The organism is Dickeya lacustris, assembly GCF_029635795.1.
GTDB lineage: Bacteria > Pseudomonadota > Gammaproteobacteria > Enterobacterales > Enterobacteriaceae > Dickeya > Dickeya lacustris.
This window is the reverse complement of the sequence record NZ_CP114280.1, coordinates 1,842,988-1,958,330: the sequence shown is the minus strand read 5'-3', so window position 1 is coordinate 1,958,330 and position 115,343 is coordinate 1,842,988. Positions and strand designations below refer to the sequence as shown.

The window sequence follows — 115,343 nt, the reverse complement described above, 5'->3', positions numbered from 1 at the left end:
GTTAGCAATGCGCGCCAAGGATAACAGAAACCCAACAGGATATCTGTGGTGATGCAATCATGTGGACGCGTTAAAATTGCGGCCAATCACAAATTACAGGTGGAGTTATCATGAATAAGACAACAGGAATGACTCGCATTGTCAAAGCTGCCGGGTATTCCCTGCAAGGTCTGAAGCAGGCGTGGCAGCATGAAGCCGCATTTCGTCAGGAGTCTGTATTGTTGCTGGCGGCGGTGATTGTCGCAGGGCTATTGCCCGTTTCCACGCTGGAGCGGTTGTTGTTGGTAGGGTCTGTGGTGTTGATCGTGCTGTTTGAGCTGGTGAACAGTGCGATTGAAGCGGTGGTCGATCGCGTCGGCCTCGAGTATCACGAGTTATCCGGGCGGGCAAAAGACATCGGTTCTGCTGCGGTTTTGGTCGCTTGCTTATTCGCTGCGGTGGTTTGGGTGTCGCTATTATGGAGCCGTTTTGCGTAATGGCTTGCATAAGCGCGGAAAATTCCGCGCAATAGGCGATATCGCGGTTCCCATTGGCAGTATCCCTGTATATACTCACAGCGAAACTGTATAAACAAACAGGGGGCGGAATGAAAACATTAACTACCAGGCAACAGCAGGTTTATGACCTGATTCGCGATCATATCTCTCAAAGTGGTATGCCGCCGACCCGGGCGGAGATTGCCAGTCAGCTTGGTTTTCGTTCGCCGAATGCGGCTGAAGAGCATCTTAAAGCATTGGCGCGTAAAGGCGTGATTGAGATTGTCACCGGGGCTTCCCGTGGTATCCGTCTACTGATGGAAGAGGAAGATCTGGGGTTGCCGCTGATTGGCCGCGTGGCTGCCGGTGAGCCGCTGTTAGCGCAACAGCATATTGAGTGCCACTATCAGGTTGACCCCGCCATGTTTAAACCCAGTGCGGATTTTTTGCTGCGTGTCAGCGGTATGTCAATGAAAGACATAGGCATCCTGGATGGAGACCTACTGGCGGTACATAAAACACAAGATGTGCACAATGGGCAGGTTGTGGTGGCGCGCATTGATGATGAAGTGACAGTTAAGCGCCTGAAAAAACAGGGTAACGTGGTGCAGTTGCTGGCGGAAAACAAAGAGTTTTCACCTATTGTGGTTGATTTACGCGAGCAGGCGTTCTCCATTGAAGGGCTGGCTGTCGGGGTCATCCGTAATAGTAACTGGGGGTAATGCCCTCATTACCGCGATGTGTTCATGAATAGATGTGTTTGTGAATAATAACCGTATCTCTTTCATTGGCGGGTAGGTTGTCTCTGTCGAGCTTATTCCATCGGCGCTAACGCCCTCTGGCGTGCGATGGTATTCAGCCTCAGTCATAAACCAATCAACACCGATGGCTATCACCAAGCATAGTCTACAGCGCGACGGTAAACCGCGCGCCAGAGGACGACAAATCCAAGAGACGACAAATAAAGCCAGGTAAAAAGAAGGCCAGGTGAAAAGAGAGCTAAGTGAAAGAGAACCTGATAGTGCAACGAGTTGTGTGAAGTGCTGTGCCACTTCACACTCCGGTATCAGGGGAAATAGGCGTGCTTGCCTTCGTATTACAAGCTGCCTGTAGGCTCACGCAACATTAGCAGTCCTCTTGAGCAAGCCTTCTTGCAACCCGCCTCTGGCGTGCGCAGTCAGCGTTTTTTTACCACAATGCTGTGGTCATGGCTGCAACTATCCCGATGTTCACAAGACTCCACTTTCTGACACTCGCCGCATAAACCGTGTGCTTCCACCACGCTATGACGCAACGCAAATCCTGACTGTCTGGCTAGTTGCTGCAATGTTTCTTCAATACCTTGCGTTTGACGCTCAGTGACTTGGCCACAGCGGTCACAGATAAACAGCGCCGAAGTGTGGCTATGCTCTTCAAAGTGATGACAAAGAACATAGCTATTTGTCGATTCGACTTTGTGGATAAAACCTTGTTCCAGAAGAAAATCCAGTGCGCGGTAAACGGTGGGGGGTTTAGCTTGTGGCTCTGACAGACGCAGTAGATCCAGTAAATCATACGCACTGATGGCACCATGTTGCAGTGCCATTAAACGCAGCACTTCCTGCCGCTGTGGGGTCAGGCGCACATGACGTTGCTGGCAAAGCTGTTCAGCCTGGGCAAGGAGAGTGTCCAGATTGGTTGGATCCATTGCAGTAACCCTGAGGCGAGGTTGAGATAATTTCCTCATCTTACCATGACTAAATTAAAACACCGAAATGTGGTATCGGCGTGGGGCGAGGCGCAACCGGAGCGGGATAACGCCTGAATGTCATGAATAGGGGTGGCTGATGTATGGCTCAGGCGGCGAGGTCTATCAACAATAACCGGGTCGCGGTTTCAGCCTTGAGCGTCAGGCTATTTTCCTGCTTCACAAATGCGCCATCGCCGCAATGAAGCAAGTTTGAACAGGGTTTCTCAGGCGTAGAGGTGTGGGCTGTTTCACCATTTCCCTGAATATGCACCGTGCCGTAGATAGATTGCAGGTAAGCACGGCTGCCATGTAGCGTCAGTGTGTGCTGCGTCTGTGCTGCCAGATTCAGATGATGTATCCATACCTGCTGACGCAGATGAAGACCGGACTCCGTTTCTTCCGGTGCGGCCAGCAACTGGTAAGGCGCATCCGTTAGAGTGGCGCGTTGTACGCACTGATTTTCCCGCATGGGGCAGGCATCCAGCCATAATTGCAGTCGCGTTAACGCGGTATTTTCACTGAGATTGTGCTCGCTGTAGCTGACATGAGGCTGCGTGGCAAGCAGTAAGGCGTCACCGGCTTTCGCTCTGATATGGTTGCCATTACTGTCACGGTATTCGGCCTCCCCTTGCAGCAAGATATTCAGCACATCCACTCGCGGGTAAGTCCTTGGTTGAAAAGCCGCTCCTGGAGCCAGCACTTCCTGATTCAGGACGCGTAGCGAGGCAAACCCCAATAAATCAGGATCGAAATAATGACCGAAAGAAAAGGTATAGCGTGCCTGTAGCCAGCCGTAGTCTGCCTGACCGCATTGTTTCGCTGCTCTACTGATGATCATGGTATTCGATCCTGAGAATTATTGATAACGCGATAGTAATTGTCTGGACGATGGATTGTTAGCCAGTTAATCTGGTCGGCACGTTCAAAAATCCTGAATGAGTGAAACATGGCAAAGGAACGGGCATTAACACTGGAAGCATTACGCGTAATGGATGCGATTGACCGACGGGGAAGTTTTGCGGCAGCAGCGGATGAGCTGGGGCGTGTGCCTTCTGCGCTGAGTTATACCATGCAAAAGCTGGAAGATGAGCTGGACGTGGTGCTGTTTGACCGCTCAGGGCATCGTACGAAGTTTACCAACGTGGGGCGCATGCTGCTGGAGCGGGGACGCATCCTGCTGGAAGCCGCAGATAAATTGACAACGGATGCCGAAGCGCTGGCGAGAGGGTGGGAAACGCATCTGACCATCGTGCTGGAGGCGTTGGTTCCCATTGATCGTATTTTTCCGCTGCTCGATAAGTTGTCGCTGAAAGCCAATACGCAGGTGTCTTTATTGACGGAAGTGCTGGCGGGTGCCTGGGAGCGGCTGGAGCAGGGGAAAGCGGATATCGTGATTGCCCCGGATATGCATTTTCGATCGTCATCTGAAATTAATACCCGCAAGCTTTACACTATCAAAAACGTTTATGTCGCAAGCCCGGATCATCCCATTCATGACGAGCCCGAACCCTTATCAGAAGTGAGCCGTGTTAAATATCGCGGCATTGCAATTGCTGACACCGCGCGCGAACGGCCTGTGCTTACTGTGCAGCTACTCGACAAGCAGCCACGGCTTACCGTCAGCTCGCTGGATGATAAACGCCGGGCGTTGTTGGCCGGGCTCGGTGTAGCCACTATGCCTTATGATATGGTGGCTAAGGATATTGCTGAAGGCCGGTTACGGGTGGTCAGCCCGGAAAATATTCTGGAAGGGCAGATAATCATGGCCTGGCGACGTGACAGTATGGGTGAAGCTAAAGCCTGGTTCTTGCGCGAAATCCCCCGCATTTTTAACGCATCATGATGGCAAACGCCGCACCGTCGGAGCACCACGATAACCGGCATGAGTGTGATAACCGGTAGTGTGATAAGCGGTGCTCAGATGATGAGGCGCAAGGCGTTAAGCGACATCTCTTAGCCGCGCTTGTCGCGGCCATGCGGCGCAGTTAAATCAATCTCTGGCCCGACGGAGATAATACCCTGTGGGTTGAGCGTGGCATGGCTGCGATAGTAATGATGGCGAATGTTATCCATATCGACGGTATCCGCGATGCCTGGCATTTGATAAATCTCACGCAGATAGCCGTAGAGATGAGGGTAGTCAGTGAGGCGGCGTTTATCACATTTGAAGTGCGTGTGGTAGACAGGATCAAAACGGATCAACGTCGTCCACAGTCGGATGTCCGCTTCAGTTAAGCTATCTCCGGTCAGATAGCGATGTTCACCAAGCAATGTCTCAAGGCGATCGAGCGCCTGAAATACCTGGCTGACCGCGTCGTCATACGCCTGCTGGCTGGTGGCAAAACCTGCTTTATACACCCCGTTGTTGAACTGGTGGTAAATCCAGGCGTTGAGTTCATTTATCTGTGTGGTCAGCGCGGGCGGGTAATAGTCGCCAGGGGCGGCGCCACATTCATCAAACGCGCTGTTAAACATGCGGATAATATCGGCGGATTCGTTGCTGACAATGGTGTGCTGGTGGGTATCCCACAGTACGGGGACGGTAACGCGTCCGCTGTAATCGGCTTTGGCCTGCAAGTACAACTGATAAAGATATTCGTGCTGGTAGAGCGTATCGCCGGTGGTGTGTGGAAAGTCGTTTGCAAAAGTCCAGCCTTGATTAAGCATCAAGGGATGTACAACACAGACGCCGATGTGCTGCTCCAGCCCTTTGAGTTTTCGCAGCAATAATGTGCGATGCGCCCAGGGGCACGCCAATGAGACGTAGAGGTGATAACGGCCGGGTTCGGCCTTAAAGCCGCCACTGCCCGTCGGGCCGGGTTCGCCATCGCGTGTGACCCAGTGGCGAAAAAATGTCTGTGGCCGCCTGAAATGGCCGCCTGACGATTGGGTTTCGTACCAGGTATCATGCCATACGCCGTCAACTAACAATCCCATTGCGCGCTCTCCTCTGCAAAATGACGATGGCGGCCAATGGCCGCCATAAGATTATCAGGCTGTGTCATGTCGATGACAGACGGTGATTACCACTTTTTATTCAGCAGGCGGTCGAGGCTAAATGCGCCAGGCCCGGTCACAAACAGCAGCACATAACCACCCGCGATAGACAAGTTTTTCATGAACATCAGCTGGTTAGCGCCCTGAGCAAAGTCACTGTGGAAAATAAACGCCGTTAACAGGGTAAACACGGCGGTGATGATAGCAGTGGTACGAGTCAGGAAACCAAACAGCACAGCCAGACCACCGCCCAGTTCCAGCAAGATAGTCAGCGGCAGTAATGCACCGGGAACGCCCATTGCCTGCATATATTGCTGGGTTGCCGCATAAGATGCGCCCAGTTTGCCGTAACCGGCAACGATGAACAGGATCGGTAACAGGATACGGGCAATCATCAACAGTGCATTTTCAAAACTTTTCATCGATCTCTCCAGTTGTATGTTCATGGCCGGCGCAACATCGATAAAAGCGCATCCGGCGTGCTGTTTGAAAGTGTGTGTGTGACGCAAAGCGCGTCGCCGATGAGAGGCATACTAGAGAGGAAACCGACTGGATGACAGCAAGTAAAATTGTTGTTTTCTGTCAGAAAAATTGACCGTCTGGCTAACCTGACACCAAAACGGCTAGCGCAACAGCCCGGTGAATAGGCATGAACGATGGAAAAGACCTAAAATCCATTCTTTAGCGATACGTCATATTCAATAAGTGGCAGAGGAGCGGCGCTAGCTTTGGCCTTCCGGTAAGGCGGGATTGATTCGCTGTGCAATCACCAGAGCCTGCGGCAGCGCTATGCGCAATACTTCCCGCGCTGCGCCGCTTTGCTCGGGTGACGAGAGACGTACAATAATGCTGTCATGCTCCGGCGTAATGCTTTTAATCGCGATGCCGTGCTCGTTGAGCCGCTGATAAATGTAGAAGCCATCCGGCAGCGGCGTTCCCTGATGACGAGCCGTGATGTGTAGCATCACTTCGTCGGGCAAATGCTGTGAAGAGGTGGTGAGCAGGGCCGCCAGCGGCAGTAACAACACCAGCAACCGCCAGAGTGGTCGTAGCATCCGGGCAAAGGGCATTATTTTATTCCCTTTCCCGCTGCGGCGTGTTTTTTGCGCCATAGCACCCACAACGACCCTACCAGGCCGATGCACAGCAGCACCAGCGGCAACAGCATCAGGCAAGACATCAGTTTGTCTTCGTATTGCAGAAACAGCGGCGAACTGCCCAGCCCAAAGCCAAAGGAGACCAGAATGATGACCCAGAGAAAACCGCTCATCCAATTGAAGAATTGAAAACGCGTATTGTCGAGCCCGGAAAGTCCGGCAATCGTCGGGAGCAGCGTACGGATAAACGCCAGAAAGCGGCCAATCAAAAGAGCCGACAAACCATGACGATGGAACAACTGATGTGCCCGCTGGTGGTAGTGAGAGGGAAGGTGTGATAGCCAGCTTTGCACCGTACGGGTGTTGCCAAGCCACTTGCCTTGCAGGTAACTGGCCCAACAGCCAAGGCTGGCGGCTGTGGTCAGTAGTACGATAGTCAGAGGATAACTCATGGTGCCTTTGGTTATCAGTACCCCCACCAGAATGAGCAGGCTGTCGCCGGGTAGAAAAGCGGCGGGCAGCAGGCCGTTTTCAAGAAACAGGATTAAAAACAAAGAAATGTAAATCAGGCCCACCAGTTTGGGATCGGCGAGGACATCAAAGTTTTGGTGCCAGAGCGCATACAAAAGTTCTTTCATTATATCCATCTGGTGTTCCTGTACTGCAGCGTTGGAGGTACTGTGCTAAGAGCCCGCTGGCACCCGGTTGGAGCAAGGTGGCCAAACCTGATGAGCCGAGCGGTTATCGCTATTTTTAGGTGCGTATTCCTTCACGCGCATCCGTTGTCATGGGTGTATACGATGAAATGATGCACTCATCGGGCAAACCGGCCATGTCATGCGGTCAACCTGCTGCCTGAAGGTGAATTCAGGGTATCAGTCTGATGAAAATACGCGGCTTTACAACGTCTTTTTCCTGCCATCAAACGTCGATTTTTGGCTATTTCATCCGACAGAACGCGTTGCGTGCAGTTAAACGTAAAAAAAGTGTTCTAACTGTAACAAAAGCACCGCAGGCGAGATAGGAAAATACCACGTTCTAAAAACGTATAACGACCTGTTTTTTTAGGATGGATTGTGATTTCTGTCATATTTTACACTTTCTGACAGAACTCGACGTTGAATCACGTTATTTGCCTCCGAAAGACGGAGGCAAAGCGGGTTATCACACAGAGATTATCAGGATTTATTATTGGCGAGTTGTTCGAGATGAACCACCGGATTTTCCGCAAACATGTAGCGGTCAACATTAAATTCGAAATCATCGGTTGTGGCGCGAAACAGCATCTGCTTGGTGTTTTCCAGGTGTTGCCACATTGCCAGTTTGGCAGCGTAAGGGTCTTTACGAATTAACGCCTTCAGAATCTGGTCATGGTCTTCGCACCAGCTCTCTATCGACTTGTCATCGATGTGCTCATGTAATTTACGCCAGTAAGGATTATGGATGCGCTGGCTCCACATTTTTTCTACGATGGTGGCCATCGCCGAGTTCTGTGTCGCCAGAGCAACCTGGACATGGAATTTCAGATCCCATTCAGAATCACGAAAGCGGTCTTCCTGACGGGCATTTTCCTGAATGTCCATCAATTGAACGATGTCTTGCCGCGTCACCTGCGTCGCCGCGAATTCGGCGATATTGCTCTCTATCAACTGGCGCGCCTGCAATAATTCAAACGGCCCGGCGGTCAGGAAGTCGGCATCGCTGCCGTTGACGGCCAGCAACTGGCGCTGTTGGTTGGAAATAACATGGATGCCCGACCCTTTGCGCACCTCCACATAACCTTCCACTTCCAGCATGATGATGGCTTCGCGTACCACGGTACGGCTGACATTCATCTCTTCGGAAATATTACGTTCAGCCGGTAATTTATCACCCACCGGATAAACGCCGCCCTCAATTCGTTTTTTCAATTCTGCGGCTAACTGCTGGTAGAGCCGTCTGGATTCTGTCAGTGCCATGGTGCCTGCTCTTAAGATAGCGGACGCTCCCTGAGGCCATGTGCGTCACAGCAACTATCTCATCTCGTTAGATTATCTCGTTAAAATGCAGATGATACCTCTGGAACAGAGTTGTTATACCACTTGCCGTGTGTTGTAACCCGCATGCTTGTCACAGTTAACGCCGAATATTGCGGTGTGCTGCCTGGTTATCGCCGTCGCATGAGAGAAAACAGCGCATACGCCAGCTAACGGCGACCTTCAGGATAAAAGGCTGTCGGCGGGATGTCACCGTCTTCCTTCCTGCAACGCACATGATTTTCGGTATAACATCTGGGAGAGTGTGTTCATCCGGTACCCCATGATACCGGATGAACAGGGTGAAGCAGAAATTTGTCGTATCAGAATACGCTGGCGCGTACCTTTCTCGCGTGCGGCTTAGTGCTGCTGCACGGTTTTCATTTCTTCGTGTTTGCTGTCTTCGTCGTTGGCGGAGTGGTTTTTCAGCACCGTCCAGATAACGATAGCACCCAGTACGTCAAATACAGCCAGTACCGCAAACAGCGGGCTAAAGCCGATGGTATCAGCCAGCGCACCAACAACCAGCGCAAACAGCGTACTCGCTGTCCAGGCGGCCATACCGGTCAGGCCATTCGCCGTTGCCACTTCGTTACGACCAAATACGTCAGAGGAGAGCGTAATCAGTGCGCCAGACAGCGACTGATGGGCGAAGCCACCAACACACAGCAGAGCGATAGCCACATAAGGGCTGGTGAACAGGCCGATAGTCCCCGGCCCAATCATCAGCAGCGCACCCATGGTGACGACCATTTTACGCGACACAATCAGGTTCACTTTAAAGTGTTTCTGGAACAGCATCGGTAAATAACCACCGACAATACAGCCCAGGTCAGCGAACAGCATCGGCATCCAGGCGAACATGGCGATTTCTTTCAGGTTAAAGCCATATGCCTTAAACATGAACAGCGGGATCCACGCATTAAATGTGCCCCAGGCGGGTTCTGCCAGAAAACGCGGCAGCGCGATGCCCCAGAACTGGCGGTTACGCAGGATCTGTAAGGCAGACATTTTCTTGGCATTGCCGACCTGATGATGCGCTTCCTGGCCGTTCAGAATGTAGTCACGCTCTTCGTTGCTCAGTTTTTTCTGATCTTTCGGGTGTTTATAGAAATATAACCAGCCGATTGCCCACATCAGGCTCAGTACGCCAGTGATAACAAAGGCCATCTGCCAGCTGTGCGCCATAATCGCCCACACCACCAGCGGCGGAGCCAACATACCACCGATAGAGGAACCGACGTTGAAGTAACCCACGGCGACAGAACGCTCTTTGGCTGGGAACCATTCGCTGGTGGCTTTCAGGCCGGCCGGGATCATCGCGGCTTCCGCCATCCCTACCGCACCACGCGCGATAGCAAGGCCACCCCAACTGTTCGCCAGCGCGGTGGCGGCACAGAAGACAGCCCACAACACGGCGAACATGGCATAACCCACTTTGGTGCCAAGTAAATCCAGCACGTAACCGGCTACCGGCTGCATCACCGTGTAACAGGCGGAGTAGGCCGCAATGATGTAGGAATACTGCTGAGTGCTGATATGAAGCTGCTCTTGCAATGTGGGCGCGGCGGCAGCGATTGCGTTACGCGTCAGGTAGCCCAGAACGGTACCGACGGTCACAAGACCTATCATGTACCAGCGCAAGCCTTTGATCTTGTGCATGTTAAATATCTCTCCGAGTGTAAGCATCGCGGCAAACCTGTCAGTCGTCTGCTGCGATAGGTATAGACCACACTGAACATAACCAGATACGCGTGTATCCATCATGCCAGCGGGAGTTGCCGCCTGACTGGTTGCCCTGCCGCCGGGTATGGCTGGCGGGCGGGCCGCAACGGCAATCCCGCCGCGCGCGTTATTGTTTTCCAGTGGGAATATCAATGCTGTTGACGATATTGAGATTGAATCCCCTCATCAGGCAGCGCTACAATAATTTGTCATACCAATTTAAAAGTTGAGTGATATCACAAAACCACGAATTTGCTGGGGAATAAACGAAATCGGGCGCTAAAAAGGCTTTTTTGGCCGGGGTAAGCGTAAAAAAGCCCGAATTGGAAGTGGTTTCTGTCATTTTTGCGATCATGACCTCACTAATGGTGTCGGTTATCGTTGATAATTGGTGTGATATCTTTTTGTGCGTGACCGTGTTTGATTGGCAAATGTCGTGTGAGGAAACAAACATGCCCCAGTTTTTAAGTGAAGATTTCTTGTTGGATACTGAATTCGCTCGTCGTCTGTATCATGATTTTGCTGCGGATCAGCCGATTTTTGACTACCACTGCCATTTGCCCCCTGCGCAGATCGCTGAAAATTATCGCTTCAAAAATTTGTATGACATCTGGCTGAAGGGCGATCACTACAAGTGGCGTGCCATGCGTACCAATGGTGTACCAGAGCGTTTCTGTACCGGCGACGCCAGCGACTGGGAGAAATTTGAAGCCTGGGCCGCCACGGTGCCACATACCATCGGAAACCCGCTGTATCACTGGACACATCTGGAGCTGCGCCGTCCATTCGGCATTACCGGCACGGTGCTGTCGCCGTCTACCGCCAAAGAGATTTGGGATCGCACCAATGCCTTGCTGGAGCGTGATGAATTTTCCGCTCGCGGCATCATGCAGCAGATGAATGTAAAAATGGTCGGCACCACCGATGACCCGATTGACAGCCTGGAGCACCACAAAGCGGTAGCTCAGGACAAAACCTTCTCTATTAAAGTGCTGCCGAGCTGGCGTCCAGACAAAGCATTCAATATCGAACTCGACAGCTTTAACGATTACATGGCGAAGCTGGGTGAAGTTGCCGATACCGATATTCGCCGTTTTAGCGACCTGCAAACCGCGCTGGCCAAACGTCTCGATCACTTTGCGGCTCACGGCTGTAAAGTGTCTGACCACGCGCTGGACGTGGTGCTGTTTGCCGAAGCGGATGAAAGCACGCTGGACAGCATTCTGGCGCGTCGTCTGTCTGGTGAAAGCCTGAGCGAGCTGGAAGTGGCACAGTTTAAAACGGCGGTGCTGGTATGGCTGGGTGCGGAATACGCGCGCCGTGGCTGGGTACAGCAGTACCACATTGGCGCGCTGCGTAATAACAACCTGCGCCAGTTCAAATTGCTGGGGCCGGATGTGGGCTTTGACTCCATCAACGACCGCCCGATGGCTCAAGAGTTGTCGCGCCTGTTGAGCAAGCAGAACGAAGAGAATCTGCTGCCGAAAACCATTCTTTACTGCCTGAACCCGCGTGACAACGAAGTGCTGGGCACCATGATCGGTAACTTCCAGGGTGAAGGGATGCCGGGCAAGATGCAGTTCGGCTCAGGCTGGTGGTTTAACGACCAGAAAGACGGTATGCAGCGTCAGATGACGCAGTTGGCGCAGCTTGGTCTGTTGAGCCGTTTTGTCGGCATGCTGACCGACAGCCGTAGTTTCCTGTCCTACACCCGTCACGAATATTTCCGTCGCATCCTGTGCCAGATGATTGGCCGCTGGGTTGCCGATGGCGAAGCGCCAGCCGATTTACCGCTGCTGGGCGAGATGGTGAAAAACATCTGTTTTGGTAATGCCAAAAATTATTTCGGCATCGAGTTATAAGAAAAAGAGAGTGCGGGCGCCACGACGGGCCCGTTTGTCAATATTGTGATTTCGGGCTGGCGCAGGGTGTTTAATCCACCGCCCTGATGCTGTCGTGCTGACCTGACGCCGTTTTAATGACCTGAGGGTTGTATCGACTGGCGTTTGTCCCGAAGTGTCGTGTTCTGAGGTAGCTTGTTAATGCAAACGCTGAATCGTCGTGATTTTCCTGGCCGTCGTCACCCTGACCGCGTCATCCAGTTTGGTGAAGGCAATTTCCTGCGCGCTTTTGTGGACTGGCAGTTAGATCTGCTGAATGAACATACCGCATTGGATGCCGGTATCGTTATTGTTCGCCCGATTGATACCGATTTCCCGCCTGCACTGGATACACAAGACGGGTTGTACACCACCATCATTCGTGGTCTGAATGAGCAGGGCGAAGCGGTGCGTGAGCCGCGCCTGATTCGCTCCGTTAACCGTGAAATCAATGTCTATCGCCAGTTTGACGAGTATCTGGCGCTGGCGCACGATGCCAATATTCGCTTTGTGTTTTCCAACACCACCGAAGCCGGTATTAGCTACCACGCCGATGACAAACTGACCGATACACCACCGGCCAGCTTCCCGGCGAAACTGACCCGCTTGCTGTTTGAGCGTTTCAACCATTTCAACGGCGCTGCCGATAAAGGCTGGGTATTGCTGCCGTGCGAGCTGATTGACTACAACGGCGACAAGCTCAAAGAGCTGGTACTGCGTTATGCCGCACAGTGGGAACTGCCTGCGGCATTCACCACCTGGCTGAACGCGCACAACACCTTCTGCTCGACGCTGGTTGACCGCATCGTAACCGGGTATCCGCGCGCCGAAGTCGAGACGCTGCAACAGGAATTGGGCTATCAGGACAGCTTCCTGGATACCGCCGAATACTTCTACCTGTTTGTGATTCAGGGGCCGCAGTGGTTGGCAAACGAGCTGCATCTCAACGAGTTGGATCTGAATATCCGCATCGTTGATGACATCAAACCGTATAAAGAGCGCAAAGTGGCGATTCTGAACGGTGCGCATACGGCGCTGGTGCCGGTGGCGTTTCTGGCCGGGCTGGATACGGTCGGCGAGTCAATGAATGACGCGCAGGTTAGCCAGTTTGTAGAAACCACCATTGCTAATGAAATCGTACCGGTGCTTGACTTGCCGCACGATGAACTGACGTCGTTTGCCCAGGCGGTATTAAGCCGTTTCAGAAACCCGTTCATTCAACATCAGTTGCTGTCGATTGCCCTTAACGGCATGACCAAATTCCGTACCCGCATCCTGCCGCAGTTACTGGCCTATCGCGAAAGCAAAGGCGAGCTGCCACAGCGCCTGACGTTTGCGCTGGCGGCGCTCATCGCGTTCTACCGTGGCGAGCGCAATGGTGAACAGTATCCATTACAGGATGATGCGCACTGGCTGGAGCGTTATGCCACGCTGTGGAGCGGCGTTGCGGCGGGTAACACCACGCTTGCGCAACTGGTGAACACCGTATTGGCGGATGCCGAACACTGGGAGCAGGACCTGACCCAGGTGGCGGGCTTGGCTGAACAGGTGACGGCACAATTGCAGGCTATCGTTGATCGCGGCATGCGTGATGCGCTGGCAAACTACTGCTAATCGCAAAGGTGCTATCTATGCAGAGCATTATCAAAATTCACTCACTGGACAATGTGGCCGTGGCCCTGCGCGATTTGGCGCAGGATGAAACTGTCTTCGCAGGTGATGTCTCGCTGACATTGCCGCAGCCGGTGGCTCGCGGGCATAAATTTGCCCTGCAACCGATCGCCACAGGCGCGATGGTTATCAAATACGGTTTGCCTATCGGCCATGCGCTGGTTGATATCGCTGCCGGTGAACACATTCACTCCCAGAACGCGAAAACCAACCTGAGCGATCTGGATGAGTATCAGTACCAGCCGGAATTCATCAGCCTGCCCGCACAGATGGCGGATCGCGACGTGCAGATCTACCGTCGGCATAACGGTAGCGTTGGCATTCGCAATGAGCTGTGGATCCTGCCGACGGTCGGTTGCGTCAACGGGATTGCCCGCCAGATCCAACAGCGTTTTTTGAAGGAAACCAACAACGCGGAAGGGATCGACGGGGTATACCTGTTCACCCATCCGTTTGGTTGCTCGCAACTGGGCGAAGACCATGAGAACACCCGTACCATGCTGCAAAACATGGTGCGCCACCCGAATGCGGGCGCGGTATTGGTGATTGGTCTGGGCTGTGAAAACAATCAGGTGTCTGCCTTCCGTGACACGCTGGGCGAGTTTGATGCCGAGCGCGTCAACTTTATGATTTGCCAGCAGCAGGAAGATGAAGTCGAAGCCGGTCTGGAACGCTTGCACCAGTTGTATCAGGCGATGCGCAATGATGCGCGCGAGCCGGGCAAACTGAGCGAACTGAAGTTTGGTCTGGAATGCGGCGGCTCGGATGGCCTGTCTGGGATCACGGCGAACCCGTTACTGGGGCGCTTCTCGGATTATCTGATTGCCAACGGCGGCACCACGGTGCTGACGGAAGTGCCGGAAATGTTTGGTGCCGAGCGCATTCTGATGAGCCGCTGTCGCGATGAGGCCACATTCGAGAAAACCGTGCACATGGTCAATGATTTCAAACAGTATTTCATTGAACATAACCAGCCGATTTATGAAAACCCGTCGCCGGGCAACAAAGCCGGTGGCATCACCACGCTTGAGGAGAAATCCCTCGGTTGCACCCAGAAAGCGGGGCAGAGCAAAGTGGTGGACGTACTCAAATACGGTGAGCGCCTGCACACGCCGGGGCTGAACCTGCTGAGTGCGCCGGGTAACGATGCGGTTGCTACCAGCGCGCTGGCCGGTGCCGGTTGTCATATGGTGCTGTTCAGTACCGGGCGTGGCACGCCTTACGGTGGTTTTGTGCCAACGGTGAAACTGGCAACCAACTCTGAACTGGCGAAGAAAAAGCCGCACTGGATTGACTTTGATGCCGGTCGTTTGATTCACGATGTGCCGATGGATGACCTGCTCGCGCAGTTCGTTGATCTGATTGTTGACATTGCCAACGGCAAGCTGGCGAAGAACGAGATTAACGACTTCCGTGAACTGGCTATCTTCAAAAGCGGTGTCACGCTGTAACGCTGACTCCGGGGTGCGCGGTGTGCAGCATCGCAAAAAACTGCATCGCCAAAAACCTTAATCGCCAGAGACCTTATAAAAAATAATGTTATAAGGCCTGGCGTTTTAAGACTGAAAACGCGGGAATGTCGCGATTCGGCATTCTTGCGTTGAAAACCTGCCCGGTTCCAAATAAAATAAAACGGTGTTTCATTTTTATGAGCGCCGTTTTTTTGACGGCCCTACTTTAAGGCGGGGATCATGACTTCTTATGTATTTGCCCAGGCAGTTGGCGTACTGGCCTTTATGGTCGGTATCACCATGTTTTTTAACCGCAATGATAAAAAATTCAAAATACAGCTTTCCGTTTATAGCGCGGTGATTGCCTGTCACTTCTTCCTGATGGGGGCGAATGCCGCAGGCATGAGCGCCATGCTGAATTCTGGCCGTACTCTGGTAACGCTGAAAACCAGCAATATTGCCGTGATGTTTGTGTTTATTGCGCTGACGCTGGCGCTTGGTCTGCCGGGTGTTAAACACCCGATGGAATTGCTGCCGATTATCGGCACCGTATGCAGCACCTGGGCACTGTTCCGCGCCCATGGTTTGACCACCCGTTGCATCATTTGGTGCTCCACGGCGCTGTGGGTAACGCACAACATTTGGCTCGGCTCTATCGGCGGTTCGTTGATTGAAGCCAGCTTTCTGGTAATAAACGGCTTCAATATCATGCGTTTCTGGCGGATGCAGCGTAACGGCATCGACCCGTTTCGCGCCGATGAGCCGCAGTCATCGACCAAAAGCGCCTGAGACATCGCCCCGCCACCACAGGCGGGGCGTATTTTTACGCAGGATGTTGTCGGCAGGCGTTAGCGCCCGGCGCGGCGGTTAACCCAGATATTGATCAGGATAGTCACCAACAGGATAGCCGCCACCACGCTGAGTGACATCGCGACAGGAATGTGGAACAGGTCTATCAGCATCATTTTAATACCGATAAAGACCAGGATCACCGCCAGCCCGTATTTCAGCATCGAGAACTTCTGCGCGACTCCGGCCAGCAGGAAGTACATGGCGCGCAGCCCCAGAATGGCAAACAGGTTTGAGGTCAGCACGATAAACGGGTCAGTGGTGACGGCGAAAATCGCCGGGATGCTGTCCACTGCAAAAATAACATCGCTGATTTCCACCATCACCAGCACCAGAAACAGCGGGGTGGCGTACAGCAACCCATGCTGGCGGATGAAAAAACGCTCGCCGTGCAGGTTGTCCGTCATGCGCAGGCGGTTGCGTAAAAAGCGCACGATGGGCTTTTCGCCCACCGCCGCGTCATCTTCTTTCGCCAGCGCCATTTTGATGCCGGTAAGAAGCAAGAACGCGCCGAACAGGTACAGCAACCACTGAAACTGCGACACCAGCCAGCTTCCGGCAAACACCATGATCGTGCGCAGCACAATCGCGCCCAGCACCCCATAAATCAGCACCCGGCGTTGGTATTGGGCGGGTACGGCGAAATAGCTGAACAGCATCAGCCAGACAAAGACATTATCGACCGCCAGCGCTTTCTCGATGAGGTAGCCGGTAAAGAACGCCAGCGCCTGGGCATCGGCCACTTCACGGCCTGCGGTATGACTGAGATACCACCAGAAGCCTGCGTTAAACGCCACCGTGAGCATCACCCACACCAATGACCAGACCGCCGCCTGTTTAAAGCTCATGACCGTCGCGCCTTGTTTGCCTTGATACAGCAAATCAATCGCCAGCATTACCACGACGATAATGGCAAAACTGCCCCACATCATGGGGGTTCCTATCGTTACCATACCAGTCTCCCTTCGCCCGTATTCCAGCGGCGCATGCCAGCCGGTGAGCGTTTTCATCAATCATGTTGTCGTCAGAGCATGTCGTTATCAGAACATGTCGTTATCAGAACATGTCGTTATCAAAACATGTCATTATCAGAAAACCGTCTTATCAGAAAAACAAAACGGCCTGTGTCAGAAGGCACAGGCCGTTTGCGATGACTATGCTGCAAATGGACCTCGCCTTCTGGCAAGGTCTCACTTACAACTTAATGCGAATCCAGTGTCATGCGAATCGAGTCATTAAGGTTGCCTGGTAACCGAGTGCCGCAGCACTGTAATGACGATTAACCAGCGAGAAGTTACTCCCCTTTGCATTATCAAAGATAGGTGAGTTACGCGAGAGGGTCAACCGTCAGGCAGGCTAAATTCGCCATAAAAACGGCGTCTGTTTTGGCATGTGATCGCCTTTTGTCAGCGGCAAAATGCAGGCCTGAGCGGGAGGGATGGCATCAAGGCAGAAAAATCATTTACTGTAGCGTCGTTTTAAGGGATAAACAGCGCCAGATTTCGCTTTGCAGGAGCGGCTATGAGCCAACTATTTTTGGAAAACTCCCCGTTGACGCTGGTGCGTTATCCGCACTCTGAACGTCAGGAGACGCTACAGGCGTGGGATGCCGCTGATGAATACCTGTTACGGGAACTGGCGACCATTTCTTGCGGGCCGGGGCCGACGCTGATTTTTAACGATGCGTTCGGCGCGCTGGCCTGTGCGTTACAGGCGCAAGCGCCCTATAGCATCAGTGATTCCTATCTCAGCCAACTGGCGACACGCCATAATCTGGCGCTTAATGGCTATGCGCCGGAATCGGTGACGCTGCAAGATAGCCTCAGTGCGTTGCCGGACGCGCCATCACTGGTGGTGATAAAGGTGCCTAAAACACTGGCGCTGTTGGAACATCAATTGCGCCAGCTGTGCGCGGTGGTGACAGAGCACACGGTGGTGATAGCAGCGGCCAAAGCGCGCGATATTCACACCTCTACGCTTGAACTGTTCGAGCAGATTCTGGGGCCGACGCGCACGTCGCTGGCCTGGAAGAAAGCGCGGTTGATTCACTGTCAGCCGCAGGCCGATAGCGCCAGGGCCACGCCCGTTATCACCCGTTGGACGCTTGATGACAGCGGTTATTGCATCAACAACCATGCCAATGTGTTTGCCCGCAGCGGTCTGGATATCGGTGCCCGTTTTTTCATGCAGCATCTGCCAACCCAGATCGAGGGCAAAATCGCCGATTTGGGCTGCGGTAACGGCGTACTTGGCCTGGCGGCGCTGGCGCTTAACCCACTGGCGTATGTCAGCTTTTTCGATGAATCCTATATGGCGATCGCCTCCAGCCGTCTTAATGTAGAGGAAAACCGGCCGCAGGATAGGGCGCGCAGCAGTTTTGTGGTCAACCATGCGCTGGCGGGCGTGGCCAAAGAGAGCCTACAGGCCGTGCTGTGCAATCCACCGTTTCATCAGCAGCAGGCGCTGACGGATGATATCGCCTGGCAAATGTTTCTCGATGCGCGCCGCTGCCTGATGACCGGCGGTGAACTGCGCATTGTCGGCAATCGTCATCTGGATTACTTCCACAAACTCAAACGCTTGTTCGGCAATTGTGAGAATGTGGCCAGTAATGCCAAATTTGTGGTGCTACGCGCTGTAAAAACCTCGCCGCGTTCGCGGTGATAGCCGGTTGGCAAGGCTTGCCTGCCGGCATTTGTTGTCGTGCAGGCCTGCCAGTATAATCCGCAGGGTAGATCAGCGAAGGAAAGGTTATGTGTATTGAAGAGTTGCAGGCACGGCTGGAGAGTGCATTGCAGGCGCTGGAAGTCAGTGTGGGCCGACAGCAACAGGTATGGCAACGTGATTATCAGCATCTTCATTTGCAATTAATGCAGGCGCGTCAGCGGGAAGCGGAGTTATGTGCGCGTCTTAACGAACTGGTGAGTCGGGTTAACATGATGGATGTGTCGCCTGAGCGCAATCCGCTATTGCAGAAAATTAACCTGATCCGCGCCCATATCGAGGCGTTAGCCGCCGAAGCCGCCGCGTTTCACCGCTCCTTACTGTGAGCTGACGGTGCCCTGATTGCACGGCAAACGCGGCAGCAGGAGGGCGAAATACGCGCTGGTGCCGGTTTGTCGCGCTGGGTTCGCGCACAGGCTCACAGAACGAGGGGTTGGCTATTGCTCAACGCTTGAACACATGCGGGCTTAACGCTAAGGTAAGCCCCTCTTTGCCTGTCTTGGTTACATCATGATTACCCTCGCCCTGATTGACGATCATCTCATTGTGCGCTCTGGCTTTGCCCAATTGCTCGGGCTTGAACCGGACATGCAGGTGGTGGGCGAATTCGGCTGTGCGCGTGAGGCGCTGGCCGGTCTGCCCGGGCGCGCCGTGCAGGTGTGTATTTGCGATATTTCTATGCCGGATATGTCGGGCCTTGAACTGCTCGGCCAACTGCCCAAAGGCATGGCGGTGATCATGCTCTCCGTACACGACAGCCCGGCGCTGATTGAGCAGGCACTCAATACCGGCGCGCGCGGTTTTCTCTCAAAACGGTGCAGCCCCGATGAGCTGGTGGCGGCGGTGCGAACCGTGGCCGGTGGGGGCTGCTATCTGACGCCGGACATCGCGCTAAAGCTGGCCTCTGGCCGCCAAGACCCGCTGACCCGGCGCGAGCGGCAGGTGGCGGAAAAACTGGCGCAAGGCATGGCGGTGAAAACCATCGCCGCCGAACTTGGGCTGTCGCCAAAAACCGTGCACGTTCACCGGGCGAACCTGATGGAAAAGCTGGGTGTCAGCAATGATGTCGAGCTGGCGCGTCGTATGTTTGATGGGTGGTGACGAACGTGTTTGTCACCGGACTTATCGCCGCACTGGCCTGTGGTTTTACCTTTTCCGCCGCCTGGTTTTGTTTGTGGAGCATTAGCCTGCATCTGGTGGTGCGCCCGGATCTGGCGATATTGCTATTTCCGTTTGGTTTGCGCCTCGGGCTGATGCTGCAAGCGCCGCGCCGTTTCTGGCCGGTATTGCTGGCCAGCGAGTGGGGGCTTATCGCCTGGCTGGTGACGGAGGTGAAACTGGCGCACCCGTCGCTGCTACTGCTCGGTAGCCTGTTAACCCTGCTGCCGGTGTTGCTGGTATCGCGCCTGCCGCGCCGGGATGACTGGCACACGCTGCTGTGGCAAGGCGGCGCGCTGGTGACGGCGGCGCTGTTGCAGTCGCTGCCGTGGCTTGGCCGGGGTGAGGAGACGTTTACCGTCCTGCTGCTGACGCTGACCGGCGGGTTAACGCTGTCACCGGCCTGCCTGCTTATCTGGCACTACCTGTCCAGTGCCACCTGGTTGCCGCTCGGCCCGGCGCTGGTTTCCCAGCCGGTGAACTGGCGCGGGCGTCATCTGCTGTGGTATTTGCTGCTGTTTGTCATCAGCCTGTGGTTGCAACTGGGTTTACCGGCTGAACTGTCGCGCTTTACGCCGTTTTGTCTGGCGTTGCCCATTATCGCGCTGGCCTGGCACTACGGCTGGCAAGGGGCGCTCATCGCCACGCTGATGAATGCCATCGCCCTGATAGCCAGCCAGACCTGGCATGAACACCCGGTGGATTTACTGCTTTCGCTGCTGGCCCAGAGTCTCACCGGGCTCTTGCTGGGCGCGGGCATTCAGCGCCTGCGCGAGCTAAACCTGTCGCTGCAAAACCAACTGCTGCGTAACCGCCGGTTGGCGGAGCGGCTGCTGGAAACCGAGGAGAGCGTGCGCCGGGATGTGGCGCGCGAGCTGCATGACGATATCGGTCAAACGATCACGGCAATTCGCACCCAGGCCGGTATTTTGCTGCGCCTGACACCGGTACACCCCAGCGCCCGGCAAAGCGGCGCGCTGATAGAAAAACTCTCGCTCAGTGTCTATGACTCGGTGCGCCGCCTGATGGGGCGTTTACGCCCGCGCCAGCTTGATGACCTGACGCTGGAGCAGGCGGTGCGCTCATTGCTGCGTGAAATGGAGCTGGAAGCCTATGGCATCGTCAGCCACCTGCGTTGGCAAATTGATGAAACCTCACTCAGTGAAGGGGTGAGGGTGACGCTGTTTCGCGTCTGTCAGGAAGGGTTAAACAACATTGTCAAACACGCCAATGCCAGTGCGGTGACGCTACAGGTGCAGCAGGACGGGCAGTGGCTGACGCTGGTGATTGAAGATGATGGTTGCGGGCTACCGCCGGGCTCCGGCGCACACGGATTTGGCTTGCTTGGCATGCGCGAGCGCGTTACCGCGCTGGGCGGCACGTTGCAGCTTTCGTGTACGCACGGCACCCGCCTGACGGTCACGCTGCCACTGCCTGATGCTGAGGTATCCTGATGCGCAGTTTTTTGAACATTCCAGCCAGTGCGCCCGCGCTGCGCGATCCGGCGGCGATCGAGTCCACCTATCGCTACTGGCGACGCCATATTCTGATTACGCTCTATCTCGGCTATGCGTTGTTCTACTTCACGCGTAAGAGTTTTAATGCCGCCGTGCCGGAAATTCTCGCCAGCGGGTTGATGGTGCGTACCGATATCGGTTTGCTGGCAACGCTGTTCTACGTCACCTATGGCGCATCAAAGTTTGTGTCAGGGATCGTCAGCGATCGCTCGAATGCCCGCTATTTTATGGGGATCGGTTTGCTGGCGACCGGTGTGGTCAATATTCTGTTCGGCTTTTCCTCTTCGCTGTGGTCGTTTGCCATCTTGTGGATGGTGAATGCCTTTTTTCAGGGCTGGGGCGCGCCGGTGTGCGCCCGGCTGCTGACCAGCTGGTACTCACGCACGGAGCGCGGCGGCTGGTGGGCCGTGTGGAATACGGCGCATAACGTCGGCGGGGCGCTTATCCCGATGATGATTGGCGCTGCGACACTGCACTACGGCTGGCGCACGGGCATGATGATGGCCGGTGGGCTTGCCATTATCGCCGGGCTGTTTTTGTGCTGGCGCTTGCGTGACCGGCCACAAACGCTGGGGCTGCCGAGCGTGGGCGAGTGGCGGCGTGATGCGCTGGAAATCACCCAGCAGCAAGAAGGGCTGGGGTTATCCCGGCGCGAGATCCTGCGCAAATATGTGTTTACCAACCCCTATATTTGGTTGCTGGCTTGCTGCTACGTGCTGGTGTACGTGGTGCGCGCGGCCATCAACGACTGGGGCAATCTGTATATGTCGGAAACGCTTGGCGTGGATCTGGTGACGGCAAACTCAGCCGTGACCATGTTCGAGCTGGGCGGGTTTATCGGCGCACTGGTCGCGGGCTGGGGCTCTGACAAGCTGTTTAATGGCAATCGCGGGCCGATGAACCTGATTTTTGCTGCGGGCATTTTGCTCTCCGTCGGGTCGCTGTGGCTGATGCCGTTTGCCAGCTATGTGATGCAGGCCGCCTGCTTTTTCACTACCGGATTTTTCGTGTTTGGCCCGCAAATGCTGATTGGCATGGCGGCGGCAGAGTGTTCGCACAAAGACGCCGCCGGTGCCGCGACCGGGTTTGTCGGGCTGTTTGCGTATCTGGGCGCATCGCTGTCTGGCTGGCCGCTGGCGCGCATTATGGAAGTCTGGCACTGGACGGGCTTTTTTGCCGTTATCGCGGTGGCCGCCGGTGTTTCTGCGCTGTTGCTGCTGCCATTTTTGCGCGCGTCCTCGCCGCGTCCTTCCCCTCCGCTGGCGTGATTCGCCTCACTGTTTATTGTTAATAGCGCTAAAACCGAGAAAATTTCCTAGAGGGAGCAGGATGTTCCCTCAGGCTCGCTGGCGCGTGGCTTCTTACAATTCCTCATGACAACTGTTCGTTATGACAACAATTAGCTATGACAACTACTGGCTATGACAACAACTTGCTATGACAACTACTGGCTATGACAACGGCTCGCCATAGTTATCACCTGCCATAGTCATCACTCGCCATAGCAATAACAGCGCCCGTCTTGTAAGGGGAAATACCATGCTCAACTTTCTAAACCAGGTGCGTCAGCCGACGCTGGATTTGCCGCTCGATGTGCGGCGCAAAATGTGGTTCAGGCCTTTCATGCAGTCCTATCTGGTGGTGTTCATTGGCTACCTGACGATGTATTTGATCCGCAAGAATTTCAACATCGCTCAAAATGACATGATCAGTACCTATGGCCTGAGCATGACCCAGCTTGGCATGATTGGCCTTGGCTTTTCTATCACCTATGGGGTGGGGAAGACGCTGGTGTCCTATTACGCTGACGGGAAAAATACCAAACAATTTCTGCCGTTTATGCTGATCCTCTCCGCTATCTGTATGCTGGGTTTTAGCGCCAGCATGGGGGCGGGTTCCGTCAGCCTGTTTCTGATGATTGCGTGCTATGCCTTGAGCGGCTTTTTCCAGAGCACCGGCGGGTCGTGTAGCTACTCCACCATCACCAAATGGACGCCGCGTCGTAAGCGAGGCACCTATCTGGGGCTGTGGAACATTTCCCATAATCTGGGCGGTGCCGGGGCAGCGGGCGTAGCGTTGTTTGGCGCTAACTATCTGTTTAACGGCCATGTTATCGGCATGTTCGTTTTCCCTTCCCTTATTGCGTTGGTCGTCGGGTTTATCGGCCTGCGTTTTGGCAGCGATTCGCCGGAGTCGTACGGGCTGGGTAAGGCGGAAGAGCTGTTTGACGAAGCCATTTCTGAAGAAGATCAGGAAGCCGAAGACGCCAGCATGAGTAAATGGCAGATCTTCGTTGAATACGTTCTGAAAAACAAAGTGATTTGGCTGCTGTGTTTCTCCAATATTTTCCTGTACGTGGTGCGTATTGGCATCGATCAGTGGTCTACCGTGTATGCCTATCAGGTGCTGAAATTGCCCAAAGAAGTCGCGATTCAGGGTTTTACGCTGTTTGAGATCGGCGCATTGGTGGGCACGTTGCTGTGGGGCTGGTTGTCTGATTTGGCCAATGGCCGTCGTGGGCTGGTGGCCTGTGTCGCACTGGCGCTGATTATCGCCACGCTCGGGGTGTATCAGCATGCCAGCAACCAATATGTTTACCTGGCGTCGTTGTTTGCACTCGGCTTTTTGGTGTTTGGCCCGCAGTTGTTGATTGGTGTGGCGGCGGTCGGGTTCGTGCCGAAGAAAGCCATCAGCGCCGCTGACGGCATCAAAGGCACCTTCGCCTACCTGATTGGCGACAGCTTTGCCAAACTCGGCCTTGGCATGATTGCTGATGGCAAGCCCATCTTTGGGCTGACCGGCTGGGCGGGCACCTTTGCCGCGCTCGATACCGCCGCGATAGGTTGTATCATTCTGATGGCGATGGTTGCCATCATGGAAGAGCGCAAAATCCGGCGTGAAAAACGCCTGTTGCAGGCACAACAAGCATAATGAAACCGCTATCGCCGGGTGAGGCTGACGCCGCCCGGCGCTACGCCCGCTATTGCTCTGGCCGCTTGTCTGGCGAACCACGCAGGACAACGGCCTTTTTTATTCCCGTATCGCGCCGCGCTTACGCAATATTGTCACCTTCTCCACAATTGGCCGAATTGTGAATATTGCCCTTGCATAGCTTTACCCAAGCCCTCGGTTCACTGAAATTTAGCGGCCTATACTCATCACAAAGGTTGACGCACAACCGTGCGTTGATAACGAAAAACCGTAATGTGAAGGAATGTCTTATGTCTAAATTAACTGCGATGGTAGTGGCCTCTGTTCTGGCGTTGGGAAGTGCGGGCGTTGTTTATGCGCAGGATAATACGCCGCCTGACCACGGCGGGCGCATGATGAAACATCATGACGGTGAACGAGGCATGGAACGTGACATGATGTTTAAAGGGCTGAATCTGAGCGATGAACAGCGCCAGAAGATGCGCGACATTATGGAGAATGCCAAAAAAGAGATGACCCGCCCTTCAGCCGAGCAGCGTAGCGAATGGCACAGCCTGATTGCCGCTGATAGCTTTGATAAAGCCAAGGCAGACAGCGTGGTTAACCAAATGGCGCAGGCCAATAAAGCTCAAATGCTCAAACACCTGGAGATTCAGAACAAAATGTACAATGTGCTGACGCCGGAGCAGAAAAAGCAGTTTAACGAGAATTTTGCTAAACGCCTGAAAGAGAAAACCCCGCCAGCGGCGCAATAAACCCGACGCTGACCGCCCTGTGCGGGCGCGTTGATTCGCGCCCGTTTGCTCTCCCTTCCGGTTTTGTTCTGCGTTTAAACAACTTTTCGCCATTTGTTACTTTCCAATCGCTGCCGCTTGCTCTATCAATAGCGCGTCATTGTGATTCAGGAGTTTTTCTCATGGCGACGAGCGCCCTTAAATCGGTATGGCTGTTTGCTTTTATCGGCCTGTTAAGTGCCTGTAAACCGGCAACTACCGAAGTATCACGCCCATTGACGGTGTTTGAAGGTAAAACGATGGGTACGTTTTATAGCGTGAAAATCAGCGGCGAGTTGCCGGTGCAAAGCGCGCAATTGCAGCATGATATCGATGCCGTGCTGGAACAGGCGAATAACGATATCTCCACCTACCGCAGTGAGTCGGTGTTATCGCGTTTTAATCGCTACAGCGGCAGCGAGCCACAGCCTATCCCCAGCGGCATGGCGGATATCATTCTGGCGGCGCAACGTATTGGCCGTGCGACGGGCGGCGCGATGGATATTACCGTCGGGCCGTTGGTTAACCTGTGGGGCTTTGGCCCGCAAAAGCAGCCTGTGACTATCCCCACGCAGGCGCAAATTGATGAGGCGCGGCGTAAAGTCGGGCTGGAGCACCTGCGGCTTATCAGCACGCACCAGGGGGAATGGCTTCAGAAAGACTTGCCGGATCTGTATGTGGATTTGTCTACGCTTGGCGAAGGCTATGGCGCGGATGTGCTGGCGCAATTGATGACCCGCAACGGCATCAGCCATTATCTGGTCTCCGTCGGTGGCGCGATTTCCAGCCGTGGCGTAAACGGGCAGGGGCAACCCTGGCGGGTGGCCATCCAGAAACCGACCGATAAAGAGAACGCGATACAAGCCGCCGTTGATTTACAGGGTTACGGCATCAGCACCTCCGGCAGCTATCGCAACTACTTTGAGCAGGACGGCAAGCGCTACTCCCACGTCATCGACCCGGCCACCGGGCGGCCGATTACCCACCAGTTAGTTTCAGCCACGGTGATTGCCCGCACCGCGCTGGAAGCGGATGGCTGGGACACCGGCCTGATGGTGCTGGGCCCGGAAAAAGCGCTGGAACTGGCCAAACAGCAGGGGCTGGCGGTTTACCTGATTACCAAGACCGATAAAGGCTTTGAAACGATGATGACGCCGCAGTTTAAAACGTTCTTATTGCCGTCGCCTTGATAAGCTATCGTTGCACTGCACGCTTAGAGAGAACAGAACGGGCAATATGGTGTGATGGGTATTCTCTGCTGATGTTTTGCCTTCACCTTCACGGTGAAGGCGCATCGGAAAACATGCGCCGAATAATCGCATGCGGTAAAGAATATTGGCTGCCGCCCTTATGGTCTTTTTATCTGTCAGATTCTTTTATTATCGTGCGTTAAAATAAAATATAAACCGGTGTTTTATTTTTTATTTTAACGCTGCTTTTTTATTTGCTGATTTTCCTTCTTCATTTTCTGTCTAACCGGAATATGCCTTGCGTGCTTTTTCGTCATTCATGTCATGATGAATACGATAGTTTTTCTGTAGTGTCTCGTTTTTTAAGGCTTTTTACCGGCACCTTCGCATAACAAGGCCGATTTTATCGCGCCACTGTATATACCCGCCATTATCTCAGGTAAATAAAACGTTACGCCCTTTTGAGTGAATGTGACTAAGTTATTTTTTACTGAATCACGATTTAAACAACATAGTGACATTGTGCTGAATAATTAGTTAATTAACTAATTTGATTATTTATAAACTAAAAAGACACTCATATTAACGTTATGACATCGGCCCACTAAGCAAAATCAAAAACAATAAACCGATACCCCATTTCAAGCCTATAAAACATTGTTAATTTACGGAGTCTATTTATGACGAATCATGACCAGGTCTTCAGCCCGTTTATCTTGCCCAACGGCGTTGAGCTGAAAAACCGCCTGCTGATGGCCCCGATGACCACCTGCACCGGCTTTTATGATGGATCTGTCACCAAAGAGTTGGTGGAATACTATCAGGTGCGCGCGGGTGAACTGGGTGCGGTTATCGTGGAGTGCTGTTTTATTGATGATGGCGGCCTAGCTTTTCCTGGGGCGATTGGCATCGATAACGACAACAAAATCGATGGCCTGGCCAAGATTGCCTCGGCGATTAAAGCTCAGGGGGCCAAAGCGATTGTGCAAATCTATCACGGTGGCCGGATGGTGGAGCCGAAGCTGATTGGCGGGCGCACGCCGGTTGCGCCAAGCGCCATTGCCGCACCGCGCGAGGGCGCGGTGGTGCCGCGTGCGCTCAGTGGCGACGAAGTTGAGGCCACCATCGCCCGCTTTGGCGCTGCGGTGCGCCGGGCGATTGCCGCCGGGTTTGACGGGGTGGAAATTCACGGTGCCAATACTTACCTTATCCAGCAATTCTATTCTGAACACTCTAATCAGCGTGACGATAAATGGGGCGGCAGCCGCGATAATCGTGCCCGCTTTCCGCTGGCTGTGCTGGATATCACGCATCAGATGGCGCGCCAGTATGCCGGGAAAGATTTTATTATCGGCTACCGTTTTTCCCCCGAAGAGCTGGAAGTGCCGGGCATTCGTTTTGACGATACGCTCTATTTGCTGGAAAAACTGGCGGCGCGCGGCCTGGATTACCTGCACTTCTCAATGGGGCATACGCTGCGCTCGTCCATCGTTGATACCACTGACCCGACGCCATTAATCAAAAAATATTGCGCCATGCGCTCAGATACGCTGGCTCAGGTGCCGGTTGTCGGCGTGGGTGGCGTGGTGAATAAAATTGATGCTGAAGTGGCGCTGGAGCACGGCTACTCGCTGGTGGCGGTGGGTAAAGCCTGCATCGCCTACCCGGATTGGGCAGCCCGTATCGCCGCTGGCAACACGCTTGAGCTGGTGATGGATAGCACCCAACGCGAAGCCCTGACCATTCCTGAACCGCTGTGGCGTTTTTCGCTGGTAGAAGCGTTAATCCGCGACATGAGCCTGTCTGCGAAGAAGTTCAAAGCAGGCGTGTTTGAGGAGTCGGTGGCGAATGAAAGCCATGAGATGGTGATAAGCGTCAGCCTGGAAACCGATCGCATTGCCGATGTCGTACTGCAACAAGACACGGCGCAAGATCCGGCGTTTCGCCAGCATTTTGCGGTGATCCGTCAGCGCATTCTTGAGGCCAACAGCCCGCATGTGGATGCCGTGTCCGGCGCGACCACCCAGAGTGAAGCGGTGAAAAAAGCGGTGTCCCGCGCCATGGCGAAATCGACCAAGGCGGCCATCCTCGCCGAAGGCGGCAACCCTTCAAAAATGCACCGTTATGATGTGGTGGTGGTCGGCAGCGGTGGCGCAGGCCTGGCGGCGGCGATTCAGGCCAGCGATGATGGCGCGAGTGTGCTGATCGTCGAGAAAATGTCAACGATTGGCGGCAACACCATTAAGGCATCGGTCGGGATGAATGCGGCGGGCACGCGTTTTCAGAAGATGAAAGGCATTGACGATAACCCCACGCACTTCTACGAGGAGACGCTGAAAGGCGGTAAGCATAAAAATAATCCCGAATTGCTGAAACGATTCGTCGATGGTGCGCCGATGGCGATTGAGTGGCTGGCGGAGCGCGGCATCGAACTGAACGATATCACCATCACCGGCGGCATGAGCGTGGACAGAACCCACCGTCCGGCAGATGGCTCGGCGGTCGGCGGCTTTTTGATAAGCGGGCTGGTGAAAAACATCAATCAGCGCAATATCGATGTGATGCTGGATACGTCGCTTATCGATATTGAACACCGCGACGGCGCGATTTGTGCCGTGCGGGTGCGTAATGAAGATAATGATGAGTTGACGATTGCCGCCAAAGGCGTGGTGATTGCCACCGGTGGCTTTAGCGCTAACCGCGATATGGTGGTGAAGTACCGCCCGGACTTGGCCGGTTTTGTCACCACCAATCATCAGGGCGCGACCGGCAGCGGTATTCATATTCTCAGGAAAGTCGGCGCGGATACGGTGGATTTGGGCGAAATTCAGATTCACCCAACGGTGGAGCAAGGCACCTCTTATCTTATCTCCGAGTCGATTCGCGGCGGCGGGGCGATTTTGGTGAATCAGCAAGGGCTGCGCTTTTTCAACGAAATGGAAACCCGCGACAAGGTGTCGGCTGCCATTATCGGCCTGCCGGAAAAATACGCCTACATTGTGTTTGATGAGCAGGTCAGGCTGAAGAATAAAGCGGCCGACGAATACCTGGCCCGTGGCTTTGTGGTGAGAGCGGCCTCTTGCGCTGAACTGGCTGAGAAACTGGCAATGGACGCACAGACGTTATCGGCAACGCTTGCGCGCTATAACGGCTTTGTTGCCGGGCAGCATGACGGTGACTTTGGCCGTAAGACGGCATTGCGCCACCCGCTTAATCAGGGGCCGTTTTACGCCATTCGTATTGCGCCGGGCGTGCATCACACCATGGGCGGTGTGGTGATTAACAGCGATACCGCCGTGCTGGACAGCAAAAAACGGGTGATCCGTGGCGCGTTTGCCGCCGGTGAGGTGGTCGGCGGTATCCACGGCGGCAACCGTATTGGCGGCAATGCGGTGGCGGATATCATCGTATTCGGGATTCAGGCGGGCCGTAACGCCGCCTCTTACGCCCGTCTGTAAGCCGGACTTCGGCCCCTGGCACCGTAACGGCGTCAGGGGCCGTCTCTGCAAGGCTGTTTGCGCGCGACAGGCAGGCCGCCGTTTTCGCATCCATCAGGAGGTCTTGCCATGTCATCGGATAACCTGTCTTGCCACCACGCCGGTGCCTGTACCTATGCCACGGTGCTGATGGGGTCGCCGATTCACTTAACGTTACCGCAAGCAGACCCGGCATTGGCGCAGCGCGTTTTTGCACGCATCGCGCAGCTCGAGGACGCGCTGACGGTGAACCGTGAACAGTCCGAGGTGATGGCGATTAACCGGGCGGCGGGCCAGCACCCGGTGGTGGTGAGCCAACGGCTGTTTAACCTGATAAAACGCGCCCGTGACGTCAGCCTGCTTGCCGACAGCGCCTTTAATGTCGCCATCGGGCCGGTGGTGAAGTGCTGGAAAGTCGGCTTTCAGGGGCAGCGGGTGCCCGCAGCCGAGACGTTAAGCGCGGCGCTGGCGCTGACCGACCCGCGACAGATAGTGCTCAATGAGCAGGCCTCGTCGGTTTTTCTGGCGCTTACGGGGATGGAGCTGGATTTAGGGGCGATAGCGAAGGGGTACGTGGCGGATGTCATCAAACAGTTTTTATACCAGCAGCACTGCTACCATGCCCTGCTTAATCTGGGCGGCAACGTGCAAACCCTTGGCCGCCCTCGCCATACAATGCAGGCCGGTTGGTCGATTGGGCTGCAAAAACCGTTTGGTGCGAACGGTGAACTGCTCGGGGTGATACAGGTTGTGGATAAATCGGTGGTGACGTCCGGCATTTATGAGCGCTATTTCGAGTGCGACGGGCGGCGCTATCACCACATTTTTGACCCGCGAACCGGCTACCCGCTGGATAACGAACTACTCAGCGTCACCATTATTTCCGATGCCTCAATCGAGGGGGATATCTACACCACGCTGCTGTATGGCATGGGTGTGGAAAAAGGGCTGGCTTACCTGTCGCAGCACCCGGAAATAGAGGCGATTTTCGTCACCCACGACCAACGCATTATTCTCTCTTCGCAGCGCCAGTATTCCTTCACGGTGCTGGATGCGAGCGATGCGCTCGCGTTAATTTAACGGCCCCGATGTACTATTATGCTCCGATGTACTACGCCCCGATGTACTATGCCCCGATGTACTACGCTTCGTTCAGTAGTGCTGTTTTGGCGGCGATGATAAAGGCGTCCGACAGCGGATCTCCGGCCGTCGCGCGCGATAACATCAGTGCGCCGACTAACAGCGCGGTTTGCGTCAGGACCTGCTGCTGGCGCTGTTCATCATCGTGTTTGTCGGAAAGGGACTCCAGCCTATTCAGCATGTCCTTCACACCGTTGAGATACACTTCACGTATCGGTTTTTCTGCACTTTCCCGGGCCACGTCACCGGCTAAGGCGGTGATGGCGCATCCATCTTTGACGTCATCACGGTGTCGGGCAGACAAGTAGACGTCTAGTAGCGTAGACAGCGTGTTTTTCCCCGGCTGTTGGCTGATTGCCTGCCATTGTGTGTTGACGTCTTCGAACGTCTTGCGGCTGGCAATTGCCACCAGTTCATCCTTGGACGCAAAGTGTCCATAGAAGCCGCCGTGGGTTAATCCCGCTGCCGCCATCAAGTCATTCACACTGACGCCGTTCAGGCCGCGTTCCCGAAACAGCTGTGAAGAGACATGGATGATTTCTTCGCGGTTTCGCTCCATCTGCTGTTTTGATACACGGGCCATAGTTTTCTCCTCATTAGCGGACAGGCATCATCTTAGTGGATGAAAATATCGGACTCAATAGATGATGCCTTTCATCAATAATGATTAAACGGATCAGGCGCGGGGCGTGCGTGGCGCGGCGATGCGCGCGCTGTCACCACCCTGAGCGCGGGGCAGACTACCGGCGATTTGATCGTGCGGCGTGCCGAGCGAGATGGCGCTGGCGCTATCAAGGCGCGCCATCTGTTCATCAGTGAGCGTCACCTCCAGAGCCGCCAGAGTATCATCCAACTGATTCAGGGTACGCGAGCCCAGAATGGGGATCAGGCTGGTGCTGGAATGCGCCGCTTTCTGTCGCAGCCAGGCAATGGCAATGTGTAGCGGCTGCCGCTGGTGCTCTTGTGACACCGCGATGACTTCATCGAGCAGCGTAGTATCCCGTTCGATGTGTACCAGCCTGCCGCCAAATCCTTGCAGACGGCCTTCATTACTGTTGCGGTATTTTCCTGTCAACAGCCCACCGCCCAGCGGAGACCAAAGCGTTGCCGCCAGCCCCAGTGCTTCGGCCATCGGCAGCAGTTCTCGTTCGGCGGTGCGCTGCGCCAGGCTGTATTCCACCTGAATACCGGCAATGCGCGACCAGCCCCGCAGCTCTGCTATCGTATCGGCGCGGGCGATACGCCAGGCCGGAAAATTAGATAACCCGGCATACTGGATTTTCCCTGCGCGGACGAGGTCGTCAAAGGTGCGGACTATCTCTTCCAGCGGGGTTAGCTGGTCGTCAAAATGCGCCCACAGGATATCAATACGGTCGGTTTTCAGTCGCTTAAGGCTGCTTTCCACCGACGAAATCATGTTCTTACGGCTGTTGCCGGTTCGAGAGATGCCTGCGTCCGGCATCGCGCTTAGGGTGTACTTCGTTGCGACGACAAAGCGATCGCGTTCAGCGGCGATGAACTCGCCGATAAACTCTTCCGACTGGCCGAACTGATAGGCATCAGCCGTATCGATAAAGTTGCCGCCAGCATCGGTATAGCGATCAAATACCTGTTTCGCCTCTTCTTTTTCTGAACCGTAGCCCCAGCGGGTACCAAAGTTGCCTGTGCCGAGCGCCAGCTCGGATACGCGTAAACCGGTGTTACGACCAAACGTGGTGTAGTGCATGTGGCGAACCCTCATATTATAAATGTCGGTTGACATTTATAATATAGGTCATTCATCATCTATTTGTAAACATGATGAGTATCATCTATATCACCCTAACAAGAGAGCAATTGCATGAAAACGACGCCTTCGGTTCTTATCACCGATGCTTCATCTGACATTGGTGCAGCCTATGCCGAGCGTTTTGCCAGCCGTGGTCATGATCTGGTGTTGGTTGGCTGCGATCGTCTACGGATGGATGCCCTGGCAACCCATCTGCGCCAGAAGAGCGGCGTTGCTGTCGATGTTATACCGGTGGATCTCACGCAGCCCGATGAACTTGCCGTGGTCGAGGCGCGGCTGCGTGAAGACCGCCGCATTGGGGTGCTGGTGAATAACGCCGGGATGAGCATTGGTGGGCATTTTCTTGAACAACAGCCTGACGATATTGAACGACTTGTCGCCCTCAATACGATAGCGCTGGTCAGGCTCGCCCGCGCCGTTTCTCCAAGGTTTGCGGCGGCAGGCGAGGGTGCCATTATCAATATTGGCTCCGTGATAGGTTTAGCGCCGGAATTCGGGGCGACGGTTTACGGTGCCACCAAAGCATTCGTACTGTTTCTCTCTCAGGGACTCAGTCTGGAACTGGCTCCCAGTGGGGTCTACGTTCAAGCCGTTCTTCCTGCGGCGACGCCCACGGAGATTGGGCAGCACGCCGATGCCAATATCGAGAGTTCCTCTGTGGCGAGGGACATTGGGGCGTTCGTGGAGGCGGCCTTGATAGGTTTTGATAACCGCGAACCGGTCACGATCCCACCGCTCCAGGAATTCCGGCAATGGACGGCCTATCAATATGCCCGGCAAGCTATGCTGCCGATATTCGCACAGGCACACCCGGCAATTCGATATCGACTGATGCATTCGCCAATAGCAAATTGTGTGCGCCGTGCGCCGGTTTTATTTACGCAGACCGAAGACAGCCTAATATTAAAACAATAAATAAGGTGCAGCGGTGCGGTTTATTCCCTGCAAATAATATTCAGCCAGAAAGTTAACAGGCATTACCTGCTGGCAATGCCTATTAGTGATTGGTACAAGATAGCCGCGCGGCTTTACCTTGTTTACGATAACTAAACGGCGTTATTTGATAGGTTTTGACAAACACCCGTGAAAAGGACTGCTGTGAGTCATAACCATATTTCATGGCGATATCAATGATCCTTTCATTCGTGCAGGCGAGATCGTGAGCGGCCTGAGCCAGGCGGCGCTCACGAATATAATTCCCCAGACTTTGCCGGGTGATGTGATAAAACATGCGCTGGAAGTGCCATTGTGAGTACCCCGCTTTACGTGCAACATCCTTTACGCGCAGTGGGCGTGTTAAATCAGAATTTATCCATGTAATTAAATCATCAATGATTTCTTTTTTCATGAGAAGCACTCCTGAATAAAAACATATCCATTAGCCGACGACATCTCCTCACAGACAGTGAAAGATGTTTTATTTCCATAAAGGTACTCTACGCGGGTTTCAGGTATTTCTTCCGTTAGATAACTTATTTGTACGTCAGTGCGACACCGCGAATATCATTATTCCCGTTGGCGAAAATAATTTTATAGCTTGTAGCACCAGACGCTTTGGTTAAACGCGCAAGTTTATTTTCCAGGCTATCCAGCGATGATGCGGTAGCGGAAACCGAACCCATTTTCTCTGCGTGTTGTGCAGGGCTGGCATTATCAGCCGCCATTGCGCTTTGGGATAAAGTAGCAAGCATTAAGGCAGAAAAAGTAAATTGACGAATATTCATGACGACCTCATTAACAATAGAATGATAGCGATAAATCTGGAATAGGGCGTGTGTATTGCGGCAGACCAATACCGGTGCGCCACTTTTCTGCTGCGGGCTTCACGGTGCAATGTGCTGCTACAGTTGCTACGCCTGACGGTGGATAACATCATGATTGCCTGAGGCAACACATGATGCGGCATGTCCTGTTACGGATATCCTGTTACGGATAGGGGGCGTCAATCCAGTGAGACGTATTCTAACGATTTCCATCGTAAACTTAATGGCACGTATGGTTGAAAAATAATTAACCTAAAGTTGTTAATTCAGCAGTTATGTCCGGTTAAAGGCTATGTACAGTTAAAGACGATGTACAGTTAAAGACTATGTACAGCTAAATGCCGCGAGTTCATTGAGTGAAACATGCAGGGATTTCTCTTTGGCAAAGGTGCCAAGCAGGTACTCCACCGTAGCCCTGACGCGAGGCGCTATCAACGCCCGATGCGGATACTGAAGCACCATTTCGTAGTTGCCGGGCTGGTGCGTTCCCAGCAGCAAGACCTTGAGATTCCCGGATAACAGGTGTGGCCAGGCGTGATGTACGCCGACCTGAGTGATACCGAGCCCCTGACAGGCCGCCTGCGTCAGCGCTTCCGGTGCAGACAGCGTTAATGCTGGCGTGCTGATATCAAGCGTGATGATGCTGCCGTCGTCGCGGTGAAAACTCCAGGGAGAGATCTTCCCGCCTAGAAAACGCCGCACTATCAGGCGATGTTGCAAAAGCGCCTGAGGCGTTTGAGGAATACCGGCTTGTTGCAAATAGTCCGGTGAGGCAACCAGCACCATATTCAGGCGGCAGATCGGACGGGCTATCAGGGCGGAGTCTGCGATTTGGCCGCCCCGTAGCGCCAGGTCGTAACCATCGCGCACAAAATCGACCACGCGGTCATCGAAATCAATCTCGACGCTCAGGGATGGGTAGCGTGTTTGCAGCCCCGGCAGGGCAGGCAGAATGTACTCTTTGCCGAAGGAGGCGCTGGTAGAAATGCGCACATGGCCGCTGATTTCAACGCGCTGCTGGGCCAGCACGTCGGAGGCGGCGTCCAGCGCTTCGAGCGCGATGCGCGCCTGGCGCAGGAACGCCAGCCCCTCGTCCGTCAGACTGAGGGTGCGGGTGGTTCGGTTCATCAACCTGACGCCCAGCGTCTCTTCCAGACCCGAGATATTTTTGCTGATGGCAGCGGCACTGATGCCCATTGCCCGCCCCGCTGCGGCAAAGCTTCCGGCGTCGGCCGCCTGCACAAAAGAGAGGATTGCTCGCACGCGCTGTGTCAGTTCCATCGCTGTTCCACCGTTATTTACGCTCAGGGTGCTAAAGGGAATACCGCCAATCATCAACATCAAGTTATTAATGATTCAACTGTACATCATATTACTGTTTTAAATACCGGCGGCAATAATGCCGCGTAATACGCCGCCCGTTTAGCCGGGCGACGCGACATGATTGATTATTGATCCGCAGGAAATCACCGTTATGCATAATTTCGAGTTTTATAACCCTACGCGCATTATCTTTGGCGCAGGCAGGGTGCCCGAGCTGGCCACGCTGGTGCCTGCTAATGCCACTGTGATGGTGCTTTATGGTGGGCAAAGCGCCGAGCGTAACGGCACGCTGGCGCAAGTCAGGGAGGCGCTCGGTGCGCGTATCGCGCATGAGTTCGGCGGCGTTGAACCGAACCCGACCTATGAAACCCTGATGCGTGCCGTCGATATTGTCCGCCAGAAAAAAATCAGCTACTTGCTGGCCGTTGGCGGCGGCTCGGTTATCGATGGCACCAAATTCGTTGCAGCGGCGGCAGGCTATGTCGGGGAGCCCTGGCAGATTCTGGCAACCGTCGGTGCCAGCGTCTCTGGCGCATTGCCGTTCGGCACGGTACTGACGCTGCCTGCCACCGGTTCAGAAATGAATAACAATGCGGTCATCACCCGCGCGCTCACCAAGACGAAAGCGTTTTTTGCCTCTGCCCATGTTTTTCCCGCGTTCTCGATTCTCGACCCGGAGAAAACCTATTCGCTACCGGCAAGACAATTAGCGAACGGTGTGGTGGATGCGTTTACGCATATCCTCGAACAATATCTGACATATCCGGTACAGGCGGATGTACAAGACTATTTTGCTGAAGGCCTGCTCAAAACCCTGATAGCGATTGGCCCGAAAGTGGTCAGTGAACCGGCTGACTATGATTCCCGCGCGAACCTGATGTGGGCGGCGTCAATGGCGCTGAACGGCTTGATTGGTTGCGGTGTGCCGCAAGATTGGTCAACGCACCTGATAGGCCATGAATTGACGGCGCTTTACGGTATTGATCACGCCAGAACGCTGGCGATTATTCTGCCGGCCATGTTGCAGGTGCGTCGTCAGAGCAAGCGTGAGAAGCTGTTGCAGTATGCCGAGCGTGTTTGGGGCCTGAACAGCGGCGCGGATGAGGCGCGTATTGAGGCGGCGATTGCCAATACGCGCGCGTTCTTTGAACAACTTGGCGTCAAAACGCATCTTGCGGATTATGGCATCGGTGAAAATGCCATTGACGAACTGGTTCAGCAGCTCGATAAACACGGTATGCAGCAACTGGGGGAGCGCCAGGAGATTACGCTTGATATCAGCAGGCAAGTCTTTACCGCCAGCCTTTGACGAATCTGGCCGCGCTGTCGGGATGGTCATGAGCGCCACGGCACGCGCGCTGATGCGCCGCTAAAGACAGCGTCACAAGAGGGGCTTGATAATCCCGACAGGCGGTTGGCCGCCTGCCGGGAAGCGTATTAGCGGTTCGCCTGCAACTGCGCCACCAGCGCAACGCCAACGCCATGGGCCGATGCCGGGTTCTGGCCGGTGATAAGGCGTCCATCGCTGACCACGTTCTCCGCCCAATCCGCTGCCCGGTTGGTGCAACGCGCCGCGCTGTTTTAGCGTGCTGGCTAACAGATAGGGCACGACCGTGCTGTATCCGACGGCGGCTTCTTCTTCATCGGTAAACGCCGCCAGACGTTTGCCTGCGACAAGGTAGCTGCCGTCAGACAAGGTGGCGTTCACCAGCGCGGCCGGGCCGTGGCAAACGGCAGAGACGATGCCGCCTGCCTCCCAGATTTCCCTGATGGTGCGCTGTACCGCCGCACTGTCGGCAAAATCCCACATGGTGCCGTGGCCACCGGCGAAGAAAACCGCTGAGTAATCAGCCGGGTTCAGCTCACCCAGTATGTGAGAGTCAGCCAGTGCTGTGCGAAAGGCGCTATTTTTCCAGAAGCGATCATTGACCGGATCGGTCAAATCAAAAAAATCGATCGGCGGGTGGCCTCCGCGCAGAGAGGCGATTTCTACCGGGATACCCGCTTTTTCAAATACCGCTAGCGGATGGGTGAGTTCAACCAGCGCGAAACCGGTCGGTTCACCGCTGTCGCCCCGAATAGGGTGGCTGGTTACAACGCAAAGAATTGGTTTAATCGTCTCGGTCATGTTTGCATTCCTTGTGCCTTGAGTAAGGCGATATCGATAGCGAAGCGCATCGGGCGCGGTGTTTCCCGTCGCCCGTATAAGCGGCCTCACTCGTTTGGTTAGGGGGTGGGCCCGCAATGAGCACAGGGTGGCGAACGAGGCGGCGCTCATCACCGCTGTTCATGAGCGACCGGCCGGTAAGCGGCGTGCGTTATGTCGTGGCCTATCTGTCTTGCCAGAGCGTGAGCGGGCGGTACTCAGGCATGAGCCCTGGCAAACAAGGCTTCCCAGTTGGTGAACGGGCCTAACGGAATAATGTCCCAGTCAATCAGGCCCGCCTTCGCGAGAGGGAATTCCGCTAAGGCGACTCTGGCGGCATCGACCGAGTCGCATTCCGCGACGATAGCGACGCCGGGCCGGTCCTGACGGAAATAAATGTCACGCACCAAACCGCTTTTATACAGCGACCAGCCGTGGCGCACTTCATCGAGCATATGTGGTTCATACTGTTCCAGCGTGGCACCGGGTTTGGGAATATCCAGACAAAGCAGTTTCATCTTCAGGTTCCTCATTGTTGTGACATCAGGTGGAGTTAGCGAGCCTGGTTCAGGCGGGGTAAAACTGACGGGTAACGCGCGCCTCTGTCATCGATGATGGAAATTAACATCGGGAGTCCTTGTTGGTGTTAGGCGCGTGCGCGTTGGCTCAGGTGCCAGTCGCATGGCCGATCTTTTTTTTATTTTTCAAATACAATCGATTAGAGAGTTCATCGCTAAAAGGGATGTATTAACCAATCGCTGTGCTTATCCGCCACAACACTATAATGTAGAATTTAATTCATAATTAGCGGATAAATTTCCACTCACTGGTTCCTTTTATTCTTCAATTGGAGAGGCGATGTTAGACAGATTCGATGGCATACAACTGTTTGTGGAAGTGGTTGAAGCCGGTGGTTTTGCTAAAGCCGGTGAGCGGCTCTCTTTGACCCGCTCTGCGGTAGGAAAAGCGATTGCCCGCCTTGAAGAACGGCTCGGCGTGCAACTTTTTCAACGTACCACCCGAACACAAAGCCTGACTGAAGATGGGCAGCAATATTATGAGCGCTGCCTGCGGGCGATTGATGAGCTGCGGGCGGCTGAAGCGCAGCTCGATTCGGGGCGCAGAGAAGTGTCAGGGACGCTGCGTGTCTCTTTGCCGGTTCTGTTTGGCCGCCACTGCATCGCGCCGATTTTGCGCCGCTATGCGCGTTTGCATCCCCGGCTGGAGCTTGAGCTGAACTTTAACGATCGCTATGTCGATTTGATTGCCGAGGGGTTCGATCTGGCGCTGCGTAGCGGCACGCTTGGCAATGAATCATCGCTACGCGCCCGCAGGCTTACGGGCCAACGTAAGGTACTGTGTGCCGCGCCAGCCTATCTTGCTGCCAGAGAAACACCACTCGATATCAGTGAGTTAACCAAACATGCGCTGCTGGCATACTGGCGCAAAGAGACAGCGCTGCCGTGGCGACTGGCGGATGCGTCAGGCACACTGGTCGATGTGCCCGTCAATTCACGGATGCGGTTTAACGATCTCGAAGTGATTGCCGATGCCGCAGTGGAGGGAATGGGCATCGCCTGGCTACCCGACTGGCTGGTGCGAGAACGATTAGCCCGTGGTGAACTGGTTGAGATCTGGCGCGATCGCCCAAGCGCGGTGATGGCCTGCTATGCGATATGGCCTGCTGCACATTATTTGCCACTACGCTGTCGGCTGGCCATCGATGCGCTCGCCGCCGAACTGCCTCACAGTTTGGGCAGCGGGGGATGAACATCGGCATTTCCTTCACCTTCAGCGTTTATCTTAAGAGGGCATCCATGCAAACACCATCCCCGGCGCGGGAGGCATCGGCATGCCTGCCGCCTGTGACTGTCTGGCAACAGTCATTAACTTACCTGCTGGGCAAGCACGCTCAACGACACGCCATTTGAAGGCGGGTTGTATCTGGCGGTGGTGATTGACCTGTGGTCTCGTGCCGTTATTGGCTGGTCGATGTCCTCACGAATGACGGCGAAACTGGCCTGCGATGCGCTACAGATGGCGCGCTGGCGGTCGTCCAGAACAATTTGAAAACGAAAATCTCGCTTAGGGCTGTGTCCACATTACGTGGGTAGAGGATCACTGCGCCCTACAGTCTGACAGGCGTCTGTTAACAAGTTTGCGATTCAATCATGACTGAAAGCGAATCAATTTAGCGGTCTCATCGAACAGTTCAAGTAACTGCTTTTGCCCATCCATAGCGACCCAGGCATGGATCACCACCCTCAGCATCGAAAAAACAACCGTCGGATAGAGTTCAGCGGCAAGTGGTGCGGTTTCTGAAAAAGCCGCTCGGGCAGAGAGAATCTGAGACACTTTTTCACTCAGTGCTGCCGACATCTCATGCTTACGGGCGCTGATTCCTGATGATGACGCAATCACGCGCTCGATGGTGAGATAAAAATCGGCGCGTTCCTGATACAATTTCAGCAGTTCACGTGCACATGCAAGAAGGCTCAAATGAGCCGGTTCACCCGTGGGGCGGTTATCAAGACAAGACAGGAAAATGGCCATACCGTCTTCAACCCAGCTAACGATCACGTCTTCTTTTGTTGGAAAGTAGCGTAAAACCGTTCTTGGCGAAATATCGACGGCGGCTGCAATTTGATTAATGGTGGTGTCTTCGAAACCCTGGCGACCAATCAATACCAGTGCCGCTTCCAATATCTGACGACGCGTTTGATCTTTCTTTCTTTCTCTTAAACCCATCTGTATTCCCTGGGAAGCGGTTATGCCGTTTTGCATGAGCGATTAAAGGCGTCATATCCAAAAAACGACGTTAAGGGTATGCAATTTCAGCCACCCAGTCATCATAAGGCATAGAGTAAAGTTGCCAAAATGCTTGCGCAACACCATGGCTCCAGGCTGAATCAGCACCGGTTAAGGCTGATGCTGTGACCGTACCAATGTGTATTCCTTGTTTTTTTAAATCGTCAAATAATCCCATGGCAAGTGATCTGATCCCGGCTTTACCGACGCTGAGAGAAATATATTCAGGCGCAGGCATCACGCCAAATTTGCCGCCGGTCAGCAGTATCGTTCCTTGTCCTTGAGCCAGCATCAAGGGGAGAACCGTCTGAATGGCAACCATTGCACCCACAATGTTGACCGAGATATCCGATAGAAACGTGTCAGCGGGCTGCTCTGTGATGGTTGCTTGCCGCAATGATGCAGCGTTGTAGTGCAGAACGTCGATAGCGCCGTACTGTTGGAACACTGTTGTGAGCAATTGTTGAACACGTTCGGGATCGGCGGCATCCACCCCCATCGCCGTACTGACTCGTCCCGCTTTTTGACATTTTTGCACGTACTGTTCTAGCCGTTCAGGATGACGAGCGCTGAGTACGGTATTAAAACCTTCGGTAGAAAAACGTTCGGCAGTGGCAAGGCCAATGCCTGGCCCCGTACCAATACTCAAGAATGTTTTCATGATTATCTTCGCTCCAGAGAGAAATCAGGCCAGAGAGTAACAGGGCCAGCTTAGAAGGCTGGCCTGTCAGCAGCATCATCCGGTGACAAAAGAATCGGCAGCGGTGCCGCTGTGATTAAGGGCGTGGTGAGGCTGCGTCAAGCAATGCAAACTCCTCATCGCTCAACACAACACTCGCGCCAGCGACATTCTCTTCAAGATGGGCAACTTTGCTTGTACCGGGAATGGGCAGCATGACCGGGCTGCGTTTAAGCATCCATGCCAGTGCGATTTGGCTTGGCGTCACTCCTTTCGCTTTGGCTATCGTATCGACAACGCCCCCCGGTTTGGCAAGCTCACCTGAAGCGAGTGGAAACCACGGAATGAAACCAATGTTATTTTCTTCACAATAATCCAGCACATCCTCATCATCCCGAGTGACCAGGTTGTACATATTTTGAACTGTTGCGACCGGGAAGTATTTCTGCGCTTCTTTAATTTGCGCGACCGTTACCTGGCTTAAACCGGCATGGCGAATAAAACCCTGATCAATCATATCCTTAATAAAACCAAACTGTTCTGCTTCCGGGACTTTTGGGTCAACCCGATGCAACTGCCACAAGTCGATACGTTCAACCTTCAAGCGACGTATACTCATGCGAACGGCCTGACCAAGATAGGCGGGATCGCCAATAATCGGCCACTGCCCTTCCGTCAGCCCCGGACGGACAAGGCCGCCTTTGGTCGCAACAATCAGATCTGATTTGTAGGGATAAAGCGCTTCGGCAATCAACTCTTCGCTGACAAACGGGCCATAACAATCGGCGGTATCAATAAAGTTAATACCCAGTTCTGGCGCACGTTTAAGCACACGCAGCGCTTCATCACGATCTTCTGGCTCACCATAAAAACCCGGCCCGGTAATACGCATTGCGCCATAACCCAATCGGTTTATGGCCATATCCCCGCCGATCTTGAACTGACCGGAAACACTCGCATCAATTTTTTGCATGTTTAACATCCTGCTCATAGGTGGTTTTTGACATTACGTTGGATAGCGTTCAGGCATAATTCGTGAGTTTGGTCACAAGACAGGCATCGATACCTTCATGTTAAGAATCAGGAAAAGTACCGATTCATGAAACGAAGAGCATGCCTGAGACAGCCAATGAGTACATCGCCACATCGATAATCTGTCACTTAGTGACATTTGTCAATGATAGACAAAATGGTTTTTTGTCTTGCCAGGAGCGGAGCAGGTACGCCTCTAACCATAACGATATGATGAATATCATATCTTTTAAGTCGTTTATCAGGATGGAAAGTGATGGATGCAGAACGCTTGCTAAATTTTATGTTGATGAATACCAATGTAATGCTGTAATCCCGGTACAGAAAAATTTCTGGCACGAAAGATTTAAATATCCGGTAATGATTTCACCAGAATAACGCAGTGTGCTGGCTTATTTTAGCAGGAAGATCATGGTGTAATTTGAACATGGACACTGCATTTATTTATGAGTAAGGCTCATAAGGGTAAGTCCGCCAATCAACTTACTCTGCCTTTTTCTAACCGCTATGCTTTTCACTGTGAGTGGCAGAGGTGAACTTATACTGAAAGCCTAAAGTCACGGTTATTATCCATAGAATAGATAAGGGGCGATGAATGAAAGATATCATTGTAGTTATAGGTAGTGGATCGATTGCCCAGGCGATTGCACGACGAGTGAGTGTTGGGAAGCATATTCTCCTGGCGGATATTAAAATTGAAAATGCGCAGCAGGCAGAGAATACCCTTTCTCGTGCAGGCTTCGAGGTGAGTACGACGACTGTCGATGTCAGTTCACGTCAATCGATACAGGAACTCGTTAAAACAGCCTGTGATCTGGGTGAGATCAAAGGAATTATTCACACCGCAGGGCTGTCGCCTTCTCAGGCAAAAGCACAGGATCTTATCCGGGTTGATTTATACGGCAGCGCGGTATTGTTTGAGGAATTTGGTAAGGTTATCGCCCCGGGGGGCTCTTGCGTGGTGATTGGTTCACAATCCAGCCATCGCCTGGCGGTTGATGCTCTTACTCAGGCTCAGGCCGATGAACTGGCAACGTTGCCCCCGGAAGCACTGCTTGAACTGCCTCTGGTAAAAAATATTGACGACAGCTTATACGCTTACCAGATTTCCAAGCGTTGTAATGCTCTTCGCGTTATGTCTGAAGCGGTTAAATGGGGCAAACGTGGCGCGAGAATTAACTGTATTAGCGCAGGTATTGTCTTTACGCCGCTGGCTTATGATGAGCTGAATAGCGTTGAAAGGGGCGCTTTCTATCGCAATATGCTGGATAAGTCTCCCGCTGGCCGGGGGGGAACACCTGATGAAATTGGCGCGCTTGCCGAGTTTCTTTTCGGAGCGAATGGCACATATGTAACCGGTAGCGATTTGCTTATTGATGGCGGTGCGACGGCATCGTTTAAATATGGTGAGTTGCGCCCCCAATAAACCCTTTGATTACCTCACAGGGTGAACATCCGCGTATGTTCACGTCAAATCATTACCTATAAATTATCCCTATAAACTATCTCTATAAACCATCACGTATGGCGTACAATTTTCGCTATAACGTGATGGTTTAACGTTTAAATTGGCTTTTACACCGTCTGTGGGAAACCTGCCGAGAGCGTATCCTAAAAATAGAAAATAGGGTGCGTAAGATACAGGTTGGGGCGATTGGGACAAATACCGCTGCCATAAAAATATCATTCATGATGATTTCATCATTTAATATCAGGGCATTTTCGGTATTAATAAATAGTGTGGAATATTCCTGAAACTGGAAACGGATGTGTTTCTTCACTCCGTTTCCAGCCTGACTGGAGCTGGAAATAATACCTTATTTCTTATCGATAAATCAGCACGCTTTTAATCCTTATCGACGAGGTCTGTTTTCCATGGCGCTGAGGTCGTCAATGACGGATTGTGGCTCTGAAAGTAGCGGCATATTATCTCTATCCAATATGCCATCATTTCGCTCGATGGAATCTTGCTGTAGAGAAGAAAAGAGCGGGCTAAGATCTGACTGTTCATAGCCAGACTCTGCAATTAACTCCAGCGTCTTATTGTTAGCGTTGTCATCTGTTAACGCACTAACCAGTACCCTGGCTATTTGTATACGGGCAATAACGCCATCAGCCGGAGTACCCGAGTGGCGCGTGTCGCCTTGCAGCATGACAATTTTTTCTTCGTCGGGTTGGTGATAGTCAAACCAGCCGGGCCTGACGATGGTATAGGGATGGCCGCTGGCGCGCACAAGCCGTTCTGAGCGCCGCTTCCAGTCATGTGCTTCCGTCTGGCGGTTATAGGCTCCGTCTCGGTCAGTGACTCCGATTGCTGTCATTAACACAATGCGTACCGGCTTGTGCTTTAGTGTTGTCAGAATATTTCGCACGCCACCGTAATCAATGGCCCGTGCGCCAATACGCCCCTGACCATCCGATCCCAGTGTGAAAATAACGGCATCAATATCGTCACTTATTTTTGTCAGTGTTTCCGGGAGGCTGACATCCCCGTAGACGATTTCAGTACCTTGCGGTAACAATTTACCTTTTTGTTTACTCCGCACCAGTGCTTTTGGCTGGTGCCCCATTTTTATTGACATTGCAACTACATGGCGACCAATACTCCCTGTCGCGCCGACAATTAATATCTTCATAATTAACCTTTCGCGTAATAGAATGAATTGTTATTCGAAATAAAGTGCTGTTCGAAATAAAGTGTAGCAATAGCGATTGTTGAGAGTAATGGGGTTAAGATAATTACGTCTATGAACACTTCTCATAATTAGATTTGGCCGAATATATTAAGGGTAAATGACGTGCTTAAAGAAAACTTCAACGAACTACAGCTATTTATGGTCGTGGCCAGGGAGCGGAGTTTTACCCGAGCAGCGGCGAAACTGGGTGTTTCCCAGTCGGCGTTGAGCCACGCAATGAAGGCGCTGGAGGCCAGATTGAATCTGCGTTTGTTAACCCGCACAACCCGCAGCGTGGCACCTACCGAGGCAGGCGAGCGAATTATTGCCTGTCTTGAGCCACGTCTTACTGAACTGGAATTGGATCTTGAACAACTGATACAGCTTAACGGTATTGCTGCAGGGAATATCCGACTCTCTGCAGGCGAGCATGCGGTAAAAAGCCTGGTGTGGCCAAAACTCAAGCCTTTCCTGCGTGAATATCCTGAAATAAATGTCGAACTGGTCGTCGATAATGGCTTTGTTAATATCGTGGAAGGCCGCTTTGATGCGGGTGTTCGGCTAGGAGAAAGCCTGGATAAAGACATGGTAGCGGTTCGTATTGGCCCCGATGTGCGATTGGTCGTGGTTGGCTCGCCCGATTATTTCTCCCGCTACGTTATTCCTGAGACGCCCCACGATCTTCAGCATCATCGCTGTATTAACATGCGGCTTCCTACCCTCGGAGGGTTGTATCACTGGGAATTTGAGAAAGACGGGAAACCGCTACAGGTTAAGGTTGAGGGACAACTGACCTTTAATCATCTTGCCGAACGCATTGATGCGGCGGAGTCTGGGTTTGGGCTGGCTTTTATTCCAGAAGATATGATCCAGCCACAACTGGCATCGGGTAAGTTGATGGCGGTATTGCAGGAGTGGTGCCCCACATTCCCTGGCTATTACCTTTATTATCCCAGCAGAAAACAGCATCCACCCGCGTTTGCTTTGTTGATTGATGCATTACGCTATACCCACCGATAAAAATGCCGGGGCCCGCTTCCCTCTCATGATACTTAAATACTCAGGAGGCGAAATGAAAATGCCCCCTGAGTATTTTCGTTATCTGCCAACGCGTGATTGTAGCGAGGCGGGATAACGCTCACCGACGATGTTGACGGTTTCAAGCGCCTGGGTGATGTCATCGGTCTCTTTGCGGGAAAGAGACACGTCAACGGCAGCCAGGTTCTCTTCTAATCGATGGCGTTTGGTCGTGCCAGGAATGGGAACAATCCAGGGTTTTTGGTTCAGAAGCCAGGCCAGCGCGATTTGTGCAGGCGTGATGCCTCTTTCGGTAGCGATGTTACCCAACAGAGCGACCAGTTTTTCGTTGGCTTCCAGTGCTTCTGGCGCAAAACGAGGAACCTTGCTTCTGAAGTCATCCTCACCAAATGTGGCATCCGGCTTGATAGCTCCGGTCAGGAATCCTTTACCTAACGGGCTGAATGGCACAAACCCAATGCCCAGTTCTTCGAGCAGCGGCACTATTTCCCGTTCTGGCTCTCGCCACCACATGGAGTACTCGCTCTGCAATGCGGCAACTGGCTGCACAGCGTGGGCACGGCGTATGGTTTGTACTCCGGCTTCAGAAAGCCCGAAATGTTTGACTTTCCCCTCGGCTATCAAATCTTTGACCGTCCCCGCGACGTCTTCAATAGGGACATCAGGATCGACGCGATGTTGATACAACAAGTCGATAACATCAGTTTTCAGGCGTTTTAGTGACCCTTCAACCACGTTGCGGATATGCTCCGGGCGGCTGTTTAAAATCTGCTGCTTATTATCTGCGCCAAAAGTGAAGCCGAATTTGGTGGCAATCACGACACTGTCACGAAAAGGCTGTAATGCTTCGCCAACGACCTCTTCATTCAGATAGGGGCCGTACAGTTCAGCGGTATCAAAGAACGTGACGCCACGCTCAAACGCAGTACGAATCAGTTCAATTGCCTGACGAGCATCAGTAGCAGGGCCATAGGCGTAGCTAAGGCCCATGCAACCCAGCCCCAACGCGGAAACTTCGAGCCCGGATTTACCGAGAAAACGTTTTTGCATCATTAAATACCTCAGTGAGTTATCGCTTAGATGTCCAGTTTTCGGCCTGTTAGCCATTCAACTCGCGCCGGATCGCGATGCGAGAAGAACACGCTCGTTGCTGTATCCATCGCCGTGATTTGCTGCATATCTTCAGGGCTTAATTCGAAGTCGAAGATATTAATATTCTCTTCCATGCGCGCTTTATTGGTGGTCTTCGCGAGAGACACAATACCGCGCTGTACCAGCCAGCGCAGAATCACCTGACTTATGCGCTTGTGATATTTATTACCAATAGCTGTCAGTACCGGATGCTCGAATAAACCGTTTTTGCCTTCGGCAAATGGAGCCCAGGCTTCGGGTTGAATATTACGGCTTAACATCCACGGAGCGGCATGTAACTGCTGATTAAACGGATTAACCTCAATTTGATTAATGGCTGGCACGATATTATTAAATGCGATGAGGTCAGCAAGTCGGTCTGGATGAAAATTACTTACGCCAATAGCCCGAATTTTCCCCGCCTGATATAACTCTTCCATTGCCCGCCAGGCACCGTAAATATCATTGTAAGGCTGGTGAATCAGATACAGGTCAACGTAGTCCATCTGTAGCCGGTTTAATGAGCGTTCAAACTGGGCTTTCGCTCCGGTATAACTGACATCCTGTATCCACAGTTTCGTCGTAACAAATATTTCCTCACGGCTTACGCCACTTTGTTTTATCGCATTCCCGACTTGTGTTTCATTTTGATAGGATGCCGCTGTATCAATCAAACGATAACCCGTTTCGATGGCGTCAATAATTGCACGTTCACACTCACTTGCTTCCGTCATCTGAAAGACGCCAAAACCTGCGAGTGGCATTTCAATACCGTTATTTAGTGTTACTGTTTGCATATCATTATCCTTTGGCTGCTGTTTCGTCACAGCATAACGCAGCGTGATCGGTTTTATTAGCACACCCAATTGACTAGGGCTAATTAGCCTATTTCATAAATAAAAATAGGCTTGATGCTTTTTAAGTGTTCAATTACTGAAGCTTTTTTTCTTTAATGAACTGGCTCACCAGGTCAGCAATCTGGATATTATTCAAATCAGAAAAGGGGAAATGAGTATTACCCGTAATTCCTATTTCTGGCAGGTGTATCACGGTTACATCGCCGCCGAATTTGTTCACCACATCGCGCCATTTCCTGGCCATTGCCAGGCGTACTCGCCAACTGTCTTGTGCGGGCATGGCTACCGGTTTATCAGGAATGTTATCACCGTAAATAATCAGAATCGGAATGTTGGTCAGAGCCATAAACTGTTCCTGCGGAACAGGCTCGCCCTTTAGCGTATCGAATGCGCTTGGCATTGGCTCGGGTAATTCTTTTTCTGGGAAGACAAAACTGCTACCCGGTTCGAAGGCAACAATGGCTTTTACCTTGTCGTTTTTCATTGCCGTGTACCAGCCGGGGCCACCTCCCTGAGAATGCGTGAAGAGGATTGCCGGGCCCGATTTATCGACAACGGCGGACATCGCGTCAGCGATCACCTTGATGTCAAACGGCCCGGTGTTCGGCGTCATTTGACGGAAAAACTGATTGAGCGCTGCTTTATCGTGAGAGAACTGAACGCCTTTAAAATAATCGGGCCAGATGCCTACCCGAAACTGATTAAACCACATCTGTTCATCGGGCTTAGGTGTAATGGTATTTTCTACCGTGCTACGCCCTGCATTGCCGCGACGCGGTTGATCAACAAGATATGTTGAGAAACCACGGCGCAGGAAAATGTTCTGGAATCCCTCACGGCCATCCGGCGTACTTTCCCAGGTGCGGGAGAACTGACCGGCACCATGCAGCATGATGATGGGGTATTTGTGAGGATGGCGAGGGATCTGGTAAAACACCGATGCGTGATCGCCATGATAAGTTTGGCCTGCGGAATTCAGCGGTTCGGTTGCGTCAAATTTTCCGGGCGCAGTGATGATGGTGCCACCAGCGGAAAAGCTTCCCTGTTTCTGAATGACTATTGGTTCTGCATTGGCGAGCTGAACTACCTGAGCACTTGCCATCAGGCAAATGAACAGCGTTTTTAAAAATGTCTGCAAGATTATGCCCTCGGTTATATTTGCGGCTCAATGATACCTTTACTTTCAGGGCAGATTATTGAGAACCCCTGATTACCCTTATTTGTCATATTCATGAATACGGTTGTTAACGTTGGCCGTACCTTGTGAAGGCACTATCTTTTGAGCCCTGAAAACAAACAACCAAAGCAAAAAACGGGTGGCTAATGCAAATAAAATAATAATGGCTATGTAGCGAAAATAAAAAATAAATGCAGATTCATCATAGTCAAAAAAGGAGAAATCAACCGCCATGCGTAAATAAGCAAGGTAGTTTGTGGAGAGAAACCAGTACAGACCCAGTAGCGATATTACCGAAAATATACAGGGTGTAATGATGTTCGAAAAACAGGAATGCTCGGGGATTTTCAGCACGAAACAGAAAAATTTAGCCAGCATTTTCCAGTGTAAGCCGATATGTACCGCAATTATGATCATGCCCCAGTAGACTGCCGTCATATGTAGCTTTCTAACCCATGTATTCGGGTTATGAAATGGAAAATCAGGAAAAACATGGCGAGAGATCATAACGCCGGAGACGATGACGGCCAGTATCACCATGAGTGTTACGAAATTAACCGCTCGGTTAATAACACGCATAGCCGCAGGGAGCGTGGGTGGCAGAGCCCAGAGCCGATGCTTGTTCAGATATAAATGGAGAATAATCATCAGTGTAAAGAGCATGCCAGACCATTCATGTATCATCTCACCATGAAGATGAAACCCCATTAATATCAGTAACAATAAGGCCATTCCTCCATCCAGTATCACCTGAATAAAATAAATTTTTTTCATGGCAGTATATTAATGTTGTGGATTGACTTGTTGCACCCATTGCTTTACCTGATCCGGTATTTCAGGGTTTGATATATCATTGCGTGATATAGACAATGCGCGCGTCACTAATTTCGCCTGGGGCTGCCTGCGTGCGATTTCCCGTAACGAATCCGCCAATTGGCTGCCACCGTGAGTGGTAAAGGGAATAATCGTTTTTCCAGCAAAGTTATTTTGCTCAAAAAGGGCATATATCACCATTGGCATGGTATACCACCAGATGGGATAACCGACATAGACCGTATCATACTTGTTCAGATCCGGGAGCGGCGTTTTGAATGAGGGCCGTGCTCTTGTTTGTTGTTCCTTTTCGGCGAATTGCAGCAGCGCATCATGCTGGCGGGGATAGGGGATTGTTGTTTCGATACGAAACAGACTGCCCTGCGTCTGTTGCTGAATAAGCTGTGCGATGTACTGGGTACTACCGGTTTCTGGCACGTTTTTCTGAAGCACGCTGGCACCGGAAAAACCGTCCACGTTATCAGGTGTCATTTCCTCAGGTTGCGAGAAATAAACAATCAGTACACGTTGTGACGCTGCTGTATTTTCTGAGGCGAAAGCGACCTGCCCTGTAAGGCATAAAAATATCATTACGACCATTTTGCTTATAACGTTTATTTTTCGCATTATCTTTATTTCCTTATTTAAAGGTGGCCAATAATATCCGTCATGTCCCAACGTTTCGGTGAGCCGAATTCTCTCTCATCCCGTCACTGATTTGATTAAATCCTTGTGAGCTCGCAGAGCCACACCCTTCCGTCAACTCAAATAATTTAGGATATGGCCCTTTTCTTAACCCGGGTGGTCATTGCTATGAGCGTGCTGGTGAGGATAAATAACGTGATAATCCAGCCCATAGTCCAGGCCGTTCCATCATTGAACATGGCCAGAAGTAACGATGAGATAATACCGCTGCCATATTGAAGTGAACCAATCAGTGCCGATGCTGAACCCGCTGAATCGGGTGCGGCATCAAGCGCGGCAGCCGTTGCGGTAGCAGCAACAATGCCGTTCATTGAAAACATCACGAAGACGGTGATAATAATCAGGGTGATTCCGCCTAGATTCAATTTTGTCGCAAACGCCAGCACGAGTGCAGCAGCGGCGGCAACAAGAAGCGCTCTCTTTAATAACACTTCAAGAGAATAGCGCTGCACCAAATGGCGGTTAACCGTGCTCAGTCCCATCACACCCAGAATATTGACCGCGAACAACCATCCATAGTGCTGTGCTGCAACATGAAAATGAGTGATATATACAAAGGGTGAACCCACAATAAACGCATAAAGCGCCATGTAGTAAAACGTTAAGCAGAGCGTCACTTTCATAAAGGCCGCATTACCGAGTAACCGGTAATATGTTTGAAAAGCACCAGCGAATGAGGCTTTGACTCTTCGCTCGACGGGCAATGTCTCTGGTAGCCAGTATAGTGACAGCAACATGAATACCCCGATGGCCGTCAACAACCAGAAAATGGCATGCCAGGAGGTAAATTTAATCATCTGCCCACCCAATAGTGGGCCGATAATGGGAGCTATTGCCATGACAACCGTTAATGTTGACAGCATCTGGGCCGCACGGGTTCGGCTAAATAAGTCACGTATCATTGCGCGCGCCAGCATAGGGCCGGTGCAGGCTCCCAGAGCCTGAAAGACTCGCCAGAAAATGATTTGATTTATGTTATTCGAAAGGGCACAACCGGCAGAGCCCACGATAAATAGCACCATCCCAATCATTAAAGGAAGGCGTCTACCCAAATGATCGCTGATGGGGCCCCAGATGAGTTGAGCGAGGCAAAAGCCTAGCAAAAACCCGGTGATGGTGAGTTCTGCATTTCCCCGTAAATCTTTTGCCATGACCGGCATCGCGGGCAGATAAATATCGGTTGATAGAGAGGTAAAGGCCATAAGCGCGCTTAAAATCATGATGAAAAGCAGCCCTGTGGTCTTCACTGTTGATGAGTGGGTCATAAAAACCTGCAAGCACAGTGATAATTCGCTTAATGATAGCGACAGTATGGTTATTAATAATCGCACCAAACGCGATAGGCGTTATGAATGACTTTCATTAATGTTGTTTAAAAAGCTAATCAGCGACGAATATTACGTATTCATGAATAATTAGCGAGGGTTAGATAATGGGGTATCGTCATGGTGAACTGAATTTTCATAGTCATGTTGAATTCCGCAATAATTACTAAGGATCGGGTGTTTTATTTTTTAGGCCACAATAAAGTGGCGTATTGGTTAATTAAGTTGGGTGATGGCGGCGACGATGGGCATGGTCAATAAGGCCGCAATGGTGGTCAGGGCGGCACCTTTGAGTGCCAGCGGATAGGCGTTTTTATTCAGCGCCTGCGCCAGCAATGGCACACCAGCCCCTGCGGGGGTGGAAATCGCCGCCAGCAGCACGCCAAGTAGCAGGCGATTTTCAATAAATTGCTTCATGATCAACATGATAATAACAGGAATCACCACCATCTTGATAACGGTGTAAAGCCAGATCTTCTTATCGCCAATGGCTTCGCGCCAGTCCATATCCAGCAGGAAGGAGCCAATCAACATCATGGACAAGGGCCCGGTGACGGCACCTAGCAGGTGGAGTGGCTGTGCCAGCAGGTAAGGGAGCTGGATATGCGCAAGGTAGAGGAGCAGAGCCAGCAAACAGGCCACAATCCCTGGATTAAGCAACTGCCGTAGCCTCTGCCAATAGCCGCCGGATGGTTGAATGCGTTTGCCGCTCATCCAGCGATAGCCATAGGAAAAGAACAAAATATTATACGGCAGCAGGAAAGCGGTCATGTAAATCATGGCATCGGTGCCGAACAGCGAATAGATCATCGGCACTCCCATCATTGAGATATTGGTAAATGTCGTCATAACGATGATGATACCTTCATATTCTCGGCCATAATTCAGGAGGCGCGCCAAAACTTTGCCGCTCAGGATCAGCAATATAAGGGTGGCCGCGACGATGACAAATACCTCCGTTAGATCACGTTCGGCTATATGCGGCGCATTACCCGTCATACTGGCAAGGATAATCGCTGGCATAGTGATATTTAATACCAGAGCTGTAAGCTGCGGCGTATTCTCTTGGGTGATTATCCGTTTTTTCCGGGCGATAACCCCAACCATGATCAGTAATGAAAAAATAATCATCTGTTGCAGTATTGCCATCATCATCTCCTGTTATGACAGTAAATTCATCGCCCCATTAAGAAGCTGTATTCAAGCTGGCGTACTTCAAACTGGCGTACATTGGCTATAACGCGGCCCGGTAGCTGGCTACCGGATGAGGATGAATGGGGCCGTCATAGACGCCAGAAGACCGCGATAAACCCGCCGGGCGTTTCCTTAGATTCCCGCCGAGCGGCTAGCCCGGTGGTTTGCACCACGTTGTCCTGTCACACTCAGGCACTGATTTGATAAGGGGAATCGAGAGGGGACGGGGCTAACGCCCCGTGGCGTGTTATAGCGCCAGTTTCAGGATGGTGGCCAGCACGTCTTCAGTGTACGTCTCGGCGAGACCAAACCAGCGAGCGTTACCCTCAAGGTTTGCGAGGATAGCGGGCAGATCCGTCTCTTTGATACCGAGTTGGGAAAGGCGGATTGGCGTCCCAATCTTGTCAAACCACGTCTCCAGGGCCGCAATGCCCTCTTCGGCTGTGTTCAAACCGAACAGATGTTGAGCAAAGCGCGTGAACTGGGCCGGATTTTGACCGTGGAACCATTTCATCCAGGCGGGCATGATCACCGACAAGCCTGCGCCGTGCGGCACATTGAACAGCGCAGAGAGGGAGTGCTCGATCATGTGGTTGGGATAACCAAAACCTGAGGTGCCCGCATAGGTCAAGCCGTTCAATGCCAGGGTCGCTGCCCACGCGAATTCGGCACGGGCATGGTAATTGGCAGGATCGGCCAGCAACTGCTCTGTGGTTTCCAGCACCGTGGCAATAACAGACTCCACCAGACGAGACTGGATTTTGGGCTGTACCGTCGCGGTGAAGTAACCCTCGATGGAGTGAGCGATGATGTCAGCGGCTGAGTAGACCAGATAGTCGCGCGAAACACTCTGCATGAGTGCCGGGTTGACGATGGAGACTTTCGGGAAGAGATGCACCGAGTTGATGGCGAACTTCTCCTTCGTGTCGTCGTTGGTGACGACGGCTCCGCTATTCATTTCACTGCCGGTCGCAGCCAGCGTCAGGATGGCAAACACGGGCAGAGCCGCATCAATCTGGCCTTTTCCGACGAACAGATCCCAGACATCCCCTTGGTAGAGGCTACCTGCGGCAATCGCCTTGGCGCTGTCGAGCACAGATCCACCACCGACACTGAGGATCGCATCGACGTTCTGCTCCTTCGCGATGGTGATAGCGTCACGAACCTTTGAGATGAGCGGGTTACTGATGATGCCACCGCATTCGATGAACGCGATGCCCTGTTCATTCAGGCTGGCGCTCACCGTGGCGAAGAGACCATTCTCTTTAATGCGATCGCTACCATAGGTCAGCAGCACTTTTTTGATGCCATGCCCGGCGAGGATCTCGCCGATAAGCTGCTCTTTAGCGTTACCAAATTCTATTTTGGTTGGGTTGTAAAAACTGAAGTTGTCCATCTTGCTTGTCTCTTTATATGCATTGATGTCGGAACGACTGTCGATAGCGTGAACTATAGATCTGCCTAAAACATCAAACTAGACAGTAAACGGATGAATCAGTTACAACTAAATAATGTTAATGACTGGGAAAAACCATGATCAGTGAATTGCGCTCCATCACAACCTTTGTCTGTACGGTGGAATTAGGCAGTCTCAGCAAGGCGGCAGAGGCTCAACAGATCTCTCCTCAGGCCGCCAGCAAAGCATTGAAACAGCTGGAGACTTACCTGGGGGTACGCTTGTTCCACCGTACCACTCGCAGCATGTCATTGACCGAAGAGGGTCAACGCTTTTTAGAGGCCGCACAACCCGCCTTGATTGGTCTACAGCAGGCTTTGTCGGCGGCGAAACAAACCCGTGAGGCATTTGCAGGCCCACTGCGGATCGTCGGGCCACGGTCGGTGGCTCAGGCGATCATCGGCCCTGTGTTGGACGAATATTGCCGATGCTATCCAGAAGTCCAGCCGGATGTGCAGCTTGATGACCGCATCGGCAACTGGGTAGAAGAGAGAGTGGATGTGGGCCTTCGGATTGGTGTTTCACCACAGGATGGCTTGATCGCGCGCCGTTTATTTCCCTTGCAGCTTATCATCTGCGCGTCTCCTGCCTATTTGCGCAAATATGGTATCCCATTGACATTGAACGATCTTGGTATACACCGCTGTAGTGTGTTTCGTCATGCGGGTTCCGGGCATGTTATCCCCTGGCATGTGAAAGTTGGCGAAAATATGCAGGAGCAGTTAGTGCGCCCGGCGATATCGACCAATGATGAGACGGTAGAGCTGGGCGTTGTACTGGCAGGGGAGGCCATTGGCCAGCTTGCCGGGCCAACGGCGGCGGCGCACATTCGGGCAGGTCGTTTGGTTCCCCTGTTGCTCGAACACATGAGTCAGATACACAGCCTGTTTCTCTATTATGGCAGCCGCAAGGCCCAGCCAGCACGGGTTCGCCGCTTCATAGATCTGGCGGTTGAGCGGCTGACCGACAGCCAGGAGTTTGTACTTAGCGAAGAGGAATTGCAGCTTGCTTATAGCAAAGGGAAATCGTCTTTAGGCTAACATGGTGTGGAGTATGTCGGCTGCATTACCATCGCGCGATATCCACCCTGTTTTGGCATGAGTATGAAGAGCCTGGCCCATTACAATGAGAGGCAAAAAATGACCTGGCAAACCGGTATCACGGCATGCCAGGCGGTATTTATTTTAGAGACTTAACCTCATTCAGCGATAAGCTCACTGGTATCTCGCCAGGTGAAACGGGCCTGACGTTTAGCAATCAACCATTGTCCGTTCTGACGTACATACTCATCCTGATAGATAATGCCGTTCAGGTTTTTGTATTGCTTGCCTTGTTGTTCAGATATCAGTGTCACTAAACAATAGTGTGTTGATGAAGCGCGATCGCCTTCAATATCGACCACGATTTGGCCGTTCATGTGGTACATCGTCGTAAAATTGGCGATGAAGCTGGAGAAGACCTGGGCTATCTGTTCACGTCCCTGCATGGAGGCAAACAGCGTGTCGCCAAAATATGTTTCCACAGCGGCATCTTCAGTGAACAGATACATCTGGTTAGCGATATCCATCCGGTCGGCCATATTGGCGAACATGTCTACCAGGCGTTTGATAGCGGCCTGATCTTCCAGCTTTTGAATTCGTTGTTCTAGTGTCATGGTCTGTGTTTCCTCAACGTGGATGAGATACATCGTTTAGTTTACGGGGCAAGCAAAAGTCAGCGCCTGTGCTTGCTCGAGAGTCTTATTGGCTTCTTCCGGCAGCACGACGCCTTGCCGTACATTCGCGGCAACGACGGCTTTTACATGTTCGACATAGCTCTCGTGGCTACCATAGCGCTGACAAAGTTCGGCCGCAGTGAGGTCTACATGATTACCAGATGGCCCACAGAACCACGGGCCCTTACCGATACCGGCATTACGAGCCATCGGCGCGTCCTGTGCCGCCGTGCGGATACCGCCAACGATTTGATTATTCGCATCATGGACATACTGGGGAGGCGTCTGGTTATCGACGACAAACCGGGGCATCTTTGCAGGAGCTGGCCCGCCGTTAATCCAGATGTTGAGAGCTTTCAACGCCGCCTTCATCACATCACCATTCGGCACCCGACTATAAATGGTCGCCGGGGTGCAGGGGCCATTTTTTGCCGTGATCTCCGAGAGGGTCATGGCTTTCCCTTGTGCATTACGGAAAGCCGCATCGCGCTTAATCATCGGGTCAACATAGTGCTCGATTTCATCCAGCGAGAAGTGTGAGGCACCATTAATTTCCCACCAGCGTTGATGGTCGGTATCTGGCTGAGGGGCGGATTTCATTAAGGCCGTGAAGATCTCGGTACCAATCGCTATCGTTTTGGCATCGACATCCGATCGCAATGTCGCACTGCGATCGTAGAAGAGGAAACCATCATACACATGGTGCAATGGCTGAATGCTATTGTAGTAAGTGGAAACCTTGAGTGTGGATTGAGACTCGGCGGCAGCGATCACTTTTTTGGCTTTCAAGCCACCCAGTAGATCGGTATTACCCGCTTTTGCCAGTGCGCCTATTTGAGAGAAAATATCCCAGGCCAGTACATCGCCACCCTTAGCCATGATGAGGGGATTGGGCGGGTCAATCAGACTGCCATCAACCGGATCGACATTCGACGCCGTGACGTTAAGTGCGCTATAGCGTGCTGGATTCCAGCGCTTCATCGCATCAACACCATTATGTTGCGCACTGACCCCAATCCAGGCATATCCTTCACGCAACATCAGCTCGCGGGTGGCACCGAATACAAAATCGATATCCTGATCCAGTGTCACGTTTAGCCACTCCACCACAACGGTACCGTTGAAACGGGCGGGATCGGTAGGACGACGTATCAGTACGCGGGTGACATAAGGATTAGAACCATCAATACGCTGTGCATCCTGCATCGCATCCTTAATGCGGTAACGAGCTGCCTGTCCTTTGATAAAGCGCTCGGATTCAATGAACCCCTGTTGCTGCAATGGCGCAACCGTGGCACTCATCGGAGTCCCCATGGCTGGCGGCGTGAGCACGTGCGGCAGGGGCTGCCTGGTCATGCCTTCAGAGGCTGCTCCTCCCACACACGCAGAGAGGGCAACGCCCGCCACTGCGACCATTGCCCATTGGCGCAGGCGCCTGGTGATTGATGCGTTGCTGCTAACTGTTAGATTGCAAGTTAGCGAAGAGAACAATCGGGTCATGTTAATTCCTGTTTAAGTCCAGTCATGACATAACTTTACTTACTTTATTGACATCCAACTACCTACTAGTGGGTTGAATGATTAACAACTAAGTGATGTTAATTGATGGGGAGTGATAGGAACGTTCAGCGCTAAGAGGGAACCCGTCCTAGGGCGTGTCCCGTAACTGTTTTTCGCACAGTTCAGCATTGTTATAACTGTGCAAAAAAACGCGTTTAAGCGATAAAGCACGACCAAAATCGATGGATTTTTAACCAAAAACCACCTTTCGGAAATGATTCTTGCAGCACTTTTTAGCGTGTAGGGAGGTTAAGGGACACAGCCTGGTGTGCGTTACTTTCAGAAAGGCACCGGGCATATCACCTTTAAATGCCCTGACTTGATCGATCGGATGAACGACATTATTGCCAAACATTATCCGGGGATGCTGGCGGCGAGGTGAAGAGGGCTGGGAGGCAATTCCTTACCTGACCCATTACCTGACCCAAATTGCATTCAAAGAAAAAGGAGTCAGACGATTTCTCATCTAACTCCTTGTTTTATTTGGTGGCCCCTGTTGGGTTTGAACCAACGACCAAGCGATTATGAGTCGCCTGCTCTAACCACTGAGCTAAGGGGCCAAGCGGGTGTTGATTATAGGGAATCCATCGGGTTGGGTCTATAGCCTGATGGCTATATGGTTGTTTTGTGCCCACTTTACGGCCAGTTATTGCTACTTTACTTTGATCTGGTTGCGTTGGGATGACGGTGTGGTGCGGCTTCATGCCTGGCGTACAAAATAAAACCCCCGCAGAGCGGGGGTTTGGGGTTCATGCGGTACGAAAAGGTTTAGTCGTCCAGGAAACTGCGCAGCACTTCAGAACGGCTTGGGTGGCGCAATTTACGCAACGCTTTGGCTTCTATCTGACGAATACGTTCGCGGGTGACGTCGAACTGTTTGCCGACTTCTTCCAGCGTGTGGTCGGTATTCATGTCGATACCAAAACGCATGCGCAGCACTTTGGCTTCACGTGCGGTCAGGCCCGCCAGTACGTCGTGGGTGGCAGAACGCAGGCTTTCCGAGGTAGCGGAATCCAGCGGCAGCTCCAGCGTGGTGTCTTCGATGAAATCGCCCAGATGTGAATCTTCATCATCACCGATCGGCGTTTCCATCGAGATAGGCTCTTTGGCGATCTTCAGGACTTTACGGATCTTATCTTCCGGCATCAGCATGCGTTCAGCCAGTTCTTCCGGCGTCGGCTCGCGGCCCATTTCCTGCAACATCTGGCGAGAAATACGGTTGAGTTTGTTGATGGTCTCAATCATATGCACCGGAATACGGATGGTGCGCGCCTGATCCGCGATAGAACGGGTGATCGCCTGACGGATCCACCAGGTGGCGTAGGTGGAGAACTTATAGCCACGGCGGTATTCGAATTTGTCTACCGCTTTCATCAGGCCGATGTTGCCCTCCTGAATCAGATCCAGAAATTGCAGGCCACGGTTGGTGTATTTTTTCGCAATTGAGATAACCAGACGCAGGTTCGCTTCAACCATCTCTTTCTTGGCGCGACGCGCTTTGGCTTCGCCAATCGACATACGGCGGTTGATGTCTTTTACCTGCTCGATGGTCAGGCCGGTTTCTTCTTCAATTTGCTGTAATTTTTGCAGGCTGCGCAGCACGTCTTCTTCAACTTCGCGCAGTTTTTCACACCAGGGTTTGTTCAGTGACAGCGCGGCTTCGAACCATTTGCTGTTAGTTTCGTTGCCAGTAAACAGGGTGACGAAGTTTTTCTTCGGCATCTTGCACTGTTCAACACACAGTTTCATGATCTGGCGTTCTTGCGCCCTGACGCGATCCATCATGGAACGCATGTTATTGACCAGCAGATCAAACTGTTTTGGCACCAGACGGAACTGTTTGAACACTTCAGACAGTTTGTTGATCTCTTCAATCGCGCTTGCATGGCTGCGGCCATGGGCTTTGATGCTCAGACGGGTCGCTTCGTACTGGTCGCGCAGTTCGGTGAATTTCTGACGGGCCAGCTCCGGGTCGATGCTGTTATCGTCATCGGTATCGTCGCTGTCGCTTTCTTCGTTTTCATCTTCATCGTCGTCATCGATGTCTTCGTCGGCCATTTCTGTGCTTTCTGGCGCGGCGTTTGGTGCCAAATCCTCTTCGGCGTTCGGATCGACAAACGCGGTTATCAGATCAGACAGGCGGCTTTCACCGGCCTCAACGCGATCGTACTGTTCCAGTAAATAGGTGATAGCTTCCGGGTATTCGGCTACAGAGCACTGTACCTGATTGATACCGTCCTCAATGCGTTTGGCGATATCGATTTCGCCTTCACGAGTCAGCAGCTCGACCGTACCCATTTCGCGCATGTACATACGCACCGGGTCGGTTGTCCGTCCAATCTCGGATTCAACGCTCGACAATACCTGCGCGGCTGCCTCGGCGGCATCTTCGTCGGCAGTATTCTCGGCCAGCATCAGATCATCGGCATCCGGTGCTTCTTCCATCACCTGGATGCCCATGTCGTTAATCATCTGGATGATGTCTTCGATCTGATCGGAGTCGATGATATCTTCCGGCAGATGGTCATTGACCTCGGCATAGGTCAGGTAGCCTTGCTCCTTACCACGGGTGACAAGTAGCTTGAGCTGTGACTGCGGGTTTTGCTCCATAAGACGGTATCCACACTTCAGAATATTGGGGTTGGTGTCGGTCAGCGTAAGTCGCTAACAATAACATTAGGGGTATTTTTCTTATTGCCGCAGCCCCTGTAGCGGCACGCTGTAGGGATCAACCCTACTATTTATCGGCAGTTAAGCCGCAGGAAATCAGTTCTTTCGTGTTAGCGCCAGTTGCAGCGACCACAGTTCTTTGCGTTCGTTCATGCTTAAGCCATGTGTTCTTTCGCGCGCAATCAGCACTTCCATGCGTTGCTGTAACAACTGGTCATAGAGCTCGGCCAGGCTAACCCGGAATTTTTCTTCGAGCTCATCTTCTTCAATCATATGGTCCCAGGATGCCAGGGTTTCAAGCTGCTTGCGGTAATGATTCTCGCGATATTTTTCCAGCAGCAACCCCATATTCATCCCCGGGCTTTCATTACAGATATCAACCAGCTCTAAAAAAAGCTTCAACCCCGGTACTTTGCTCTCATCCACACCGTCCAGCGCCAGTTCAGGCACCTCTTTAGACAGCCGTGGATTCTGCACTAAAAGTCCTATCAGTATACGCATAGTTGTGACTTTTAGCCGTGGTGGTTGGTAAGACGATGCAGACTCCTGTTGTTTGGGTAACAGGCGGTCTAACTGGCTGTCATCCAGCAACCCTAGCTTGTTGCCAAGCTGTTGACGTAAGTATAAGCGTAATGTTTCACCTGGCACCTGACTTATCAGCGGAAGTGCCAGCGTACTCAGCTTGGTTCGCCCGTCAGGGGTGCTCATATCAACCTGTTGCAACAATGAGTCAAATAAAAAGGCTGACAATGGCATTGCCTGCTCGATTCGTTGCTCAAAGGCGGCATGCCCCTCTTTACGCACCAGGGTATCCGGGTCTTCACCATCAGGCAGAAACATAAAGCGTAGCTGCCTGCCGTCGTCTAAATAGGGGAGAGCCGTTTCCAGCGCTCGCCAGGCGGCATCTCGTCCGGCGCGGTCGCCGTCATAACAGCACACGACCTGATCGGTGGCGCGAAACAGCAACTGGATATGATCAGCGGTGGTCGATGTACCAAGCGAAGCGACGGCATAATCAATGCCAAATTGCGCCAGAGCAACCACATCCATATAGCCTTCTACCACCAGCAGCCGTTTTAACGTTGGATGACGCTGCTGTGCTTCATACAGGCCATACAATTGGCGGCCTTTATGAAAAATTTCGGTTTCCGGCGAGTTCAGGTACTTGGGCGTGCCTTCACCCATCACTCGTCCGCCAAAGGCAATAACACGGCCACGCTTGTCACGAATAGGGAACATGACCCGATCGCGGAAGCGATCGTAAGTACGGCCGTTATCATTTGTTACCAGCATACCGGCATCGGTTAGCGTGGTGCGGTTCTCGCTGTCGCGGCCAAAACGCTTTAAGGCGTTGTCCCAGCCCGGTGGCGCAAATCCAATCGCGAATTGCCGAATCACCTCGTCACTTAATCCCCGTCTCGCCAGATAATCTTTGGCGGGTGAACCGACAGGCTGAGTTAATGTATGTTGGTAAAAAGCGCTTAATTGTTCCATCAACTCATACAAACTTTGACGTTGATGGCGTTCTAACTGAGTCGGGCCGCTGCCAGCCTCATAAGGCACGTCTAGCCCGTGCATGGCCGCCAACTCTTCGATGCTCTCAACGAACTCAAGACGATCATAGTTCATCAGAAAATCGATGGCATTGCCGTGGGCGCCGCAACCGAAACAGTGATAGAACTGCTTGTCACCATTGACGGTGAACGACGGGGTTTTCTCGTGGTGGAACGGGCAACACGCGTGGTAATTTTTGCCCTGCTTTTTTAGTTTGACGCGGGCATCGATAAGGTCAACGATATCCGTGCGTGCCAGCAGGTCATTAATGAATACGCGGGGAATACGTCCAGCCATAAGCCCCTTATATCTATATGCTTGTAAAACGACAATAAGCCGCGCATTCCTTTCGGAAAGCACGGCCTTCGTATGCAACTGCTAAGTCTGCGGATTAATCACGCGGTGGAGGCAACGCCTCCTGAAAATTAATACAGACGAGTGCGGCGTGCGTTTTCTCGAGCCAGCTTCTTCGCGTGACGTTTCACAGCAGAAGCTTTAGCGCGCTTACGTTCGGTAGTCGGTTTTTCATAGAACTCACGACGACGAACTTCAGCCAATACACCTGCTTTTTCACAGGAACGCTTGAAACGACGCAGAGCTACGTCGAACGGCTCGTTTTCACGGACTTTAATTACCGGCATGTGCCTCTCACCTCAGTAAATTCGGTTTGCCGCTGGCCTTGTGCCAGCCTTTTCAAAATGGTGCGGAATTCTACTGCAACCAAGGCCAGTTTGTAAAGTCTATCGGCGATCATAAAACGCACGATGTTGGTTTGCTCCCCTGCGAGTTGGCTTATGGTAGACTGCGCACAGCCTAAAGTCTGCGGCTAACGCTGGTCGCGATAAGAAGAAGTGAGAGTGAAAACAGCCATGCGCGTATTGGGTATTGAAACATCCTGTGATGAAACCGGGGTTGCGATTTATGACACTCAGGCCGGGTTACTGGCGAACCAGCTTTATAGCCAGGTAAAATTGCATGCCGATTATGGCGGTGTGGTGCCTGAGTTGGCTTCTCGTGATCATGTGCGAAAAACCGTGCCGTTAATTCAGGCGGCTCTGAGCGAAGCCGGTTTACAATCTACGGATATTGACGGTGTCGCTTATACTGCCGGGCCGGGCCTCGTCGGTGCGCTACTGGTGGGCGCAACGGTCGGACGTGCGCTGGCGTTTGCCTGGGATGTTCCTGCTGTGCCTGTGCACCATATGGAAGGGCACTTACTGGCACCGATGCTGGAAGAAAATCCGCCTGCATTTCCGTTTGTGGCGTTGCTGGTCTCCGGTGGTCACACACAGCTTATCAGTGTCACCGGCGTGGGAGAATATCGGCTGCTTGGTGAGTCGATTGATGATGCGGCGGGCGAAGCGTTTGATAAAACGGCGAAATTGCTGGGGTTGGATTATCCTGGTGGGCCGTTGTTGTCCAAAATGGCGCAACAGGGTGTCGCGGGGCGTTTTGTTTTCCCGCGCCCGATGACCGATCGCCCCGGGCTTGACTTCAGCTTTTCCGGCTTGAAGACGTTTGCCGCAAACACCATTCGTGAGAATGGCGGCGATGCGCAAACTCAGGCTGATATCGCCTGCGCATTTGAAGACGCCGTTGTTGATACGTTGGCGATTAAATGCCGTCGTGCGTTAGATGAAACCGGGTGTCAGCGCTTGGTGATTGCTGGTGGTGTGAGCGCGAACCGCACATTGCGCCAACGCCTTGCCGATTTTATGGCTAAACGCGGTGGCGAGGTATTTTATGCGCGCCCGGCATTCTGCACCGATAACGGCGCGATGATTGCTTATGCAGGGGCAGTACGACTTGCACAAGGCTCGCGCGATGAGCTCGGTATTAGCGTTCGCCCGCGCTGGCCGTTAGCTGAATTGCCTGCGGTGTAAAGCCGGTTTGAATGATAGATAAAGCTGCGCCCAGTGCCCATGGGCGCAGACCTCCTCGTATACGCCACTCGTACTCTGACGACGTGCGCGATGGCCGCCTGGCGTTTTTAGAGCTCTTGTTCGAATAATACCAGGATTGCTTCATAGAGTTGCTTGACACTGAACCCGCGAGCTGGAGTGGTAAAAATCGTGTCGTCGCCAGCGATAGTACCGAGAATACCCTCTGATTTTCCTAATGAATCCAGCAGACGTGCAATCAATTGCGCAGCGCCTGGGCTGGTGTGAATCACAACGACGGCATCGTTATAGTCAACATCCAGCACCAGATTTTTCAACGGACTGGTCGTGGTGGGGACACCCAGTTCTGCGGGCAGGCAGTAGACCATTTCCATCTTGGCATTGCGGGTGCGTACCGCACCGAATTTGGTCAGCATGCGGGAGACTTTAGACTGGTTAATATTCTCAAAGCCATCATCCTGTAGCGCCTGCACAATTTCGCTTTGCGAACTGAATTTCTCTTCTTTTAACAGCGCTTTAAACGCCTTAACCAGATCTTCTTGTTTATTGGACTGACGCATAGCGTACCGTATAGGGAAAAGGAATCATGCGGATATTATGCAGATGAATGAATTTTTATGCAATAAGAACGACTATGGAAGCGAATTGTTGGCATTCTGTAGCTGATTTGGCCTTTTATGGATGCTTACTTTACCGGGGTATCAAAAAATGTGGTGTGAATCACATAAAAGTAAAATAAATGTTATCAAAATGATGTTGTTTGGAGGCTGATGGTCGGTGTAATGTAACACACCCGTTAATCAGTCGTGGGCTTATGCCAAGGGTGGATACAATCGTCTGTTATTTTAATTACCTTAAAGAAATCATACAGATGGTTAGTCTATTATGCATCACTGCGTACGTTATCGCTGCGTACCTGTGCAGTGCCACCCTAAAAACCGGTCTGCATTCAGGCCACTCTCGCGAGCATAAACGTTTTTAACTAAACGCATCCACGGTAATTTTTACTTAACATAATAAAGGAGTTTAGGATGAAAGTAGCAGTTCTCGGAGCCGCAGGCGGTATTGGTCAAGCCCTTGCTCTTCTCCTTAAAACCCAGCTTCCTTCAGGTTCAGAGCTCTCTCTTTATGATATTGCCCCTGTTACGCCCGGTGTCGCTGTTGACCTGAGCCATATCCCTACTGACGTCAAGATAAAAGGTTTTTGTGGTGAAGATGCCACACCAGCATTAGAAGGTGCTGATATCGTCCTCATGTCTGCCGGAGTTGCCCGTAAGCCGGGTATGGACCGTTCCGATCTATTTAATGTGAATGCCGGTATTGTGCGTAATTTGGTTGCCCAAATTGCCCGCACTTGCCCTAAAGCCTGCATTGGCATCATCACGAATCCGGTGAATACCACCGTTGCTATTGCGGCAGAGGTGCTAAAACAGGCCGGGGTCTATGACAAGAACAAGTTGTTTGGTATCACCACGCTGGACATTATTCGTTCCAATACGTTTGTTGCGGAACTGAAAGGCAAGTTACCTCAGGATATCGAAGTGCCGGTGATCGGTGGTCACTCTGGTGTTACGATTCTGCCGTTACTGTCGCAAATACCGGGCGTAAGTTTTACAGAACAGGAAGCTGCTGATCTGACCAAACGTATCCAAAATGCAGGTACAGAAGTGGTAGAAGCGAAAGCCGGTGGCGGCTCTGCTACGCTGTCTATGGGCCAGGCTGCCGCGCGTTTTGGCTTGTCTTTGGTGCGTGCGTTGCAGGGTGAGAGCGCTGTGGTTGAGTGTGCTTACGTTGAGGGCGATGGTAAATATGCACGTTTCTTCGCTCAACCCTTATTGTTAGGCAAAGATGGCATAGCAGAACATAAAGACATCGGCGCATTGAGTGCGTTTGAACAGCAAGCATTGGTCAGCATGCTGGATACGTTAAAGCAAGATATTGCGCTCGGTGAAGAATTCGTCAATAAGTGATCGTGAATTAACCAAATAATCACTGTGTAATTAAGGCCGGAGACTATGATCCGGCCTTTTTTGTCGGCGGTTATTCGGCAGCGGGACGGATCAACTTTTTTCTATCAAGTAGCTCTTGTGTCTCCGGGTCGTAATAACGACTGGGCCATATTTCTGATGGATGAATGCCTAATGCATTGGCTATCAACCATTCGCCCTTTGGCCATGGGCGTGATAGCGCGTTTGCTAGTGTAGAAGAACTGAGTCCGGCAGCTCTCGAGACAGCGGCAAGTGTTGTCCCCTTCTTTCTTAAGGCCGCAATAATATCGGCGGAATGCCAGTCACTTTTCCTTGAATTCATAATCCTTCCCTTATTGCTATTAAGACGACAGCGTATTAATGGTATAACTAACAGCTAATGGTGAATGGTTTCGCTAACCATGAACCATTATTTGGAAATAATATAGCACCAAGCTCCTTAATATTTCCAAATTAATTTCCAAATGGATCTGATTAGGTAACGAGTATCACTATCGGGATGAAAAGGACATGAAAAAAGAGTGGTTTGCGACCAGCGAGTTGGTTGGTATTGGCGGACTCCCTAAATCACGGCAAGGATTGAATAAGCGAGCCCGAGAAGATGGTTGGGAAAAGCGTCGCCGCAAAGGTGTACAAGGACGTGGAGTAGAATATTCTATTCATAGCTTGCCTCAAACTGTTCAGCAAACTCTGCTGATGCAGGAAACTCCAGGTGAATATTCGGCTAAACCGTCGGATATGCTGTCGGTCTGGATTCAGATTTACCATCAGCTTTCTGTGCCTGAACGAGAGAAGTTGATTGCCTATATCATGCGTGAGGGCGTCTCTTCTACCCTGAAGCAGCTAGGGCTTGCCAATATGGCAACCGCTTCTTTGATAAAAGATTTTTCTGATTAAATTCTCTTATTAAACCCACCAGCCATTCCCGACTTTTGTTGCGGAATGGCTTCATGTGCTTTCCCTTCATATGCTTTCCGTTCATGTGCTTTCTGTCTATGCGCTTTCCATTCATGCGCTATTTTCATACATTTTCTTTGCTCCGTCATGTCTGAGCTATTGGCTGTCTGTCGTTGTCCATATTAGTTCTTGATTTAACCGTTACGAATTAGTCGTTCGGATAAAATTAGTCTAAATTATATGGAAACGTAACGTCGTTTTTTGGTAACATGGTTGCGTATTCATATCAGGATGAACATGAAAGGGAGAACGATGGTGGAAAAAATATGGTTTGCTACGAATGAACTCCTTGGTGTCGCAGGATTACCGAGAACACGTCAGGGGCTGAATAGAAAAGCCAGAGAGCATGGCTGGGAGAGGCGGCGAAGAAAGGGAGGGCGAGGAAAAGCCGTTGAGTATGCTATCTGGAGTCTGCCTGAAGCCGTCAGAGAGTTATTGATAGGTAGACATGTAGCCGGTTGCCAACGCATCAGCCTACGCACGCGTCCCGCTCTGTATGAGCTGTCGGCGCAGGAGTACACGCTACGGGATAATCGGGTGCAGGAAGATACCTGGCTGCAGCTTTATCACGAATTGTCCGCCGAAGAGCGTACTTTATTGATTGGGCACATTCTGCGTGAAGGTGCCAGAGGCGTGCTGGCCCGTCTGGATGACAGGCCAGGGCAGAACGGCTAAACGGCAGGATCAGAAATCGCGTTGCACTGCGAGATGCGCCAGCCCTTCGAGCGCGGTACGAAAATCGCTGGCAGGCAAGTTTTGCAACGCGTGAATCGCTTTGTCGGCTTCCTCTTCGGCACGTTGGCGGGTGTAGTCTAAAGAGCCACAAGCGTGCATTGCAGTAAGAACCGGCTCCAGAAGGTGGCGGCCATTACCTTGCTCGATAGCCTGACGAATCATCGCGCGCTGTTCCTCATTACCGTTATGCATGGCATGCAACAGCGGTAGCGTTGGCTTGCCTTCATTGAGGTCATCACCGGTATTTTTCCCCAACGTTTGGCCGTCGGCACTGTAATCAAGCAAATCATCAATCAGTTGGAAGGCGGTGCCGAGATAACGGCCATATTCTTGCAGCGCGGTCTCTTGTGCCGGGGACGCGCCAGCTAAAATCGCAGAGGCTTGCGCCGCGGCTTCGAACAGACGTGCGGTTTTGCTATAGATAACTCGCATATAGCTTTCTTCAGTGATGTCAGGGTCGTTGCAATTCATCAACTGCAGCACTTCGCCCTCGGCAATCACGTTTACCGCATCAGACATCACTGTCATCACCGGAAGTGATGACAGGCTGGTCATCATTTGAAAGGCGCGAGTATAGATAAAGTCACCGACCAGCACACTGGCTGCATTACCGAATGCTGCATTAGCGGTGGCTTTACCTCGACGCATGTCGGATTCATCGACAACATCATCATGTAACAGTGTTGCCGTATGGATGAACTCGATTAATGCCGCCACGGCAATGTGTTTATCGCCTTGATAATCCAGCGCTCTTGCGGCCAATACCGCAATCATTGGCCGAATACGTTTGCCTCCACCGCCGATAATGTAATGTCCTAACTGATTGATCAGTGCAACATCGGAGTTGAGCTGATCGAGTATGGTCTGGTTGACGGCGGCCATATCCTGTGCGCTTAACGCTGTGATTTGCTCTAAATTCATTGTTTCTGCCAGCTGATTGCTCGTGTTTCTGCCGTGAAAATGGTGATGGTATCGGCACTGAAAGGGTAACATAAGGCCGGATTGTACTTGAAAAATGACACAGATAAACGACAGTTCACGGGTTGTATCCTTTTTCTTCACATTGATTGATTCTAGGCTTGTCATCAGTAGGTTTTTTGCGTAGAATTCGCGCCCTATTGTGAATATTTATAGCGCGCTTCAAATCATTCATGAAAGCACGCGGAAAGCGGAGTTTTATATGTACGCAGTTTTCCAAAGTGGTGGTAAACAACACCGAGTAAGCGAAGGCCAGACCGTTCGCTTGGAAAAGCTGGACATCGCAACCGGTGAAGCTGTTGAGTTTGACCAGGTTCTGATGGTTGCCAATGGTGATGATGTCAAAATCGGCGTTCCTTTCGTCGAAGGCGGCAAAATCAAGGCTGAAGTTGTTGCTCACGGTCGTGGCGAGAAAGTTAAAATCGTTAAGTTTCGTCGCCGTAAACACTACCGTAAGCAGGCTGGCCACCGTCAGTGGTTCACTGACGTGAAAATCACTGGCATCAGCGCTTAAGTTTTAGGAGAGCGGATTAATGGCACACAAAAAAGCTGGCGGTTCAACTCGTAACGGCCGTGACTCAGAAAGCAAACGCCTTGGTGTGAAACGCTTTGGCGGTGAATCAGTTCTGGCTGGCAGCATCATCGTTCGTCAGCGTGGCACTAAATTCCACGCAGGCAGCAACGTAGGTTGTGGTAAAGACCACACCCTGTTCGCTCTGTCTAACGGCAAAGTGAAATTCGAAGTTAAAGGCCCGAACAACCGTAAATACATCAGCATCATCGCTGAGTAATTTTCCGGTATCAGGTTGAACCCGAAAGCCCTGCAACGTGTTGCAGGGCTTTTTACGTTTTAGCCGTGCAATAAAATATGTCAGTGACAATACAGGTGATGTGATGAAACAGAATGCTGGCATCGGATTTTGTCTGGCGCTAACCACGGCGATATGTTGGGGGGCGCTGCCAATTGCGATGAAACAGGTTCTGGTGGTGATGGAGCCTTATACCATCGTCTGGTACCGATTTTTAATCGCCTCGGTTGGACTGGGCTTGTTTCTCTACCGAAAACGCGCATTACCCCGCGCTCGTTTATTTAACCATCAGCGCTGGTGGATTTTGCTTTTGATAGCAACGGGCGGGCTGCTCGGTAACTTCGTTCTATTCAGCTCATCGTTGCAATACCTTAGCCCAACCGCCTCACAGGTTATCGGACAGCTTTCAACCGTCGGTTTGATGGTCGCAAGCGTCGTGATTCTTAAAGAAAAAATGCGCCTGAATCAGGTGATTGGCGCTGTTATACTGATTGTTGGTTTGCTGATGTTTTTCAACAACAGTCTGGCAGAACTGTTCACCCGGCTGACGGATTATACGCTAGGCATTATTTTAGGCGTCTGTGCGTCAACGGTATGGGTCGCTTACGGCGTTGCGCAGAAGGTGCTGCTACGTCGGCTTACCTCACAGCAACTGCTCTTTTTACTTTACTCACTTTGCGTGCTTTTCATCACACCGCTAGCAAAACCAGCGGTATTGATGCAGCTATCTGGCTGGCAACTGGCCTGCCTGCTATTTTGTGGCGCCAATACGTTGGTGGGATATGGCGCTTTAGCTGAGGCCATGGCTCGCTGGCAAGCAGCTCAGGTCAGCACCATTATTACGTTAACACCGTTGTTTACATTGCTATTTTCCGATTTTCTGTCATTAGCCTGGCCGGGGTTATTCGCTGCACCATCACTGAATATCCTCGGTTATGTTGGCGCATTTGTCGTGGTAGCGGGGGCGATGTTTGCAGCAATAGGCCATCATCTTATTGCTTTTGGGCGAAGGGCTTTTAGCGCGAAGTGATCCGGTTTCAGAGTAAAAGTGCCCGTGCTATAAAAGAGGTCAGGTAAAGAAAATTGGCGCTGATTATTTTTAATACAGGTGAAATCCTTGCGCCAAGCAGGTACAATCAGCGCCCTTTTATCAGAACGGTTCTGATGCGTCGGTTTTCCAATGGCAGATGACATGCTACGGTTATCTGTCATCAATTCAGGTTGTTGCGCCAAAGAGAACCAATAAATTATTCAAACGCGTCGATCATTCTCTATTGGTTTTTTGCGGAGACAGTTCATGAAGTTTGTAGATGAAGCCACTATTCTGGTGGTGGCAGGTGACGGTGGAAATGGCTGTGTCAGCTTCCGTCGCGAAAAGTATATACCCAACGGTGGCCCGGATGGCGGTGACGGCGGTGACGGCGGTGACGTCTATTTGCTGGCCGATGAAAACCTTAATACCCTGATTGATTACCGTTTTGAGAAATCTTTCCGCGCAGAACGCGGTCAGAATGGCCAAAGCCGCGACTGCACCGGTAAGCGGGGCAAAGACATTACCATCAAAGTGCCGGTAGGTACCCGAGTGTTGGATAAAAGCACGGGGGAAGTGCTGGGGGATATGACCCGTAATCAACAGCAACTGATGGTGGCGAAAGGCGGCTGGCATGGCCTCGGCAATACGCGTTTTAAATCTTCCGTCAACCGAGCGCCAAGGCAGAAAACCAATGGTACGCCGGGCGAAGAACGTGAGCTATTGCTTGAATTGCTGCTGTTAGCGGATGTGGGCATGCTGGGATTGCCAAACGCGGGTAAATCAACCTTTATCCGCGCGGTATCAGCAGCCAAACCCAAAGTGGCTGACTACCCCTTTACCACACTGGTGCCAAGTCTGGGCGTTGTGCGTATGGATAGTGAGCAGAGCTTTGTGGTGGCAGACATTCCCGGTCTTATTGAAGGGGCATCAGAAGGCGCAGGGCTTGGCATTCGCTTCCTGAAGCATCTCGAACGTTGTCGGGTGCTGTTGCATCTTATCGATCTGGCACCGATCGATGAGTCTGATCCCATTGAGAACGCGAAAGTGATCGTCAATGAGTTGCAGCGTTATAGCGCCGATCTTGCAGAAAAACCACGCTGGCTCGTGTTTAATAAAGTTGATTTGCTTGATAGAGCCGAAGCGGAAAAACGTGCTAAAGACATTGCCGCAGCATTAGGCTGGGAAGGCAAATATTACCTGATCTCTGCGGCCAGCCGTGAAGGTGTGAATGCACTGTGCTGGGATGTGATGAGTTTCCTGAATACCCAACCGAAGGCTATGCAAGAACACGAGAGCAAAGCGCCGGAAAAAGTGGACTTCATGTGGGACGATTATCATCGCGAACAGCTTGCCGTTGCTCAGGCTGAGGCGGAAGAAGAATGGGATGATGACTGGGATGAAGATGATGATGAAGGGGTTGAAATCGTCTATCAGCGCTGAGGGAAGCCATTAATTGTTACTCTCGGCCCCGGCGTTATCACAATGGTGCCGTGTAGCTAAAAATTTGCTTGTTAGTTGTGTATGTTTCCCTTATCTGCTTTGCAGATAAGGGAATTTTTTATTTTTGCTAGTTATTCTGATAGATATCTTTATAGACGCGGGTTTCGAAGCGCACGAGTGGAATGCGTCTTTCTTTCTGATCTTCCGGCGGTACGGCATAACCAGACAGATATTGTACAAATGCCATACGTTGACCGCTGGCTGTGGTAATAAATCCTGCCAAATTATAGACCCCCTGTAAGGCACCCGTTTTGGCGGAGACCTTACCGTCTAGTCCTGCCTCATGCAAACCACCGCGATAGCGTAGTGTTCCGTCATAGCCTGCCAGCGGCAGCATCTTGATATAGTTAAGCTCTGTGTCATGTTGAGCAATATATTGCAGCACTTCCATCATTGTGGCCGGAGCGATGAGGTTATGTCGCGATAAGCCGGAGCCATCCACAATGATCGTGTTACCAAGGTCAATCCCTGCTTTCTGGCGTAATATTTGGCGTACCGCATCGGAGCCCGCACGCCAGGTGCCCGGCACTTTGAAGCGCTCATGACCGATAGTGCGAAATACGGTATCTGCGATCATGTTGTCTGACTTTTTGAGCATGATGGTCAGCAAATCATGCAACGGTTCCGATTGTGTCTGTGTTAATACAGTGCCTGCTGCACTCGGTACGGATTGGCGACGCAAGCTGCCGGTGATATGTATTTCCGCTTGCTGCAATTCATCTTTCACAATCGCCGCTGCGTAGCTGGCTCCATCCTGAATAGCAAATGCCAAGGGCAGCGGCTCTGCACGCTGAGTCAGACAGCCGGTAACAGTAAAACGGTTAAGCTCCCCTGGCACGACGTCCAGCTCGCAATATTGGGCATCAGGCGAGCCCTTTGCCAGCGTTCGCACTTCGCTGAACATATGAACCGGGTAGTAAGAGGCTACGCGAATAAACGCGTTTTCTCCCGCTTTGGCGGCGCTGTAAAGTGAGATAGAGAAACAGTTTTTATCGACAATGGCTGCTGACGGCGGCGCACTAAAGCATTGCGTCATGTCGTTCCAGGGCCATCCCGGTGCTTTATCATGGCTGCCAAAAACGGAGGTATCGATAACCACATCACCGCCAATTTCGCGTAGTCCTCGCTTTTTCAGCTCTTGCACCATATTGCGAATTTGCTGACGTTTGAGTGACGGGTCGCCGCTGAACCGGACAATTAAATTGCCGCGTAATACGCCGTTTGAAAGCGCACCATGGCTTTCCATTGTGGTGGTAAAGCGATAATCCGGCCCTAGCTGTAGTAACGCAGCCAGTGCGGTGATAACTTTTTGCGTACTCGCTGGCAGCGCCATTTGCTGGCTGTGATAGTCAACGGCAGGGGTCGTTGCCCCTACTTTTTGCGCAATGAGTGCCAGATTGGCGCCATCAGGCAAATATTTCGTGTATTCATCAATGGGGGCTGCGCCCACCTTGAACGTGACAGCACAAAGAAAGCCAGTCAGAATCGATAAAAAACGCATAATCTCAACTAAGTACCGGGAAATGAGGTGGTCATACTACGGCGCATCAAGGGCTAAAGTAAACGATGACCCTGCCGGAACTCTGGGGTAAAATGCATATCAAAATGCAAAAGCGTCTGGTCTGGAACAAAAATTCCGGGCTAGGCTATTTTTGTTTAAATTGTCAGAATGCACTGGCATGGAGAGATTCTGCTGTCGGTGATTTTACCGCATCAGGATGACGGTGATGTGAGCCGTACGGATTTTTTAGAGGTAGTGACAATATGAAACAATTTCCGATGACGTTGCGCGGTGCCGAAAAGTTACGCGAAGAACTGGAACACCTGAAGATGGTACGTCGCCCTGAGATCATTGCCGCTATCGCAGATGCGCGTGAACATGGCGATTTAAAAGAGAACGCTGAATATCATGCCGCCCGTGAGCAGCAAGGTTTCTGCGAGGGCCGAATTCAGGAAATTGAAGCCAAGCTGTCTAACGCCCAGATCATTGATGTCACCAAAATGGCGGCCAATGGGCGCGTTATTTTTGGTGCGACAGTGACGGTCATGAATCTGGATACCGAAGAAGAACAAACCTATCGCATCGTGGGTGACGATGAAGCCGATTTTAAGCAAAATCTGATTTCGGTTAACTCACCGATTGCACGTGGTCTTATCGGTAAAGAAGAAGATGATGTCGTCACGATCACCACGCCCGGCGGCGTTGTAGAATATGAGATCCTGAAAGTAGAGTATCTTTGATTTATTTAGATAATCTGCCGTGATGGTAAATTGTAAAGAAAAGAAAAAGGCCGATATCGGCCTTTTTTCTCACCAGCGGGTCATGGAACCTTGTGGTGAAACAAGGTACTCTGAACTGGAAAATGTTAACGCGGCAACACAATCTTGCGTTCTTTTGACGCACGATAGAGTACTAGTGTATGGCCAATGACCTGAACATTGCTGGCACCGGTTTCGCGCAGAATGGCATCGACAATCAACCCTTTTGTTTCGCGATCTTCGGTGGCAATTTTTACCTTGATCAGCTCATGATGCTCTAGTGCCTGCTCGATTTCAGCCAGGACACCTTCAGTAAGGCCGTTATTGCCGAGCATAACAACCGGTTTTAACGGGTGGGCCAGGCCTTTCAGGTGTTGTTTTTGTTTGTTACTCAGATTCATCGTCTTTTTTGCTTAGGTTAGGATTGAAAACAGACCATTCTACCGCCATCTCATGATTATCACCAATCCGGCTATAATGATTGGCTATCATTGAGGTGCTGTCTGTGGTGTTTACCTTGCGTCAAACCGATACTGCATGACGCGTAGAAGCTTTCGTAAGAAAGCGAGACAAATAGATACTGCCTAAAGCAACGCTGGTTCAAACAATACGGATTCAGAATGACAGCGGCTTCAAAACAATAACTGGTTTAATCAATAATAGTTGGAAAATCGATGGCTAACAAAAAGCGTTCTGGAAGCTCAACCCGCTGGTTGCAGGAACACTTTAGCGATAAATACGTACAGCAAGCGCAGAAAAAAGGGCTTCGCTCGCGCGCTTGGTTTAAACTTGATGAAATACAGCAAACTGACAAGCTGTTTAAGCCCGGAATGACCGTGGTTGATCTGGGAGCGGCACCTGGCGGCTGGTCACAATATGTCGTCAGTCAGATTGGTGGTAAAGGCCGTGTGATTGCATGCGATCTTTTACCGATGGATCCAATTGTTGGTGTCGATTTTCTTCAAGGCGACTTTCGTGATGAATTAGTGCTCAAAACCCTGATGGAAAGGGTGGGAGACCAAAAGGTTCAGGTGGTGATGTCAGACATGGCCCCGAACATGAGTGGTACCCCGGCCGTTGATATTCCTCGTGCTATGTATCTGGTGGAACTTGCGCTGGAAATGTGCCGGGATGTGTTGGCTCCGGGTGGCAGTTTTGTTGTGAAAGTCTTTCAGGGCGGAGGATTCGATGAGTACCTGCGCGAGATTCGCTCCCTGTTCACGACGGTTAAGATTCGTAAGCCAGATGCTTCACGTGCTCGTTCCCGTGAGGTGTACATTGTAGCGACAGGTCGTAAACTGTAGTAATCTGACGCTATTTTTTAATACAGTTGTAATATGAGGTTAATCCCTTGAGTGACATGGCGAAAAACCTGATTCTCTGGTTAGTCATCGCGGTGGTGCTGATGTCGGTATTCCAGAGCTTTGGGCCCAGCGAGTCGAATGGCCGTAGGGTGGATTATTCAACCTTTCTGACTGAAGTGAATCAGGATCAGGTCCGGGAAGCACGCATCAACGGGCGCGAAATTAACGTTGTCAAAAAAGACAGCAGTCGCTACACCACATACATCCCTGTCAACGATCCAAAATTGCTGGATAACCTCCTGACCAAAAACGTGAAAGTGGTCGGTGAACCACCAGAAGAACCAAGCCTGTTGGCGTCGATCTTCATTTCCTGGTTCCCAATGCTGCTGTTGATTGGTGTCTGGATTTTCTTCATGCGCCAGATGCAAGGCGGAGGCGGCAAAGGTGCAATGTCTTTTGGTAAAAGCAAAGCCCGCATGCTGACAGAAGACCAAATTAAAACCACGTTCTCTGATGTTGCCGGATGTGATGAGGCGAAGGAAGAAGTGGCTGAATTGGTCGAGTATCTGCGAGAGCCAAGCCGTTTCCAGAAGCTCGGTGGGAAAATTCCCAAAGGCGTGCTGATGGTTGGCCCGCCAGGAACCGGTAAAACCCTGTTGGCGAAAGCTATTGCGGGTGAAGCAAAGGTTCCTTTCTTTACCATCTCGGGCTCTGATTTTGTTGAAATGTTTGTGGGTGTCGGTGCATCACGTGTACGTGATATGTTTGAGCAGGCCAAGAAAGCTGCCCCCTGCATCATATTTATCGATGAAATCGATGCTGTTGGTCGTCAGCGCGGCGCAGGTCTTGGCGGCGGGCATGACGAACGTGAGCAAACACTTAACCAAATGTTGGTTGAGATGGATGGTTTCGAGGGCAATGAAGGCATTATCGTCATTGCTGCAACTAACCGTCCTGATGTGCTTGACCCTGCGTTGCTGCGCCCCGGTCGTTTTGACCGTCAGGTTGTTGTCGGGTTGCCCGATGTGCGCGGGCGTGAGCAGATTCTTAAAGTGCATATGCGCCGAGTACCCTTATCACCGGATATTGATGCATCGGTGATTGCGCGTGGTACGCCTGGTTTCTCAGGTGCCGATCTCGCTAACCTGGTCAACGAAGCTGCATTGTTCGCTGCGCGTGGTAATAAGCGTGTTGTGTCCATGGTTGAGTTCGAAAAAGCAAAAGACAAAATCATGATGGGCGCAGAGCGCCGGTCTATGGTGATGACTGAGGCTCAGAAAGAATCCACTGCTTACCATGAAGCCGGTCACGCGATTATTGGCCGCCTGGTGCCGGAACACGACCCTGTGCATAAGGTGACGATTATTCCTCGTGGCCGTGCCTTAGGGGTAACATTCTTTTTGCCAGAAGGTGATGCTATCAGCGCCAGCCGTCAGAAACTGGAAAGTCAAATCTCTACGCTTTATGGTGGTCGTCTTGCTGAAGAGATCATTTATGGCCCAGAGCATGTTTCTACAGGGGCATCGAATGATATTAAAGTGGCGACGTCTATTGCTCGCAACATGGTAACTCAGTGGGGGTTCTCGGAAAAACTGGGGCCACTACTGTATGCTGAAGAGGAAGGCGAAGTCTTTCTTGGCCGTTCTGTTGCGAAAGCCAAGCATATGTCTGATGAAACAGCGCGTATCATCGATCAGGAAGTGAAAGCGCTTATCGAACGTAATTATTTACGTGCCCGAGAGTTGCTGATGTCCAATATGGACATTCTGCATTCGATGAAAGATGCATTGATGAAATACGAAACAATCGATGCACCTCAGATTGATGATCTGATGGCGCGAAAAGATGTACGCCCGCCGGCTGGCTGGGAAGAGCCTGCGGCTGGCGGCGGTAACACGTCGTCGTCAGACGGTGGGGGCGCGCCCAAATCACCGTTGACGGCAGATGAACCGACGACGCCAGCATCTGATAATTCGGTATCTGGCCCGTTGAACGATAAATAACGGTGTAATCAGTCGTTGCATGGCGTACGCAGTGGTCGTGTCGTCATCTCTCTAAAACCCCGGCTTGCCGGGGTTTTTTACTGATGAACCCCGATAGATAGCACGTAACAGCGTGAGAGGTAAAAATGAAGCTCAATGTACGCGGTGAGGTGTTGGATCTCTCTTGCCCCCAGGTGATGGGAATATTGAATGTTACTCCAGATTCTTTCTCTGATGGTGGTAAACATAATACGTTGAATTCAGCGCTGATTTATGCAGAACACATGATTACGGCTGGTGCGACCTTCATCGATGTGGGTGGCGAGTCCACGAGGCCCGGTGCCGATGAAGTCAGCACTCAAGAGGAACTGGATCGCGTTGTTCCGGTGGTGGAAGCGTTGGCACAGCGTTTCGAGACCTGGATTTCCGTTGATACATCCAAGCCCGAGGTGATAACCGCTTGCGCTGAGGCGGGGGCTCATCTCATTAATGACATCCGTGCCTTGGGCGAGCCGGGGGCGCTTGACGCTGCCGCTGCGACTGGCTTACCCGTTTGTTTGATGCACATGCAAGGTATACCCAAAACCATGCAGCACACACCGCATTATGATGATGTGGTGGGTGAGGTTGCGATGTTTTTTGAGCATCATATTGAGCGTTGTGTCATGGCAGGTATTGCCCGCGAGCGGCTGTTACTCGATCCCGGCTTCGGTTTCGGTAAGAATTTGCAGCATAATTACCGTCTTTTGGCGCATCTGGATACACTACATCGGTTTGGTTTGCCTCTACTGGTTGGGATGTCGAGAAAATCGATGATTGGGCAACTCTTGGGTGTCCCACCGCTTGAGCGTGTGCATGGGAGTGTCGCATGTGCGGTTATTGCCGCGATGCAAGGAGCCCACATTATTCGGGTTCATGATGTCAAAGCGACCGTTGATGCAATACGTGTCGTTGAAGCAACGCTTTCAGAGAAGGAATAACAACAGATTATGAGCAGTCGCAAATATTTTGGTACTGATGGTATTCGAGGCAAAGTCGGCGACCTGCCTATCACTCCTGATTTTGTCTTAAAATTGTGGGCTGGGCTGCTGGAAAGGTGTTAGCTCGGCATGGATCGCGCAAGATAATTATTGGCAAAGATACCCGTATTTCCGGCTATATGCTGGAGTCAGCCTTAGAGGCGGGCCTTGCTGCTGCCGGATTATCCGCCTCTTTTACTGGGCCGATGCCCACTCCTGCTGTGGCGTACCTGACGCGCACTTTCCGCGCAGAAGCGGGTATTGTCATCTCTGCATCACATAATCCTTATGATGATAACGGGATTAAGTTCTTTTCTATTGATGGAACGAAGCTGCCGGATGATGTAGAGGAAGCAATAGAAGCGGAGATGGAGAAACCATTGACGTGTGTTGAGTCCGCAGAGCTGGGTAAAGCCAACCGCATTGTTGACGCTGCTGGCCGCTATATTGAGTTTTGTAAGGGTACATTCCCCAGCGAGCTAAGTCTGAATGGCTTAAAGATTGTTGTAGATTGTGCGAATGGCGCGACCTATCACATTGCTCCGAGCGTATTGCGCGAGCTTGGCGCGAAAGTAATTGCTATTGGTTGTGAGCCCGATGGCATGAATATTAACGAGCAATGTGGTGCGACCGATGTCACCCAACTTCAGGCTCGGGTACTGGCGGAAAAAGCGGATATCGGATTGGCATTTGATGGTGATGGCGATCGCCTCATGATGGTGGATCACCTCGGTAATAAAGTCGATGGCGACCAAATCCTTTATATCATTGCCAGAGAAGCTCTGCGTCAAGGCCAGCTACGCGGCGGTGCGGTTGGCACGCTGATGAGTAATATGGGTCTCGAAGTGGCGCTAAAACAGTTGGGCATCCCGTTTGCAAGAGCCAAGGTGGGGGACCGCTATGTGCTTGAAATGATGCAATCAAAAGGCTGGCGGATTGGTGCTGAGAACTCAGGGCACGTCATTTTGCTGGATAAAACCACCACCGGCGATGGGATTATTGCCGCATTGCAAGTATTGACCGCAATCGTACGTAATCACATGAGTTTGCATGACTTGTGCAGTGGAATGAAATTATTCCCGCAGGTTCTGGTGAATGTGCGTTTTACTGGTGACGGTAATCCACTGGAAAATGAGCAAGTCATACAGGCCACACGTCTGGTTGAGGAGCAATTATCTGGCCGTGGTCGTGTACTATTGCGTAAATCGGGTACTGAGCCGCTAATTCGCGTTATGGTTGAAGGCGAAGAAGAAACCATGGTGACGCAGATGGCGCATCGCATTGCCGATGCAGTCAAAGCAGCCTGATAAGTGTCATTCAGGCACAGAATAGATGTAAATTATCTTCTGTGCCTGACTTTTGCCATCAGCGAACGTGGCGTGCTTGGTTGTCAGTCGTATTGTTTTTACTCTTTGTGGCGGTTTTTTCTGCAATTGATTCTATTGATAGAAATTACCCTTGCGCACTGCTGAGGCTTTAGTTAGTATTCAGACCCGCTTTGTAGAGGATGTTGTTAATCCTGCTCAATCAATCGCGGGTAAACGAAAAACTTATTGATACCTCACTTAATTTCATGTGAGGCGAATAACGGGTACAACTATGTACGAAGCTCTTCTGGTTATTTTCCTGTTGTCAGCAATCGGGCTTGTCGGCCTCATTATGCTACAGCAAGGTAAAGGTGCAGATATGGGCGCGTCGTTCGGAGCCGGAGCTTCCGCTACGCTGTTTGGTTCTAGTGGTTCAGGCAACTTTATGACCCGAATGACGGCGCTGTTTGCCACGCTGTTTTTCGTACTCAGTCTGATTCTTGGCAACATGAGTTCCGGCCACGGCAAAAAAAGCAGTGAGTGGGAAAACCTGAATCAGCCAGCTGCGCCGGCGAAAGCCGAGCAAACTAAAGCGCCAGCTGCACCGTCAAGCGATATTCCTAAATAATCGCTGACGTCTTACCAGCAGTGCCACCATGCTGCTGGTAAAAGCAAATTGTGATGCCGAGGTGGTGGAATTGGTAGACACGCTACCTTGAGGTGGTAGTGCCCGATTGGGCTTACGGGTTCAAGTCCCGTCCTCGGTACCAATCCTATAGATAACTTGCAATTTAGCGGTTGTCAGCGTAGTATTTGCCACGTTTTCGGACGCGGGGTGGAGCAGCTTGGTAGCTCGTCGGGCTCATAACCCGAAGGTCGTCGGTTCAAATCCGGCCCCCGCAACCACTTAACTTCCCAGAAAAAGTTTTTTTTCAAATAAACTGTTTCGCATTGTCTTCGCTCAATACAGTGGATTTTGAAAGAATATTTCATGGTAAGTTACGCCGCAGCAGAGTGCGGTAAACAGGGTCCAGTTGCATAAAGCCCCGATATCTCGGGGTTTTTTGTTATCTGACAACAGAATGACTGGGCTATTAGGCCCTTTTTTTATGTCTTGGGGGTGGGCTTGTCCACATTAGAGCAAAAGTTAACAGAGATGATTTCGGCACCTGTTGAAGCCCTTGGCTATGAACTGGTGGGGATTGAGTTCATCCGGGGACGCCAGTCTACACTGCGTATCTATATTGATAGTGAAGATGGTATCACTGTTGATGATTGTGCTGATGTTAGCCACCAGGTCAGTGCGGTGTTGGATGTCGAAGATCCTATATCCGTTGCCTATCACCTGGAAGTGTCATCGCCTGGTTTGGATCGTCCTCTTTTTACGGCAGCGCATTATGAGCGTTTCCTCAACGAAGAGGTTAGCCTGGTGTTGCGTATGGCGGTTCAGAATCGTCGCAAGTGGCAGGGCATCATCAAATCTGTTGAAGGCGAGATGATTACTGTCAATGTTGAAGGCAAAGATGAAGTGTTCGCGCTGAGCAACATCCAGAAAGCGAATCTGGTACCCCACTTTTAAAGTTTGGATGAGGCAACTAGGATGAATAAAGAGATTCTGGCTGTTGTTGAAGCGGTTTCCAATGAAAAGGCTGTACCGCGTGAGAAAATTTTTGAAGCGCTAGAAACGGCGCTGGCGACAGCAACAAAGAAAAAATATGAACAAGAAATCGACGTGCGCGTTTGTATTGACCGCAAAACCGGCGATTTTGATACCTTCCGTCGTTGGGTGGTTGTGAATGAAGTGACGCAGCCAACGCGTGAAATAACGCTGGAAGCGGCACAATTTGAAGAGCCTTCGATAGATCTTGGCGGTTATATTGAAGATCAAATTGAATCTGTCACCTTTGACCGCATCACAACTCAAACGGCCAAGCAAGTTATCGTCCAAAAGGTTCGTGAAGCCGAACGCGCTATGGTGGTGGATCAGTTCCGCGAGCAGGAAGGCGAGATAGTTACCGGTGTCGTTAAGAAAGTAAATCGCGATAATATCACTCTGGATCTGGGCAGTAATGCTGAGGCTGTGATTGGTCGTGAAGACATGCTGCCGCGTGAAAATTTCCGTCCAGGCGATCGTATCCGTGGTGTGTTGTATGCCGTGCGCCCGGAAGCTCGCGGAGCACAGCTGTTTGTCAGCCGTTCTCGTCCTGAAATGCTCATCGAACTGTTCCGCATTGAAGTGCCGGAAATTGGCGAAGAAGTGATTGAAATTAAAGCTGCTGCGCGTGATCCCGGCTCGCGAGCTAAAATCGCTGTAAAAACAAATGATAAGCGTATTGACCCAGTAGGGGCATGTGTAGGGATGCGCGGTGCGCGTGTTCAGGCTGTCTCTAGCGAATTGGGCGGCGAACGTATTGATATTGTGCTGTGGGATGATAATCCGGCACAGTTTGTTATCAACGCAATGGCTCCTGCGGATGTGGCTTCTATCGTGGTGGATGAAGATAAACACACCATGGATATTGCTGTTGAGGCTGGAAATCTCGCACAGGCAATTGGGCGCAACGGTCAAAACGTTCGGTTGGCATCTCAGCTCAGTGGCTGGGAATTGAATGTGATGACCATTGAAGATTTGCAGGCGAAACATCAGGCAGAAGCCCATGCGGCGATTGACGTCTTTACCAAGTATCTTGACGTTGACGAAGAGTTTGCCACCGTACTGGTTGAAGAGGGTTTCTCATCGCTGGAAGAACTGGCTTATGTGCCGATGCACGAGCTCCAGGAAATTGACGGCCTTGATGAAGACACCATTGAAGCATTACGTGAACGTGCTAAAGCCGCACTGACGACACTCGCGCTGGCTAACGAAGAAAATCGTGGCGGCGGCCAGCCAGCAGAAGATTTGCTGAATTTACCATCGCTCTCACGCGAAATGGCGTTTAAACTGGCTGCCCGTGGTGTGTGTACGCTGGAAGATCTTGCGGAGCAGGGCGTCGACGACCTGACCGATATTGAAGAGCTTGATGAAGAGAAAGCCGGTGAGCTGATTATGGCTGCACGTAATATCTGTTGGTTTGGTGGCAATGAATAACGAACTGTAGCAGGAAAGGAACAGCATGACAGATGTAACCCTAAAATCGCTGGCCGCAGAAATCCAGACGCCGGTTGACCGCCTGATACAGCAGTTTGCTGACGCAGGAATTACCAAATCCGCGTCAGATTCTGTGACTCAGCAAGAGAAAGAAACCTTATTGGCGCATCTAAACCGTGAACGCGGCGGTGCGTCAGGTAAATTGACATTGCAGCGCAAAACACGTAGCACATTGAGTATTCCTAGCACCGGTGGCAAGAGCAAGTCGGTGCAAATAGAAGTCCGCAAGAAGCGCACTTATGTAAAACGCGACCCTCTGGAAGATCAGCAGCAAGCAGCAGAGGAAGAGCGTTCACGGCGTGAAGCGGAAGAACAGGCGCGACGCGCAGCCGAAGAACAAGCCGCACGGGAAGCTGAAGATAAAGCGAAACGTGAGGAAGAAGAGAAGGCAAAGCGTGCTGTTGCTGAAGAGCAAGCCAAACGTGAGGCCGTGGAAAAAGCTAAGCGTGACGTAGCGGAAAAAGAGAAAGTGAGCAATCAACAGAACGATAGTATGACTAAACCAGCTCAGGCTGAGAAAGCGCGTCGCGAAGCGGAAGCGGCTGAACTCAAGCGTAAGGCGGAGGAAACAGCCCGTCTTAAAGTCGAAGAAGAAGCCCGCCGTATTGCCGAAGAGGCTCGCAAGATGGCAGAAGAAAATGCCGGACGCTGGGAAAAAGAAGGCGAAGAGACCGAAGACTCTGATTACCATGTCACTACGTCTCATCATGCGCGTGAAGCGGAAGATGAGAACGATCGTCAGGTAGAAGGTGGTCGCGGTCGTGCTCGCAGCACTAAAGTGACCAAACAGAAAAAAGGCAGCCGCCTGTCTGAATCAAAAGCCGATCGCGAAGAAGCCCGTGCGGTGACTCGCGGCGGTAAAGGCAAGCGTAAACCGAGCACGCTGCAACAGGGCTTCAATAAGCCGGTGCAAGCGGTCAACCGCGATGTCATCATCGGTGAAACGATCACCGTTGCCGAGCTGGCGAACAAAATGGCGGTCAAAGGCTCTCAGGTCATCAAAACCATGATGAAACTGGGCGCGATGGCGACCATTAACCAGGTTATCGATCAGGAAACGGCACAGTTGGTGGCGGAAGAAATGGGTCACAAAGTGATCCTGCGCCGTGAAAACGAGCTGGAAGAAGCGGTAATGAGCGATCGTGATACGGGGCTGTCTTCCGAATCAGAATCGCGTGCGCCGGTTGTGACCATTATGGGCCACGTTGACCACGGTAAAACCTCGCTGCTGGATTACATTCGCTCGACCAAAGTGGCGGCAGGTGAGGCCGGTGGTATTACCCAGCACATCGGTGCTTATCATGTTGAGACAGATAATGGCATGATCACCTTCCTCGATACCCCGGGGCACGCCGCGTTTACCGCAATGCGTGCGCGCGGTGCTCAGGCAACGGATATCGTGGTGCTGGTTGTTGCAGCCGATGACGGCGTGATGCCGCAGACCATCGAAGCCATTCAGCATGCTAAAGCGGCGAAAGTGCCGGTTGTTGTTGCAGTCAACAAAATCGATAAACCGGAAGCTGACCCGGATCGCGTTAAAAGTGAGCTGTCACAGTACGGCATCATGCCAGAAGAGTGGGGCGGCGAATCGCAGTTTGTTCACGTATCGGCCAAGAGCGGTACCGGTATTGACGAACTGCTGGAAGCTATCCTGCTGCAAGCTGAAGTGCTTGAATTGAAAGCGATTCACAGTGGTATGGCAAGCGGCGTGGTGATTGAGTCCTTCCTGGATAAAGGCCGTGGCCCGGTTGCGACCGTATTGGTGCGTGAAGGGACCCTGAACAAAGGCGATATCGTACTGTGTGGCTTCGAATATGGCCGCGTACGTGCGATGCGCGATGAATTAGGCCGTGAAATTACAGAAGCTGGCCCGTCTATTCCGGTAGAGATTCTGGGTCTGTCCGGCGTGCCTGCGGCAGGTGATGAAGCGACAGTCGTGCGTGATGAGAAGAAAGCCCGTGAAGTGGCGCTCTATCGTCAGGGTAAATTCCGCGAAGTGAAACTGGCGCGTCAGCAGAAATCGAAGCTGGAAAACATGTTTGCCAACATGAACGAAGGCGAAGTGTCCGAACTGAACATCGTGATGAAAGCCGACGTTCAGGGTTTCTGTCGAAGCGATTTCCGATTCACTGCAAAAACTGTCTACCGACGAAGTCAAAGTCAAGATTGTGGGCTCCGGCGTCGGTGGTATCACCGAAACCGATGCTACGCTTGCTGCGGCATCCAACGCCATTATCCTTGGCTTTAACGTCCGTGCTGATGCTTCTGCTCGTCGCGTGGTTGAAGCGGAAAGTCTGGATCTGCGTTACTACTCGGTCATCTATGATCTGATCGACGAAGTGAAACAGGCGATGAGCGGTATGCTGGCGCCTGAGTATAAGCAGGAAATTATCGGTCTGGCTGAAGTTCGCGATGTGTTCAAGTCACCGAAATTTGGCGCTATTGCTGGTTGTATGGTCACGGAAGGTGTGGTGAAACGTCACAATCCTATCCGCGTACTGCGTGACAACGTGGTTATCTTTGAAGGCGAACTGGAATCACTGCGCCGCTTTAAAGATGATGTCAACGAAGTCCGTAACGGTATGGAGTGTGGTATCGGCGTGAAGAACTACAACGACGTTCGCACCGGCGATATGATCGAAGTGTTTGAAACCATCGAGATTAAACGCACCATCGAGTAATACGTGCTAGCACGTACCTGATGTTTTCATGCTGGGGGGCCGAGAGCCCCCCGCTTTTTCCCTGAGGATTCATCATGGCGAAAGAATTCAGCCGCACGCAGCGTGTGGCGCAGGAAATGCAAAAAGAGATAGCCATTATCCTTCAACGCGAGGTGAAAGATCCGCGTGTTGGTATGGCGACGGTATCCGGTGTCGAAGTGTCTCGCGATCTGGCTTATGCCAAGGTTTTTGTTACGTTTCTTAATGACAATGAGCCGGAACAAATTAGAGTGGGAATCAAGGCGTTGCAGGATGCTTCCGGCTTTATTCGTATGCTGCTGGGTAAGGCAATGCGGTTGCGTGTCGTACCTGAATTGACCTTCTCGTACGATAACTCGCTGGTGGAAGGGATGAGAATGTCAAATCTGGTGACAAATGTCGTCAGGCGTGATGCGCAGCGCCATGTTGCTGATGATGAGCAGGAGGGCTAATGTCTCGTCCTCGTCGTCGTGGCCGGGATATTCACGGCGTACTGTTGTTAGATAAACCGCAGGGTGCATCATCAAATGATGTGCTGCAAAAGGTGAAACGCCTGTTTAATGCCAACAAAGCCGGGCATACCGGGGCGCTTGACCCACTGGCAACCGGTATGCTGCCGGTGTGTCTCGGTGAAGCGACAAAATTTTCCCAATACTTGTTGGATGCAGATAAACGTTATCGCGTCATTGCCCGTCTCGGTCAACGGACGGATACCTCAGACGCGGATGGTAATCTGATAACCCAGCGTCCAGTCACATTTGATAACGATGCGCTGATGCTGGCGTTAGACAGTTTTCGTGGCCATACCCAGCAAGTGCCTTCCATGTATTCGGCTTTGAAGTACGAAGGCCGCCCGCTGTATGAGTATGCGCGTCAAGGTATGGTTGTACCCCGCGATGCGCGTGATATTACGGTATATGAGCTACTGTTCATTCGCTGGGAAGGGGATGAGCTGGAGCTTGAGATTCACTGCTCAAAAGGCACTTACATTCGTACCATTATTGACGATCTGGGCGAAAAGCTGGGATGCGGCGCGCATGTTATCTATTTGCGTCGTTTGCAGGTTGCAACATACCCGACGGCACGGATGGTGACGCTGGCACAGTTGCAAGCGCTGCACGAGCAGGCCGTGACTCAGGAACGTCCCGTTGGCGAACTGCTGGATGACTTACTGTTGCCGATGGATACCGCAGTACAGGCATTTGCCGAGGTTAACTTATCTTCTGTTGTCGCAGGTTATTTAAAACTCGGTCAGGCGGTGCGTGCGCCGGGGGCGCCTGTAGAAGGCATGGTGCGTATTACCGAAGGTGAATCCCGCAAGTTTATCGGTATGGGCGAAATTGATGATGAAGGTCGCGTAGCGCCCCGTCGGTTAGTCGTCGAGAATTTCTCCCAGGTCGTTGCCTGATAACATGCTTGTCGCTGCGCTACAGCCATCTATCTGAAAAGGCGCGCTCTGGCGTGTTTAGATGCCGTATCGCCTTGCGATTGGGGTGGGCTAAGAGTAAAATGGCGCGGCTTAAATCCCGGGTCGCTGAATTAGAGATCGGCACCTGTTTCTATATTATCTATAATTTGGAGTAAATCATGTCTCTAAGCGTTGAAGCAAAAGCGAAGATCGTTGCGGAATTTGGCCGTGGCGAAAACGACAGCGGTTCTACTGAAGTTCAGGTTGCACTGCTGACTGCACAGATTAACCATCTGCAGGGCCACTTCGCCGAGCACAAAAAAGATCACCACAGCCGTCGTGGTCTGCTGCGCATGGTATCTCAGCGTCGTAAGCTGCTGGACTACCTGAAACGTAAAGATCTGGCACGCTACACCACCCTGATCGAACGTCTGGGTCTGCGTCGCTAATTCGACGAGTTTCAGGAGAAAGGGGCCTCTTTTGGCCCCTTTCTTCTAGGAAGTGCCAGCAAAACAGAGTAATGTATTGCTGTTGCAAAAATGATCCGTTATTACAGCGATTCGCGCGGCTAATGAGAAGTATTATCTGCCAATGGCAGTGTGAGGCTTGTCATTAGTCGCGAGGATGTAGTGGCAGGATCGGGTATTTAACTGGTTTCACTGTGTCTGACGTAATCAATCGCTGACGCCGTGTATTCCTCAGGTAAAGGATAGTATTTTGCTTAATCCGATCGTTCGTAAATTCCAGTACGGCCAACATACCGTAACGCTGGAAACCGGCATGATGGCTCGTCAGGCCACGGCTGCCGTTATGGTTAGCATGGATGACACAGCGGTATTCGTGACCGTTGTGGGTGCCAAACACGCTAAACCGGGGCAGGATTTTTTCCCGCTGACGGTTAACTATCAAGAGCGTACCTACGCAGCTGGCCGTATTCCTGGCGGTTTCTTCCGTCGTGAAGGTCGCCCAAGCGAAGGCGAAACGCTGATTTCTCGTCTTGATTGACCGCCCAATTCGCCCGCTGTTCCCGGAAGGCTTCGTTAACGAAGTTCAGGTTATTGCCACGGTTGTTTCCGTTAACCCGCAAGTTAACCCGGATATCGTGGCGATGATCGGTGCCTCTGCCGCACTGAGTCTGTCGGGTATTCCGTTCAACGGCCCAATTGGTGCTGCGCGCGTAGGCTACATCAACGATCAGTATGTGCTGAACCCGACCACGGAAGAGCTGAAAACCAGCCGTCTGGATCTGGTGGTGGCGGGTACTGAAGGCGCAGTACTGATGGTGGAATCTGAAGCGGATCTGCTCAGTGAAGATCAAATGCTGGGTGCCGTGGTATTTGGCCACGATCAACAGCAGGTTGTGATTGAAAATATCAAATCGCTGGTTGCTGAAGCGGGTAAACCGAAGTGGGAATGGCAAGCTCCGGCTATCAATGTGGAATTGCATAGCCGCGTACAGGCGTTGTCGGAAGCACGTCTGGGTGACGCTTATCGCATCACTGAAAAACAGGAGCGTTACGCTCAGGTTGATGTGATTAAGTCTGACGTTGTGGCCGCGCTGTTGGCGGAAGATGACTCGCTGGACGAAAACGAACTGCGCGATATTCTCGGCAGCATCGAGAAGAACGTGGTGCGTAGCCGTGTGCTGCGTGGCGAGCCGCGTATCGATGGTCGCGAAAAAGATATGATCCGTGGTCTGGATGTGCGCACAGGTGTACTGCCGCGTACGCACGGTTCTGCGCTGTTTACTCGTGGTGAAACTCAGGCGCTGGTGACGGCGACGCTGGGGACTGAGCGTGATGCACAGACCATCGACGAGCTGACTGGCGAACGTACCGACCGCTTCCTGCTGCACTACAACTTCCCGCCGTACTCCGTGGGTGAAACCGGTATGGTTGGCTCGCCGAAACGCCGTGAAATCGGTCATGGTCGTCTGGCTAAACGTGGTGTGTTGGCGGTGATGCCGAAACCAGAAGCCTTCCCGTACACCGTACGTGTGGTATCTGAAATTACCGAATCCAACGGTTCTTCTTCTATGGCCTCCGTGTGCGGCGCATCGCTGGCGCTGATGGATGCGGGCGTGCCGATTAAAGCCGCTGTCGCGGGTATTGCGATGGGCCTGGTGAAAGAAGGCGACAACTACGTTGTGCTGTCTGACATCCTCGGTGATGAAGACCACCTCGGCGATATGGACTTTAAAGTTGCCGGTAGCCGTGAAGGTGTCACTGCGTTGCAGATGGACATCAAAATCGAAGGTATTACCCGCGAAATCATGCAGGTAGCGCTGAATCAGGCAAAAGGTGCGCGTCTGCACATCCTTGGCGTGATGGAACAGGCTATCAGTACGCCGCGTGGTGAAATCTCCGAATTCGCACCGCGTATTCACACCATCAAGATCAGCACTGACAAGATCAAAGACGTCATCGGTAAAGGTGGCTCGGTTATCCGTGCGCTGACCGAAGAAACTGGCACCACCATCGAGATTGAAGATGACGGTACAGTGAAGATTGCGTCTACTGATGGCGATAAAGCCCGTTTGGCCATTCGTCGTATCGAAGAAATTACCGCTGAAATCGAAGTGGGTCGTATTTACCAAGGTAAAGTGACCCGCATTGTTGATTTCGGTGCATTTGTAGCGATTGGCGGCGGCAAAGAAGGGCTGGTACACATTTCTCAAATCGCCGACAAGCGTATTGAGAAAGTGACTGACTACTTACAGATGGGCCAGGAAGTACCGGTCAAAGTGCTGGAAGTAGACCGTCAGGGTCGCGTCCGTTTGAGCATAAAAGAAGCAACTGCTCAATCTCAGGAAACTGTTCCGGTTTCCAGTGAAGAATAATAACGGATAATCGATTGGCAGCTCCTTACAGAGTGAAGGAGCTGCGTGTATTATAAGGAACGGATATCCTTATACTGAGCAGTCGGGGACAGGATGTTCATCCAATGTTTGTCTTCGGGAGTGGGAAATGAAGCCTTTCTTGCGCTGGTGTTATGTTGCGACAGCAATCATGCTGGCAGGATGCAGCAACACGGATTGGCGCAAAGATGCATTGCTGGCCGTCCCGTTGCAGCCTACGTTGCAACAGGAAGTCATTCTGGCACGCATGGAACAAATTCTGGCGAGCCGGGCAATTACTCCCGATGAGCGGGCACAGCTGTTATATGAGCGCGGAGTGCTGTATGATAGCCTCGGGTTGCGGGCATTGGCGCGAAATGATTTTTCACAAGCGCTCTCTATCCGCCCTGATATGCCGGAGGTATTTAATTATCTCGGCATTTATTTGACGCAGGCAGGCAATTTTGATGCTGCCTATGAAGCGTTTGATTCTGTATTAGAGCTTGATCCAACTTACAATTATGCGCGTTTGAATCGGGGCATCGCTTTGTACTACGGCGGTCGCTACCTGTTGGCGCAGGATGATCTGCTAGCGTTTTATCGCGACGATCCTAATGATCCTTTCCGTTCCCTGTGGCTTTATCTGGTGGAGAGAGAAATCAATCCCGAGAAGGCCAAATCGGCGTTAAAAGAACGCTACGAGGGGGCAAAGAAAGGTGTGTGGGGATGGACGATTGTCGAATTCTACCTGGGCTACATCAACGAGAAAACCTTGATGCAGCGGATTCAGGAAGAAGCTAAGGATAACACTTCGCTCGCCGAGCATCTCAGTGAAACTGACTTCTATTTAGGTAAGCACTACCTAAGTCTGGGGGACAAGAACACCGCCGAGGCGTTGTTCAAGCTGACGGTTGCTAACAATGTTCACAATTTTGTTGAGCACCGCTATGCATTGTTGGAATTGGCGCAGTTAGGCCAAGAGCAAGACGACCTATCAGGATCGGACCAGCAATAGCTGACGAACACCTTTCAGCCTGAGATCATGATGATTTCTTTATCGCCTTAGCGGGCGAGGCTTTGTTGTTCGCTTTTTAATCCAATTTGAGCCGGTTCACACTTTTCAATGAAAATGATTGAGTATTTTCTCGACAAGTTATGTAGACTGGCCGCCATTTTGAAGTGAGGCTTAGTTTACATGGCAGAGTTTGAAACCTCTTTTGCTAGCTTGGGGCTGTCTGCTCCTATTTTGAATGCACTGTCTGACATGGGGTATGAAAAACCGTCCCCGATTCAGGCGGAATGTATTCCCCATTTATTGAATGGCCGTGATGTGCTGGGTATGGCCCAGACAGGTAGCGGCAAAACAGCGGCGTTTTCTCTGCCGTTGTTGAATAACATCAAGGCTGACCTGAAAGCACCGCAAATGCTGGTGCTGGCACCGACCCGTGAACTGGCGGTGCAGGTTGCTGAAGCCTGTAACGAATTCTCCAAGCACATGCAGGGTGTTAACGTGGTGGCTTTATATGGCGGCCAGCGTTATGACGTGCAGTTACGCGCCCTGCGTCAGGGGCCGCAGATCGTTGTCGGTACGCCGGGCCGTCTGCTGGATCACCTGAAACGCGGTACGCTGGATCTCTCTAACCTGAGTGGTCTGGTACTGGATGAAGCCGACGAAATGTTGCGTATGGGCTTTATTGAAGATGTGGAAAACATCATGGCGCAGATCCCGGCTGAACATCAGACCGCGTTGTTCTCTGCGACCATGCCGGAAGCGATTCGCCGCATCACGCGTCGTTTCATGAACGATCCGCAGGAAGTGCGTATTCAGTCTAGCGTGACCACGCGCCCGGATATCAGCCAGAGCTACTGGACGGTATACGGTATGCGTAAGAACGAAGCGCTGATCCGTTTCCTGGAAGCGGAAGATTTTGATGCAGCGATCATCTTCGTGCGGACTAAAAACGCCACGCTGGAAGTGGCCGAAGCGCTGGAGCGCAGCGGTTATAACAGCGCCGCGCTGAACGGTGACATGAACCAGGCGCTGCGTGAGCAGACGCTGGAACGCCTGAAGGATGGCCGTCTGGATATCCTGATCGCAACCGACGTTGCCGCTCGTGGTCTGGATGTTGAGCGTATCAGCCTGGTGGTGAACTACGACATCCCGATGGATGCAGAATCCTATGTACACCGTATCGGCCGTACTGGTCGTGCGGGTCGTGCTGGCCGTGCGTTGCTGTTTGTGGAAAACCGTGAACGTCGCCTGTTGCGCAACGTTGAGCGCACCATGAAGCTGACCATCCCGGAAGTGGAACTGCCGAATGCCGAGCTGTTAGGTCAGCGCCGTCTGGCGAAGTTTGCCGCGAAGGTACAGCAGCAACTGGAAAGCAGCGATCTGGATCAATACCGTGCGCTGCTGGCGAAATTGCAGCCGTCGGATGAGCTGGATGTCGAAACGCTGGCTGCTGCACTGCTGAAGATGGCACAGGGCGAACGTCCGTTGATCCTGCCGCCGGATGCGCCGGCACGTCCGCGTCGTGAATTCCGTGAGCGTGACGATCGCTTCGAGCGTCGTGGCGAGCGTAATGACCGTGGCGATCGCAACGATCGTGGCCCGCGCGGTGAGCGTGGCGACGAGCGTCCGGCACGTCGCGAGCGTCGTGATGTGGGCGAGATGGAGCTGTATCGCATTGAAGTAGGCCGTGATGACGGTGTTGAAGTGCGCCACATCGTCGGTGCGATTGCCAATGAAGGGGATATCAGCAGCCGTTACATCGGTAACATCAAGCTGTTTGCGTCCCACTCGACCATCGAGCTGCCAAAAGGCATGCCGGGTGAATTGCTGTCGCATTTCACGCGTACCCGCATTCTGAACAAGCCGATGAACATGCAACTGCTGGGCGATGCACAGCCGCATGAGCGTCGCGAGCGTCGTGAAGGTGGTGAGCGTGGCGAACGCAGTGAACGCGGTGGCCGTAACTTTGGCGAACGCGCTGGCAATGGCCGTCGCCCGTTTAGCGGCGAGCGTCGCGAAGGCGGTGGTGAGCGTCGTGGTAATCGTGACGGGCAGCGTGCGCCGCGCCGTTTTAACGATGCCTGATAGCAACCGCTATTGATGTGAAAAACCAGCCTTCGGGCTGGTTTTTTTATGTCTATGATGTGGCGTCAAACAAGACGAGACGGGCGTATCACCTCTGGCTGTAACTGAGCGATGAGTTCAAAAGAACGCAACCGCGCCTGATGGTCAAAGATCTGGCCGTTAATCATCAGCTCGTCGGCCTGTGTTTCCCTTAGCAAGGTTTGCAGGCCGTGTCGTACGGTTGCGGGGGCACCTATCACCGCGAGGCGTAGCGTTTGCTCTACCGCGTACTGTTCGCTTGCCGAGCCGTATGCCTCTATCGACTCTACCGGCGCAGGCAGCGGCCCTGGCGTACCGCGACGCAGGTTGATGAACTGCTGTTGTAGCGAGGTGAACAGGAAGCGGGCATCGCGGTCACTCTCGGCTGCAATGACATTAACGCACACCATCGCGTACGGTTTTTCCAGTTGCGCGGAGGGCTGGAAATTGTCGCGGTAACGTTGCAACGCCTGCAACAGCATATCCGGGGCAAAGTGAGCGGCAAAGGCAAACGGCAACCCCATTGAGGCGGCCAACTGTGCGCTGTAGAGGCTGGAGCCGAGTAGCCAGAGAGGGACATTCAGCCCTTGCCCTGGCACCGCCTGTACCGGCTGGCCGGGTTGGGCGGCGGCGAAATAACGCTGCAATTCGGCGACATCGCGCGGGAAATCGTCAAGATCGGTGTGCAGATGGCGGCGTAGTGCTTGCATAGTGCGCGGGTCAGTGCCCGGTGCGCGTCCCAGCCCGAGTTCAATCCGGCCAGGATAAAGCGATTCGAGCGTACCGAACTGTTCGGCAATCACCAGCGGCGCATGGTTTGGCAGCATTACCCCGCCGGAACCCAGTTTGATGTGTTGTGTGCCGCTGGCAATATACCCTATTAATACCGAGGTTGCGGCGCTGGCGATGCCGGTCATGTTGTGGTGTTCCGCCAGCCAGTAGCGCTGGTATCCCCAGTTTTCCGCGTGTTGCGCGAGATCCAAAGAATGGTGGAATGCATCACGGGCGGTATTGCCCTGTGGAATGGGCGCCAAATCGAGCAGCGAGAAAGGAACGTTAGCGGTCATAAGCGTCACTCATCAGGTTAGAAAGCTGAACGGGTCAGTTGAAAATAAACACGAATGAGATGTTACGCTGTCTTTACGGCAGATAACGGACGATGCGTGCGCATCGTCCTGATAGCCTCAATGAATCTGGCGTTTATTAGCCCGGCATTACTCCACCAGCTCTAGCCCGGCCAGACGCCGCCAGTAGCCGTTGCAGTCGTGTTGATTTTCAAGCGTCAGCGGGTTTTCGCCGTGCTGGTTAGCGCGAAAGCGATCCAGCATCGCCAGCGTGTCAGGCCCTTGCGGTGACAGGCGCACGATATCCACCAGCCCGTCCATGGATGCCAAATCATTACCGAGGTTATAGCAGTAACCGCTCTGAGTCTGGATACCGTTGAGCACAAACACCTGCTGATTCTCCTGCGACAGCATCTGGCGTCCTTGTGGATACTGGATGCAGCAGGTTTCGCATTCGTCTTTGGCGCGGTTTTCCGAACGGGCGGTAAAACAGCGGGCGGAATAGGCCAGCGGCAGATGGCCGTAACTCAACACTTCCACCTCGAATTGATGGCGAAAGCCCAGTTCATCACATTGATTGAGCAGGTGTTGCAACCAATCACGCGACAGCTCGACGGGCATACACCAGCGCATCATGCCCTGTTTGTGCAGCAAGCGCAGGGTATAGGCGTTGTAGCAATTCAGCGCATGTCCGGCGACAAACGGCAGACCGCGCTCGGCGGCCATATTAACCGCACCGAGATCGTTGGCTTCCAGCAGAAACTCGCCGTTTTCCACATAGCGTTGTAGCTCATTGAGTTCAGAGGGGGCTTGCAATAGCGCCAGCGTGGAGATAACCACTTGCTTGCCGCTGCGCGCGACATCACGCGCTAAGGCGAGCCAGTCGTTTACTTTCATGCTGCGCCGTTTACTGCACACCGTCTCACCCAGATAGATGATATCGGCACTGCTGGTAACGGCGGCGTGATAGAAAGCCTCAATGTCAGCTTTTGGCCAGTAGTAAAGCAGTGCGCCTAGTGAATATTTCATTGTGTTCTCCCGCTACTGCCACTGACGGTGGTAAGCGCCCAGTGTGGTTTGTGTGCCTTCTGCGAGCGCGCCGAGCGCGTCCATCCATTGTGGGGCGGCGCTGAAATGGGCCGGATCGGCTTTACAGCGGTCGATCGCCTGACGCCAGACTTTTGTCACCTGGCTAACGTAGGCCGGGCTGCGCTGGCGACCTTCGATTTTTACCGAGGCGATATTGGCCGCCATCAGTTCCGGCAGCAACTCCAGCGTGTTGAGGCTGGTGGGTTCTTCCAGCGCGTGATAACGCTTGCCATCAACCAGATAGCGACCCTTACACAAGGTGGGATAACCCGCATTTTCGTTATCCTGATAACGGTCTATCAGCACATCATTCAGACGAGATTCCATCCCCTGCTCGGTTTGTTGCCAGCGGACAAAACGTGCTGGCGAGCAGGCCCCCACGGTATTTGGGGACTCGCCGGTTAAATAGGACGACAGATAACAGCGTCCTTCGGCCATAATGCACAGGCTGCCAAAGGCAAACACTTCCAGCGGCACCGGGCTGGTACGCGCAAGCTGTTTCACCTGATGAATCGAGAGTACGCGCGGCAACACCACCCGTGCGACGTCAAAATGGCGCTGATAGAAGCGAATCGCCTGCTCATTGGTGGCGGATGCCTGCACTGAAACGTGCCGTTCAACGCCCGGGTAGCGCTCGGCGGCATATTCCAGCATGGCCAAATCAGCCAGAATCAACGCATCTGCCCCGGCCGTTTGTACGGCGGTGTCCACGGCTCGCTGCCAGCGTGAGTAACCATCAGGGTGCGCAAACGTATTGATAGCGATATGCAGTTTACGCTGATGCTGATGGACGTAATCGCGCGCTTCCTGCAATTTTTTGTCAGTGAAATTCAGGCCAGCGAAGTGGCGGGCGTTGGTATCGTCTTTCAGCCCGATGTACACCGCGTCGGCACCCTGATCGACGGCAGCTTTCAGTGCCGGTAAATTCCCGGCGGGGCAAAGCAATTCCATGGTTACATCCTTTCATATCGGCCTTGGCAGCGGGCCTGTTGGCAATAAAAGCGAATCTTAGTGAAGCGAATCCCCGTTAACTTTGATTTAAACCAGCATAAAAGGGGATTACCGGGCGTTTCGGTTCGTGATTTGCTGAATAACAGGCTAAATTTACCCCGTTGGGTGGTGGTTGTCGGTCTGCCGGGCAGGGCGAGGTGAAGCGAAAAACACCGGTCTGGCGCTTTTTATTGATGTAGACCCGTGCTGCCCGTTTCCTGTTATGTGGCAAAATGAGGGCCATATCGGTCAGACAGTATCGCTTTATGAGGAGTAGGCCAGTGTTGGAAAAACTACGGGCACAGATTGTGCGTCAAGGGCCGCGCTTACTGAGTAAGCCGTTAACGTTAACGCCTTTTTTCCTGCAACGTCGGGTGCTGGAGCAACTGCTGGAATGGCAGTTTCGTCAGGCGCTGGAAGAGGGGGAACTGGATTTTCTGGATGGGCGCTGGTTGCGCGTTGAAGTACAGGATATCGGTTTGCAGTGGTTTGTGACGTTGCGTAATCAGCGTCTGGCTATCAGCCATAATGCGCTGGCGGATGTCAGCTTTAGCGCGAATGCCAACGACCTGATTTTGATTGCTGCGCGTCTTGAAGACCCGGACACGCTGTTTTTCCAGCGTCGTTTGCGCATTGAGGGTGACACCGAGCTTGGGCTGTATGTGAAAAATTTGATGGATGCCATTGAGCTTGAGAACATGCCTGCGCCGCTGCGTACCGGTTTGCTACAGCTGGCCGGGTTTATCGCCGCTGGTTTACAGGAGGGTGCGCAGCCAGTCGGCGCGCACGTGCCGGTATCATGCTGATTCGTGTCGAAATTCCGGTAGATGCACCCGGCATTGATGCATTGTTACGGCGCACGTTTCCCACCAGTGCTGAGGCCGAGCTGGTTCAGCAACTGCGTGAGGATGGCCAACTGACGCTGGGTATCGTTGCCACCGACGATGAGGGCGGCGTGATAGGTTATGCCGCATTCAGCCCGGTAACGCTGGCAGGGGAAGACCGGCAATGGGTTGCACTGGCGCCGATGGCGGTTGACGAGGCGCACCGTTGTCAGGGGATTGGCGAGCAACTGGTGTATGAAGGATTGGATGCGCTCAATGAATTCGGGTATACCGCCGTGGTGGTGCTGGGCAATCCTAATTACTACGCGCGCTTCGGCTTTGTGCCAGCGGCAGCGCAACAGCTCCATTGTCGCTGGCTCGGTTGTGAGGCGGATTTTCAGGTCTATCCGCTGGCGGATAACCATTTTCAGGGCACCAGCGGCCTGGTGGAATATGCCGAACCGTTTAATCGTTTCTAAACAGCGGTGAAAACTCGCTAAGTGTTGCAGGCTGGTGTTGCACCAGCCTTTCTTTTTGCTGCTTGCTCAATTGCTTAAGGCGGTATTCCCATTTCAGCGCCGTTGAGCGATCGCCCGCTACACAGTGATACACCAGCGTCAGCGGCCCTCTCCCCCGCAAGGCCCGCGCGCCTTTACCGGCCTGATGCTGCGCCAGTCTACGCGCCACATCGGTAGTGATACCGGTGTAGAGCGCCCCGGCCTCGGTGCGGAGCAGATATAAGAACCATATGCTGTCGCTGCTGTTCACGTCATTTCCTTTTCGTGGTTTAGCGCCTATTTTACGGTGACAGGCCGATAAAGGCTGCCCGTTTGACGCCATTCATCGGTGGCGGCGGGTGAGGTACATTACGGTCTTTATTTATCAATAAGTTAGCGCTCTTTAACAACATAAAAAAGTTGGTGGAATTTTTCAGGCTTTAAAAGTCATTAGAAAACAAGTATATACTTTTAGAGTGTTCCCCGCGCCAGCGGGGATAAACCGCTATGATTACAACAAAACTTCACGTAAAAATTGTGTTCCCCGCGCCAGCGGGGATAAACCGATACGGGAGAGCCAATTGCTCCGTATGCGGCGGTGTTCCCCGCGCCAGCGGGGATAAACCGGTTTCTTGGGCCTACACCGTCACTCCAGGAACGTGTTCCCCGCGCCAGCGGGGATAAACCGATGCAATTCGCCTAAATCCCTTGGCGATCGGTGTGTTCCCCGCGCCAGCGGGGATAAACCGCAGGATAGATTCGGTACGGTAAATACTGAGGTGTGTTCCCCGCGCCAGCGGGGATAAACCGCGCGTACCGGTACCGGTTTATAGGTGGCGTAAGTGTTCCCCGCGCCAGCGGGGATAAACCGATGTTGTTGCCGCGTTCGAAGCGGAGGGGCTTGTGTTCCCCGCGCCAGCGGGGATAAACCGGCCGCGCCCGCGCACTGTGGCCCCATTTTCTGGTGTTCCCCGCGCCAGCGGGGATAAACCGGCCAAAGACCTCCCGGGCAGGCTGGGGCGATACGTGTTCCCCGCGCCAGCGGGGATAAACCATCGACCGTGCTCGCCATATTGCCTCTTTTTTGTGATAATATTCACACCAATGGTGTTTTATGTGTTTATTGTTTCTTTTTTATGTGAATAAAAACACAAAAAAGAGTGGGCGATCGCGGTGAAATACCTTATCGCTGAAAAACCTTATCGCGCCCAATGTCTCGGCGTGACCAAAAAGCGGAGTGTTGTATGAGTGAACTGACCACAATGGCGCAGCGGGCGCTGGGGCTGATGGATTTAACCACCCTGAATGACGATGACACCGAAGAAAAGGTGATTGCGCTGTGTCGTCAGGCCAACAGCCCGGCAGGTAAAACGGCGGCGATTTGTATTTACCCGCGTTTTATCCCACTGGCACGAAAAGTGCTGCGCGAACAGGGTACGCCTGACGTTCGCATCGCTACCGTGACCAACTTTCCCCATGGCCGCGACGATATCGCCATTGCTCTGGCGGAAACCAATGCGGCTATCGCCTACGGCGCGGATGAAGTCGATGTCGTGTTCCCGTATCGGGCGCTGATGGCGGGCAACCGTCAGGTTGGGTTTGATTTGGTGAAAACGTGCAAGACGGCCTGCGATCAGGCTGGGGTGCTATTGAAAGTGATCATCGAAACCGGCGAATTGCAAACCGATGCGCTGATTCGTGAAGCCAGTGAAATCGCTATCGATGCCGGGGCCGATTTTATCAAAACCTCTACCGGTAAAGTGGCGGTAAACGCCACGCTGCACTCGGCAGAAGTGATGCTGACAGTGCTGCGCGAAAAAGGCGTGGGCGAGCACGTTGGCTTCAAACCGGCAGGCGGCGTGCGCAGCGCGCAAGATGCGGCGGATTATCTGCAACTGGCTGACAGCATCATGGGTGAAGGCTGGGCAGATGCGCGCCATTTCCGTTTTGGCGCATCGGGCTTGCTTGGCAGCCTGCTTACGACGCTCGGCCATGCGGCTTCAGGTGAGAAAAGCGCGTATTAATCGCGAGGCTACCCATCAATAGCCTGTATATGGCGGGTGATTGATGTAGCGGCGGGGAGCCGGTCGTTCCGTCATCTCACTCGGATAACCTGGCTGTTTTTCACCTAATGTGCCCGCTTTTTCGGCGCATGTTTTGCGCTATACAGGAGAACAATGTGTTTCTGACTCAGGAAATTATCCGTAAAAAACGGGATGGCCATGCGCTCAGTGCTGAAGAAATCCGCTTTTTCATCAATGGCGTGCGGGATAATACCGTCTCTGAAGGGCAAATCGCCGCGCTGGCGATGACCATCTTTTTTCATGACATGAACATGGATGAACGCGTGGCGCTGACGCTGGCGATGCGTGACTCCGGTACGGTGCTGGACTGGTCGGGGCTGAATCTGAACGGCCCGCTGGTGGATAAACACTCGACCGGCGGCGTGGGCGATGTCACCTCGTTGATGCTAGGCCCAATGGTGGCGGCCTGTGGCGGCTATGTGCCGATGATTTCTGGCCGGGGGCTTGGCCACACCGGGGGCACGCTCGATAAGCTGGAGTCGATCCCGGGGCTCGATATTTTGCCCGATAATGAACGTTTTCGCCGCATTATCCGTGAGGTCGGTGTGGCGATTATCGGCCAGACGACCTCGCTGGCTCCCGCCGATAAGCGCTTTTATGCCACCCGCGACATTACTGCAACGGTGGACTCGATACCGCTGATTACCGCCTCGATTTTAGCGAAAAAGCTGGCAGAAGGGCTGGATGCGCTGGTGATGGATGTCAAAGTCGGTTCCGGCGCGTTTATGCCGACCTATGAACAGTCTGAACAGTTAGCGCGTGCGATTGTTGGCGTCGCCAATAATGCCGGTTGCCGCACCAGCGCGTTACTGACCGACATGAGCCAGGTGCTGGCTTCCAGCGCCGGTAATGCGCTGGAAGTGCGTGAGGCGGTGCGTTTTTTGACCGGCGAGCAGCGTAATCCTCGCCTGTTTGAGGTGACGATGGCGCTGTGCGAATCCATGTTGCTGTCTGGCAAGCTGGCGCGTGATGCTGATGAGGCGCGCGCCAAATTACAGGCAGGTGCTGGACAATGGCCGCGCCGCCGAGGTGTTTGGCCGGATGGTGGCCGCCCAGCAAGGCCCGGTGGATTTCGTCGAGCACTACGATCGTTATCTGCAACCGGCCACCTTGAGCAAACCGGTGTTTGCCGAACGGCAGGGCTTCGTCAGTGCGATGGATGCGCGTGCGCTGGGTATGGTGGTGGTGGCGCTGGGTGGTGGGCGACGTCAGGCCAGTGATATCATTGATAGCAGTGTCGGGTTGAGCGAGATGGTCAGCCTGGGCGATAAAGTGGATACCGCGAGTCCGCTGGCGGTTATCCACGCCAGAACCGAGTCTGACTGGCAGCAGGCGGCAGAGGCGCTGCGCGCTGCGGTGCAGATTGACGAGGTGCCGCCCGCAGCCTGTCCGCTGATTTATCGTCGGCTGGATATGGCGGACATCTGATCCTCGCCGCCCGACGTGACGGACATCTATACTGGATGGACATGCTGTGCCTTACGCACGATGCAGGAGATAACAAGATGAAACGTGCATTTATTATGGTGCTGGACTCGTTCGGTATCGGCAGTAGCGCAGATGCCGCGCAGTTCGGTGATGCAGGTTCAGATACGCTGGGCCATATCGCACACGCCTGCGCACAGGGCCACGCCAATAGCGGGCGTCAGGGGCCGTTACAGTTGCCAAACCTAAGCCGATTGGGGCTTGGCAAAGCGGCGCAAGGCTCCACCGGCCACTTCCCGCCGGGGCTAGATGAACAGGCGCAGATAATCGGTGGCTACGCTTATGCCAGCGAGCTCTCTTCTGGTAAAGATACGCCGTCCGGCCACTGGGAAATCGCCGGGGTGCCGGTGCTGTTCGATTGGGGCTATTTCCGTGATGAACACAATAGCTTCCCCGAGGCACTGTTAGACCGGCTGGTTGAACGTGCCGGGCTGCCCGGTTATCTCGGCAATTGCCACTCGTCAGGGACGGTAATTCTTGACCAGCTTGGCGAGGAGCACATGAAAACCGGCAAGCCGATTTTCTATACCTCGGCGGATTCGGTATTCCAGATTGCCTGCCACGAAGAGACCTTCGGGCTGGATAAACTGTATGAACTGTGTGAAATCGCCCGTGAAGAGCTGACTGACGGCGGGTACAACATCGGGCGGGTGATCGCCAGGCCGTTCGTTGGTGAGAAAGCCGGTCAGTTCCAGCGCACCGGCAACCGCCACGATCTGGCGGTTGAGCCACCTGCGCCGACGGTGCTGAAAAAGCTGGTGGATGAAAAGGGCGGTCAGGTGGTGTCTGTGGGGAAAATCGCCGATATCTACGCTAACGTCGGCATCACCAAAAAAGTCAAAGCGACGGGTATCGACGCGCTGTTTGACGCCACGCTCAACGAGATGGAGCAGGCGGGTGATAACACCATCGTGTTCACCAACTTTGTCGATTTCGACTCCTCCTACGGCCATCGCCGCGATGTGGCGGGGTATGCCGCCGCGCTGGAGCTGTTTGACCGACGCCTGCCGGAGATGCTGGCGCGCGTGACAGGGGACGACATTCTGATTCTGACCGCCGACCACGGTTGTGACCCAAGCTGGCCCGGCACCGATCACACCCGCGAGCATGTGCCGGTGCTGATTTACGGGCCGAAGGTTGCGCCGGGTGATTACGGCCACCGCACCAGCTTTGCCGATATCGGCCAGACGGTTGCCCGCTATTTTGGCGTCTCGCCGATGGATTACGGCACCGCAATGCTGTGACACATCATGCTGTGACCGCAAGGTTGTGAACGCGGTGTTGTGACCGCAGTGCTGTGAATGCAATGTTGTGACAGCCCGCTGTTCGCGGCGCTATAATTTATCGTCATGATTTTGAATCGAATTCGATAAGGAAGAAAAGAGATGGCTACGCCACATATCAATGCAGAAATGGGTGACTTCGCCGACGTGGTACTGATGCCGGGCGACCCGCTGCGCGCCAAATACATCGCGGAAACCTTTCTGGAAAACGCCGTTGAAGTGAATAACGTGCGCGGCATGCTGGGCTTCACCGGCACGTACAAAGGCCGCCGCATCTCGGTGATGGGCCACGGTATGGGCATCCCGTCCTGCTCGATTTACACCAAAGAGCTGATAACAGAATACGGCGTGAAGAAAATCATCCGCGTGGGGTCCTGCGGTGCGGTACGCGAAGACGTGAAACTGCGCGACGTGGTGATTGGCATGGGCGCGTGTACCGATTCCAAAGTCAACCGCATGCGCTTTAAAGATCACGATTTCTCGGCCATTGCCGACTTCGACCTGCTGCGTCATGCAGTGGATGCGGCCAAAGCACGCGGTATTAACGCCCGCGTCGGCAACCTGTTCTCCGCCGATTTGTTCTACACGCCTGACCCGCACATGTTCGACGTGATGGAAAAATACGGCATTCTGGGCGTGGAAATGGAAGCGGCCGGTATTTACGGCGTGGCGGCGGAATTTGGCGCGAAAGCGCTGGCTATCTGCACCGTGTCTGACCATATTCGGACCCACGAGCAGACCACCGCTGCCGAGCGCCAGACCACCTTTAACGAGATGATCGAAATCGCGCTGGAATCGGTACTGTTGGGCGATAAAGCCGAGGCGTGATGCCTGATTGAGACGGATAGCGCAAACAGGCCCGATCTCACCGGGCCTGTTTTTTTTCAGCCGAAAGGCGTGTTCTGATGTTTTATGCTGCGTTTCCCCCGCGTGTTTTCCTCAAGAGGCGTGCTCAGGCACATGGCGTGAGCCTGTCTATCCGGCCACGGCGGTCTCGTGCTGCGGGTCTGGCATGGCGTGTACTGCGCTGTCAAACAGCGTTGAGAGAATGCGCTGGTGGGTAACGGCCAGCACCTGTGTCTCGGGCAGTTGCTGGCGCAGCATCAGCATCAATTGCCAGGCGCTGTCATCATCTAACTGGCTGGTAGCTTCATCAAGGCACAACAGTACCGGTGCCTGTAACAGAGCCCGGGCCAGCGCCAGCCGCTGCTGTTCCCCACCGGATAACCGCATCGACCAGAGAGACGCCTGATCGAGTTCGTCGGCAAGAGACATCAGGTTTACCTGTTGCAGCGCAAAATGGAGTCGCTCATTTTGCTGGATATCCGGCTGAGGGTAGCTGAGAAGCTGGCGCAGGGTGCCCGGCGGCAGGTAGGGCTTTTGGGGTAAAAACATCACCCGGCCTGCCGGGAAGAGAATCTCACCGGTATAAAATGGCCAGATCCCTGCCAGTGCGCGTAGCAAGGTGGTTTTACCGCAGCCGCTGGCCCCACGTAACTGGCACCAATGGCCGGGTGGCAGGTGCAGCGTAACCGGCTTCAGGAGTGCTTTGTTTTGTGGTGTGTGAAGGTGCAATTTGTTGATATGTAAAGTATTACCACGGCGTGGTGGCCGGGGGCTCCGGGGCAGCCCGGCCAGCCGCTGTTGCAACTCCCACAGGCGGCTGACGGTGGCTGACCAACGCGCCAGTTCACGGTAGCTGTCAACAAACCAGCCAAAGGCATCCAGCACGTAACCAAATGCCGCGCGTGCTTGCATGATGACGCCCAGCGAGATCTGCCCAATCAGATAGAGCGGCAGCAACGCAACCACCGGTAAAATCAGGCTCAGGCGAAAATAGCTGGTGGTAAAGCTCTCCAGCCGGAATTCCCGGCCTATCAGTTGGCTGGTGCGGTTAACTATGGCGCTGAAGTGGTGCTGCATACGCCGCTGCTCGGCCGGTTGCCCCTGATGAAAGGCGATTTGTTCGCTGTGGTCATGGGTGCGCAGCAAGGTGGCGCGGTATTCCGCTTCGGCCTGTTGCAGGCTGGCATTAACGCGATGGAGCGGTGCGCCAAGCCAGTGGGTAATTGCGCTGCCAATTGCGGCATAGCCAAGCGCTACCCACACCAGATAGCCCGGTATAGCGAGGTGGATGCTGCCAAGTGTCAGCGTTTGCGTACCTGAGATTTGCCAAAGAATCGCCAGAAATGAAAACAGCCGGGCGCTGTTTTTGATCAACGATAACAGCAACGTCAGGCTTTGTTCGGTCAGCAGGTGAATATCTTCAGCGATACGTTGATCGGGGTTATCCGGCGCGCCTTGTGGCGTCAAATGGAGATGGTAGTGAGCGTGATGCTGCAACCAGCAGTGTTCAACGTGCTGCGTCATTTCCCTGCGCCAGCACAGTATTAGCCACTTTTTCAGGCCGCTGGCACATACCGCAACCGCCACAAATAATATGGTATAACCGAGATAACCGAGCAACAGCGCGCGGATGTCGGCGTGGCGGAAGTTATCCGCCAGCGCGTCATAGAACTGTTTACTCCAGAGAGCAAATTGTACGCTTATCCATACTACGATAAGTGTTAGCGCTATCTCCGCCAGCAGCAGTAACCATAGCCCCGCTGCCCGGCGGTTTAACCATAGCGGCGCGGTTAACTGGCAAAAACGCCGCAAGCTGGTCATGTTGCTCTCCCTGTTGCTTTCCCGCTGTACTGACCGTGTGGTTTGGTACTCACCTTCATGTTTAGAAGGCCCATTTCGCGGTCAGCATCAGGTTACGTGGGTCGCCATAGAAATTATTACCGCCGCGATGGCGATTGGAGACATTCACGTAGTAGACCTTGTCTGTCAGGTTGTAGCCGGCCAGATTAAAACTGAGGTTATCGTTATAGCGGTAGTTGAGGTTAGCGTTTAACAACGTGTAACCGCCCTGTGTGATGCCTCGGCTGGTGGTGGTATCGGTTTGTGCCGTCAACCCGGCACCAATCGTCCAGGCGTTCCAGCGCCCCGGTAATTGATAACGGGTATAGAGCTTAAACTGATGCTGAGGGGTGTTCAGGCTGTAGCGACGGCCTTGTGAACTGTCGTCGGCGCTCAGGTATTTGCTGTTGGTGAGCGTGTAACCGGCCGCCAGTTGCAGTCCGGTTGCCAGCTTGCCTGCCGCTTCCAGTTCCAGTCCCTGACTTTCCACTTCGCCGTCTGCCCGGTAGCAGGTCAGTGTGCCTGGGCAGTTCACGTCTTCAAGCGGCCGGTTTTGCTGCACGATACGAAACAGCGCCGCAGAGGTGTTGAGCGCGCCGTCAAAAAATTCGCCTTTTACGCCGGTTTCGTAATTTTTCCCGGTGACGGCGGGCAGCAGGTTGCCATTGCGGTCAATGTTTTCCTGCGGTTTGTAGATATCGGCATAGCTCAGATACCAGGTGTAATGCTCGGCAAAATTCCACAGTAAGCCGCCATAAGGGGTTATCTGGTCACTGGCGCTAAAATGGGTCGAACTGGCGGCGCCGCTGTTAAGGTTGCGCAGGTTATTGCTGTAGTTGAACTGGCTGTAGCGTGCGCCGACAATCAGTTTCCAGTCATCGGCCAGCGTAAAGCGGCTGGTGGTAAACAGGCCTTTCTGCTCAAGGTCATAGGTGTAGTTATTGCTGTAACCCGGCCAGCGCGGTTCGGTCAGTGCAGCGGGGTTCCAGTGATAGACATTGACCACGCGCGTATCGGTGATGCGGCCAAACAGATTATCGAAATGCTCCTTTTGATAATCGATACCAGCGACCAGCTCATGGCTGCGTCCAAGCCACTCAAATGGCCCGTTGGCACTCAAGGTGTAGCTCCATTGTGCGCCCTGATTGTCACGCTCAAGCAAATTATTCAGCCGTCCGGTGCCGCTGCTGCCGACGCCGCTGGTGCCATTGCCGAAAATACCGGTAAAGCGGCCCAGTGCGCTGGAGTGGGTGTAGTTCAGCGTACTTTTGAGTGTCCAGTCGTTATTAAAATGGTGCTCAATTTCAGCAAATGTGTTGATCTTCTCAAAGGTTATGCGGTTCCAGCTCGCGCCCAAAAAGGTGTCACGCGACAGGTTCAGGCTGCTGTAGTCGGTTGACATCGGTACACCGTAGAGATCCGGCACGGTATGGGTTTTCTGCCAGTTGAGTCCGGTGGTGAGAGTGGTGTCAGGGGTGAGGTCATAGGCCAGTGTGCCGTACATTACATGGCGTTCACTGTGCATCTCATTGACAAAGCTGTCTTTTTTTTGAGTGACGCCGACAAAACGGCCACGGAGGGATCCCTCTTGATTAAGCGGGCCTGATACGTCAGCTTCCTGACGGTAATTATCCCAACTGCCTGCGCTGGTGCTCAATGTACGGCGCACATCGCTGGTGGGTTTTTTACGCACCAGATTAACCGTCCCGCCGGGTTCGCCGTTGCCTTGCAGTAACCCTGACGCGCCGCGCAATATCTCCAGCCGGTCGTAAATAGCCAGGTCGGGCGACTCGCTGGAGGACTCGGCCGAGCCCATACCAGAAACGCTACTTTGAAACGAGCTGCCGGTGCCGTCCTCTTGCACGTTATCCATCATAAAACCGCGTGACTGGAACCGGCTCTGATAAGAGTTTTCTTTAACCACGGTGACACCGGTTGAAGTGGTCATGGCGTCTTCCAGTGAGGTCATGTGCTGGTCATCCATCTGTTGACGGGTGACAACACTGACTGATTGCGGCGTTTCGCGCGGGCTCAGTGTCAGACGGGTGGCGGTACTGAGCTGGCGGGTGGTGTAAGCACCGGTGTCTTCCGTCGGGCCGTTCAGGTTCAGACGTTGGGTGACGTACATTTCATCACCGGCGATTGACGCCGCGCCTGATGGTGTTGGCGGCGCAGGCTGTTTTTTGAGTAGGTAGCTGCCGTCAGGCTCGGCTATCGCCATCAGTCCGCTGTCACTCAGTAAGTGGCGCAGCGCATCAGATACGTTGGCATTACCTTGTCGCGCCGGGCCGCTAAGGTTTTGTGTCAGGCTGGCATCGGCTACCAGATAAATGCCCAACTGGGCGGCCAATTGGTTGAGCTGGTGGCTGAGTGGCCCGGCGGCTACTGCATAATGGTGAGAGCCAGTATGCGCAGGCGTCGTCGCTGCATGGGCGGTGTGGCTATAAGACAGGATTGGCAACGCCAGATGCAGTGCCAGAGCCAGCATTTTCACTGAGGTATTGGGCCAACGAGTATTGGGCTGACCAGTGCTGAGAGGCAGTGGTGTTATCGGCGCTGAAGGAGTGTGCATCATGGTGTGGTATCCCTGGGTAAATATTTATCATGTTTAACTCAGGAATCGAACCAGCGAGGTAAAAAGGGAACCGACAGCGCAGTTTTTTTATGATGCATTTCATCAGGTGGTTTATTAGGCTGCTTCAACCGTTATCCACCAGTCAGCACGGCGTTGTATACGAATCGGTAATGCATTGCCGAGCATGGTCAGCGCCTTATCGGTATCGGTCAGAGGAAATGTGCCGACCACGCGCAGAGCCGCAACATCAGGCGAGCAGGCCAGATATCCTCGGTGATAGCGCGCCAGTCGGGTGATAACAGCATCCAACGAGGTATCGCTGGCGGTGAGAATACCTTGCCGCCAGTCGGCATCATCACTCAGAAGCGGACTCGATGTGCCATTGCCTGTGGCGTCAAATAGCCACTGTGTACCTGCCTGAATCCGTTGTGTTTTATCGTGGTGCGACGGTGTGACAGTGACTTGCCCGGCATAGACACTTAATAGCGTGTGGCCGGATTGCTGATGTACGCTGAGGCGGCCGTTGGCGGTCGTTTTCTCCTCGGTGTTGAGTGTTACCCGCCCTTCGCGGGTGGCGATAACAAGCGGGCGCTGTCTGTCAGCGACTGCGTCGATAAACACCATACCTGCCAGCAGGTGTAATTGCCGCTGGGTTGCGCTGTAGCGGACATCCAGCGCAGAGGCGGTATCCAGCCACAGGCGTGAACTGTCGCTGAGGGTCAGTGCGCGGATTTCACCTGTTTGGCTGCGATAATCGGCACTCAACGCCAGCAGCGGTTCCCGAAGCTCGGGGGACTGCCAGCCGAGCCACGACAGCAGTGAACCGCCAGCCAACACCGCGCCAAGGCGCAAGGTTTGGCGACGGCTGAAAGAGGAAGAGGGGGTCATCAGCGTTTGTGCTGCCAGCGGTGTAACATCGCCGCGCAGCGGCTGAAAACGCTGGCTGATGGCCTCTACGTAGCGCCACGCTTGTTGATGGCTGGCATCTTGCGCCACCCACTGTTGCCAGCGGATATGTACGTCTGCGTCGGGAGGCGCTTCCAGTCGGCTGGCATACCACGCCGCCGCTTGTTGTAACACGGCATAATCTGGCCGCTTTTCTGCGCTCATGACGATATGCTCTCGGTGTCAATCTGTTCTGTTTCTAGCAATAGACAGTGCAGCATTGCCTGCGCCATGTATTTTTTTACCATTCTTTCGCTAACGCCAAGCGTAGCGGCTATCTGGGCGTAGGTTTGGCCTTCTATCTGCGACAGGATAAATGCCGCGCGCACTTTTTCCGGCAACTGGCGCAGCATGGCATCGACCTGATACAGGGTTTGCAGAATGATGGTGTGTTGCTCTGCGCTCAGGGCTACCTGTGCCTGACACGCGCTCACTGAGGCTAACCAGGCTTGCTCCAGTGTGCGCCGTCGCCATAAATCGACACACATGCCTTGCGCCATCACGCTCAGGTAAGCGCGGGCCCCGGCGTGGCTGTCGAAATGACGCGGGCGCGTGAGTAGTTGTACAAAAATGTCATGCGCGAGATCGGCGGCGTCGCACAGGTTGCCGAGCCGATGGCGCAACAAGCCCTGTAACCAGCCGTGGTGCTGCTGATAGAGTTGCTGAAAATGCGTTGGGCTTGCGGTGTTGACGGCAGACATAACGGGTTCCTGAAATCGGAAAGCGCAAAATATCACCGCATATTAATTGAGAATAATTTCCATTTCAAATTATCACTTTTGGTTAGCTAACTGACAATCAGACGGCAAGCGTGCATATTGGCCGGAATAGATAATTGACAGTAATAGATAATAAGTGGCCGCTCGGTGGTGTTGGTCGCGGCATCATTACCCCAGCGGCAGCGCCATGATAATGGCGTCTTCCCGGCCGGTGGCGCTCGGGTAATAGTTGCGCCGTACCGACACTTCATTGAATCCCAAACGTTGATACAGCGCGATGGCGCGGGCGTTGGAGGCACGTACTTCCAGCCACAGCGTCAATATCTCTCGTTGTTCCAGCTCGGTAATCAGGTGCTCCAGCAACTGACGCCCGTAGCCGTGGCGCTGGTGCGCCGGGTCAACTGCAATATTGAACAGCGTGGCTTCATCCAGCACCACCTGGGTGATGGCGTAGGCCACCAGTTGCTGGTCGTGGCACAGTTTCAGGTTGAGGTAACGCTCGCCCTGATTGCTGGCAAAGGTCGCTTCACTCCAGGGAAACGCATGGCTTTGGCATTCAATGGCGAATGCGGCCGCCAGATCAGGCTGGGTCAGTGTTGAGAGCGTTGTGGTCGGCATGGAAGGTTTGCTCATGGTGACAAATCTGTTGCCATAGGGCGCGCTTCGCCCCGGCATCGTGGTAAAGCTCGGCCAGCGTCGGGCTGGTTAGTTGCACGCCCTCCCATCCGTCGGCGGCAGGCAGGCCCAGCCACCAGCAGTGACAGCGGGTATGTTCAGGCAGCATCGCCATTTGGCGAGGCGTCAGACTGACGACGTGTGCGTCGTTAAGGCTTAGGCTGCGCATCACATCGCGTACGACCGGGTCATCACTTGCCGGTAGCGGTTCGCCGATTATCAGCAAGCGGGTCGTGGGCGGCAGGCTGACGGCGATTTCGCCTTTTAGCACCGATGGACGACGCAGCTTCCACTGTGTTATCCCCAGTTGCTCAAGCAGCCAGTCTCGTCTTGATGTCATGCCTTACTCCGTGTGCGATTGTGCGTCGCTATGCTAACAAATCGCTGAACATGCGCCAACAAACCACTATAATCGCCGCTCAGTTTATTGAGGAGCCACACCTGATGTCAGCATTAACCCCCGCCAGTGAAGTGATATTGCGCCATAGTGATGAATTTGTTGCCCGCCGGGTGCTGTTTGCCGGTGATTTGCAGGATACATTGCCTGCGCAGTTTGAGGCGGCGGCCGTGACTGTGCACACCACGCAATATCATCATTGGCAGCAGTTGCAGCCCGCGCTGGGCGACAACGTGCATTTTTCGCTGCTGGCGCAGGCGGACATGGTCGCCGGGTGCGATACCTTGATTTACTACTGGCCCAAAAGCAAACAGGAAGCGCAATTCCAGTTGTCCAATCTGCTGTCGCTGTTACCGGTTGGCTGTGAGATTTTTGTCGTGGGTGAAAACCGCAGCGGCGTGCGCAGCGCTGAAGGCATTCTGGAGCCGGTGGCGGCCATCAATAAGATAGACAGCGCGCGCCGCTGTGGCTTATACCATGGCCGTCTGGACGCCGCGACCGTCTTTTCGCAAGACGACTGGTGGCTGGATTATGACGTCGATGGCGTGGCCGTGCGTACGCTGCCGGGGGTGTTTAGCCGTGAGGGGCTGGATGTTGGCAGCCAACTGCTGCTTTCAACGCTTGAGCCGCACCGTCGTGGCAAAGTGCTGGATCTCGCCTGTGGTGCCGGAGTGCTGGCGGCCGCCTTTGCGCGTATTTCGCCGAAAATTCGCCTGACGCTGAGTGATGTTGGCGCGGCGGCGCTGGAAGCCAGCCGGGCGACGCTGGCGGCGAATGCGCTGGAAGGGCAGGTGATTGCCAGCAATGCCTACTCGGATATTCAGGGGCGTTTTGATCTGATTATCTCTAACCCGCCGTTCCACGATGGCATGCAAACCAGCCTGCACGCGGCGGAAATGATGATTCGTGGTGCGGCCGCTCATCTGAACATGGAAGGCGAGCTGCGTATCGTCGCCAACGCCTTTCTGCCGTACCCGGCGCTGCTGGATGAGACCTTCGGCAGCCATGAAGTGCTGGCGCAAACCGGGCGCTTTAAGGTGTATCGCGCCGTACTGCGCCGTCATAAACACCGTTAATGGCATCGCCCGGCGTAAACCGGGCGTGCTGTCGGCGTGATGCCAGCCACTCAACCGCTGGCTGCGCGGGTCAGGCCCGTGTTGTCCGGGTGCTGCTTTTTACGGCAACTGCGGGTATCTGGCGGAAATAATGATTGACGTTGGTGCGAAAATCTCTAGAATGCGCCTCCGTGGTGGCATTATGTGATGTAATGTTGCTGGGTTTGCGAAGGTGGCGGAATTGGTAGACGCGCTAGCTTCAGGTGTTAGTGTCCCTAGGACGTGAGGGTTCAAGTCCCTCTCTTCGCACCACAATCACCACGAATTTGTATCACTCAGTACCTGCGAAGGTGGCGGAATTGGTAGACGCGCTAGCTTCAGGTGTTAGTGTCCTTAGGACGTGAGGGTTCAAGTCCCTCTCTTCGCACCACTGGGATACACATTATCGTTAGCAAGATATCTTGTTCAGCCAAGATATTCAGGTAGTACCGTAGTTTACACAGTGCGAAGGTGGCGGAATTGGTAGACGCGCTAGCTTCAGGTGTTAGTGTGCTTAGGACGTGAGGGTTCAAGTCCCTCTCTTCGCACCACATCATCTTCACAATCCTCGCCGCATGCTCCGGGCAAAACCTCACAGATTCTTCTTCTTCGTCATCACGATTTTCGTTTTACTCACGTGACTCACGCGATTTTTACCGTTTCCCCTGTCAGGTTGACGTTATGTCGGTTGATATCCCATGTCTCGCTGGCGTATTAGCCTATTTTCATCAGCGTAACAGAAAGTGCCGCCAGGCCGCCTGCCAGCGCAATGCAGGAAGGCAGCAGCAGGTAGTGGCGCAGACGAGGATGGAACAACATGCTTAAGGTAATGAGCATAGCCAGCATACAGATGCATTTCAGATGTGTCAGATTCAGCGCAGGCAATGCCAGCAAGGGCATTAATGCGGCAGGCAACAGCACTCCCCACGCACTCGACAGGCGTTTACCAAAGTACCAGCTTACTCCCCATAGCCCGCAGGCAGCTATCATGGCGGTCAGCATGATGGTTGTCTCATTGATGATAATGATAACCAATATCATATACCAGTTTTCATCTCAGACAACAGCGCAGAGCATGATTTGCTGCACCCGCGCGATAACTTATCTGGCCGTAAAGAGAAATAGTCCGTCCGGTTCGCCTGCGGCAAGCGTTAGCAGGCGATGCCTGCCTACTCAGCGATTTTTCAGGTGATGTCGCACCAGTTGCAGCATATTCATCAACGTGGCGCTGCGGTCGTGCTTACGCCAGATAACTGCGATTTGCGTGGTCAGATGGGGCTCGCCGGTATCGTGATAGGTGACATTGCCGGTCTGGATGCTGGAGAGTGATTCAGGCACGAAAGTAATGCCGAACCCCGACGCGACCATGCTGATGGTGGCGGTGATATGCGGAGCCAGCGGATGAATAGCAGGCTGGTAGCCAGACAGATAACAGGCGCGCACTATCATGTCGTGAAGGCTGGGGCACAGTTCACGCGGGAAAATGATCAACGGTTCACGCTGTAATTGACTCAACGTGATGTGTGTCTGTTGGCTGAGGGGATGGTGCTGCGGTAATACCAGTTGCATTGGCTCGTTGACCAGCAACTCGCCTTCGAATTCATCACCGATATCGCTGGGCAGGCGCACAAAGGCAATGTCCGTGGTGCGGTTGCGCAGGCTTTCCAGTATTTGGTCGATATGCTCTTCACGAGGTTGCAGGCGCACATGCGGGTAGCGCTGGCGGTAGTGCTGCAACAAGGTGAGGACGACCGGATGGAATGTTACGGCACAGGAAAAGCCGACATTAATCACCCCATGCTCGCCGCGCGCAATGCTGCGCACCCGTTCCAGCGCTGAATCGGTCAGTTCCAGAATGTGGCTGGCATCCTGATACAGCGCTTCGCCTGCGTCGGTCATCTCTACGCCGCGCGTCAGGCGTTTGAATAGCGGCGTACCGACTTCCCTCTCAAGTTTTTGAATTTGCTGACTAAGTGGCGGTTGCGAAATGCCCAGTTGTTCCGCCGCACGGGTAAAATGCCGGGTTGAGGCCACTGCGACAAAATAGCGCAGATAACGTAATTCCATATATTTTCGATCTCCAAATGGCCACCTTTCTGTATTGGAACTTTGGTGTGACGCACGTCAATATTCAAGCGAAACATTAAAAAAATTTAAGTTGCCGATCGTCGGAAAGGAAAAAATATGAAAGAGGTCAACTGTGTCGATCCTTGCGTTGCGGAACTGGCCAGCTTTGCACTTCATCATCAGCAACAGCATCCAGAAAGCGTTATCTATCAGACCTCATTAATGAGCGGCCTGATTAATGGCCTGTATGAAGGCCAGACCACGATGTCGGAATTGCTGGAGCATGGTGATTTCGGATTAGGGACGTTTAATAATCTGGATGGCGAGCTGGTGGCGCTTAACAGCCGTATTTTCCAGTTACGCGAAGATGGCAGCGCGCGTGCAGCGCAGCCCCATCAGAAAACACCTTTTGCGGTGATGACGTTTTTCCGGCCAACCGAGCAGGTTCATTTTACTCGGGCCATTCGTCGTGAGGCGATTCATCAACGTATTAACGATTTTGTCGCCACCGACAATCTGTTTTGCGCCCTGCGGATCGATGGCCATTTTAGCCATGTTGAAACCCGCACGGTGCCCCGCCAGGAACGCCCTTATAAACCGATGCTCGAAGCGGTTGCCCAACAGCCTACGTTCCATTTTGAACACTGTCAGGGTAGCGCCATCGGTTTTCGTAGTCCTGCTTATGTGCAGGGGATTAATGTGGCTGGTTATCACGAACACTTTATTACCGATAACCGCCAAGGCGGTGGGCATATTCTGGATTACCAACTCGAAGAGGGGGTGCTGACGTTCGGCACCATCGCCAAACTGGTGATTGACCTTCCTCGTGACAGGGATTTCCTCAAGGCCAATTTATCCCCTGAAGATCTCGACCAGGTGATTCACTCAGTCGAGAGCTAACGTGAAAGCGTGCATCAGTCAGCGACTCACAGTAAAAGCACATCGTTACGCAGAGGATAAACATGATGGAAAATAGGGACGCCCAACAGCGCTGGTCAAGCGGGGCTCAGTTGATTGTTAAACACCTTGAGCAACAAGGCGTGAAGTATGTCTTTGGTATCCCGGGTGCCAAAATCGACCGCGTATTCGATGCATTGGAAGACTCACCCATCCAAACCATTGCCGTGCGCCACGAAGCCAACGGCGCGTTTATGGCCGCAGCCATTGGTCGCCTGACCGGAAAAGCGGGAGTGACGATGGTGACATCCGGGCCGGGCTGCTCCAATCTGGTGACGGGGCTTGCGACCGCTACGGCAGAGGGCGACCCGATGGTCGCGCTGGGCGGTGCGGTGAAACGTGCCGATCGCCTAAAGCTCACTCATCAGAGCCTTGATACGGTGAGTTTGTTTCAGCCGGTGAGTAAATACAGCGCCGAAATCACGGTCTCGTCGGCTATCTCCGAGGTGATGGCCAATGCGTTTCGCGCGGCGGAATTTGGCCGCCCCGGTGCGGCATTTATCAGCCTGCCTGAGGATATCGTCAACGAGCCTGTGACCAGCGCGGTGCTGGCGCGCAGTGAATTACCCACGTTAAACAGCGCGCCGCCAGCGGATGTTGAGCGGGTAGTCAGCCTGATTCAACAGGCTAAAAACCCCATTTTGCTGTTGGGGCTGATGGCCAGCCAGCCGAAAAATGCCGATGCGCTGCGCCGCTTGCTGCATCAGAGCCGTTTACCTGTCACCAG

The 115,343-nt window shown here is 52.8% G+C and carries 102 protein-coding genes, 6 tRNA genes, 6 pseudogenes and 1 CRISPR repeat array (1 of these 115 running past the window's edge); of the genes and pseudogenes, 63 read left to right on the top strand and 51 right to left on the bottom strand.

The window, feature by feature from the left end; translation table 11 throughout:
- Positions 1-110: 110 nt before the first annotated feature.
- Together O1Q98_RS08845 and lexA are read left to right on the top strand one after the other, a co-directional pair.
- A complete protein-coding gene (locus tag O1Q98_RS08845) occupies positions 111-476 on the top strand; it encodes a diacylglycerol kinase (RefSeq protein WP_125258193.1) in 366 nt (121 codons plus the stop codon).
- 110 nt (positions 477-586) lie between these two features.
- Entirely contained in the window at positions 587-1,198 is a 612-nt protein-coding gene (lexA, locus tag O1Q98_RS08840) for a transcriptional repressor LexA (RefSeq protein WP_125258194.1), read from the top strand.
- A 455-nt stretch (positions 1,199-1,653) separates the two neighbouring features.
- Here lexA and zur read toward each other — a convergent pair whose 3' ends face one another.
- Together zur and O1Q98_RS08830 are read right to left on the bottom strand one after the other, a co-directional pair.
- A complete protein-coding gene (zur, locus tag O1Q98_RS08835; protein WP_125258195.1) occupies positions 1,654-2,163 on the bottom strand; it encodes a zinc uptake transcriptional repressor Zur in 510 nt (169 codons plus the stop codon).
- 148 nt (positions 2,164-2,311) lie between these two features.
- Positions 2,312-3,043: a pirin family protein gene (locus O1Q98_RS08830; protein ID WP_125258196.1), complete on the bottom strand. Its 732-nt coding sequence runs from the start codon at positions 3,041-3,043 to the stop codon at positions 2,312-2,314.
- Between the two features lie 108 nt (positions 3,044-3,151).
- Between O1Q98_RS08830 and O1Q98_RS08825 the strand changes: the two genes are divergently transcribed.
- Positions 3,152-4,048 (top strand): LysR family transcriptional regulator, encoded by an 897-nt coding sequence (locus O1Q98_RS08825; protein ID WP_125258197.1) that lies wholly within the window; start codon positions 3,152-3,154, stop codon positions 4,046-4,048.
- 110 nt (positions 4,049-4,158) lie between these two features.
- On the opposite strand, the gene O1Q98_RS08820 is transcribed toward O1Q98_RS08825, so the two are convergent.
- The 6 genes from O1Q98_RS08820 to O1Q98_RS08795 form a co-directional block, all read right to left on the bottom strand.
- Positions 4,159-5,142, bottom strand: coding sequence for a glutathione S-transferase family protein (locus tag O1Q98_RS08820; protein WP_125258198.1), 984 nt, complete (start codon positions 5,140-5,142; stop codon positions 4,159-4,161).
- Between the two features lie 86 nt (positions 5,143-5,228).
- The gene (locus tag O1Q98_RS08815; RefSeq protein WP_125258199.1) at positions 5,229-5,624 is read right to left on the bottom strand and encodes a DoxX family protein; all 396 of its coding nucleotides are present in this window, start codon (positions 5,622-5,624) and stop codon (positions 5,229-5,231) included.
- Positions 5,625-5,924: 300 nt separating this feature from the next.
- Positions 5,925-6,272, bottom strand: coding sequence for an EnvZ/OmpR regulon moderator MzrA (gene mzrA / locus O1Q98_RS08810; protein WP_125258200.1), 348 nt, complete (start codon positions 6,270-6,272; stop codon positions 5,925-5,927).
- On the bottom strand, positions 6,272-6,946 hold the full coding sequence (locus O1Q98_RS08805) for a DedA family protein (RefSeq protein ID WP_125258201.1): 675 nt from the start codon (positions 6,944-6,946) through the stop codon (positions 6,272-6,274). The genes mzrA and O1Q98_RS08805 overlap by 1 nt, the downstream gene beginning before the upstream one ends.
- 531 nt (positions 6,947-7,477) lie before the next feature.
- Positions 7,478-8,257, bottom strand: a complete 780-nt coding sequence (gene exuR / locus O1Q98_RS08800; RefSeq protein ID WP_125258202.1) for a transcriptional regulator ExuR — start codon at positions 8,255-8,257, stop codon at positions 7,478-7,480.
- A gap of 417 nt (positions 8,258-8,674) precedes the next feature.
- A complete protein-coding gene (locus O1Q98_RS08795; RefSeq protein WP_125258203.1) occupies positions 8,675-9,976 on the bottom strand; it encodes an MFS transporter in 1,302 nt (433 codons plus the stop codon).
- Positions 9,977-10,491: 515 nt separating this feature from the next.
- Between O1Q98_RS08795 and uxaC the strand changes: the two genes are divergently transcribed.
- The 4 genes from uxaC (at position 10,492) to O1Q98_RS08775 (ending at position 15,830) form a co-directional block, all read left to right on the top strand.
- Positions 10,492-11,901 (top strand): glucuronate isomerase, encoded by a 1,410-nt coding sequence (gene uxaC / locus O1Q98_RS08790; protein ID WP_125258204.1) that lies wholly within the window; start codon positions 10,492-10,494, stop codon positions 11,899-11,901.
- Positions 11,902-12,081: 180 nt separating this feature from the next.
- Positions 12,082-13,533: a tagaturonate reductase gene (locus O1Q98_RS08785; protein WP_125258205.1), complete on the top strand. Its 1,452-nt coding sequence runs from the start codon at positions 12,082-12,084 to the stop codon at positions 13,531-13,533.
- A gap of 17 nt (positions 13,534-13,550) precedes the next feature.
- A complete protein-coding gene (locus tag O1Q98_RS08780; protein WP_125258206.1) occupies positions 13,551-15,041 on the top strand; it encodes a UxaA family hydrolase in 1,491 nt (496 codons plus the stop codon).
- A 240-nt stretch (positions 15,042-15,281) separates the two neighbouring features.
- The gene (locus O1Q98_RS08775; RefSeq protein WP_125258207.1) at positions 15,282-15,830 is read left to right on the top strand and encodes a YgjV family protein; all 549 of its coding nucleotides are present in this window, start codon (positions 15,282-15,284) and stop codon (positions 15,828-15,830) included.
- A 59-nt stretch (positions 15,831-15,889) separates the two neighbouring features.
- On the opposite strand, the gene O1Q98_RS08770 is transcribed toward O1Q98_RS08775, so the two are convergent.
- Positions 15,890-16,843, bottom strand: coding sequence for a TerC family protein (locus O1Q98_RS08770; protein WP_125258208.1), 954 nt, complete (start codon positions 16,841-16,843; stop codon positions 15,890-15,892).
- A gap of 568 nt (positions 16,844-17,411) precedes the next feature.
- Here O1Q98_RS08770 and rlmG point away from each other — a divergent pair.
- The 10 genes from rlmG (at position 17,412) to O1Q98_RS08720 (ending at position 30,739) form a co-directional block, all read left to right on the top strand.
- Positions 17,412-18,554, top strand: coding sequence for a 23S rRNA (guanine(1835)-N(2))-methyltransferase RlmG (rlmG, locus tag O1Q98_RS08765; RefSeq protein ID WP_125258209.1), 1,143 nt, complete (start codon positions 17,412-17,414; stop codon positions 18,552-18,554).
- 89 nt (positions 18,555-18,643) lie between these two features.
- Entirely contained in the window at positions 18,644-18,940 is a 297-nt protein-coding gene (locus tag O1Q98_RS08760; RefSeq protein ID WP_125258210.1) for a hypothetical protein, read from the top strand.
- A 184-nt stretch (positions 18,941-19,124) separates the two neighbouring features.
- Positions 19,125-19,715, top strand: a complete 591-nt coding sequence (uhpA, locus tag O1Q98_RS08755; RefSeq protein WP_125258211.1) for a response regulator transcription factor UhpA — start codon at positions 19,125-19,127, stop codon at positions 19,713-19,715.
- 5 nt (positions 19,716-19,720) lie between these two features.
- Positions 19,721-21,226, top strand: a complete 1,506-nt coding sequence (gene uhpB, locus O1Q98_RS08750) for a signal transduction histidine-protein kinase/phosphatase UhpB (RefSeq protein ID WP_125258212.1) — start codon at positions 19,721-19,723, stop codon at positions 21,224-21,226.
- Positions 21,226-22,557: an MFS transporter gene (gene uhpC, locus O1Q98_RS08745; protein WP_125258213.1), complete on the top strand. Its 1,332-nt coding sequence runs from the start codon at positions 21,226-21,228 to the stop codon at positions 22,555-22,557. Before uhpB ends, uhpC begins: the two co-directional genes overlap by 1 nt.
- 271 nt (positions 22,558-22,828) lie before the next feature.
- Positions 22,829-24,220: a hexose-6-phosphate:phosphate antiporter gene (uhpT, locus tag O1Q98_RS08740; protein ID WP_125258214.1), complete on the top strand. Its 1,392-nt coding sequence runs from the start codon at positions 22,829-22,831 to the stop codon at positions 24,218-24,220.
- 290 nt (positions 24,221-24,510) lie between these two features.
- Positions 24,511-24,975, top strand: a complete 465-nt coding sequence (spy, locus tag O1Q98_RS08735) for an ATP-independent periplasmic protein-refolding chaperone Spy (protein WP_125258215.1) — start codon at positions 24,511-24,513, stop codon at positions 24,973-24,975.
- Between the two features lie 161 nt (positions 24,976-25,136).
- On the top strand, positions 25,137-26,183 hold the full coding sequence (gene apbE / locus O1Q98_RS08730; RefSeq protein WP_125258216.1) for an FAD:protein FMN transferase ApbE: 1,047 nt from the start codon (positions 25,137-25,139) through the stop codon (positions 26,181-26,183).
- 680 nt (positions 26,184-26,863) lie between these two features.
- A complete protein-coding gene (locus O1Q98_RS08725; protein WP_125258217.1) occupies positions 26,864-29,641 on the top strand; it encodes a flavocytochrome c in 2,778 nt (925 codons plus the stop codon).
- A 108-nt stretch (positions 29,642-29,749) separates the two neighbouring features.
- A complete protein-coding gene (locus O1Q98_RS08720) occupies positions 29,750-30,739 on the top strand; it encodes an FAD:protein FMN transferase (RefSeq protein WP_125258218.1) in 990 nt (329 codons plus the stop codon).
- A 61-nt stretch (positions 30,740-30,800) separates the two neighbouring features.
- Here the strand turns inward: O1Q98_RS08720 and O1Q98_RS08715 are convergent, their stop codons facing one another.
- On the bottom strand, positions 30,801-31,382 hold the full coding sequence (locus tag O1Q98_RS08715; protein ID WP_125258219.1) for a TetR/AcrR family transcriptional regulator: 582 nt from the start codon (positions 31,380-31,382) through the stop codon (positions 30,801-30,803).
- A 93-nt stretch (positions 31,383-31,475) separates the two neighbouring features.
- The gene (locus tag O1Q98_RS08710; protein ID WP_125258220.1) at positions 31,476-32,525 is read right to left on the bottom strand and encodes an aldo/keto reductase; all 1,050 of its coding nucleotides are present in this window, start codon (positions 32,523-32,525) and stop codon (positions 31,476-31,478) included.
- A 114-nt stretch (positions 32,526-32,639) separates the two neighbouring features.
- On the opposite strand from O1Q98_RS08710, the gene O1Q98_RS08705 reads away from it, so the two are divergent.
- A complete protein-coding gene (locus O1Q98_RS08705; RefSeq protein ID WP_125258221.1) occupies positions 32,640-33,503 on the top strand; it encodes an SDR family NAD(P)-dependent oxidoreductase in 864 nt (287 codons plus the stop codon).
- 82 nt (positions 33,504-33,585) lie between these two features.
- On the opposite strand, the gene O1Q98_RS08700 is transcribed toward O1Q98_RS08705, so the two are convergent.
- From O1Q98_RS08700 to O1Q98_RS08690, 3 genes are all read right to left on the bottom strand, one after another.
- Positions 33,586-33,936: a helix-turn-helix domain-containing protein gene (locus tag O1Q98_RS08700; protein WP_125258222.1), complete on the bottom strand. Its 351-nt coding sequence runs from the start codon at positions 33,934-33,936 to the stop codon at positions 33,586-33,588.
- 124 nt (positions 33,937-34,060) lie between these two features.
- A complete protein-coding gene (locus O1Q98_RS08695) occupies positions 34,061-34,312 on the bottom strand; it encodes a YdgH/BhsA/McbA-like domain containing protein (RefSeq protein WP_125258223.1) in 252 nt (83 codons plus the stop codon).
- A 363-nt stretch (positions 34,313-34,675) separates the two neighbouring features.
- Positions 34,676-35,632, bottom strand: coding sequence for a LysR family transcriptional regulator (locus tag O1Q98_RS08690; protein ID WP_125258224.1), 957 nt, complete (start codon positions 35,630-35,632; stop codon positions 34,676-34,678).
- A gap of 193 nt (positions 35,633-35,825) precedes the next feature.
- On the opposite strand from O1Q98_RS08690, the gene O1Q98_RS08685 reads away from it, so the two are divergent.
- Complete coding sequence (locus O1Q98_RS08685) at positions 35,826-36,983, top strand: iron-containing alcohol dehydrogenase (RefSeq protein WP_125258225.1); 1,158 nt, start codon at positions 35,826-35,828, stop codon at positions 36,981-36,983.
- 128 nt (positions 36,984-37,111) lie between these two features.
- Here O1Q98_RS08685 and O1Q98_RS08680 read toward each other — a convergent pair.
- Positions 37,112-37,802 (bottom strand): annotated as a pseudogene (locus tag O1Q98_RS08680) (type 1 glutamine amidotransferase domain-containing protein).
- A gap of 236 nt (positions 37,803-38,038) precedes the next feature.
- Positions 38,039-38,338 carry a superoxide dismutase gene (locus tag O1Q98_RS08675; RefSeq protein WP_125258227.1) on the bottom strand — a complete coding sequence of 100 codons (300 nt, stop codon included), beginning with the start codon at positions 38,336-38,338 and terminating at the stop codon, positions 38,039-38,041.
- Between the two features lie 340 nt (positions 38,339-38,678).
- Between O1Q98_RS08675 and O1Q98_RS08670 the strand changes: the two genes are divergently transcribed.
- Entirely contained in the window at positions 38,679-39,590 is a 912-nt protein-coding gene (locus O1Q98_RS08670; protein ID WP_125258228.1) for a LysR family transcriptional regulator, read from the top strand.
- Between the two features lie 180 nt (positions 39,591-39,770).
- Entirely contained in the window at positions 39,771-39,890 is a 120-nt protein-coding gene (locus tag O1Q98_RS19735; protein WP_341275985.1) for a hypothetical protein, read from the top strand.
- Positions 39,891-39,989: 99 nt separating this feature from the next.
- Here O1Q98_RS19735 and O1Q98_RS08665 read toward each other — a convergent pair whose 3' ends face one another.
- The 3 genes from O1Q98_RS08665 to O1Q98_RS08655 all read right to left on the bottom strand — a co-directional run bounded on the left by O1Q98_RS08665 (position 39,990) and on the right by O1Q98_RS08655 (position 42,280).
- Positions 39,990-40,568: a TetR/AcrR family transcriptional regulator gene (locus tag O1Q98_RS08665; RefSeq protein WP_125258229.1), complete on the bottom strand. Its 579-nt coding sequence runs from the start codon at positions 40,566-40,568 to the stop codon at positions 39,990-39,992.
- 70 nt (positions 40,569-40,638) lie between these two features.
- A complete protein-coding gene (locus tag O1Q98_RS08660) occupies positions 40,639-41,289 on the bottom strand; it encodes an SDR family NAD(P)-dependent oxidoreductase (RefSeq protein WP_125258230.1) in 651 nt (216 codons plus the stop codon).
- A gap of 115 nt (positions 41,290-41,404) precedes the next feature.
- On the bottom strand, positions 41,405-42,280 hold the full coding sequence (locus tag O1Q98_RS08655) for an aldo/keto reductase (protein ID WP_125258231.1): 876 nt from the start codon (positions 42,278-42,280) through the stop codon (positions 41,405-41,407).
- 654 nt (positions 42,281-42,934) lie between these two features.
- Here O1Q98_RS08655 and O1Q98_RS08650 point away from each other — a divergent pair.
- Positions 42,935-43,765, top strand: a complete 831-nt coding sequence (locus tag O1Q98_RS08650) for an SDR family oxidoreductase (protein ID WP_125258232.1) — start codon at positions 42,935-42,937, stop codon at positions 43,763-43,765.
- Between the two features lie 427 nt (positions 43,766-44,192).
- On the opposite strand, the gene O1Q98_RS08645 is transcribed toward O1Q98_RS08650, so the two are convergent.
- Positions 44,193-44,975 carry an SDR family oxidoreductase gene (locus O1Q98_RS08645; RefSeq protein WP_125258233.1) on the bottom strand — a complete coding sequence of 261 codons (783 nt, stop codon included), beginning with the start codon at positions 44,973-44,975 and terminating at the stop codon, positions 44,193-44,195.
- Between the two features lie 162 nt (positions 44,976-45,137).
- Here O1Q98_RS08645 and O1Q98_RS08640 point away from each other — a divergent pair, with 162 nt between their 5' ends.
- On the top strand, positions 45,138-46,034 hold the full coding sequence (locus O1Q98_RS08640) for a LysR family transcriptional regulator (RefSeq protein ID WP_125258234.1): 897 nt from the start codon (positions 45,138-45,140) through the stop codon (positions 46,032-46,034).
- Between the two features lie 78 nt (positions 46,035-46,112).
- Here the strand turns inward: O1Q98_RS08640 and O1Q98_RS08635 are convergent, their stop codons facing one another.
- The 8 genes from O1Q98_RS08635 to O1Q98_RS08600 all read right to left on the bottom strand — a co-directional run bounded on the left by O1Q98_RS08635 (position 46,113) and on the right by O1Q98_RS08600 (position 54,650).
- Entirely contained in the window at positions 46,113-47,102 is a 990-nt protein-coding gene (locus O1Q98_RS08635) for an aldo/keto reductase (RefSeq protein ID WP_125258286.1), read from the bottom strand.
- Between the two features lie 26 nt (positions 47,103-47,128).
- Positions 47,129-47,980, bottom strand: a complete 852-nt coding sequence (locus O1Q98_RS08630) for an aldo/keto reductase (RefSeq protein WP_125258285.1) — start codon at positions 47,978-47,980, stop codon at positions 47,129-47,131.
- A 133-nt stretch (positions 47,981-48,113) separates the two neighbouring features.
- Complete coding sequence (locus O1Q98_RS08625) at positions 48,114-49,178, bottom strand: alpha/beta hydrolase (RefSeq protein ID WP_125258235.1); 1,065 nt, start codon at positions 49,176-49,178, stop codon at positions 48,114-48,116.
- Between the two features lie 78 nt (positions 49,179-49,256).
- Positions 49,257-49,949: a DUF4405 domain-containing protein gene (locus tag O1Q98_RS08620; protein WP_125258236.1), complete on the bottom strand. Its 693-nt coding sequence runs from the start codon at positions 49,947-49,949 to the stop codon at positions 49,257-49,259.
- A 51-nt stretch (positions 49,950-50,000) separates the two neighbouring features.
- Complete coding sequence (locus tag O1Q98_RS08615) at positions 50,001-50,666, bottom strand: flavodoxin (RefSeq protein ID WP_416232402.1); 666 nt, start codon at positions 50,664-50,666, stop codon at positions 50,001-50,003.
- Between the two features lie 137 nt (positions 50,667-50,803).
- A complete protein-coding gene (locus O1Q98_RS08610; RefSeq protein WP_125258238.1) occupies positions 50,804-52,000 on the bottom strand; it encodes a multidrug effflux MFS transporter in 1,197 nt (398 codons plus the stop codon).
- A gap of 276 nt (positions 52,001-52,276) precedes the next feature.
- On the bottom strand, positions 52,277-53,209 hold the full coding sequence (locus O1Q98_RS08605) for an AEC family transporter (protein ID WP_125258239.1): 933 nt from the start codon (positions 53,207-53,209) through the stop codon (positions 52,277-52,279).
- A 292-nt stretch (positions 53,210-53,501) separates the two neighbouring features.
- The gene (locus O1Q98_RS08600; protein WP_125258240.1) at positions 53,502-54,650 is read right to left on the bottom strand and encodes an iron-containing alcohol dehydrogenase; all 1,149 of its coding nucleotides are present in this window, start codon (positions 54,648-54,650) and stop codon (positions 53,502-53,504) included.
- Positions 54,651-54,787: 137 nt separating this feature from the next.
- Here O1Q98_RS08600 and O1Q98_RS08595 point away from each other — a divergent pair, with 137 nt between their 5' ends.
- On the top strand, positions 54,788-55,750 hold the full coding sequence (locus O1Q98_RS08595) for a LysR family transcriptional regulator (protein ID WP_205744236.1): 963 nt from the start codon (positions 54,788-54,790) through the stop codon (positions 55,748-55,750).
- Between the two features lie 158 nt (positions 55,751-55,908).
- Here the strand turns inward: O1Q98_RS08595 and O1Q98_RS08590 are convergent, their stop codons facing one another.
- Entirely contained in the window at positions 55,909-56,364 is a 456-nt protein-coding gene (locus tag O1Q98_RS08590; protein WP_164512948.1) for a nuclear transport factor 2 family protein, read from the bottom strand.
- 36 nt (positions 56,365-56,400) lie between these two features.
- A complete protein-coding gene (locus O1Q98_RS08585) occupies positions 56,401-57,780 on the bottom strand; it encodes an alpha/beta hydrolase domain-containing protein (protein ID WP_125258242.1) in 1,380 nt (459 codons plus the stop codon).
- Between the two features lie 472 nt (positions 57,781-58,252).
- On the opposite strand from O1Q98_RS08585, the pseudogene O1Q98_RS08580 reads away from it, so the two are divergent.
- A pseudogene (locus tag O1Q98_RS08580) lies at positions 58,253-58,366 on the top strand (DUF4942 domain-containing protein); the annotation flags it as partial.
- Between the two features lie 102 nt (positions 58,367-58,468).
- Here the strand turns inward: O1Q98_RS08580 and O1Q98_RS08575 are convergent.
- The 4 genes from O1Q98_RS08575 to rpsU all read right to left on the bottom strand — a co-directional run bounded on the left by O1Q98_RS08575 (position 58,469) and on the right by rpsU (position 62,849).
- A tRNA-Ile gene (locus tag O1Q98_RS08575) sits at positions 58,469-58,544 on the bottom strand.
- Positions 58,545-58,752: 208 nt separating this feature from the next.
- Entirely contained in the window at positions 58,753-60,594 is a 1,842-nt protein-coding gene (gene rpoD / locus O1Q98_RS08570) for an RNA polymerase sigma factor RpoD (RefSeq protein WP_205744237.1), read from the bottom strand.
- Between the two features lie 156 nt (positions 60,595-60,750).
- Positions 60,751-62,505, bottom strand: coding sequence for a DNA primase (dnaG, locus tag O1Q98_RS08565; RefSeq protein WP_125258244.1), 1,755 nt, complete (start codon positions 62,503-62,505; stop codon positions 60,751-60,753).
- Positions 62,506-62,633: 128 nt separating this feature from the next.
- Positions 62,634-62,849, bottom strand: a complete 216-nt coding sequence (gene rpsU / locus O1Q98_RS08560) for a 30S ribosomal protein S21 (protein ID WP_001144069.1) — start codon at positions 62,847-62,849, stop codon at positions 62,634-62,636.
- Between the two features lie 228 nt (positions 62,850-63,077).
- Between rpsU and tsaD the strand changes: the two genes are divergently transcribed.
- A complete protein-coding gene (gene tsaD, locus O1Q98_RS08555; protein ID WP_125258288.1) occupies positions 63,078-64,091 on the top strand; it encodes a tRNA (adenosine(37)-N6)-threonylcarbamoyltransferase complex transferase subunit TsaD in 1,014 nt (337 codons plus the stop codon).
- Between the two features lie 107 nt (positions 64,092-64,198).
- Here tsaD and argR read toward each other — a convergent pair whose 3' ends face one another.
- The gene (gene argR / locus O1Q98_RS08550) at positions 64,199-64,669 is read right to left on the bottom strand and encodes a transcriptional regulator ArgR (RefSeq protein WP_125258245.1); all 471 of its coding nucleotides are present in this window, start codon (positions 64,667-64,669) and stop codon (positions 64,199-64,201) included.
- A 471-nt stretch (positions 64,670-65,140) separates the two neighbouring features.
- On the opposite strand from argR, the gene mdh reads away from it, so the two are divergent.
- Positions 65,141-66,079, top strand: a complete 939-nt coding sequence (mdh, locus tag O1Q98_RS08545) for a malate dehydrogenase (protein ID WP_125258246.1) — start codon at positions 65,141-65,143, stop codon at positions 66,077-66,079.
- Positions 66,080-66,149: 70 nt separating this feature from the next.
- On the opposite strand, the gene O1Q98_RS08540 is transcribed toward mdh, so the two are convergent.
- Complete coding sequence (locus O1Q98_RS08540) at positions 66,150-66,419, bottom strand: helix-turn-helix domain-containing protein (protein WP_125258247.1); 270 nt, start codon at positions 66,417-66,419, stop codon at positions 66,150-66,152.
- 188 nt (positions 66,420-66,607) lie between these two features.
- Between O1Q98_RS08540 and O1Q98_RS08535 the strand changes: the two genes are divergently transcribed.
- Both O1Q98_RS08535 and O1Q98_RS08530 read left to right on the top strand, forming a co-directional pair.
- Positions 66,608-66,994: a DNA-binding protein gene (locus tag O1Q98_RS08535; protein WP_125258248.1), complete on the top strand. Its 387-nt coding sequence runs from the start codon at positions 66,608-66,610 to the stop codon at positions 66,992-66,994.
- 315 nt (positions 66,995-67,309) lie between these two features.
- Positions 67,310-67,729, top strand: a complete 420-nt coding sequence (locus tag O1Q98_RS08530) for a DNA-binding protein (RefSeq protein ID WP_125258289.1) — start codon at positions 67,310-67,312, stop codon at positions 67,727-67,729.
- 9 nt (positions 67,730-67,738) lie between these two features.
- Here O1Q98_RS08530 and ispB read toward each other — a convergent pair whose 3' ends face one another.
- Positions 67,739-68,710, bottom strand: coding sequence for an octaprenyl diphosphate synthase (gene ispB, locus O1Q98_RS08525; protein WP_125258249.1), 972 nt, complete (start codon positions 68,708-68,710; stop codon positions 67,739-67,741).
- A 259-nt stretch (positions 68,711-68,969) separates the two neighbouring features.
- Between ispB and rplU the strand changes: the two genes are divergently transcribed.
- The 4 genes from rplU to cgtA all read left to right on the top strand — a co-directional run bounded on the left by rplU (position 68,970) and on the right by cgtA (position 72,049).
- Positions 68,970-69,281, top strand: coding sequence for a 50S ribosomal protein L21 (gene rplU / locus O1Q98_RS08520; protein WP_125258250.1), 312 nt, complete (start codon positions 68,970-68,972; stop codon positions 69,279-69,281).
- Between the two features lie 19 nt (positions 69,282-69,300).
- Positions 69,301-69,558: a 50S ribosomal protein L27 gene (gene rpmA, locus O1Q98_RS08515; RefSeq protein WP_125258251.1), complete on the top strand. Its 258-nt coding sequence runs from the start codon at positions 69,301-69,303 to the stop codon at positions 69,556-69,558.
- Positions 69,559-69,661: 103 nt separating this feature from the next.
- Complete coding sequence (locus tag O1Q98_RS08510; protein ID WP_125258252.1) at positions 69,662-70,606, top strand: DMT family transporter; 945 nt, start codon at positions 69,662-69,664, stop codon at positions 70,604-70,606.
- 267 nt (positions 70,607-70,873) lie between these two features.
- Positions 70,874-72,049, top strand: a complete 1,176-nt coding sequence (gene cgtA / locus O1Q98_RS08505) for an Obg family GTPase CgtA (protein ID WP_125258253.1) — start codon at positions 70,874-70,876, stop codon at positions 72,047-72,049.
- Positions 72,050-72,176: 127 nt separating this feature from the next.
- On the opposite strand, the gene dacB is transcribed toward cgtA, so the two are convergent.
- Positions 72,177-73,610 (bottom strand): serine-type D-Ala-D-Ala carboxypeptidase, encoded by a 1,434-nt coding sequence (gene dacB, locus O1Q98_RS08500; RefSeq protein WP_125258254.1) that lies wholly within the window; start codon positions 73,608-73,610, stop codon positions 72,177-72,179.
- 263 nt (positions 73,611-73,873) lie between these two features.
- Between dacB and greA the strand changes: the two genes are divergently transcribed.
- The gene (greA, locus tag O1Q98_RS08495) at positions 73,874-74,350 is read left to right on the top strand and encodes a transcription elongation factor GreA (protein ID WP_125258255.1); all 477 of its coding nucleotides are present in this window, start codon (positions 73,874-73,876) and stop codon (positions 74,348-74,350) included.
- 125 nt (positions 74,351-74,475) lie between these two features.
- Here greA and yhbY read toward each other — a convergent pair whose 3' ends face one another.
- Complete coding sequence (yhbY, locus tag O1Q98_RS08490) at positions 74,476-74,769, bottom strand: ribosome assembly RNA-binding protein YhbY (RefSeq protein ID WP_012771131.1); 294 nt, start codon at positions 74,767-74,769, stop codon at positions 74,476-74,478.
- A gap of 273 nt (positions 74,770-75,042) precedes the next feature.
- Between yhbY and rlmE the strand changes: the two genes are divergently transcribed.
- The 17 genes and pseudogenes from rlmE to O1Q98_RS08410 all read left to right on the top strand — a co-directional run bounded on the left by rlmE (position 75,043) and on the right by O1Q98_RS08410 (position 93,168).
- Positions 75,043-75,672, top strand: a complete 630-nt coding sequence (gene rlmE / locus O1Q98_RS08485; protein WP_125258256.1) for a 23S rRNA (uridine(2552)-2'-O)-methyltransferase RlmE — start codon at positions 75,043-75,045, stop codon at positions 75,670-75,672.
- Positions 75,673-75,728: 56 nt separating this feature from the next.
- Positions 75,729-77,675, top strand: a complete 1,947-nt coding sequence (gene ftsH, locus O1Q98_RS08480) for an ATP-dependent zinc metalloprotease FtsH (RefSeq protein ID WP_125258257.1) — start codon at positions 75,729-75,731, stop codon at positions 77,673-77,675.
- Positions 77,676-77,800: 125 nt separating this feature from the next.
- Positions 77,801-78,634, top strand: coding sequence for a dihydropteroate synthase (gene folP / locus O1Q98_RS08475; RefSeq protein ID WP_125258258.1), 834 nt, complete (start codon positions 77,801-77,803; stop codon positions 78,632-78,634).
- Between the two features lie 9 nt (positions 78,635-78,643).
- A pseudogene (glmM, locus tag O1Q98_RS08470) lies at positions 78,644-79,980 on the top strand (phosphoglucosamine mutase).
- 292 nt (positions 79,981-80,272) lie between these two features.
- Positions 80,273-80,608 carry a preprotein translocase subunit SecG gene (secG, locus tag O1Q98_RS08465; protein WP_035339794.1) on the top strand — a complete coding sequence of 112 codons (336 nt, stop codon included), beginning with the start codon at positions 80,273-80,275 and terminating at the stop codon, positions 80,606-80,608.
- A 55-nt stretch (positions 80,609-80,663) separates the two neighbouring features.
- A tRNA-Leu gene (locus O1Q98_RS08460) sits at positions 80,664-80,750 on the top strand.
- A gap of 59 nt (positions 80,751-80,809) precedes the next feature.
- Positions 80,810-80,886 (top strand) — tRNA-Met (locus tag O1Q98_RS08455).
- 220 nt (positions 80,887-81,106) lie between these two features.
- Complete coding sequence (gene rimP / locus O1Q98_RS08450) at positions 81,107-81,559, top strand: ribosome maturation factor RimP (RefSeq protein ID WP_164512949.1); 453 nt, start codon at positions 81,107-81,109, stop codon at positions 81,557-81,559.
- A 21-nt stretch (positions 81,560-81,580) separates the two neighbouring features.
- On the top strand, positions 81,581-83,068 hold the full coding sequence (gene nusA / locus O1Q98_RS08445; protein WP_125258261.1) for a transcription termination factor NusA: 1,488 nt from the start codon (positions 81,581-81,583) through the stop codon (positions 83,066-83,068).
- A gap of 25 nt (positions 83,069-83,093) precedes the next feature.
- Positions 83,094-85,809: pseudogene (gene infB, locus O1Q98_RS08440) on the top strand (translation initiation factor IF-2).
- Between the two features lie 74 nt (positions 85,810-85,883).
- On the top strand, positions 85,884-86,279 hold the full coding sequence (rbfA, locus tag O1Q98_RS08435) for a 30S ribosome-binding factor RbfA (RefSeq protein ID WP_125258263.1): 396 nt from the start codon (positions 85,884-85,886) through the stop codon (positions 86,277-86,279).
- Entirely contained in the window at positions 86,279-87,235 is a 957-nt protein-coding gene (truB, locus tag O1Q98_RS08430) for a tRNA pseudouridine(55) synthase TruB (protein ID WP_125258264.1), read from the top strand. Before rbfA ends, truB begins: the two co-directional genes overlap by 1 nt.
- 179 nt (positions 87,236-87,414) lie before the next feature.
- The gene (gene rpsO / locus O1Q98_RS08425) at positions 87,415-87,684 is read left to right on the top strand and encodes a 30S ribosomal protein S15 (RefSeq protein WP_125258265.1); all 270 of its coding nucleotides are present in this window, start codon (positions 87,415-87,417) and stop codon (positions 87,682-87,684) included.
- 268 nt (positions 87,685-87,952) lie between these two features.
- Positions 87,953-90,074, top strand: a pseudogene (gene pnp / locus O1Q98_RS08420) (polyribonucleotide nucleotidyltransferase).
- Between the two features lie 127 nt (positions 90,075-90,201).
- Complete coding sequence (nlpI, locus tag O1Q98_RS08415) at positions 90,202-91,086, top strand: lipoprotein NlpI (protein WP_035339809.1); 885 nt, start codon at positions 90,202-90,204, stop codon at positions 91,084-91,086.
- Positions 91,087-91,194: 108 nt separating this feature from the next.
- On the top strand, positions 91,195-91,254 hold the full coding sequence (gene yrbN / locus O1Q98_RS19785; protein WP_107760761.1) for a protein YrbN: 60 nt from the start codon (positions 91,195-91,197) through the stop codon (positions 91,252-91,254).
- Between the two features lie 12 nt (positions 91,255-91,266).
- Complete coding sequence (locus O1Q98_RS08410) at positions 91,267-93,168, top strand: DEAD/DEAH family ATP-dependent RNA helicase (protein WP_125258267.1); 1,902 nt, start codon at positions 91,267-91,269, stop codon at positions 93,166-93,168.
- A gap of 65 nt (positions 93,169-93,233) precedes the next feature.
- Here the strand turns inward: O1Q98_RS08410 and O1Q98_RS08405 are convergent, their stop codons facing one another.
- From O1Q98_RS08405 to ubiU, 3 genes are all read right to left on the bottom strand, one after another.
- Positions 93,234-94,253: a luciferase-like monooxygenase gene (locus O1Q98_RS08405; RefSeq protein WP_125258268.1), complete on the bottom strand. Its 1,020-nt coding sequence runs from the start codon at positions 94,251-94,253 to the stop codon at positions 93,234-93,236.
- 147 nt (positions 94,254-94,400) lie between these two features.
- Positions 94,401-95,279, bottom strand: coding sequence for a U32 family peptidase (locus O1Q98_RS08400; RefSeq protein ID WP_125258269.1), 879 nt, complete (start codon positions 95,277-95,279; stop codon positions 94,401-94,403).
- Between the two features lie 12 nt (positions 95,280-95,291).
- Positions 95,292-96,290 carry a ubiquinone anaerobic biosynthesis protein UbiU gene (gene ubiU, locus O1Q98_RS08395; RefSeq protein ID WP_125258270.1) on the bottom strand — a complete coding sequence of 333 codons (999 nt, stop codon included), beginning with the start codon at positions 96,288-96,290 and terminating at the stop codon, positions 95,292-95,294.
- 320 nt (positions 96,291-96,610) lie between these two features.
- Between ubiU and ubiT the strand changes: the two genes are divergently transcribed.
- Both ubiT and O1Q98_RS08385 read left to right on the top strand, forming a co-directional pair.
- Complete coding sequence (gene ubiT, locus O1Q98_RS08390) at positions 96,611-97,135, top strand: ubiquinone anaerobic biosynthesis accessory factor UbiT (RefSeq protein WP_125258271.1); 525 nt, start codon at positions 96,611-96,613, stop codon at positions 97,133-97,135.
- Entirely contained in the window at positions 97,129-97,632 is a 504-nt protein-coding gene (locus O1Q98_RS08385; RefSeq protein WP_125258272.1) for a GNAT family N-acetyltransferase, read from the top strand. Before ubiT ends, O1Q98_RS08385 begins: the two co-directional genes overlap by 7 nt.
- On the opposite strand, the gene O1Q98_RS08380 is transcribed toward O1Q98_RS08385, so the two are convergent.
- On the bottom strand, positions 97,619-97,921 hold the full coding sequence (locus tag O1Q98_RS08380; protein ID WP_240632708.1) for a GIY-YIG nuclease family protein: 303 nt from the start codon (positions 97,919-97,921) through the stop codon (positions 97,619-97,621). The genes O1Q98_RS08385 and O1Q98_RS08380 overlap by 14 nt on opposite strands.
- 205 nt (positions 97,922-98,126) lie before the next feature.
- A CRISPR array of direct repeats spans positions 98,127-98,705; the repeat unit is 29 nt; unit sequence GTGTTCCCCGCGCCAGCGGGGATAAACCG.
- Positions 98,706-98,894: 189 nt separating this feature from the next.
- Here O1Q98_RS08380 and deoC point away from each other — a divergent pair.
- The 4 genes and pseudogenes from deoC to deoD all read left to right on the top strand — a co-directional run bounded on the left by deoC (position 98,895) and on the right by deoD (position 103,330).
- A complete protein-coding gene (deoC, locus tag O1Q98_RS08375; RefSeq protein ID WP_125258274.1) occupies positions 98,895-99,674 on the top strand; it encodes a deoxyribose-phosphate aldolase in 780 nt (259 codons plus the stop codon).
- A gap of 155 nt (positions 99,675-99,829) precedes the next feature.
- A pseudogene (gene deoA / locus O1Q98_RS08370) lies at positions 99,830-101,162 on the top strand (thymidine phosphorylase).
- Positions 101,163-101,239: 77 nt separating this feature from the next.
- The gene (deoB, locus tag O1Q98_RS08365; protein ID WP_125258276.1) at positions 101,240-102,463 is read left to right on the top strand and encodes a phosphopentomutase; all 1,224 of its coding nucleotides are present in this window, start codon (positions 101,240-101,242) and stop codon (positions 102,461-102,463) included.
- Between the two features lie 141 nt (positions 102,464-102,604).
- A complete protein-coding gene (gene deoD, locus O1Q98_RS08360) occupies positions 102,605-103,330 on the top strand; it encodes a purine-nucleoside phosphorylase (protein ID WP_035339832.1) in 726 nt (241 codons plus the stop codon).
- Positions 103,331-103,477: 147 nt separating this feature from the next.
- Here deoD and O1Q98_RS08355 read toward each other — a convergent pair whose 3' ends face one another.
- The 6 genes from O1Q98_RS08355 to O1Q98_RS08330 all read right to left on the bottom strand — a co-directional run bounded on the left by O1Q98_RS08355 (position 103,478) and on the right by O1Q98_RS08330 (position 110,441).
- Positions 103,478-105,169, bottom strand: coding sequence for an ABC transporter ATP-binding protein/permease (locus O1Q98_RS08355; RefSeq protein ID WP_125258277.1), 1,692 nt, complete (start codon positions 105,167-105,169; stop codon positions 103,478-103,480).
- Positions 105,170-105,230: 61 nt separating this feature from the next.
- A complete protein-coding gene (locus O1Q98_RS08350) occupies positions 105,231-107,762 on the bottom strand; it encodes a TonB-dependent siderophore receptor (protein WP_240632709.1) in 2,532 nt (843 codons plus the stop codon).
- A 114-nt stretch (positions 107,763-107,876) separates the two neighbouring features.
- Positions 107,877-108,872, bottom strand: a complete 996-nt coding sequence (locus O1Q98_RS08345; RefSeq protein WP_125258278.1) for a FecR domain-containing protein — start codon at positions 108,870-108,872, stop codon at positions 107,877-107,879.
- The gene (locus tag O1Q98_RS08340) at positions 108,869-109,408 is read right to left on the bottom strand and encodes a sigma-70 family RNA polymerase sigma factor (RefSeq protein WP_125258279.1); all 540 of its coding nucleotides are present in this window, start codon (positions 109,406-109,408) and stop codon (positions 108,869-108,871) included. The genes O1Q98_RS08345 and O1Q98_RS08340 overlap by 4 nt, the downstream gene beginning before the upstream one ends.
- A gap of 186 nt (positions 109,409-109,594) precedes the next feature.
- The gene (gene rimI / locus O1Q98_RS08335) at positions 109,595-110,059 is read right to left on the bottom strand and encodes a ribosomal protein S18-alanine N-acetyltransferase (protein WP_240632710.1); all 465 of its coding nucleotides are present in this window, start codon (positions 110,057-110,059) and stop codon (positions 109,595-109,597) included.
- Positions 110,007-110,441, bottom strand: a complete 435-nt coding sequence (locus O1Q98_RS08330; protein ID WP_125258281.1) for a DNA polymerase III subunit psi — start codon at positions 110,439-110,441, stop codon at positions 110,007-110,009. Before O1Q98_RS08330 ends, rimI begins: the two co-directional genes overlap by 53 nt.
- Before the next feature lie 104 nt (positions 110,442-110,545).
- Between O1Q98_RS08330 and rsmC the strand changes: the two genes are divergently transcribed.
- From rsmC to O1Q98_RS08310, 4 genes are all read left to right on the top strand, one after another.
- Positions 110,546-111,574: a 16S rRNA (guanine(1207)-N(2))-methyltransferase RsmC gene (rsmC, locus tag O1Q98_RS08325; RefSeq protein WP_125258282.1), complete on the top strand. Its 1,029-nt coding sequence runs from the start codon at positions 110,546-110,548 to the stop codon at positions 111,572-111,574.
- A 205-nt stretch (positions 111,575-111,779) separates the two neighbouring features.
- Positions 111,780-111,865 (top strand) — tRNA-Leu (locus tag O1Q98_RS08320).
- A 32-nt stretch (positions 111,866-111,897) separates the two neighbouring features.
- Positions 111,898-111,983 (top strand) — tRNA-Leu (locus tag O1Q98_RS08315).
- A gap of 74 nt (positions 111,984-112,057) precedes the next feature.
- Positions 112,058-112,143 (top strand) — tRNA-Leu (locus O1Q98_RS08310).
- Between the two features lie 163 nt (positions 112,144-112,306).
- Here O1Q98_RS08310 and O1Q98_RS08305 read toward each other — a convergent pair.
- Both O1Q98_RS08305 and O1Q98_RS08300 read right to left on the bottom strand, forming a co-directional pair.
- Complete coding sequence (locus tag O1Q98_RS08305) at positions 112,307-112,594, bottom strand: DUF1435 family protein (protein WP_125258291.1); 288 nt, start codon at positions 112,592-112,594, stop codon at positions 112,307-112,309.
- A 171-nt stretch (positions 112,595-112,765) separates the two neighbouring features.
- A complete protein-coding gene (locus tag O1Q98_RS08300) occupies positions 112,766-113,659 on the bottom strand; it encodes a LysR family transcriptional regulator (RefSeq protein WP_125258283.1) in 894 nt (297 codons plus the stop codon).
- A 117-nt stretch (positions 113,660-113,776) separates the two neighbouring features.
- On the opposite strand from O1Q98_RS08300, the gene budA reads away from it, so the two are divergent.
- Both budA and alsS read left to right on the top strand, forming a co-directional pair.
- The gene (budA, locus tag O1Q98_RS08295) at positions 113,777-114,559 is read left to right on the top strand and encodes an acetolactate decarboxylase (RefSeq protein WP_125258284.1); all 783 of its coding nucleotides are present in this window, start codon (positions 113,777-113,779) and stop codon (positions 114,557-114,559) included.
- 65 nt (positions 114,560-114,624) lie between these two features.
- Positions 114,625-115,343, top strand: partial view of an acetolactate synthase AlsS gene (alsS, locus tag O1Q98_RS08290; protein WP_125258292.1) — the beginning only. It continues 961 nt past the right edge of the window; only the first 719 of its 1,680 coding nucleotides appear in the window; it begins with the start codon at positions 114,625-114,627; the stop codon falls past the right edge of the window.

What these genes read in the sequence shown, in the direction of transcription:
- O1Q98_RS08845 (WP_125258193.1), top strand. Translation starts at nt 111, where the DNA reads ATGAATAAGACAACAGGAATGACTCGCATTGTCAAAGCTGCCGGGTAT.
- lexA (WP_125258194.1), top strand. Translation starts at nt 587, where the DNA reads ATGAAAACATTAACTACCAGGCAACAGCAGGTTTATGACCTGATTCGC.
- zur (WP_125258195.1), bottom strand. Translation starts at nt 2,163, where the DNA reads ATGGATCCAACCAATCTGGACACTCTCCTTGCCCAGGCTGAACAGCTT.
- O1Q98_RS08830 (WP_125258196.1), bottom strand. Translation starts at nt 3,043, where the DNA reads ATGATCATCAGTAGAGCAGCGAAACAATGCGGTCAGGCAGACTACGGC.
- O1Q98_RS08825 (WP_125258197.1), top strand. Translation starts at nt 3,152, where the DNA reads ATGGCAAAGGAACGGGCATTAACACTGGAAGCATTACGCGTAATGGAT.
- O1Q98_RS08820 (WP_125258198.1), bottom strand. Translation starts at nt 5,142, where the DNA reads ATGGGATTGTTAGTTGACGGCGTATGGCATGATACCTGGTACGAAACC.
- O1Q98_RS08815 (WP_125258199.1), bottom strand. Translation starts at nt 5,624, where the DNA reads ATGAAAAGTTTTGAAAATGCACTGTTGATGATTGCCCGTATCCTGTTA.
- mzrA (WP_125258200.1), bottom strand. Translation starts at nt 6,272, where the DNA reads ATGCCCTTTGCCCGGATGCTACGACCACTCTGGCGGTTGCTGGTGTTG.
- O1Q98_RS08805 (WP_125258201.1), bottom strand. Translation starts at nt 6,946, where the DNA reads ATGGATATAATGAAAGAACTTTTGTATGCGCTCTGGCACCAAAACTTT.
- exuR (WP_125258202.1), bottom strand. Translation starts at nt 8,257, where the DNA reads ATGGCACTGACAGAATCCAGACGGCTCTACCAGCAGTTAGCCGCAGAA.
- O1Q98_RS08795 (WP_125258203.1), bottom strand. Translation starts at nt 9,976, where the DNA reads ATGCACAAGATCAAAGGCTTGCGCTGGTACATGATAGGTCTTGTGACC.
- uxaC (WP_125258204.1), top strand. Translation starts at nt 10,492, where the DNA reads ATGCCCCAGTTTTTAAGTGAAGATTTCTTGTTGGATACTGAATTCGCT.
- O1Q98_RS08785 (WP_125258205.1), top strand. Translation starts at nt 12,082, where the DNA reads ATGCAAACGCTGAATCGTCGTGATTTTCCTGGCCGTCGTCACCCTGAC.
- O1Q98_RS08780 (WP_125258206.1), top strand. Translation starts at nt 13,551, where the DNA reads ATGCAGAGCATTATCAAAATTCACTCACTGGACAATGTGGCCGTGGCC.
- O1Q98_RS08775 (WP_125258207.1), top strand. Translation starts at nt 15,282, where the DNA reads ATGACTTCTTATGTATTTGCCCAGGCAGTTGGCGTACTGGCCTTTATG.
- O1Q98_RS08770 (WP_125258208.1), bottom strand. Translation starts at nt 16,843, where the DNA reads ATGGTAACGATAGGAACCCCCATGATGTGGGGCAGTTTTGCCATTATC.
- rlmG (WP_125258209.1), top strand. Translation starts at nt 17,412, where the DNA reads ATGAGCCAACTATTTTTGGAAAACTCCCCGTTGACGCTGGTGCGTTAT.
- O1Q98_RS08760 (WP_125258210.1), top strand. Translation starts at nt 18,644, where the DNA reads ATGTGTATTGAAGAGTTGCAGGCACGGCTGGAGAGTGCATTGCAGGCG.
- uhpA (WP_125258211.1), top strand. Translation starts at nt 19,125, where the DNA reads ATGATTACCCTCGCCCTGATTGACGATCATCTCATTGTGCGCTCTGGC.
- uhpC (WP_125258213.1), top strand. Translation starts at nt 21,226, where the DNA reads ATGCGCAGTTTTTTGAACATTCCAGCCAGTGCGCCCGCGCTGCGCGAT.
- uhpT (WP_125258214.1), top strand. Translation starts at nt 22,829, where the DNA reads ATGCTCAACTTTCTAAACCAGGTGCGTCAGCCGACGCTGGATTTGCCG.
- spy (WP_125258215.1), top strand. Translation starts at nt 24,511, where the DNA reads ATGTCTAAATTAACTGCGATGGTAGTGGCCTCTGTTCTGGCGTTGGGA.
- apbE (WP_125258216.1), top strand. Translation starts at nt 25,137, where the DNA reads ATGGCGACGAGCGCCCTTAAATCGGTATGGCTGTTTGCTTTTATCGGC.
- O1Q98_RS08725 (WP_125258217.1), top strand. Translation starts at nt 26,864, where the DNA reads ATGACGAATCATGACCAGGTCTTCAGCCCGTTTATCTTGCCCAACGGC.
- O1Q98_RS08720 (WP_125258218.1), top strand. Translation starts at nt 29,750, where the DNA reads ATGTCATCGGATAACCTGTCTTGCCACCACGCCGGTGCCTGTACCTAT.
- O1Q98_RS08715 (WP_125258219.1), bottom strand. Translation starts at nt 31,382, where the DNA reads ATGGCCCGTGTATCAAAACAGCAGATGGAGCGAAACCGCGAAGAAATC.
- O1Q98_RS08710 (WP_125258220.1), bottom strand. Translation starts at nt 32,525, where the DNA reads ATGCACTACACCACGTTTGGTCGTAACACCGGTTTACGCGTATCCGAG.
- O1Q98_RS08705 (WP_125258221.1), top strand. Translation starts at nt 32,640, where the DNA reads ATGAAAACGACGCCTTCGGTTCTTATCACCGATGCTTCATCTGACATT.
- O1Q98_RS08700 (WP_125258222.1), bottom strand. Translation starts at nt 33,936, where the DNA reads ATGAAAAAAGAAATCATTGATGATTTAATTACATGGATAAATTCTGAT.
- O1Q98_RS08695 (WP_125258223.1), bottom strand. Translation starts at nt 34,312, where the DNA reads ATGAATATTCGTCAATTTACTTTTTCTGCCTTAATGCTTGCTACTTTA.
- O1Q98_RS08690 (WP_125258224.1), bottom strand. Translation starts at nt 35,632, where the DNA reads ATGGAACTGACACAGCGCGTGCGAGCAATCCTCTCTTTTGTGCAGGCG.
- O1Q98_RS08685 (WP_125258225.1), top strand. Translation starts at nt 35,826, where the DNA reads ATGCATAATTTCGAGTTTTATAACCCTACGCGCATTATCTTTGGCGCA.
- O1Q98_RS08675 (WP_125258227.1), bottom strand. Translation starts at nt 38,338, where the DNA reads ATGAAACTGCTTTGTCTGGATATTCCCAAACCCGGTGCCACGCTGGAA.
- O1Q98_RS08670 (WP_125258228.1), top strand. Translation starts at nt 38,679, where the DNA reads ATGTTAGACAGATTCGATGGCATACAACTGTTTGTGGAAGTGGTTGAA.
- O1Q98_RS08665 (WP_125258229.1), bottom strand. Translation starts at nt 40,568, where the DNA reads ATGGGTTTAAGAGAAAGAAAGAAAGATCAAACGCGTCGTCAGATATTG.
- O1Q98_RS08660 (WP_125258230.1), bottom strand. Translation starts at nt 41,289, where the DNA reads ATGAAAACATTCTTGAGTATTGGTACGGGGCCAGGCATTGGCCTTGCC.
- O1Q98_RS08655 (WP_125258231.1), bottom strand. Translation starts at nt 42,280, where the DNA reads ATGCAAAAAATTGATGCGAGTGTTTCCGGTCAGTTCAAGATCGGCGGG.
- O1Q98_RS08650 (WP_125258232.1), top strand. Translation starts at nt 42,935, where the DNA reads ATGAAAGATATCATTGTAGTTATAGGTAGTGGATCGATTGCCCAGGCG.
- O1Q98_RS08645 (WP_125258233.1), bottom strand. Translation starts at nt 44,975, where the DNA reads ATGAAGATATTAATTGTCGGCGCGACAGGGAGTATTGGTCGCCATGTA.
- O1Q98_RS08635 (WP_125258286.1), bottom strand. Translation starts at nt 47,102, where the DNA reads ATGCAAAAACGTTTTCTCGGTAAATCCGGGCTCGAAGTTTCCGCGTTG.
- O1Q98_RS08630 (WP_125258285.1), bottom strand. Translation starts at nt 47,980, where the DNA reads ATGCAAACAGTAACACTAAATAACGGTATTGAAATGCCACTCGCAGGT.
- O1Q98_RS08620 (WP_125258236.1), bottom strand. Translation starts at nt 49,949, where the DNA reads ATGGCCTTATTGTTACTGATATTAATGGGGTTTCATCTTCATGGTGAG.
- O1Q98_RS08610 (WP_125258238.1), bottom strand. Translation starts at nt 52,000, where the DNA reads ATGACCCACTCATCAACAGTGAAGACCACAGGGCTGCTTTTCATCATG.
- O1Q98_RS08605 (WP_125258239.1), bottom strand. Translation starts at nt 53,209, where the DNA reads ATGGCAATACTGCAACAGATGATTATTTTTTCATTACTGATCATGGTT.
- O1Q98_RS08600 (WP_125258240.1), bottom strand. Translation starts at nt 54,650, where the DNA reads ATGGACAACTTCAGTTTTTACAACCCAACCAAAATAGAATTTGGTAAC.
- O1Q98_RS08595 (WP_205744236.1), top strand. Translation starts at nt 54,788, where the DNA reads ATGATCAGTGAATTGCGCTCCATCACAACCTTTGTCTGTACGGTGGAA.
- O1Q98_RS08590 (WP_164512948.1), bottom strand. Translation starts at nt 56,364, where the DNA reads ATGACACTAGAACAACGAATTCAAAAGCTGGAAGATCAGGCCGCTATC.
- O1Q98_RS08585 (WP_125258242.1), bottom strand. Translation starts at nt 57,780, where the DNA reads ATGACCAGGCAGCCCCTGCCGCACGTGCTCACGCCGCCAGCCATGGGG.
- rpoD (WP_205744237.1), bottom strand. Translation starts at nt 60,594, where the DNA reads ATGGAGCAAAACCCGCAGTCACAGCTCAAGCTACTTGTCACCCGTGGT.
- dnaG (WP_125258244.1), bottom strand. Translation starts at nt 62,505, where the DNA reads ATGGCTGGACGTATTCCCCGCGTATTCATTAATGACCTGCTGGCACGC.
- rpsU (WP_001144069.1), bottom strand. Translation starts at nt 62,849, where the DNA reads ATGCCGGTAATTAAAGTCCGTGAAAACGAGCCGTTCGACGTAGCTCTG.
- tsaD (WP_125258288.1), top strand. Translation starts at nt 63,078, where the DNA reads ATGCGCGTATTGGGTATTGAAACATCCTGTGATGAAACCGGGGTTGCG.
- argR (WP_125258245.1), bottom strand. Translation starts at nt 64,669, where the DNA reads ATGCGTCAGTCCAATAAACAAGAAGATCTGGTTAAGGCGTTTAAAGCG.
- mdh (WP_125258246.1), top strand. Translation starts at nt 65,141, where the DNA reads ATGAAAGTAGCAGTTCTCGGAGCCGCAGGCGGTATTGGTCAAGCCCTT.
- O1Q98_RS08540 (WP_125258247.1), bottom strand. Translation starts at nt 66,419, where the DNA reads ATGAATTCAAGGAAAAGTGACTGGCATTCCGCCGATATTATTGCGGCC.
- O1Q98_RS08535 (WP_125258248.1), top strand. Translation starts at nt 66,608, where the DNA reads ATGAAAAAAGAGTGGTTTGCGACCAGCGAGTTGGTTGGTATTGGCGGA.
- ispB (WP_125258249.1), bottom strand. Translation starts at nt 68,710, where the DNA reads ATGAATTTAGAGCAAATCACAGCGTTAAGCGCACAGGATATGGCCGCC.
- rplU (WP_125258250.1), top strand. Translation starts at nt 68,970, where the DNA reads ATGTACGCAGTTTTCCAAAGTGGTGGTAAACAACACCGAGTAAGCGAA.
- rpmA (WP_125258251.1), top strand. Translation starts at nt 69,301, where the DNA reads ATGGCACACAAAAAAGCTGGCGGTTCAACTCGTAACGGCCGTGACTCA.
- O1Q98_RS08510 (WP_125258252.1), top strand. Translation starts at nt 69,662, where the DNA reads ATGAAACAGAATGCTGGCATCGGATTTTGTCTGGCGCTAACCACGGCG.
- cgtA (WP_125258253.1), top strand. Translation starts at nt 70,874, where the DNA reads ATGAAGTTTGTAGATGAAGCCACTATTCTGGTGGTGGCAGGTGACGGT.
- dacB (WP_125258254.1), bottom strand. Translation starts at nt 73,610, where the DNA reads ATGCGTTTTTTATCGATTCTGACTGGCTTTCTTTGTGCTGTCACGTTC.
- greA (WP_125258255.1), top strand. Translation starts at nt 73,874, where the DNA reads ATGAAACAATTTCCGATGACGTTGCGCGGTGCCGAAAAGTTACGCGAA.
- yhbY (WP_012771131.1), bottom strand. Translation starts at nt 74,769, where the DNA reads ATGAATCTGAGTAACAAACAAAAACAACACCTGAAAGGCCTGGCCCAC.
- rlmE (WP_125258256.1), top strand. Translation starts at nt 75,043, where the DNA reads ATGGCTAACAAAAAGCGTTCTGGAAGCTCAACCCGCTGGTTGCAGGAA.
- ftsH (WP_125258257.1), top strand. Translation starts at nt 75,729, where the DNA reads ATGGCGAAAAACCTGATTCTCTGGTTAGTCATCGCGGTGGTGCTGATG.
- folP (WP_125258258.1), top strand. Translation starts at nt 77,801, where the DNA reads ATGAAGCTCAATGTACGCGGTGAGGTGTTGGATCTCTCTTGCCCCCAG.
- secG (WP_035339794.1), top strand. Translation starts at nt 80,273, where the DNA reads ATGTACGAAGCTCTTCTGGTTATTTTCCTGTTGTCAGCAATCGGGCTT.
- nusA (WP_125258261.1), top strand. Translation starts at nt 81,581, where the DNA reads ATGAATAAAGAGATTCTGGCTGTTGTTGAAGCGGTTTCCAATGAAAAG.
- rbfA (WP_125258263.1), top strand. Translation starts at nt 85,884, where the DNA reads ATGGCGAAAGAATTCAGCCGCACGCAGCGTGTGGCGCAGGAAATGCAA.
- truB (WP_125258264.1), top strand. Translation starts at nt 86,279, where the DNA reads ATGTCTCGTCCTCGTCGTCGTGGCCGGGATATTCACGGCGTACTGTTG.
- rpsO (WP_125258265.1), top strand. Translation starts at nt 87,415, where the DNA reads ATGTCTCTAAGCGTTGAAGCAAAAGCGAAGATCGTTGCGGAATTTGGC.
- nlpI (WP_035339809.1), top strand. Translation starts at nt 90,202, where the DNA reads ATGAAGCCTTTCTTGCGCTGGTGTTATGTTGCGACAGCAATCATGCTG.
- O1Q98_RS08410 (WP_125258267.1), top strand. Translation starts at nt 91,267, where the DNA reads ATGGCAGAGTTTGAAACCTCTTTTGCTAGCTTGGGGCTGTCTGCTCCT.
- O1Q98_RS08405 (WP_125258268.1), bottom strand. Translation starts at nt 94,253, where the DNA reads ATGACCGCTAACGTTCCTTTCTCGCTGCTCGATTTGGCGCCCATTCCA.
- O1Q98_RS08400 (WP_125258269.1), bottom strand. Translation starts at nt 95,279, where the DNA reads ATGAAATATTCACTAGGCGCACTGCTTTACTACTGGCCAAAAGCTGAC.
- ubiU (WP_125258270.1), bottom strand. Translation starts at nt 96,290, where the DNA reads ATGGAATTGCTTTGCCCCGCCGGGAATTTACCGGCACTGAAAGCTGCC.
- O1Q98_RS08385 (WP_125258272.1), top strand. Translation starts at nt 97,129, where the DNA reads ATGCTGATTCGTGTCGAAATTCCGGTAGATGCACCCGGCATTGATGCA.
- deoC (WP_125258274.1), top strand. Translation starts at nt 98,895, where the DNA reads ATGAGTGAACTGACCACAATGGCGCAGCGGGCGCTGGGGCTGATGGAT.
- deoB (WP_125258276.1), top strand. Translation starts at nt 101,240, where the DNA reads ATGAAACGTGCATTTATTATGGTGCTGGACTCGTTCGGTATCGGCAGT.
- deoD (WP_035339832.1), top strand. Translation starts at nt 102,605, where the DNA reads ATGGCTACGCCACATATCAATGCAGAAATGGGTGACTTCGCCGACGTG.
- O1Q98_RS08355 (WP_125258277.1), bottom strand. Translation starts at nt 105,169, where the DNA reads ATGACCAGCTTGCGGCGTTTTTGCCAGTTAACCGCGCCGCTATGGTTA.
- O1Q98_RS08350 (WP_240632709.1), bottom strand. Translation starts at nt 107,762, where the DNA reads ATGATGCACACTCCTTCAGCGCCGATAACACCACTGCCTCTCAGCACT.
- O1Q98_RS08345 (WP_125258278.1), bottom strand. Translation starts at nt 108,872, where the DNA reads ATGAGCGCAGAAAAGCGGCCAGATTATGCCGTGTTACAACAAGCGGCG.
- O1Q98_RS08340 (WP_125258279.1), bottom strand. Translation starts at nt 109,408, where the DNA reads ATGTCTGCCGTCAACACCGCAAGCCCAACGCATTTTCAGCAACTCTAT.
- rimI (WP_240632710.1), bottom strand. Translation starts at nt 110,059, where the DNA reads ATGAGCAAACCTTCCATGCCGACCACAACGCTCTCAACACTGACCCAG.
- O1Q98_RS08330 (WP_125258281.1), bottom strand. Translation starts at nt 110,441, where the DNA reads ATGACATCAAGACGAGACTGGCTGCTTGAGCAACTGGGGATAACACAG.
- rsmC (WP_125258282.1), top strand. Translation starts at nt 110,546, where the DNA reads ATGTCAGCATTAACCCCCGCCAGTGAAGTGATATTGCGCCATAGTGAT.
- O1Q98_RS08305 (WP_125258291.1), bottom strand. Translation starts at nt 112,594, where the DNA reads ATGCTGACCGCCATGATAGCTGCCTGCGGGCTATGGGGAGTAAGCTGG.
- O1Q98_RS08300 (WP_125258283.1), bottom strand. Translation starts at nt 113,659, where the DNA reads ATGGAATTACGTTATCTGCGCTATTTTGTCGCAGTGGCCTCAACCCGG.
- budA (WP_125258284.1), top strand. Translation starts at nt 113,777, where the DNA reads ATGAAAGAGGTCAACTGTGTCGATCCTTGCGTTGCGGAACTGGCCAGC.